Source organism: Tamilnaduibacter salinus, assembly GCF_003096655.1.
In the GTDB taxonomy this organism is placed as follows: Bacteria; Pseudomonadota; Gammaproteobacteria; order Pseudomonadales; family Oleiphilaceae; genus Tamilnaduibacter; species Tamilnaduibacter salinus.
This window is the reverse complement of record NZ_QEKQ01000004.1, coordinates 57,487-172,829: the sequence shown is the minus strand read 5'-3', so window position 1 is coordinate 172,829 and position 115,343 is coordinate 57,487. Positions and strand designations below refer to the sequence as shown.

At 59.9% G+C, this 115,343-nt stretch carries 99 protein-coding genes and 1 tRNA gene (2 of these 100 only partly in view); 49 read left to right on the top strand and 51 right to left on the bottom strand.

Annotation, left to right across the window (positions count from 1 at the left end; genetic code table 11):
• The 3 genes in view from C8D92_RS07605 to C8D92_RS07595 are tightly spaced (at most 8 nt apart) and all read left to right on the top strand, a layout consistent with a single transcriptional unit that may run on beyond the window.
• A protein-coding gene (locus C8D92_RS07605; protein WP_116918960.1) for a uroporphyrinogen-III synthase crosses the window boundary here: on the top strand, positions 1–278 show its final stretch. The gene continues 517 nt to the left of window position 1, outside the view; 278 of the gene's 795 nt are visible here — the last part of the coding sequence; its start codon lies off the left edge, out of view; its stop codon occupies positions 276–278.
• A gap of 8 nt (positions 279–286) precedes the next feature.
• Positions 287–1,429, top strand: a complete 1,143-nt coding sequence (locus tag C8D92_RS07600; RefSeq protein WP_116918959.1) for a uroporphyrinogen-III C-methyltransferase — start codon at positions 287–289, stop codon at positions 1,427–1,429.
• On the top strand, positions 1,426–2,661 hold the full coding sequence (locus C8D92_RS07595; protein WP_116918958.1) for a heme biosynthesis HemY N-terminal domain-containing protein: 1,236 nt from the start codon (positions 1,426–1,428) through the stop codon (positions 2,659–2,661). Before C8D92_RS07600 ends, C8D92_RS07595 begins: the two co-directional genes overlap by 4 nt.
• A 153-nt stretch (positions 2,662–2,814) precedes the next feature.
• Here the strand turns inward: C8D92_RS07595 and C8D92_RS07590 are convergent, their stop codons facing one another.
• From C8D92_RS07590 to rho, 3 genes are all read right to left on the bottom strand, one after another.
• On the bottom strand, positions 2,815–3,816 hold the full coding sequence (locus C8D92_RS07590; protein ID WP_116918957.1) for a 2Fe-2S iron-sulfur cluster-binding protein: 1,002 nt from the start codon (positions 3,814–3,816) through the stop codon (positions 2,815–2,817).
• Positions 3,806–5,278 carry a 4-hydroxy-3-polyprenylbenzoate decarboxylase gene (gene ubiD / locus C8D92_RS07585; protein ID WP_116919047.1) on the bottom strand — a complete coding sequence of 491 codons (1,473 nt, stop codon included), beginning with the start codon at positions 5,276–5,278 and terminating at the stop codon, positions 3,806–3,808. Before ubiD ends, C8D92_RS07590 begins: the two co-directional genes overlap by 11 nt.
• 94 nt (positions 5,279–5,372) lie before the next feature.
• On the bottom strand, positions 5,373–6,635 hold the full coding sequence (rho, locus tag C8D92_RS07580) for a transcription termination factor Rho (protein WP_095611480.1): 1,263 nt from the start codon (positions 6,633–6,635) through the stop codon (positions 5,373–5,375).
• 380 nt (positions 6,636–7,015) lie between these two features.
• On the opposite strand from rho, the gene moaB reads away from it, so the two are divergent.
• The 4 genes from moaB to C8D92_RS07560 are packed head-to-tail and all read left to right on the top strand — an operon-like array spanning position 7,016 to position 9,530.
• Positions 7,016–7,588, top strand: coding sequence for a molybdenum cofactor biosynthesis protein B (gene moaB / locus C8D92_RS07575; protein WP_116918956.1), 573 nt, complete (start codon positions 7,016–7,018; stop codon positions 7,586–7,588).
• On the top strand, positions 7,589–8,809 hold the full coding sequence (locus tag C8D92_RS07570; RefSeq protein ID WP_116918955.1) for a molybdopterin molybdotransferase MoeA: 1,221 nt from the start codon (positions 7,589–7,591) through the stop codon (positions 8,807–8,809).
• Positions 8,806–9,066: a molybdopterin converting factor subunit 1 gene (gene moaD / locus C8D92_RS07565; RefSeq protein ID WP_116918954.1), complete on the top strand. Its 261-nt coding sequence runs from the start codon at positions 8,806–8,808 to the stop codon at positions 9,064–9,066. Before C8D92_RS07570 ends, moaD begins: the two co-directional genes overlap by 4 nt.
• A 2-nt stretch (positions 9,067–9,068) precedes the next feature.
• Positions 9,069–9,530, top strand: a complete 462-nt coding sequence (locus C8D92_RS07560; RefSeq protein WP_116918953.1) for a molybdenum cofactor biosynthesis protein MoaE — start codon at positions 9,069–9,071, stop codon at positions 9,528–9,530.
• A 172-nt stretch (positions 9,531–9,702) separates the two neighbouring features.
• Here C8D92_RS07560 and mobA read toward each other — a convergent pair whose 3' ends face one another.
• Both mobA and trxA read right to left on the bottom strand, forming a co-directional pair.
• Positions 9,703–10,278, bottom strand: a complete 576-nt coding sequence (mobA, locus tag C8D92_RS07555) for a molybdenum cofactor guanylyltransferase MobA (protein WP_116918952.1) — start codon at positions 10,276–10,278, stop codon at positions 9,703–9,705.
• A 78-nt stretch (positions 10,279–10,356) separates the two neighbouring features.
• Entirely contained in the window at positions 10,357–10,683 is a 327-nt protein-coding gene (gene trxA, locus C8D92_RS07550) for a thioredoxin TrxA (RefSeq protein WP_095612197.1), read from the bottom strand.
• Positions 10,684–11,220: 537 nt separating this feature from the next.
• Between trxA and ppx the strand changes: the two genes are divergently transcribed.
• A complete protein-coding gene (gene ppx / locus C8D92_RS07545; RefSeq protein ID WP_243402399.1) occupies positions 11,221–12,726 on the top strand; it encodes an exopolyphosphatase in 1,506 nt (501 codons plus the stop codon).
• A 265-nt stretch (positions 12,727–12,991) separates the two neighbouring features.
• On the opposite strand, the gene C8D92_RS07540 is transcribed toward ppx, so the two are convergent.
• On the bottom strand, positions 12,992–14,938 hold the full coding sequence (locus C8D92_RS07540; protein ID WP_116918951.1) for an ATP-binding cassette domain-containing protein: 1,947 nt from the start codon (positions 14,936–14,938) through the stop codon (positions 12,992–12,994).
• Between the two features lie 41 nt (positions 14,939–14,979).
• Between C8D92_RS07540 and C8D92_RS07535 the strand changes: the two genes are divergently transcribed.
• The 3 genes from C8D92_RS07535 to bamJ all read left to right on the top strand — a co-directional run bounded on the left by C8D92_RS07535 (position 14,980) and on the right by bamJ (position 17,026).
• The gene (locus C8D92_RS07535; protein WP_116918950.1) at positions 14,980–15,510 is read left to right on the top strand and encodes a TIGR02444 family protein; all 531 of its coding nucleotides are present in this window, start codon (positions 14,980–14,982) and stop codon (positions 15,508–15,510) included.
• Entirely contained in the window at positions 15,510–15,881 is a 372-nt protein-coding gene (locus tag C8D92_RS07530) for a DUF4124 domain-containing protein (RefSeq protein ID WP_243402398.1), read from the top strand. The genes C8D92_RS07535 and C8D92_RS07530 overlap by 1 nt, the downstream gene beginning before the upstream one ends.
• A 401-nt stretch (positions 15,882–16,282) precedes the next feature.
• Complete coding sequence (gene bamJ, locus C8D92_RS07525) at positions 16,283–17,026, top strand: BamJ family beta-barrel-assembly machinery protein (protein WP_095612145.1); 744 nt, start codon at positions 16,283–16,285, stop codon at positions 17,024–17,026.
• Between the two features lie 156 nt (positions 17,027–17,182).
• Here the strand turns inward: bamJ and rsd are convergent, their stop codons facing one another.
• Both rsd and C8D92_RS07515 read right to left on the bottom strand, forming a co-directional pair.
• A complete protein-coding gene (gene rsd, locus C8D92_RS07520; RefSeq protein WP_095612144.1) occupies positions 17,183–17,674 on the bottom strand; it encodes a sigma D regulator in 492 nt (163 codons plus the stop codon).
• Between the two features lie 106 nt (positions 17,675–17,780).
• Positions 17,781–18,284, bottom strand: coding sequence for a disulfide bond formation protein B (locus C8D92_RS07515; RefSeq protein WP_116918949.1), 504 nt, complete (start codon positions 18,282–18,284; stop codon positions 17,781–17,783).
• 92 nt (positions 18,285–18,376) lie between these two features.
• On the opposite strand from C8D92_RS07515, the gene C8D92_RS07510 reads away from it, so the two are divergent.
• Positions 18,377–18,838, top strand: coding sequence for a flagellar basal body-associated FliL family protein (locus C8D92_RS07510; protein WP_116918948.1), 462 nt, complete (start codon positions 18,377–18,379; stop codon positions 18,836–18,838).
• 140 nt (positions 18,839–18,978) lie between these two features.
• Here the strand turns inward: C8D92_RS07510 and rmf are convergent, their stop codons facing one another.
• From rmf to C8D92_RS07490, 4 genes are all read right to left on the bottom strand, one after another.
• Complete coding sequence (gene rmf / locus C8D92_RS07505; protein WP_095612141.1) at positions 18,979–19,191, bottom strand: ribosome modulation factor; 213 nt, start codon at positions 19,189–19,191, stop codon at positions 18,979–18,981.
• Positions 19,192–19,368: 177 nt separating this feature from the next.
• Positions 19,369–20,925 (bottom strand): glutamate--cysteine ligase, encoded by a 1,557-nt coding sequence (gene gshA / locus C8D92_RS07500; protein ID WP_095612140.1) that lies wholly within the window; start codon positions 20,923–20,925, stop codon positions 19,369–19,371.
• 45 nt (positions 20,926–20,970) lie between these two features.
• Positions 20,971–23,298, bottom strand: coding sequence for a Tex family protein (locus C8D92_RS07495; RefSeq protein WP_116918947.1), 2,328 nt, complete (start codon positions 23,296–23,298; stop codon positions 20,971–20,973).
• Between the two features lie 93 nt (positions 23,299–23,391).
• Positions 23,392–25,128: a putative bifunctional diguanylate cyclase/phosphodiesterase gene (locus C8D92_RS07490; RefSeq protein ID WP_116918946.1), complete on the bottom strand. Its 1,737-nt coding sequence runs from the start codon at positions 25,126–25,128 to the stop codon at positions 23,392–23,394.
• A gap of 223 nt (positions 25,129–25,351) precedes the next feature.
• Here C8D92_RS07490 and rep point away from each other — a divergent pair, with 223 nt between their 5' ends.
• Positions 25,352–27,373 (top strand): DNA helicase Rep, encoded by a 2,022-nt coding sequence (gene rep / locus C8D92_RS07485; protein WP_116919044.1) that lies wholly within the window; start codon positions 25,352–25,354, stop codon positions 27,371–27,373.
• 51 nt (positions 27,374–27,424) lie between these two features.
• On the opposite strand, the gene C8D92_RS07480 is transcribed toward rep, so the two are convergent.
• Positions 27,425–27,847 (bottom strand): c-type cytochrome, encoded by a 423-nt coding sequence (locus C8D92_RS07480; RefSeq protein WP_095612146.1) that lies wholly within the window; start codon positions 27,845–27,847, stop codon positions 27,425–27,427.
• Positions 27,848–28,015: 168 nt separating this feature from the next.
• On the opposite strand from C8D92_RS07480, the gene C8D92_RS07475 reads away from it, so the two are divergent.
• Positions 28,016–28,348, top strand: a complete 333-nt coding sequence (locus tag C8D92_RS07475; protein ID WP_095612137.1) for a hypothetical protein — start codon at positions 28,016–28,018, stop codon at positions 28,346–28,348.
• 1 nt (position 28,349) lies between these two features.
• Positions 28,350–29,465, top strand: a complete 1,116-nt coding sequence (locus tag C8D92_RS07470) for a phospholipase A (RefSeq protein WP_116918945.1) — start codon at positions 28,350–28,352, stop codon at positions 29,463–29,465.
• 13 nt (positions 29,466–29,478) lie between these two features.
• Here C8D92_RS07470 and C8D92_RS07465 read toward each other — a convergent pair whose 3' ends face one another.
• The 3 genes from C8D92_RS07465 to C8D92_RS07455 all read right to left on the bottom strand — a co-directional run bounded on the left by C8D92_RS07465 (position 29,479) and on the right by C8D92_RS07455 (position 31,791).
• Positions 29,479–30,837, bottom strand: coding sequence for a phosphohexomutase domain-containing protein (locus tag C8D92_RS07465; protein ID WP_116918944.1), 1,359 nt, complete (start codon positions 30,835–30,837; stop codon positions 29,479–29,481).
• Positions 30,838–30,951: 114 nt separating this feature from the next.
• A complete protein-coding gene (gene bfr, locus C8D92_RS07460; RefSeq protein ID WP_095612134.1) occupies positions 30,952–31,437 on the bottom strand; it encodes a bacterioferritin in 486 nt (161 codons plus the stop codon).
• 147 nt (positions 31,438–31,584) lie between these two features.
• On the bottom strand, positions 31,585–31,791 hold the full coding sequence (locus tag C8D92_RS07455) for a (2Fe-2S)-binding protein (RefSeq protein WP_095612133.1): 207 nt from the start codon (positions 31,789–31,791) through the stop codon (positions 31,585–31,587).
• A gap of 396 nt (positions 31,792–32,187) precedes the next feature.
• On the opposite strand from C8D92_RS07455, the gene C8D92_RS07450 reads away from it, so the two are divergent.
• Positions 32,188–32,264: transfer RNA gene (locus C8D92_RS07450), tRNA-Arg, on the top strand.
• Positions 32,265–32,467: 203 nt separating this feature from the next.
• Here C8D92_RS07450 and brxL read toward each other — a convergent pair.
• The 12 genes from brxL to C8D92_RS07390 form a co-directional block, all read right to left on the bottom strand.
• On the bottom strand, positions 32,468–34,528 hold the full coding sequence (brxL, locus tag C8D92_RS07445) for a BREX system Lon protease-like protein BrxL (protein ID WP_116919043.1): 2,061 nt from the start codon (positions 34,526–34,528) through the stop codon (positions 32,468–32,470).
• A gap of 25 nt (positions 34,529–34,553) precedes the next feature.
• Positions 34,554–35,060, bottom strand: a complete 507-nt coding sequence (locus C8D92_RS07440) for a hypothetical protein (protein WP_116918943.1) — start codon at positions 35,058–35,060, stop codon at positions 34,554–34,556.
• Entirely contained in the window at positions 35,057–36,211 is a 1,155-nt protein-coding gene (locus tag C8D92_RS07435) for an ankyrin repeat domain-containing protein (RefSeq protein WP_116918942.1), read from the bottom strand. The genes C8D92_RS07440 and C8D92_RS07435 overlap by 4 nt, the downstream gene beginning before the upstream one ends.
• 25 nt (positions 36,212–36,236) lie before the next feature.
• Positions 36,237–38,735 (bottom strand): BREX-1 system phosphatase PglZ type A, encoded by a 2,499-nt coding sequence (pglZ, locus tag C8D92_RS07430; RefSeq protein ID WP_116918941.1) that lies wholly within the window; start codon positions 38,733–38,735, stop codon positions 36,237–36,239.
• Positions 38,732–42,190, bottom strand: a complete 3,459-nt coding sequence (gene pglX, locus C8D92_RS07425) for a BREX-1 system adenine-specific DNA-methyltransferase PglX (protein WP_116918940.1) — start codon at positions 42,188–42,190, stop codon at positions 38,732–38,734. The genes pglZ and pglX overlap by 4 nt, the downstream gene beginning before the upstream one ends.
• A 3-nt stretch (positions 42,191–42,193) precedes the next feature.
• Entirely contained in the window at positions 42,194–42,691 is a 498-nt protein-coding gene (locus C8D92_RS07420; RefSeq protein ID WP_116918939.1) for a hypothetical protein, read from the bottom strand.
• Positions 42,688–43,905, bottom strand: coding sequence for an AAA family ATPase (locus C8D92_RS07415; RefSeq protein ID WP_207775141.1), 1,218 nt, complete (start codon positions 43,903–43,905; stop codon positions 42,688–42,690). The genes C8D92_RS07420 and C8D92_RS07415 overlap by 4 nt, the downstream gene beginning before the upstream one ends.
• Before the next feature lie 74 nt (positions 43,906–43,979).
• On the bottom strand, positions 43,980–45,650 hold the full coding sequence (locus tag C8D92_RS07410) for a DNA glycosylase AlkZ-like family protein (RefSeq protein WP_116918938.1): 1,671 nt from the start codon (positions 45,648–45,650) through the stop codon (positions 43,980–43,982).
• A gap of 40 nt (positions 45,651–45,690) precedes the next feature.
• Positions 45,691–49,272: a BREX system P-loop protein BrxC gene (gene brxC / locus C8D92_RS07405; protein ID WP_116918937.1), complete on the bottom strand. Its 3,582-nt coding sequence runs from the start codon at positions 49,270–49,272 to the stop codon at positions 45,691–45,693.
• Between the two features lie 43 nt (positions 49,273–49,315).
• On the bottom strand, positions 49,316–49,906 hold the full coding sequence (locus C8D92_RS07400) for a DUF1788 domain-containing protein (protein WP_116919041.1): 591 nt from the start codon (positions 49,904–49,906) through the stop codon (positions 49,316–49,318).
• Positions 49,907–49,923: 17 nt separating this feature from the next.
• A complete protein-coding gene (locus C8D92_RS07395; RefSeq protein WP_116918936.1) occupies positions 49,924–50,538 on the bottom strand; it encodes a DUF1819 family protein in 615 nt (204 codons plus the stop codon).
• Between the two features lie 159 nt (positions 50,539–50,697).
• The gene (locus tag C8D92_RS07390; protein ID WP_116918935.1) at positions 50,698–50,931 is read right to left on the bottom strand and encodes a helix-turn-helix domain-containing protein; all 234 of its coding nucleotides are present in this window, start codon (positions 50,929–50,931) and stop codon (positions 50,698–50,700) included.
• Between the two features lie 153 nt (positions 50,932–51,084).
• On the opposite strand from C8D92_RS07390, the gene C8D92_RS07385 reads away from it, so the two are divergent.
• From C8D92_RS07385 to C8D92_RS07370, 5 genes are all read left to right on the top strand, one after another.
• Positions 51,085–51,321 carry a hypothetical protein gene (locus C8D92_RS07385; protein ID WP_116919040.1) on the top strand — a complete coding sequence of 79 codons (237 nt, stop codon included), beginning with the start codon at positions 51,085–51,087 and terminating at the stop codon, positions 51,319–51,321.
• Positions 51,314–52,510: an Arm DNA-binding domain-containing protein gene (locus tag C8D92_RS07380; protein ID WP_116918934.1), complete on the top strand. Its 1,197-nt coding sequence runs from the start codon at positions 51,314–51,316 to the stop codon at positions 52,508–52,510. Before C8D92_RS07385 ends, C8D92_RS07380 begins: the two co-directional genes overlap by 8 nt.
• The gene (locus tag C8D92_RS15580; RefSeq protein ID WP_133243118.1) at positions 52,503–52,802 is read left to right on the top strand and encodes a hypothetical protein; all 300 of its coding nucleotides are present in this window, start codon (positions 52,503–52,505) and stop codon (positions 52,800–52,802) included. The genes C8D92_RS07380 and C8D92_RS15580 overlap by 8 nt, the downstream gene beginning before the upstream one ends.
• Complete coding sequence (locus C8D92_RS07375; RefSeq protein WP_116918933.1) at positions 52,793–53,062, top strand: hypothetical protein; 270 nt, start codon at positions 52,793–52,795, stop codon at positions 53,060–53,062. Before C8D92_RS15580 ends, C8D92_RS07375 begins: the two co-directional genes overlap by 10 nt.
• A 97-nt stretch (positions 53,063–53,159) precedes the next feature.
• Positions 53,160–53,543, top strand: coding sequence for a helix-turn-helix domain-containing protein (locus tag C8D92_RS07370; RefSeq protein ID WP_116918932.1), 384 nt, complete (start codon positions 53,160–53,162; stop codon positions 53,541–53,543).
• On the opposite strand, the gene C8D92_RS07365 is transcribed toward C8D92_RS07370, so the two are convergent.
• The 5 genes from C8D92_RS07365 to C8D92_RS07345 form a co-directional block, all read right to left on the bottom strand.
• Positions 53,516–56,782 carry a site-specific integrase gene (locus C8D92_RS07365; RefSeq protein ID WP_116918931.1) on the bottom strand — a complete coding sequence of 1,089 codons (3,267 nt, stop codon included), beginning with the start codon at positions 56,780–56,782 and terminating at the stop codon, positions 53,516–53,518. The genes C8D92_RS07370 and C8D92_RS07365 overlap by 28 nt on opposite strands.
• A complete protein-coding gene (locus C8D92_RS07360; protein WP_116918930.1) occupies positions 56,779–59,145 on the bottom strand; it encodes a hypothetical protein in 2,367 nt (788 codons plus the stop codon). Before C8D92_RS07360 ends, C8D92_RS07365 begins: the two co-directional genes overlap by 4 nt.
• Positions 59,138–59,731, bottom strand: a complete 594-nt coding sequence (locus tag C8D92_RS07355) for a hypothetical protein (protein ID WP_116918929.1) — start codon at positions 59,729–59,731, stop codon at positions 59,138–59,140. Before C8D92_RS07355 ends, C8D92_RS07360 begins: the two co-directional genes overlap by 8 nt.
• A 489-nt stretch (positions 59,732–60,220) precedes the next feature.
• Positions 60,221–60,427 carry a hypothetical protein gene (locus C8D92_RS07350; RefSeq protein WP_116918928.1) on the bottom strand — a complete coding sequence of 69 codons (207 nt, stop codon included), beginning with the start codon at positions 60,425–60,427 and terminating at the stop codon, positions 60,221–60,223.
• 22 nt (positions 60,428–60,449) lie between these two features.
• Positions 60,450–60,659 (bottom strand): MbcA/ParS/Xre antitoxin family protein, encoded by a 210-nt coding sequence (locus C8D92_RS07345; protein WP_116918927.1) that lies wholly within the window; start codon positions 60,657–60,659, stop codon positions 60,450–60,452.
• Positions 60,660–61,499: 840 nt separating this feature from the next.
• On the opposite strand from C8D92_RS07345, the gene C8D92_RS07335 reads away from it, so the two are divergent.
• Positions 61,500–62,162 (top strand): helix-turn-helix domain-containing protein, encoded by a 663-nt coding sequence (locus C8D92_RS07335; protein WP_133243117.1) that lies wholly within the window; start codon positions 61,500–61,502, stop codon positions 62,160–62,162.
• 126 nt (positions 62,163–62,288) lie between these two features.
• Here C8D92_RS07335 and C8D92_RS07330 read toward each other — a convergent pair whose 3' ends face one another.
• Positions 62,289–62,528, bottom strand: a complete 240-nt coding sequence (locus C8D92_RS07330; RefSeq protein WP_116918925.1) for an AbrB/MazE/SpoVT family DNA-binding domain-containing protein — start codon at positions 62,526–62,528, stop codon at positions 62,289–62,291.
• Positions 62,529–63,309: 781 nt separating this feature from the next.
• Here C8D92_RS07330 and C8D92_RS07320 point away from each other — a divergent pair.
• The 3 genes from C8D92_RS07320 (at position 63,310) to bamE (C8D92_RS07310) (ending at position 66,489) form a co-directional block, all read left to right on the top strand.
• Positions 63,310–64,239 carry a hypothetical protein gene (locus tag C8D92_RS07320; RefSeq protein WP_133243116.1) on the top strand — a complete coding sequence of 310 codons (930 nt, stop codon included), beginning with the start codon at positions 63,310–63,312 and terminating at the stop codon, positions 64,237–64,239.
• Positions 64,236–65,891: a S8 family peptidase gene (locus C8D92_RS07315; protein ID WP_116918922.1), complete on the top strand. Its 1,656-nt coding sequence runs from the start codon at positions 64,236–64,238 to the stop codon at positions 65,889–65,891. Before C8D92_RS07320 ends, C8D92_RS07315 begins: the two co-directional genes overlap by 4 nt.
• Positions 65,892–66,108: 217 nt before the next feature.
• On the top strand, positions 66,109–66,489 hold the full coding sequence (bamE, locus tag C8D92_RS07310; protein WP_116918921.1) for an outer membrane protein assembly factor BamE domain-containing protein: 381 nt from the start codon (positions 66,109–66,111) through the stop codon (positions 66,487–66,489).
• Positions 66,490–67,029: 540 nt separating this feature from the next.
• Here the strand turns inward: bamE (C8D92_RS07310) and C8D92_RS07300 are convergent.
• The gene (locus C8D92_RS07300) at positions 67,030–67,899 is read right to left on the bottom strand and encodes an AAA family ATPase (RefSeq protein ID WP_116918919.1); all 870 of its coding nucleotides are present in this window, start codon (positions 67,897–67,899) and stop codon (positions 67,030–67,032) included.
• 321 nt (positions 67,900–68,220) lie between these two features.
• On the opposite strand from C8D92_RS07300, the gene C8D92_RS07295 reads away from it, so the two are divergent.
• Together C8D92_RS07295 and C8D92_RS07290 are read left to right on the top strand one after the other, a co-directional pair.
• Positions 68,221–68,661 carry a hypothetical protein gene (locus tag C8D92_RS07295; RefSeq protein ID WP_243402396.1) on the top strand — a complete coding sequence of 147 codons (441 nt, stop codon included), beginning with the start codon at positions 68,221–68,223 and terminating at the stop codon, positions 68,659–68,661.
• Positions 68,648–69,553 carry a nucleotidyl transferase AbiEii/AbiGii toxin family protein gene (locus tag C8D92_RS07290; RefSeq protein ID WP_116918918.1) on the top strand — a complete coding sequence of 302 codons (906 nt, stop codon included), beginning with the start codon at positions 68,648–68,650 and terminating at the stop codon, positions 69,551–69,553. The genes C8D92_RS07295 and C8D92_RS07290 overlap by 14 nt, the downstream gene beginning before the upstream one ends.
• A 940-nt stretch (positions 69,554–70,493) precedes the next feature.
• Here C8D92_RS07290 and C8D92_RS07285 read toward each other — a convergent pair.
• Entirely contained in the window at positions 70,494–71,315 is an 822-nt protein-coding gene (locus C8D92_RS07285) for an alpha/beta hydrolase (protein WP_116918917.1), read from the bottom strand.
• 21 nt (positions 71,316–71,336) lie between these two features.
• Positions 71,337–72,833, bottom strand: coding sequence for a flavin-containing monooxygenase (locus tag C8D92_RS07280; protein ID WP_116918916.1), 1,497 nt, complete (start codon positions 72,831–72,833; stop codon positions 71,337–71,339).
• A 152-nt stretch (positions 72,834–72,985) separates the two neighbouring features.
• Between C8D92_RS07280 and C8D92_RS07275 the strand changes: the two genes are divergently transcribed.
• Positions 72,986–73,996, top strand: a complete 1,011-nt coding sequence (locus C8D92_RS07275; protein ID WP_116918915.1) for an AraC family transcriptional regulator — start codon at positions 72,986–72,988, stop codon at positions 73,994–73,996.
• A 6-nt stretch (positions 73,997–74,002) separates the two neighbouring features.
• On the opposite strand, the gene C8D92_RS07270 is transcribed toward C8D92_RS07275, so the two are convergent.
• The 4 genes from C8D92_RS07270 to C8D92_RS07255 form a co-directional block, all read right to left on the bottom strand.
• Positions 74,003–74,602 carry a putative adenosine monophosphate-protein transferase Fic gene (locus C8D92_RS07270; RefSeq protein WP_116918914.1) on the bottom strand — a complete coding sequence of 200 codons (600 nt, stop codon included), beginning with the start codon at positions 74,600–74,602 and terminating at the stop codon, positions 74,003–74,005.
• A gap of 1 nt (position 74,603) precedes the next feature.
• Positions 74,604–74,777 carry a YhfG family protein gene (locus C8D92_RS07265; RefSeq protein ID WP_095612405.1) on the bottom strand — a complete coding sequence of 58 codons (174 nt, stop codon included), beginning with the start codon at positions 74,775–74,777 and terminating at the stop codon, positions 74,604–74,606.
• Between the two features lie 183 nt (positions 74,778–74,960).
• Positions 74,961–76,268, bottom strand: a complete 1,308-nt coding sequence (locus C8D92_RS07260; protein ID WP_116918913.1) for a protein NO VEIN domain-containing protein — start codon at positions 76,266–76,268, stop codon at positions 74,961–74,963.
• Positions 76,265–76,663, bottom strand: a complete 399-nt coding sequence (locus C8D92_RS07255; protein WP_116918912.1) for an HIT family protein — start codon at positions 76,661–76,663, stop codon at positions 76,265–76,267. The genes C8D92_RS07260 and C8D92_RS07255 overlap by 4 nt, the downstream gene beginning before the upstream one ends.
• Before the next feature lie 193 nt (positions 76,664–76,856).
• On the opposite strand from C8D92_RS07255, the gene C8D92_RS07250 reads away from it, so the two are divergent.
• From C8D92_RS07250 to C8D92_RS07225, 6 genes are all read left to right on the top strand, one after another.
• The gene (locus tag C8D92_RS07250; RefSeq protein ID WP_116918911.1) at positions 76,857–78,194 is read left to right on the top strand and encodes a type II toxin-antitoxin system HipA family toxin; all 1,338 of its coding nucleotides are present in this window, start codon (positions 76,857–76,859) and stop codon (positions 78,192–78,194) included.
• Positions 78,195–78,219: 25 nt separating this feature from the next.
• Complete coding sequence (locus C8D92_RS07245) at positions 78,220–78,507, top strand: helix-turn-helix domain-containing protein (RefSeq protein WP_158222369.1); 288 nt, start codon at positions 78,220–78,222, stop codon at positions 78,505–78,507.
• Positions 78,508–78,575: 68 nt separating this feature from the next.
• Entirely contained in the window at positions 78,576–80,030 is a 1,455-nt protein-coding gene (locus C8D92_RS07240; protein ID WP_116918910.1) for a DUF3375 domain-containing protein, read from the top strand.
• Positions 80,030–80,644 (top strand): DUF4194 domain-containing protein, encoded by a 615-nt coding sequence (locus C8D92_RS07235; protein WP_116918909.1) that lies wholly within the window; start codon positions 80,030–80,032, stop codon positions 80,642–80,644. Before C8D92_RS07240 ends, C8D92_RS07235 begins: the two co-directional genes overlap by 1 nt.
• On the top strand, positions 80,644–84,012 hold the full coding sequence (locus tag C8D92_RS07230; protein ID WP_116918908.1) for an ATP-binding protein: 3,369 nt from the start codon (positions 80,644–80,646) through the stop codon (positions 84,010–84,012). Before C8D92_RS07235 ends, C8D92_RS07230 begins: the two co-directional genes overlap by 1 nt.
• The gene (locus C8D92_RS07225) at positions 84,009–85,175 is read left to right on the top strand and encodes a DUF3322 domain-containing protein (protein WP_116918907.1); all 1,167 of its coding nucleotides are present in this window, start codon (positions 84,009–84,011) and stop codon (positions 85,173–85,175) included. The genes C8D92_RS07230 and C8D92_RS07225 overlap by 4 nt, the downstream gene beginning before the upstream one ends.
• A gap of 169 nt (positions 85,176–85,344) precedes the next feature.
• Here the strand turns inward: C8D92_RS07225 and C8D92_RS07220 are convergent, their stop codons facing one another.
• Positions 85,345–85,743: a globin gene (locus C8D92_RS07220; protein ID WP_095611458.1), complete on the bottom strand. Its 399-nt coding sequence runs from the start codon at positions 85,741–85,743 to the stop codon at positions 85,345–85,347.
• Positions 85,744–85,997: 254 nt separating this feature from the next.
• On the opposite strand from C8D92_RS07220, the gene C8D92_RS07215 reads away from it, so the two are divergent.
• From C8D92_RS07215 to C8D92_RS15765, 3 genes are all read left to right on the top strand, one after another.
• Entirely contained in the window at positions 85,998–87,020 is a 1,023-nt protein-coding gene (locus C8D92_RS07215) for a class I fructose-bisphosphate aldolase (RefSeq protein ID WP_116918906.1), read from the top strand.
• 127 nt (positions 87,021–87,147) lie between these two features.
• Positions 87,148–87,774: a SatD family protein gene (locus C8D92_RS07210; RefSeq protein ID WP_095611460.1), complete on the top strand. Its 627-nt coding sequence runs from the start codon at positions 87,148–87,150 to the stop codon at positions 87,772–87,774.
• Positions 87,775–87,786: 12 nt separating this feature from the next.
• Positions 87,787–88,479, top strand: coding sequence for a hypothetical protein (locus C8D92_RS15765; RefSeq protein WP_207775140.1), 693 nt, complete (start codon positions 87,787–87,789; stop codon positions 88,477–88,479).
• Positions 88,480–88,484: 5 nt separating this feature from the next.
• Here C8D92_RS15765 and C8D92_RS07200 read toward each other — a convergent pair whose 3' ends face one another.
• Complete coding sequence (locus C8D92_RS07200; protein ID WP_116918905.1) at positions 88,485–89,228, bottom strand: CLCA_X family protein; 744 nt, start codon at positions 89,226–89,228, stop codon at positions 88,485–88,487.
• 72 nt (positions 89,229–89,300) lie between these two features.
• The gene (locus C8D92_RS07195; protein ID WP_116918904.1) at positions 89,301–90,146 is read right to left on the bottom strand and encodes a DNA ligase; all 846 of its coding nucleotides are present in this window, start codon (positions 90,144–90,146) and stop codon (positions 89,301–89,303) included.
• Positions 90,147–90,330: 184 nt separating this feature from the next.
• On the opposite strand from C8D92_RS07195, the gene C8D92_RS07190 reads away from it, so the two are divergent.
• A complete protein-coding gene (locus C8D92_RS07190; RefSeq protein ID WP_243402404.1) occupies positions 90,331–91,131 on the top strand; it encodes a DMT family transporter in 801 nt (266 codons plus the stop codon).
• A gap of 166 nt (positions 91,132–91,297) precedes the next feature.
• Entirely contained in the window at positions 91,298–92,053 is a 756-nt protein-coding gene (locus tag C8D92_RS07185; RefSeq protein WP_207775139.1) for a substrate-binding periplasmic protein, read from the top strand.
• Positions 92,054–92,134: 81 nt separating this feature from the next.
• Here the strand turns inward: C8D92_RS07185 and C8D92_RS15760 are convergent, their stop codons facing one another.
• A complete protein-coding gene (locus C8D92_RS15760; RefSeq protein ID WP_207775138.1) occupies positions 92,135–93,841 on the bottom strand; it encodes a VWA domain-containing protein in 1,707 nt (568 codons plus the stop codon).
• A gap of 329 nt (positions 93,842–94,170) precedes the next feature.
• Positions 94,171–95,085 carry a GGDEF domain-containing protein gene (locus tag C8D92_RS07175; protein WP_165819249.1) on the bottom strand — a complete coding sequence of 305 codons (915 nt, stop codon included), beginning with the start codon at positions 95,083–95,085 and terminating at the stop codon, positions 94,171–94,173.
• A 309-nt stretch (positions 95,086–95,394) separates the two neighbouring features.
• Between C8D92_RS07175 and C8D92_RS07170 the strand changes: the two genes are divergently transcribed.
• Positions 95,395–95,847: a pseudoazurin gene (locus tag C8D92_RS07170; RefSeq protein WP_207775137.1), complete on the top strand. Its 453-nt coding sequence runs from the start codon at positions 95,395–95,397 to the stop codon at positions 95,845–95,847.
• Between the two features lie 33 nt (positions 95,848–95,880).
• Here C8D92_RS07170 and C8D92_RS07165 read toward each other — a convergent pair whose 3' ends face one another.
• Together C8D92_RS07165 and bamE (C8D92_RS07160) are read right to left on the bottom strand one after the other, a co-directional pair.
• On the bottom strand, positions 95,881–100,824 hold the full coding sequence (locus tag C8D92_RS07165) for a diguanylate cyclase (RefSeq protein WP_116918900.1): 4,944 nt from the start codon (positions 100,822–100,824) through the stop codon (positions 95,881–95,883).
• 214 nt (positions 100,825–101,038) lie between these two features.
• On the bottom strand, positions 101,039–101,350 hold the full coding sequence (gene bamE / locus C8D92_RS07160; protein WP_207775136.1) for an outer membrane protein assembly factor BamE domain-containing protein: 312 nt from the start codon (positions 101,348–101,350) through the stop codon (positions 101,039–101,041).
• An 89-nt stretch (positions 101,351–101,439) separates the two neighbouring features.
• On the opposite strand from bamE (C8D92_RS07160), the gene C8D92_RS07155 reads away from it, so the two are divergent.
• The 5 genes from C8D92_RS07155 (at position 101,440) to C8D92_RS07135 (ending at position 108,200) form a co-directional block, all read left to right on the top strand.
• A complete protein-coding gene (locus tag C8D92_RS07155) occupies positions 101,440–102,441 on the top strand; it encodes an LLM class flavin-dependent oxidoreductase (protein WP_165819248.1) in 1,002 nt (333 codons plus the stop codon).
• Positions 102,442–102,572: 131 nt separating this feature from the next.
• The gene (locus tag C8D92_RS07150) at positions 102,573–103,253 is read left to right on the top strand and encodes a type 1 glutamine amidotransferase domain-containing protein (protein WP_095611973.1); all 681 of its coding nucleotides are present in this window, start codon (positions 102,573–102,575) and stop codon (positions 103,251–103,253) included.
• A 3-nt stretch (positions 103,254–103,256) separates the two neighbouring features.
• Positions 103,257–104,219 carry an NAD(P)H-quinone oxidoreductase gene (locus C8D92_RS07145; protein ID WP_116918899.1) on the top strand — a complete coding sequence of 321 codons (963 nt, stop codon included), beginning with the start codon at positions 103,257–103,259 and terminating at the stop codon, positions 104,217–104,219.
• 25 nt (positions 104,220–104,244) lie between these two features.
• Entirely contained in the window at positions 104,245–105,942 is a 1,698-nt protein-coding gene (locus C8D92_RS07140) for a VRR-NUC domain-containing protein (RefSeq protein ID WP_116918898.1), read from the top strand.
• Entirely contained in the window at positions 105,939–108,200 is a 2,262-nt protein-coding gene (locus C8D92_RS07135; RefSeq protein ID WP_116918897.1) for an ATP-dependent DNA helicase, read from the top strand. Before C8D92_RS07140 ends, C8D92_RS07135 begins: the two co-directional genes overlap by 4 nt.
• Before the next feature lie 134 nt (positions 108,201–108,334).
• Here the strand turns inward: C8D92_RS07135 and C8D92_RS07130 are convergent, their stop codons facing one another.
• Positions 108,335–110,518, bottom strand: coding sequence for a PhoX family protein (locus C8D92_RS07130; RefSeq protein WP_116918896.1), 2,184 nt, complete (start codon positions 110,516–110,518; stop codon positions 108,335–108,337).
• A 243-nt stretch (positions 110,519–110,761) separates the two neighbouring features.
• Here C8D92_RS07130 and tatA point away from each other — a divergent pair, with 243 nt between their 5' ends.
• From tatA to tatC, 3 genes are read left to right on the top strand one after another with little or no spacing between them, the layout of a single operon-like run.
• Positions 110,762–111,004 carry a twin-arginine translocase TatA/TatE family subunit gene (gene tatA / locus C8D92_RS07125; protein ID WP_116919035.1) on the top strand — a complete coding sequence of 81 codons (243 nt, stop codon included), beginning with the start codon at positions 110,762–110,764 and terminating at the stop codon, positions 111,002–111,004.
• A gap of 14 nt (positions 111,005–111,018) precedes the next feature.
• Positions 111,019–111,312, top strand: coding sequence for a Sec-independent protein translocase protein TatB (gene tatB, locus C8D92_RS07120; protein ID WP_095611978.1), 294 nt, complete (start codon positions 111,019–111,021; stop codon positions 111,310–111,312).
• Positions 111,309–112,073, top strand: a complete 765-nt coding sequence (tatC, locus tag C8D92_RS07115; RefSeq protein WP_116918895.1) for a twin-arginine translocase subunit TatC — start codon at positions 111,309–111,311, stop codon at positions 112,071–112,073. The genes tatB and tatC overlap by 4 nt, the downstream gene beginning before the upstream one ends.
• On the opposite strand, the gene C8D92_RS07110 is transcribed toward tatC, so the two are convergent.
• Positions 112,061–112,915 carry an Nmad3 family putative nucleotide modification protein gene (locus C8D92_RS07110; RefSeq protein ID WP_116918894.1) on the bottom strand — a complete coding sequence of 285 codons (855 nt, stop codon included), beginning with the start codon at positions 112,913–112,915 and terminating at the stop codon, positions 112,061–112,063. The two genes, tatC and C8D92_RS07110, sit on opposite strands and share 13 nt — an antisense overlap.
• A 218-nt stretch (positions 112,916–113,133) precedes the next feature.
• On the opposite strand from C8D92_RS07110, the gene C8D92_RS07105 reads away from it, so the two are divergent.
• Positions 113,134–113,487 (top strand): hypothetical protein, encoded by a 354-nt coding sequence (locus tag C8D92_RS07105; protein WP_116918893.1) that lies wholly within the window; start codon positions 113,134–113,136, stop codon positions 113,485–113,487.
• 36 nt (positions 113,488–113,523) lie between these two features.
• Here C8D92_RS07105 and C8D92_RS07100 read toward each other — a convergent pair whose 3' ends face one another.
• Positions 113,524–115,343, bottom strand: partial view of a sensor domain-containing phosphodiesterase gene (locus C8D92_RS07100; RefSeq protein ID WP_116918892.1) — the 3' portion only. The gene runs 532 nt beyond the window's last position; the window shows 1,820 of its 2,352 coding nt (coding positions 533–2,352); the start codon falls outside the window, past its right edge; it ends in the stop codon at positions 113,524–113,526.

Below are 115,343 nucleotides of genomic sequence, written 5' to 3'. Positions count from 1 at the left end.
TCCGGCATGATGACAAGACCGTTCGAGACAGCCTGGTCGGCTTTGACCCCCAGGCGGTGGTTGTACTGTCCGTGGAAACATTGAACAATCTGGTATCACTGGGTAAGAATACCGACGCGGCGTTGTGGCAGCGTACCTTGCTTGTTCCCGCAGCACGGGTCGCCGAAAAGGCCCGTGAGGCCGGTTTCCAGACCGTCGTGACGCCGGATTCGGTGGATCACGACGGCATCGCCCGCTGCCTCCGGGGCCTTCAGAACAACGACCCGACAACCGAGTAAGGACACCTGTGACCGAATCAGACACCACCTACCAGTTGCCCGCCACCACCGACAGCGCGAGCACACCGCGCGGTAAACGGCTCTGGCCCCTGTGGGCCCTCACCCTGCTGACCCTGATGGCGGTGCTGGCACTCAGCGCCTGGAACTGGGTTCAGTGGCAGGACCGCCAGCAGCTGCAGCAGCGTGTCGGGCAACTGACCGACACGACAGACCGGCTCGACCGGCAGTCCAGTCGCGCCGGCGACCGGCTGAGGGGCGAGGTGCAGTCCCTTCGCGAGCAGCTCAATCAGCAGCAGCAAACACTGAGTGAGCAGGCACGCCAGATCGACCACAACGCCCAGGCGCTGCTTGACGCGGGCAACCGGACCCGCACCGACTGGCTGCTGGCCGAAGCTGAATACCTGCTGCGCATCGGTAACCAGCGCCTGCAGATCGAGAACGACTACGAGGGGGCAATGGCGGCGCTTCAATCCGCCGACGAGGTGCTCGCTTCCACCGACGATCCCGGCGTTTTCCCGGTCCGCAAAGCGGTTGCCCGGGAGATCATGGCCCTCAAGTCGATTGAGACGGTGGACCGCACGGGCCTGTACCTCACGTTAGAGGCGGCCATCGACACCGTTTCCGACCTGACAGAACAGGCCCTCACCCGGGACATCGATGTCGACGGAGAGACGCTGACACTCAGCCAGTCCGGCGACGATGCCCGCGACTCATCGCAGAGCGCGTTGTCGCAGGGATGGCGGCAGCTGCTGGCCAGCCTGGATGACGCCATCACCATCCGTCGCATGGACGAAACCGTAAAACCCCTGCTCTCCCCCCAGCAAAGCGCCTATGCCCGCCTCAACCTGCGTCTGATGCTGGAAGAGGCCGAGCTGGCCGTTCTACGCGGGAACCAGACGCTCTATGAACGGGCGCTTGGCAAGGCCGACACGTGGCTCAATAACTGGTACGACGACACCCACGCCCCGGTCCGCGCCCTGCAGAAGACGCTGGACGAACTCCAGTCCCGGGACATTAACCCGGAACTGCCGGACATCAGCCGCTCCCTGTCCCTGTTGAAGGCACGCCTGGAAGGGCGGCTGTCCACCAACCGGGACGGTGAGGCCGACAGCAACGGCGACAGCGACAACAAGACGGGCGAGTCATCATGATGCGGGTTGTCCTGATCCTGCTGGCCGCCCTGCTGATTGGCGGCCTGCTCAGCCTCGGATTCCAGTACGACACGGGCTACATTCGCATCAGCCTGGGTCCGTACCTGGTGGAAACCAACTTCTGGGTCGGCCTGCTGCTGTTGCTGCTGATCACGCTGGTTCTCCAGTTCATTCTGGTGTTTGCCCGGCGCCTGAAGGGCGGCACCGGTGCTATTACCGGCTGGCTCAATCAGAGCGCGGAGCGCCGGGCACGTCGCCGCACGACACAGGGCCTGCTGGCGCTGGCGGAAGGCAACTGGCCACGGGCCCGCAAGCTGCTGTCCAGCGCCGCGGAACGGGCGGACACCCCACTGATCAACTACCTGGCATCGGCCCAGGCCTCGTTCGAAACGGGCGACCATGATGCGGTGGACGAGTACCTGCGCCAGGCTCTTGAAAGCACCCCCGGCTCCGAACTGGCCGTCGGTATCACACAGGCCCAGCTTCAACTGGCCGGCAATCGTCTGGAACAGGCGCTCGCCACACTGATCCGCCTTCGCAAGCAGTCGCCTCATCACCCGTTCGTCATGAAACTGCTCAAGTCGGTCTATCAGCGCCTGGAGGACTGGCGGGAGCTCTCCGAACTGCTACCGGAACTGCGCAAGCGGTCGCTTCTGCCCGCCGAAGAGCTCGACAGCCTGGAACGGGAAACCTGGCACAACCTGCTGCAGCAGGCCGCCGATGACATCCGCCGTCAGCCGGCCGGGTCCCGCGATCTGACACCTCTGGTGCGGCTGTGGGACGAACTCCCCGGCTCCATGCGTCGGGACGAGGTGACCATCGCCGACTACGCCCGTCAGCTCTCGTCGCTGGGAGATGACGATCAGGCGGAAACACTGCTTCGCAAGGTAATGCGCAATCACTGGAGTGACCGCCTGGTAAGCCTCTACGGACGGGTCAAAGGGGCCAAGCCGGACGAACAGCTGCTGGTGGCCGAACGCTGGCTGCAGGACCGCCCCAATAATGCGGAACTGCTACTGGCGCTGGGCCGTCTCAGCCTTCGCAATGAGCTCTGGGGCAAAGCCCGGGAATATTTCGAGACCAGCCTTCGACTGCGTCGCAGCCCGGAAACCCTGGCCGAACTGAGCCGGCTCAACGCCCACATGGGCGACCAGGACACCAGCCAGCGGACGCTGGTTCAGAACCTGCTGAAGGAGAGCGGGCTGCCGGATCTGCCGATGCCGAAGGCGTGATCCGACGTCATCGATTCGCGCGGGATGCGCCGATCTTAAAAGACCGGTTAGCCACGGAAAGCCCCCGTGGTTGCGAGCAAAGATTGGTCGCCCTGGCGGGCGACTCCGAAGTCGGAGACATCGGCTACATGAACTCCTCTCCTTCGTGACGCACTACCGGGGCGCGTACTCGAACACGTCCGACAGGAAGGCGTCTTCCGGCAGACCCGCATCCACCAGCGCATCCAGAAGCGTGTAAACCATGGCGGGAGAGCCGCTGGCCAGCACCTGGCTGTGGTGCCAGTGGTGGCTGCCGGCGACCACGGCACGAGCGAGCTGGTCGTGGTGGCCGGACCAGTCGTTGTCGGCGTCGTCACCCACGACCGGAATGAAGTGGAACCACGGCAGCTCGTCCTGCCACTGCCGGGCCTGGGCTCTCAGATACATATCCTCATGCTTGCGCACCCCCCAGTAGAGCCAGACCGGCGCCTGTCGCTCATGATCGCGCAGGTAGTCGATCACGCTCTTCATCTGGGCAAAGCCGGTGCCTGCCGCCACCAGCACCAGCGGGTCGTCCGGCACATGGTCCAGGCACGCCTTCCCTCCCGGCATGTTCAGAGTCACCGCACGCTCACTGCGCAACGCCTGCATGATGTCCTGCGCGGACCCACCGTCCGGGTCGGCCTGGATGTGCAGTTCAACACCGGAACGGGAGGGGCTGCTGGCAATGGAAAAGTAGGATGGCTCTTCCCCATCACGCTCAATCGACAGGTACTGGCCGGCATGGAATGCCGGGCGATGGCGCATACGGAGGACCACGTGATAGACGTCGTCGCTCAGGGGCGTAATGCGGTCGACGGTTGCTCGAACCGTCTGAGGCGTATGGGTGCCTGCGGCCATAACGGTGTTCATCTCCACTTCGATGGGCCCTCGGGGCAGGCTGCGGCACAGCACAATCGCCGAGGGCGCTGATACCAGCGTACCAGAACGGGTGTTCAGTACCTTGCCGGCGACGAGCTGTCCCTCACAGAGCTCGCAGACGCCGTTCCGGCAGGCCCAGCGAATATTGATTCCGGCCCGGCACGCGCCGGTCAGCAGATCGGTGTCCGGCGCGCCACGGAAAGGAATATCGGCGGGCAGAATGCGTACCGGCCAGCCTGCCGACTCAGTGGTCATCGCTCCCCAGCTCGGGCCAGAGCGCGTCCACCCGTTCCTTAACGGCTGGATCCATGGCAATCGGACGCCCCCACTCCCGGTCGGTTTCACCGGCCCATTTTGTGGTCGCGTCCAGCCCCATTTTGGAGCCAAGACCGGAGACCGGTGAGGCAAAATCCAGGTAGTCGATCGGGCTGTTATCGACCATGGTGGTGTCCCGCTTGGGGTCCATGCGCGTCGTCATGGCCCAGATCACATCCCGCCAGTCACGCGCGTTGACGTCATCATCAACGACCACCACGAACTTGGTGTACATGAACTGACGCAGGAAGGACCATACGCCCATCATCACCCGCTTGGCATGGCCGGGGTACTGCTTGCGCATGGTCACGACAGCCATCCGGTAAGAACAGCCTTCCGGCGGCAGATAGAAATCGACGATTTCCGGGAACTGCTTCTGAAGGATCGGAATGAAGACCTCGTTGAGCGCCACCCCGAGCACGGCCGGCTCGTCCGGTGGGCGCCCCGTGTACGTGCTGTGATAGATCGGGTTTTTCCGATGGGTAATGCGCTCGATGGTGAACACCGGGAAGGTTTCCACCTCGTTGTAATACCCCGTGTGGTCCCCGAACGGCCCCTCCTCGGCCATGTCCTCCGGATGGATGTGCCCTTCGAGCACCATCTCGGCACTCGCCGGCACCTGAAGATCGGACAACTGACACTGGACCAACTCTGTTCGGCTGCCGCGCAGCAGGCCCGCAAAGGCGTATTCGGACAGCGCGTCCGGCACCGGCGTCACGGCGCCCAGAATCGTGGCCGGATCGGCACCCAGCGCCACAGCAATCGGGAACGGCTCCCCCGGATGCTCGGCCTGCCACTCCTGGAAATCCAGCGCGCCGCCCCGATGCCCCAGCCAACGCATGATCACCCGGTTGCGACCGATCACCTGCTGTCGGTAGATGCCCAGATTCTGGCGCTCCTTGTGGGGGCCGCGGGTGACGACCAGCGGCCAGGTGATCAGCGGCCCGGCATCCCCGGGCCAGCAATGCTGGATCGGGTAGCGGGACAGGTCGATGTCCCCGCCCTCTACCACCACCTCCTGACAGGGCGCCGAGCGCTTGATCTTCGGCCCCATCGACATGACCTGACGGAAGATCGGCAGCTTGCTCCAGGCATCGCGGAAGCCCTTGGGCGGGTCCGGTTCCTTGAGAAACGCCAGCAGTTTGCCGATCTCCCGCAGGCTGGTGACGTCCTCTTCGCCCATCCCCATGGCAACCCGCTCCGGCGTCCCGAACAGATTCCCCAGAACGGGAACATCGCTGCCCCTGGGATTCTCGAATAACAGAGCCGGACCGCCCGCCCGCAGCGTGCGGTCGCAGATTTCGGTCATTTCCAGGTGAGGGTCCACTTCGGTCGTGATGCGACGCAGCTCGCCGCGCTGCTCGAGCTGGTCGATGAAGTCACGGAGGTCACGGTATTTCATGATGGCATCCTGTGGCCCGAAGAAGGCATCGGAGGCAACGATGAGAGGGTGAGGGACCGGCCCCGGCAGCATATCCGCCGGGGCCGGCGCGCAATCAGCGCTTCTTCATGGACTGGAAGAACTCTTCGTTGGTCTTGGTATCCCGCAGCTTGTCCAGCAGGAACTCCACAGCGGCCGTATCGTCCTCCATGGAGTGCAGTAGCTTGCGCAGGATCCAGATGCGTTGTTCCTCGTCCTCCGGCATCAGCAGGTCTTCGCGGCGAGTGCCGGAACCCCGGATGTTGAGCGCCGGATAGACCCGCTTTTCCGCAATGCGGCGATCCAGGTGGACCTCCATGTTGCCGGTCCCCTTGAACTCCTCGTAGATCACCTCGTCCATCTTGGAGCCGGTGTTCACAAGAGCCGTCGCCAGGATGGTCAGGCTGCCGCCTTCCTCGACGTTCCGCGCCGCACCGAAAAACCGCTTTGGCTTTTCCAGCGCGTGGGCGTCGACACCACCGGTCAGCACCTTACCCGAGGACGGGATGACCGTGTTGTAGGCCCGGGCCAGACGCGTGATGGAGTCCAGCAGAATCACCACATCTTTCTTGTGCTCGACCAGGCGCTTGGCCTTCTCAATGACCATTTCGGCGACCTGGACGTGACGAGCCGGCGGCTCGTCGAACGTTGATGCAACGACTTCGCCGCGCACGGTCCGTGACATTTCCGTCACTTCCTCCGGGCGCTCATCGATCAGCAGCACCATCATGTGGCATTCCGGATTGTTCCGGGTGATCGACTGGGCGATGTTCTGCATCAACAGCGTCTTACCCGCCTTGGGTGGGGAGACGATCAGGCCACGCTGGCCTTTACCGATCGGCGCCACCAGATCCAGGACACGCGACGACAGATCCTCGGTACTGCCGTTACCCGCTTCGAGCTTGAGTCGCTCATCCGGAAACAGCGGCGTGAGGTTTTCAAAGAGGATCTTGTTCTTGGCGCTGTCGGGCTTGCCGAAGTTGATCTCGTTGACCTTCAGCAACGCAAAGTAGCGCTCACCATCCTTGGGCGGGCGAATCTTCCCCGCGATGGTGTCGCCCGTGCGCAGGTTGAAGCGGCGGATCTGGCTCGGCGACACGTAGATGTCGTCCGGACCGGCGAGGTAGGACGCGTCCGCCGACCGCAGAAACCCGAAACCGTCCTGCAGGATTTCCAGGACACCGTCTCCGTAGATGTCCTCGCCGCTCTTGGCGTGCTTTTTCAGGATCGAGAAGATCACGTCCTGCTTCCGGGACCGGGCCAGGTTGTCGAGCCCCATGTCCGCGGCAATGTCCAGCAGTTCCGGGACGGCCTTCTGCTTGAGTTCGGTCAGATTCATAGAATGTTTTGACAGTTCGGAGTGGAATATCAGTCAGGTTCGCGAAGACAGGGTTGCCCCCTGACAACTCACTTGACGCTTTTCAATTCTGGGACAGAAACCGTTAGGCGGGCGCCAATACGGCTTGACTCAATGGAAGCAATGGCGGGCATTATAGCAGTTCAACAGGCCATTACTACCCCTGCTCTGTCGACCGGAAGAACCACCCGGGTTGTGACCATTCAAGGGGATTCCAACTGGAAGCATCGGCAGGTATCCGCCTTTATAGACAACTCTGGCAGGTGATGCAAGGAAATACCTCTTTTCGGAGATATACAACAGCAAAGCGGCCGACGTAGACTGGTAGTAACTCCCTGAGACAACAAAGGAACTGCCCGATCATGCCGGCAACCGATACCACGTTCCAGGCCCTCAACATTGCCGTTCTGACCATCTCCGACAGTCGCGGCCCGGCGGAAGACAGCTCCGGACAGTACCTGACCGACCAGGCCAATGCAGCCGGACACCGCGTCGTGGCCCGTCGCCTGCTCCCCGACGACATCTACCTGATGCGGGCGCTGGTGGCACGCTGGATCGCGGACCCGGGCATCCAGGCGGTCCTCATCACCGGTGGCACCGGCTTTCACGAGCGCGACAGCACGCCGGAGGCTGTGGCGCCGCTGTTCGACAAGACCATCGACGGCTTCGGCGAGGAGTTCCGGCGCCTGTCGGTGGATGGCATTGGCTCATCCACCATTCAGTCCCGGGCCGTGGCCGGACTGGCCAATCACACCGTCATCTTCTGCCTGCCCGGCTCCACCGGCGCCTGCCGGGATGGCTGGGAAGGCATCGTGCATGACCAGCTCGACAGTCGCTTCCGCCCCTGCAACTTCGCCGCGTTGCTGAGCCGCAAGCCCGACCGGCCGCTTCACCGGATCGACGAGGCGCTGGACACCGGCGCGGAGGGTGCCTGAATGGCCCCGACGGACAGACTCACACCGGTCGATGAGGCCCTCGACCGGATAAGGCAACAGGCAGAGCCCGTGCGCGCCCCCGCCGCGGAAAACGTCCCGCTGTCAGAGGGCCTCGGTCGCGTCCTCGCCCACGACATCCCCGTTCCGATGGACGTCCCGCCCGCCGACAACAGCGCGGTCGATGGCTACGCCGTCCGCTCCGGCGAATCGGGCAACACGCCTCGCCCGGTTCGCCAGCGCATCGCCGCCGGGGACTCGCCCGCACCGCTGGAACCCGGAACAGTGGCCCGCATCTTCACCGGCGCCACCATTCCGGACGGCGCGGATGCGGTCGTCATGCAGGAGCACGCCACGATTACGGAGGCCGGCATGACCACCGAGCGCGTCGCAACCCCAGGCCAGAACATCCGCCCCCGGGGTCAGGACCTCGCCCAGGGGGCACAGGCGCTGGCCGCCGGCACCCGGCTGCGGCCGCAGGAGCTCGGACTGCTCGCATCCATTGGCATTGCCGAGGTCAGCGTCCGCCGCCCGCTCCGGGTGGCCATCCTGACAACCGGCAACGAACTGACACCACCGGGCCGCCCACTACCACCGGGCGCCATCTACAACACCAACCGGGACACCTTCCGGGGCCTGCTCAACGCCATGGGCTGTGAGATTGTCGATACCGGCGACGTGGCGGACACCTTCGACGACACCCGGCACGCTCTGGAACAGGCCGCCGGAGAGGCGGATCTGATCCTCAGCAGTGGTGGTGTCTCGGTCGGTGACGAAGACCATGTGCGCACCGCCATGGACGCTCTGGGCCAAATCGACCTGTGGCGACTGGCCATCAAACCCGGCAAGCCGCTGGCCTCCGGATGGATCAACGACACGCCAATGCTGGGCCTGCCCGGCAACCCGGCCGCCGTGCTGGTGACATTTGCGATGATCGTTGCGCCGCTGATTCGCCAGCTTCGGGGTCAGACACCCACGCAGGTCCAGCCATTGTTCCTGCCGGCCGGCTTCGACCACGACCGACAGGCCCCGCGCCGGGAATACCTTCGGGTGCAGGTCCACAACGAGGGCCAGACAACCGCTCTCGTCCCGCACCCCAACCAGAGCTCCGGCATGCTCAGCTCCGCCTGCTGGGCGGACGGACTGGCCGTGGTGCCCGAGGAGACGGCCATTGCCCGGGGCGAACCGGTGGCCTACTACCCGTTCAGCGAGTTACTGCGATGAGCGACATCACCATCACCCTGCGCCTGTTCGCCCGGCTGCGGGAAACCATTGGAACGGGCGAGCGAACCCTGACGCTGCCGGCCGATCAGACCATCGACGCGCTGATTCACATACTGACATCAGAAGGGGCGCCGTGGACGGCGCTCGCGGAGGAGCCGCGCCTGATGATTGCCGTCAACCAGACCATGACCGGGCGCGATCAGAGACTGCGAGACGGGGATGAAGTCGCCCTGTTCCCGCCGGTGACGGGAGGCTGACCATGATTCGCGTGCAGGAAGCGCCATTCGACAGCGGCGAAGAAATTGCGGCACTCAATGCCGAAGGCGAGACCGGTGCCATTGCCAGCTTCACCGGACTGGTCCGGGCCGGCGGGGACCGGGAGGATGTGACGGCCCTGTTCCTCGAACACTACCCGGGCATGACCGAACAGGTCATCGAGGGGCTGGTCCAGCAGGCCCGGGGGCGCTGGTCGATTCAGGCCGTGCGCATCGTTCACCGGGTCGGCACCCTGCCGCTGGGGGCCCCGATCGTGTTCGTCGGCGTTGCCAGCGCCCATCGCCACGACGCCTTCGCCGCCTGCGAATTCCTGATGGACGCCCTCAAGACGGACGCGCCATTCTGGAAGAAAGAAATCACCCGGGATGGGTCGTCGCAGTGGGTGGAGCAGAAGGAGAGTGATCGAACCCGTGCCAACCGATGGTCCCAGGAGTCTGCGCGGTAGAAAGTCGCACCGCTACGACCGCCCCACTGCGGTCCCTTTTGAGCGCTCATTGTCGTTACATAGAACCACTATGCGCCTCAAATGACCATCAAAATGGCCTCGCAGTGGGACGATCTCGCCTGGCACGATTTCTACCGCGCAGACGCCCGGGGAACCTCTGAATATTAGGTGGTTAGAAGTCCTCGGGCCGGTTCCGGTTGCGCAACTGGTCGACCGCGTCCAGCACATCCACTGGCGCTGCATCAATCGACCGGGTAAACGCCATAACCCGTCGCTCACCGTCCAACAGTGCCTCCTCAAGAACGGGAATCACAGACACGGGATAAACCCCGTGAAGCGGATGATCCCGGTCCGCTCGGGCAAACACGGCTCGCTCCGGAGCACACCGCCAGGCACTCAGCAACCGCTCAAACAGGTCCACGGTGACCGAGGGCGTGTCGCAGGGCGACACCAGCACCGCCGACGCGCCACGGGATCGCGCGCCTCTCAGCCCGGCCAGCAACCCAGCCAACGGCCCGCACCACGACCAGTCCGCCGGATCCGCCACCACGGCGTCCGCCAGCGCCTCGTAGTCGGCCCGGGACCGGTTCGCACTGACCACAACCGAAGCCACCAGCGGTCGCATCGCCCGAACCACCGCCGCCGCCATCGGCTCACCCTGCCAGCGGACAAGGCCTTTATCCCGTCCCCCCAGCCGGCGCGCCTCGCCGCCGGCCAGGAGCAGACCGGTCAGTTCAACGTCCCGCATCGCTCCACTCCGGGCACAAAAAAGCCGCGCCAGGGTCGCCCCCGCGCGGCTTTTTGTTCAACGGCATCATGACGGCAATCAGAGATTGCTGTCGAGGAACGCCGCCAGCTGAGACTTGGACAGTGCGCCCACCTTCGTCGCATCCACGTTGCCGTCCTTGAACAGCATCAGCGTGGGAATGCCACGGATGTTGAAACGGGGCGGCGTCTGCTCGTTCTCGTCGATGTTCAGCTTGCAGATCTTGAGCTTGCCGTCGTATTCGTCGGCGATCTCCTCCAGAACCGGGGCGATCATCTTGCACGGACCGCACCACTCGGCCCAGTAGTCCACGAGGACCGGTGTGTCGGACTGGAGGACTTCCTGATCAAAAGAAGCGTCGGTGACGCTGACAATGTTTTCGCTCATTGGTCATCTACCCGCATTTGGCGGCGCCTTCGCGAGGCGCGGTGTTCCGAATGGAAGCCGTCTGGCTTATCGTTAATGGCTCTACACTTTACGCGATCTGTCTATCGGTCGTGAAGTCCCGAAATGCCATCATGGCGGCGCGCACCGCGATGGCTGACAGCCCGGCGATTCTTCGCTTATAGTTGGCGCATTGAGGAAGTGCTGATTAATCCCCGCGTGCCTCTGGCTCCGGGACGAGTTCAGGCTCAAGGCGCGGTCGCGAAGGCAGGCTGGTTGCCTGTCGAACGAACGCAACGCAGAGACTGAGCTCGTCCCGGGGCCCCTCCGGGCAAGGCCTGAAGCGCGCATAAGCGGAGTTCCCGTCCTTGGAAAGGGAATGACCCTTCCCGGCGAACGGCGCCTTGCTTCTGCACGCTTCAGACCTTGCAGAGGCATGCGGGGATTGATCAGCACTTCCTTAGAGCCCACACCCCCGGAGCCCGATCATGTCGCGCTCTGTCCACTGACGTAAGGCCGGAAAAGAGGATTTCAACCGCTGTGACGCCTCCCGACACCGCGCCCGCCCCGGAGCTTCTGGCCGCCATTGACCTTGGCTCCAACAGCTTCCACATGGTCATCGCGCGCCGAATCCACGGAGAAATACGCACTCTTGAGAAAATGGGCGAGAAGGTGCAGCTCGGCGCTGGCCTCGACGAACGCAACCGGCTGACCGAAGAGGCCCAGGAGCGGGCACTGGCCTGTCTGGAGCGGTTCGCGCAGCGCCTCGAGGGAATGCGACCGGACTCGGTCCAGGTAGTCGGCACCAACGCCCTGCGGGTCGCCCGCAATGCCCAGCAGTTCACCGATCGGGCCGAAGAAATCCTCGGTGTCCCCGTCGACATCATCGCCGGTCGCGAGGAAGCCCGACTGGTGTATCTCGGCGTCTCCCACACCCTCTCCGATGACGCCGGACGGCGACTCGTGGTGGACATCGGCGGCGGCAGCACCGAGTTCATCATCGGCGAGCAGTTTGAAGCCCAGGAGCTGGACAGCCTGCACATGGGCTGTGTGTCATTCCGCAACCGCTACTTCCCGGACGGCAAGATCAAGCGCAAGCAGATGGACAAGGCGCTGACCCATGCGTCTCAGGAACTGCTCAACATCCGCCATCGATTCATCGGCAGTGGCTGGAAAAACGCCGTCGGCTCGTCCGGTTCGATCAAGGCGATTGCCTCAGTGGTGGAGACCCTCGGCCTGACCAGTGAAGGCATCACGTTTGAGTCGCTGAAACAGCTGCGTGAGAAGCTGATTGATCTTGGAAAAGTCGAGAAGCTGAGCGAGCTCGGCGTCAAGGAAGAACGCCAGAGCATTTTCCCGGCCGGTTTCGTGATTCTCTACGCGGCTTGTGAATCGCTGGGCATCGAACGACTGACTTACGCCGATGGCGCACTCCGCGAGGGTCTGCTCTACGACATCATGGGCCGTATCCAGCACGAAGACGTTCGCGAACGAACGGTCCAGGCGCTGCAGGGGCGATATGACGTGGACCGCCGGCACGCCCGCGCCGTCGAGGAAACCGCTATCACCGTCTGGCGGGAGTTGGCGACGGACTGGGGGCTGGATAACGACCACGATGAGGGGCTCCTGCGCTGGGCCTGCCGGCTGCATGAGATCGGCCTGACCATTTCCCACTCCCAGTACCACAAACACGGCGCTTACCTGCTGCGCTACTCCGACCTGCCAGGCTTCTCCAAGCAGGCCCAGCAGGAACTGGCCACACTGGTGCGCGGGCATCGCCGCAAATTCACCGATGCCGTCTTTGAGGGCTGCGAGAAGGACGAGCTGGATCGTATGAAACGGCTCTGCGTCCTCGTCCGCCTCGGCGTGTTGCTCCAGCATCCACGATCCGGTGAGCAACCCGAAGGCGTCCGGATTGACGTCAAAAAACAGAAAATCGATATCGGCTTCCGCGACGGCTGGCTCGATGAGCGCCCGCTGACCCGCGCGGATCTGGTCAGTGAAGCCGACTATCTGACGAAGCAGGGGTTTGAGCTGACATTCTGACGAGTGGGTTGAGATTAACGTCGGACATTCGCCAGGGTCAGGCAACAACGTAGCCGAACATTTGAGATCGGAACCGTTTGCTAGGAGTCTGCGCGGCAGAAATCGTGCCAGGCGAGATCGTCCCACTGCGAGGCCATTTTGACGGTCATTTGAGGCGCATAGTGGTTCTATGTAACGAAAATGAGCGCTCAAAAGGGACCGCAGTGGGGCGGTCGCAGCGGTGCGACTTTCTACCGCGCAGACTCCTAGCCCCCTGGATCGGTGGCTACACCGCTTCCAGCTCGGCCTCCATCGACTCCAGCGTCTCACTGACCTCCAGCCAGCTCATCTCCAGTGATTCCAGCTCACTCTTAAGGTCGCCCTGCTCTGCAAGCGCGGCTTTGAGATCGTGCTTGCGATCGTCGTCATAGAGCGTCGGGTCGGCGAGCGTGTCTTCCAGTTCCTTGAGCCGGGCCTGCCGGGTGTCCATTTTCTTCTCGAGCGCCTGCTGTTCCTTGCGGTATGGGCTCATGGACTTGCGGATGTCGGCCTGGGCGCGTTTTCGGGCTTTGCGGTCGTCCGCGCTTTCCGCACCGGTCGCCCCGGTTTGATTTGACGCGGCACCCTCTTCGACCGTCCGTCGCGGTGCCCGGTGATCGTCAATGCGCCGCTCGGCCAGCCAGCGCTCGTAGTCGTCCAGATCGCCGTCGTACTCCTTCAGCTGCCCCTCGTGGACCATCAGGAACTGATCCACGGTATTGCGCAGCAGGTGACGGTCGTGGGAGACGATGATCACCGCGCCCTCGAACATCTGAAGCGCCTCGGTCAGGGCCTGGCGCATCTCCAGATCCAGGTGGTTCGTGGGCTCGTCCATCAACAGCAGGTTGGGCTTCTGCCAGGCGATGATGGCCAGCGCCAGCCGGGCCTTCTCGCCACCGGAACAGTTCTCAATGGAGGCCAGTGCGTCGTCCCCCCGGAAACCGAAGCCACCGAGAAAGTTCCGGATGCTCTGGTCCGAGGCGGTTGGTGCCAGACGCTGCAGATGCGTGAACGGACTGGCCGACAGGTCCAGAAACTCCAGCTGGTGCTGGGCAAAATAGCCGATCGACAGGTGCTCGCCCTCGATACGGTCGCCTTTCAGTAAGGTGTCACCGCCCAGCAGGGCTTCCATCAGCGTGGATTTACCGGCACCGTTCGGCCCCAGCAGCGCCAGACGACTGCCCGGCAGCAGGGTCAGCCCGATGCCATCCAGAATCACCGAGTCCCCGTAACCGACGGCGCCACGACGGATGGACAGCAGCGGGTTGCTGATGCGCTCCGGGTCCGGAAACCGGAACTCGAAGGGCGAGTCCACATGGGCCGGCGCAATTTTCTCCATCCGCTCCAGCGCCTTGAGCCGGCTCTGGGCGGCCTTGGCCTTGTTGGCCTGGGCCCGGAAGCGATTCACAAACCGTTCGATTTCGGCAATCCGGTCCTGCTGGCGTTCGTACTCGGCCTGCTGGCGCGCCAGCCGCTCGCGTCGCTGATCTTCGAACGCCGAGTAGTTGCCCGTGTACAGGGTCAGCGCGCGTTGATCGAAGTGCATGACGTGGGTGGCAACCCGGTCCATGAAGTCCCGGTCGTGGGAGATGAACAGCAGCGTCCCGTCGTAGCGGCGTAGCCAGTTCTCCAGCCAGAGGCAGGCGTCGAGATCCAGGTGGTTGGTGGGCTCGTCCAGCAGCATCATGTCGGACGGGCGCATGAGCGCCTGCGCGAGGTTGAGCCGGATGCGCCAGCCACCGGAGAAGGACGATACGGGCCGGTCCACATCGGTATCGGCGAAGCCCAGGCCGCGGATCAGCTGCTCTGCCCTCCGGGGCGCCGACCAGGCATCGTGAAGATCCAGATCGCCGTGCAGACGGGCCTGGGCGTGATCATCGCCCCGGGCCTCGGCGTCCGCCAGGCGCGCTTCCAGCGCCCGAAGGTCCACATCGCCATCGAGAACAAAATCCCGGGCGGAGCGGTCGGTGGCGTGAACTTCCTGGGCCATGTGGGCAATCCGGCAGCCTCCGGGCAGCGAGACCTGCCCGGCCTCGGCGGCCAACTCGCCGCGAATCAGCTGGAACAGGCTCGACTTGCCCGCTCCGTTGGCCCCCACGACACCGACACGTTGTCCGGGCTGGATGATGGCACTCGTGCCTTCTAGCAGCCATTGGCCGCCGCGTTGTACACTCAGATCGGATATCGTCAGCATCCGCGCATTCTATCACCCCACACCCGGTCACCGGAGCCACCATGACCCCGCCGGACTCTCTGCGCCTGGACAACCCGCTCTGGCAGTTTGCTCTCCGGCTCTGGAACGACGACGCCATTGCCAACATTTGCCTGTCGCTGCAGGGCAAAGGCTGGTCGGTCACGCGGATATTGACCGCCGCCTGGCTGGCGGCCAACGGCGTCCGCTGGGACGGCCGGGAGCCGGATGGGCTGACGGAATGGCGCCATCAGGTGACAGAACCGCTGCGATCACTGAGACAGCGGCTTCCCCGCGACCATGAGGGCATCGCCCCTCTGCGCCATGACATCAAATCGGCCGAACTGTCATCGGAAAGGACGGAGCTGGCATGGATTCACGCCTGGCATGACAGAGAATGTCATAACTTGTTAAATTGCCCAGTGGACAATCCAGCGTTACTGACCCGTAATCTTCGGGCCGCCGCCCCGGGACAGCGCAACACAGAGGAAACCCTCATGATACAACTGACCGACGCGCTCTTTTGCTCCGGCAAACAGCGTCGCGACACCGACGCTCAGGGTGGAACCGCCTGATGAGCCGCTGGCTGTTCCGTCTGTCATTCCCGGCGCTTGGGGTGGTCGTCGGGCTGATCCTGTTCGGGATCCACGACCCGGCCCCCACCGAACCGGAGTCGTCATCCGCGGAGGATCCGGAGCCGGTGACAAACCTTGAAGGCATCGTCCCCACCCAGATCGAGGAGGAGGGGCCTGACATTGTCTTCAAATGGCAGAGCCGGGACGGCAGCTGGCATTACGCCGACAGCCCGCCGGACCACACCGCATGGAACGTCATTGCCATCGACCCGAAGGGCATTGCACCACCGGAGACCCAACCGGAGGAAGACGAACTCCGGACGCCCTACGAGGCGCCTTTCTCACTCCGTGGCGATCCCTCGTCCGGCTAGGAGTCTGCGCGGTAGAAATCGTGCCAGGCGAGATCGTCCCACTGCGAGGCCATTTTGACGGTCATTTGAGGCGCATAGTGGTTCTATGTAACGACAATGAGCGCTCAAAAGGGACCGCAGTGGGGCGGTCGCAGCGGTGCGAATTTCTACCGCGCAGACTCCTAGTGTCCCGTCTGGTTCATTCGTTGACCGACTGCGTACCGCTGACGCTTCTGGCCATCGAATTAACCGGAAGGATCCTGGCATCCGACCGCCATTTCCGCGTTCACCAGAGGCCTGTCACAGGTTACTGAAGGGTCATTGGCACTCTGTCGTCAAACGCGTTACCTTTCAGCCCTGTGCATCAAATACACCCGGATCCGCCCCCGTGAGCGGATTTGTGACCAATCGAAGGATATTTCATGAAAAAAACCCTCATGACGGTCGGACTGGCAGGCGTCGTAACCGCCGGCACTTTCGGTGCGTTTTCCCTGACGGCCTCTGCCGAGCCGAAGCTTGAGAACCAGGACCAGCGTGTCAGCTACGGCATGGGCGTGGTTCTGGGCGAGCGCATGAAGAACGACATCCCGGACCTGCAGCTTGAGCAATTCATGCAGGGCATCCAGGACGGCCATGAAGGCGGCGATGCGCCGCAGATGAGCCAGAAGGAAATCCAGGCTGCGCTGCAGGCTTACCAGAAGAAGATGCAGCAGCAGCAGATGAAGAAGATGGAAAAAGTCGCCAAGGAAAACAAAGCCGAAGGCGAGCAGTTCCTGGCAGAGAACGGCGAACGGGATGGCGTCACGACCACCGACTCCGGCCTGCAGTATGAGATTCTGGAAGAGGGCAATGGTCCGAAGCCGTCACAGTCCGATCAGGTCAAGGTGCACTACACCGGCGAGCTGCTGGATGGCAAGGTCTTCGACAGCTCCCGTGAGCGTGGCGAACCGGTGACGTTCAAACTGTCCCAGGTGATTCCAGGCTGGACCGAGGGCCTGCAGCTGATGAACGAAGGCGCCCGCTACAAGCTCTACATCCCGTCCGACCTGGCCTACGGCCCGGGTGGCAACCGCTCCATCGGCCCCAACGAGACGCTGGTGTTCGATGTGGAGCTGTTGGAAGTGAAGGAAGGCAAAGGCCAATCAAAGCAGGAGAACGGTGAATAACGTCCGTCACTGCCTTGATCGCCCAAATGAAAAAGGGGAGCCGATGCGGCTCCCCTTTTTTGTGTGCGCTTGAGGGTCACAAGACGGTATCCGTAATCAATGTAGCCGAACATTTATGTTCGGCTACATTACCCGCTCGAAGGGCAGGGCACCGCTTCAGGAACTCTCGGCCGAGGACATCACCTGTTCCGCATGCACATTGTGCAGATGCTCGATGAGGAAGTCTTCCAGCTCAAATCGGGTTTCCAGCTGCTCGCCGAGTTCCGACAGCGCGGGCATCAGTGCCTTGATGGCCTCTTCGCTGTTGAGGTCGCCGTTGACCCGGTCGTTGAATGACAGGGCATTCTCGGTCGTTTTCTGGATACGGGGATAGACCTTGCCGATCAGCTCAACCCCACCGTCATCAAAATCGCGCGCTTCGTGGACCAGCTGCTCGTAGACTTCAAAGTGTCCGGCAGAGACATAATCCAGCAGAATTTCACAGAGCCGATGGAAGCGGTTCTGCGCCGCTGGCAGATCCGAGAAATCATCCATCCCAGTGATATCACAGTACTGGACGATCAACTCCTGGCGTTCCCGCAGCCAACGATCAATCAGTTCGCTAACGCCACCCCAGCGTTCCCTGGCATCTTTGATGTCCTCAAGCATGAGCCCTCCCCGAAAGCATCCAACGTTCTTATCGTTATCGGTCACAACCACAAATTGTTGTGGTCCAGAAACAAGTTACCGCACGGTCAGAGGCCACGGCAAGCACTCATCGACGGCCGGCACGCTCGAGCCACCCGGCCACCAGCGCCAGTCCGGCCAGCACCGTGACTCCGAAGAACACAGCCGTCCATCCGGGAATGCTCAGCCCCAGGAACCGCCAGGTGACCTCGGCACAATCACCGGTACCACGCAGAGCAATCGTCAACACCTCCATCAGCGGCATGACGTCCAATAGATAATCGACGGATGGCCCGCAGCTGGGCACCTGATCGGCGGGCAGGTTCTGAAGCCAGAGCTGGCGACCTGCCAATGCAGCCCCCACACCGGCGAACACCGCCAACAGGCCGCCATAGAGGCGCCCACCCCAGCCCCGCGGGTTCTGGAGGACGGCCAGTAACGCTACCAGCCCCACGGCCATAAACGCGTATCGCTGCAACCAGCACAGTGGGCAGGGCTCCAGACCCATGACCCATTCCATGTAAAACGCGGTGGACAGAAGGGCAGCGCAGATCAGGGTGACAATCAGATAGACAAGGCGGCGGGGCGTCATGAATTCCTCATAAGACTGTGACGGTTCCGTGGAGACTGATATTCTCTCGGAAAGTTCCCATCAAAACGGATTCACGGGAGATCTGCAACCTCATGATGACCGGACGCTTTCACTGGTTGGCCGCACTGTTGATGATCGTCCTGGCGCTGCCTCTGGCGGCTCAGGAGACGGACGACGCCAATGGCGATGAAGCAGCCTCGGAAGATGCCGGAGAGGACGCCAAGAAAAAGCCCACCATCTACAAGGAACTGCCGCCCCCGTTCGTCACCCATGTCGGCAAACCGTCCCAGAGCCTCAGCTACGTGAAGGCGGAAGTGACATTACGGCTTGACAGTAAGAAGGCCGGTGCCGCCGTTGAGCAACACGCCCCCCGGCTCCGACACGAAATGGTGATGATGCTTACCAACGCCAGTCTCGACGCCGTCAGCGACGCACCGGGTCAGGAGACCCTCCGGAATGACGTTCTGACGCGGTTTAACGAGGTGCTTGAGGAAGAGAAAACGGGGGCAGCGATCAAGGATCTGCTGTTCACGACGTTTGTGATTCAGCGGTAGGGGGGCGCTGTCACCGGCTTCTGATCCAGCCGTGTCGCCGGACATTGAGAGGGTGGTGTAAAAGGCGCCGCCCAGCGGTTACTCCGTTGCTTGATGTTCGGCTAGGCTGCCATCCCAAAGTGCGGAGGGGAGCTGGAGGCTCAGGCAATCCAGGGGTTGGCGCGACGCTCTTTTTCCTGCTGCTCGAGCTCGTTCTGGCCATCGTCCCAGCCGGCCTCCCAGGCCGCGATGACCACGTCACCACGGTAGGGACAGCGTTCCCGGGCCATGCCCATGACGCCCGTCATGTAACCCTGCCGGTATGCTTTGTTCAGCGTCTCCACTTCCCAACCAAGACGGATATCCCGGGGCATGGGACCCTCCTTCGTGCCCTGTCGACCCTCGCCGCAGCGTGACAACGTAGAAACGCCGTCACACTCTGAAACGCAATGTAACAGTGAGAGTGAGACGCGACAAGCGACAGGTGGCCAAGGTGTGCTGTCCATCGTGCCGGTTATGACGACTCCGTCACGGCGTCGATGGACGGCACTTTAATCCGACTGGTAGGCCTTGAGATACGACTCGAACGACTCGGTATCCGACGCTTCCAGCTCACGCTGGGCAGCCAGTGAGGCTCGTGCCTCTGCCTCCATGGCTTCCTCAACCGCCGGGTCCAGCCCCTGCTCCTTCAGGATCGACTGGTGCCGTCGGGACTGGGCCAGGGTCCACTCGAGATGCCCTTCGTTGGCATTCTGCATTGACGCCAGCACCCGGGCCGAGGCGACACCGGACGGGTCACTGACCTTGGCGCGCTGGACCGCAAGAGCGTTGTGATAACGCCCCCCGCCATCCTGAGCGTCCAGTTCGTCCGCCAGCGGCTCAAGCCGGTCCATCAGGGCGTTGGCCGCCGCAGAGGTTGGTGTCAGTTCATTATTGAAGCAGATCGACAGGCCCCGCTCGCGGCCCCGGGCCACCACATCCTGATAACCGCCATCCAGGCGTTCGCATTCTTCATCGCTGATCCGGCCGCTGTCCGCCAGTAGGCAGTCAAGCAGGAACAGATCGAGAAAATCCATCTGCTCGGCACTGATGCCCACGGGATCGAACGGGTCAAGGTCCAGGCAACGGACCTCCACATACTCCACGCCGCGGTCGTGGAGGGCCTGGATGGGCTTCTCGCCCCGCGCGACCGATCGCTTCGGGCGAATCGCGCTGTAATACTCGTTCTCGATCTGCAGAACATTGGTGTTGATCTGCCGGTAGTCGCCGTTGTCGTCCTTCAGGCCCAGCTTCTCGTAAGGCGGCCACGGCGTGTGGATGGCCCGGTCCAGCGTTTCGGTATAGGTCTGTAGTTCGTTGAAACAGATGTCCAGCGAGGCCTGGGCGTTGTTGTGGTAGCCCAGATCGCCCATGCGCAGCGAGGTGGCCGTCTCATCAAACAGGGTGCAGTCGCTGAACCGGCGCAGTTTGTGGGACTTGCCTTCCACAAAACTGGCATCCAGCGCCGGTGAGGCACCGAACAACAGCATCAGCAGCCAGCTCCGGCGACGGAAGTTTCGGATCAGCCAGAAGTACTGGTCCGACTTGAACACCTGAAGCGATCGGGTGTCCCCAAGCGCCGCCTGCCAGTCATTCCAGAAGCGATCCGGCAGGGAGAAGTTGTAATGCACGCCGGCAATGCTCTGCATCATGCGGCCATAGCGGACCGCCAGACCACGCCGGTACACCTCCTTGAGCCGGCCGCTGTTCGATGTACCGTACTGGGCGATGGGGATGCTGGGGTCCCCATCGAGCCGACAAGGCATACTCGCCGCCCAGAGCACCTCGTCGCCAAGACGACGCTGCACAAAGGTGTGCACATCCCGCAGGGACTGGATGACCTCATCGGTCGTCTCGCAGACTGGCGTGATCAGCTCCAGCAGAGACTCGGAATAATCCGTCGTGATCCGTGAGTGCATGAGCGTGGAGCCCAGCGCTTCGGGATGCGGCGTCTGAGCGATGAAGCCGTCCGGATCGACCCGCAACCCCTCCTTCTCGACGCCCTTGCGGAACCCGCTCCAGCCATTACGGATCAGTTGCTGGAACAGCCCCTCGCGGGATTCAGCCATGTCAGACTCCTCGGACCAACCGGCGGCCGGGCCGCCGGTGTTGTGTTACTTGCGTTTGGCGGACTGGAGGGCCTCCGCCATGGCGCCGGCCATCGCCCCCTTGGGCGCCTTATCCTGCTTCGGGCCGCGCTTGCCGCCAGCGGCTTTCTTGCCGCCATTGTCATTTCCCTTTTTCCGCACAGCCGAACCGTCCTCGCCCGGCTCATCATCCAGCCGCATCGACAGGCCAATGCGTTTGCGGGGCACGTCAACGGACATCACTTTCACCTTGACGATGTCCCCGGCCTTGACCACCTCACGCGGGTCTTTCACGAAGGTGTGGGACAGCGCGGAAATGTGCACCAGTCCGTCCTGATGCACGCCGATGTCCACGAACGCGCCAAAGTTGGCGACGTTGCTCACACTGCCTTCCAGCACCATGCCCGGACGCAGATCGTTCATGGTTTCAACGCCATCGGCGAAGCGCGCAAACTGGAACTCCGGCCGCGGGTCGCGCCCGGGCTTCTCCAGCTCCCGCAGGATGTCGCGGATCGTCGGCAGGCCAAACTGGTCCGTAACATAGCGCTGGGGGTCCACCTGGCGCAGGAACGCCGCATCGCCAACCAGCTCGTTCACTGAGCGACTATGGTCTTCGGCAATCGCCTGAACGACCCCATACGCTTCCGGGTGGACACTGGACCGGTCCAGTGGATTATCGCCCTCGGCGATGCGCAGAAAGCCCGCGGCCTGTTCGTAGGTTTTGGCGCCGAGACGGGTGACTTTCAAGAGCTGGTCACGATTTCGGAAGCCACCGTTCTCGGTCCGGTAGCGAACAATGTTCTCGGCAGTGGAGGCGTTCAGCCCCGCGACCCGGCTCAGTAGCGGCACGGATGCCGTGTTCAGGTCCACGCCAACGCCATTCACACAGTCCTCCACGACCGCATCCAGGCTGCGTGCAAGCTGAACCTGGGAGACATCGTGCTGGTACTGACCCACGCCGATGGACTTGGGCTCGATCTTGACCAGTTCCGCCAGCGGGTCCTGCAACCGACGGGCAATCGAGGCGGCACCCCGGATCGTGACATCCAGATCGGGCATTTCCTTTGAGGCAAACTCCGACGCGGAGTAGACGGACGCGCCGGACTCGCTCACCACGATCCGGGACAGGCCCAGCTCGGGATGACGCGTCATCAGATCAGCAACGAACTTCTCGGTCTCGCGCGACGCCGTGCCATTGCCGATGGCAATCAGCTCGATCCCGTACCGCTGGCACCAGCTCACCATCTGGCGCTCGGCTTCCTCCGTGCGGTTCTGGGGGGCGTTGGGATAGATGGCACCGTGATCGGCCACCTGGCCAGTGCCATCGATGACCGCCACCTTGCAGCCGGTGCGCAGGCCGGGGTCGAGACCGATGGTCGGGCGCGGGCCCGCCGGTGCGTGCAGCAGCAGGTCTTTGAGGTTGGCCGCAAAGACGTTGATGGCCTCTGACTCGGCACTTTCGCGCAGGCGGGCCACCAGCTCGGTTTCCAGCTGCGTGGAGAGCTTCACCCGCCAGGTCCAGCGCACAACGCCGGCGAGCCACTGATCCGCGGCCCGCCCTTCGTCGCGGATACCCCAGTGAGCGGCCACCTTCTGCTGGGCCGGATTGACCGCATTGCGGTCGCCATCATGCTCACCCAGTTCGATGGTGTAGTTGAGGATGCCTTCATTCCGGCCCCGCAGGATCGCCAGAGCCCGGTGCGATGGCACGCCCTTGAGCGGCTCGCGATGATCGAAGTAATCCCGGAACTTCGCGCCCTCATTCTCTTTGCCCTCGACGACAGTGACGTGCAGCACCCCTTCGTTCCAGAGATAGTCCCGAAGGGTACCGAGCAGTTCCGCGTCTTCGGCGAAACGCTCCATCAGGATGTACTTGGCGCCATCCAGCGCGGCCCGGGTGTCGTCGATCTTCGCCTCGGCGTTGAGATAGTCAGCCGCGAGCGTTTCCGGATCCTGGGTTGGATCGTCATAGAGCGTATCGGCCAGCGGTTCCAGTCCCGCCTCCCGGGCGATCTGGGCCTTGGTGCGCCGGCGCGGCTTGTAGGGCAGGTACAGATCTTCCAGCCGGTTCTTGGTCTCGGCCGACTCGATGGCCGCTTTCAGCTCGTCCGTCAGCTTGCCCTGCTCATCGATGCTGTCGAGGATGGTCTGACGCCGATCTTCCAGTTCGCGCAGATAGCGCAAACGCTCCTCCAACGACCGGAGCTGGCTGTCGTCCAGGGCGCCGGTCACCTCTTTCCGGTATCGGGCGATGAATGGCACGGTCGCACCCTCGTCGAGAAGTGCTACCGTGGCGGACACCTGCCGGGCCTCGACGCCCAGTTCGTCGGCAATCTGCTGGAAGAGTCGGTTCATGACACCCCGCGTGGTTCTGGTCAATTGATCCGGGGCGGGCCCCGGTGAAGGGCCGCATTATAGCGCGACTGATGGGGATTTCACGGGGGCATGTCAGCGCGCCATCACCGACTGCGGCTCATGGGCAGCAAGATACTCAATCAGGTTCCGCCAGGGCATCGGACGCGCGAAATAGAACCCCTGCACTTCGTCGCAGTGCTGGTCGCGCAGGAACCGGATCTGCTCCCGGGTTTCTCCGCCCTCCGCCACGACGCCCATGTTCAGGCTGTGGGACAGACTGATGATGGCACGAATGATGTGTTCAGCGTCGCCGGCTTCGCCCAGACGCTGAACGAACGACTTGTCGATTTTCACCAACGAGATGGGCAGATGCTGGAGGTTGCTGAGGGAGGAGAAGCCGGTCCCGAAATCGTCCAGGGCGAAGCTGATACCCAGCTGATTGAGTTCCCGCAGGCAGCGCTGAGCATAGTCCGGATCGTGCATCATGGCGCTCTCGGTCAACTCCAGCTCGATCAGGCTGGTGTCGATGCCGGCGTTGTAGATGATGCGGAAGATGGTTTCGGTCATGCGCCGGTCGTGGAACTGGCGGAACGACAGGTTCACGGCAAAGATGATCGGATCGAGCTGGTGCTCTTTGAGCGCCCGCAGTCGCTCGCAGGCCTGTTCGATCACCCAGTAGCCGATGGGCACAATCAGGCCACTGCGCTCGGCCGCCGGAATGAACTGGTCCGGCGGCACCAGACCCTGCTCCGGGTGGTTCCAGCGCAGCAGGCATTCGACGCCCCGGACCTCCCCCGTCACCAGGTCGATGCGCGGCTGATAGTACAACTCCAGCTCGTTGCCCCGAAGCGCATTGCGCAGGTCTGCCTCCAGCGCCAGTTGCCGGCCGACAGTGAGATGCAGCTCGCGGTTATAGAAGCGGTAACTGGTGCCGGTATCGCGCTTGGCCTCGAACATGGCGCGGTTGGCCTGGCGCAACAACGCCTCGGGCGAGTGCCCCGCCTCGGGGTAGGTGGCCACGCCGAGGCTCGCCGTCAACAGAATGTTCTTGCCCTCGACCGGAATCGGCTCATTCAGCACCCCCACCAATTTGCGGATCACACTGGAGACGTCCAGCGAGCTTTCGATGCGTTCGATGATGATGGCGAACTCATCCCCACCAATCCGCATGAGCGAGTCGACCCGCCGTAGCTGCCGACGCAGCCGATCCGCCAGTTTGATGATGAACTGGTCCCCGGCCTGATAGCCGAGGCTATCATTGATTGAGCGGAAGTCGTCCAGATTAATATGAAGCAGCGCCAGCCGCTGTTCGTGCCGCTCGGCCCGGAGGATCGCCTGATGCAGACGATCGAAGAACAGGTCCCGGTTGATGAAGCCACTGGCCACTTCCTGGCGCAACTGCCCCTTCAGCGCTTCAGTTGCCTGTTGACGGTAACAGGCCGACAGTATGGCGCGCCCCAGTGACCAGGCGTTCAGGTCCCCCTTGCAGAGGTAATCCACGGCGCCGTCCATCCGGAACGTGAGCAGGCAACGATCCTCCGTTTCGGCCCCGAGGGCAATCACCGGCTTTTCCTCGGTCGCAACGCTCAGATATTGAAGGAATTCGGAGGCGGAGCCGGACTGCACACCGCAGTCCCACAACACAAGATCGAAGCGGGTGTTGTTAATCAGATCGTCGCAGTCGCCCAGATCCGGACACCAGGTCACATCGGTCTCCAGATCCGGGTGCTCGGCAAGCAATGCCCGGTAACGCAGGAAATCTGCCGGCTCTGCGGTGAGCACCAGCAGACGGACCGGCACCCGGTCCCACACGCCCAGCTCCTGTTTCATCAGTGGCAGCCAGCTCCCTTGTCGGCGATGGTTATCGACCGGCCCGGTATCGCCGCGCCGGCGATCCGCACCTCCGTCCGTGGGGACGGGACACTCGCGGAAACACCAGAATCCATTGGTGTCCCCTTAGGATAGAACAACTTGGCCGCCTCTGCAGAGCACACACCCCGGCCCCCGCCAGTCGTGTAAAATGGCGGCTTTCATCCACCAACAGGTTTTCTCCGTGGCGCAGCTCAACCCCCGTCAACGTGAAGCAGTCCGTTACGTCGACGGCCCTCTGCTGGTACTGGCCGGGGCCGGCAGCGGCAAGACCAGCGTGATTACCCGCAAGCTGGCCTTCCTGATTGAGCAGGTGGGGATTCCCGGGCGTCACATCGCGGCACTGACCTTCACCAACAAGGCCGCTCGCGAGATGAAAGAGCGGGTCGGCCGCCTGGTGGACCGCAAGCTGACCCGGGGCCTGACGGTGTCGACCTTCCACAACCTCGGCCTCAACATGATCCGCGAGGAGTACAAGAGCCTCGGCTATCGCCCCGGCTTTTCCATCTTCGATGCGGAGGACGCCAAGGCGCTGCTGCAGGACCTGATGATCCGCGAGGCCAGCACCGATCTCGGGGACGAACTGAGCGACATCCAGAACGCCATCTCCAGCTGGAAGAACGTCATGCGCAGCCCCGGTGAAGCCCTGAGCCACGCGGCCGACGAGCGGGAGCAGCGCTTCGCATTGATCTACCAGCGCTACACCGAATACCTGCGCGCCTACAACGCGGTGGACTTTGACGATTTGATCCTGCTGCCCGTCCAGCTTTTCCGCGACGATCCGGAAATTCTCGCCAAATGGCGTCGCAAGATCCGTTACCTGCTGGTTGACGAGTACCAGGACACGAACCTGAGTCAGTACGAACTGGTCCGCCTGCTGGTGGCCGAGCGTTCCGCCTTCACCGTGGTGGGTGACGACGATCAGTCCATCTACGCCTGGCGCGGGGCGCGCCCGGAAAACCTGGTGCAGCTCAAGACGGATTTTCCGAGCCTTAAGATCATCAAACTGGAGCAGAACTACCGCTCCACCTCCCGCATCCTGCGCAGCGCCAACGAGGTGATCGCCAACAACCCGCACGTGTTCGAAAAGGCGCTGTGGAGTGATCACGCCATCGGCGATGAGATCCGCATCATCCGCTGCGCGAGTGAGGACGCCGAGGCCGAGCGCATCGCCACCGAAATCCTCGACCGCAAGCTCAAACGTGGCCTGGGGTTCAAGGACTTCGCCGTGCTGTACCGGGGTAATCACCAGGCCCGCCTGCTGGAGCTCAAACTGCAGGGTTACCAGATTCCCTACCGCATCTCCGGCGGCCAGTCGTTCTTCTCGCGCAACGAGATCAAGGACGCCATGGCCTACCTGCGCCTACTGCTGAACCCGGACGACGACGCGGCCTTCCTGCGGGTGGTCAATGTGCCCCGGCGCGCAATCGGCCCCTCGACACTGGAACGGCTCAGCCACTATGCCCACGGGCGCGGCATCAGCCTCTCGGGGGCGTTACGCGAAATGGGCGCAGAAACCCAGGTTCCTGAGAAAGGGCTGGACCGGCTACGACGCTTCGCCCACTGGGCCGAACGCACCTGCGAGCGCCTCTACCGGGAGGACCCGATCCCGGTCATCAAGCAGCTGTTCACGGACATCGAGTACGAGGAGTGGCTGCACCAGCACGCCAACACGCCCAAACAGGCCGAACGGCGCATGGACAACATCTGGCATCTGGTGGAGTCGATCCGGCGCATGCTGGATGACGACAAGGGCACCGGTGAGTCGATGAGCATCGAGGACGCCATCAGCCGCCTGATCCTGCGGGACCTGATGGAGCAGCGTGAGGAAGAGGACGACAGCGACCGCGTGCAACTGCTCACCCTGCATGCCTCAAAAGGGCTGGAGTTCCCGCATGTATTCGTGATGGGGCTGGAGGAGGAAATCCTTCCGCACCGCTCCAGCATCGAGGAAGGCACCATCGAGGAGGAGCGCCGGCTGATGTACGTGGGCATCACCCGGGCCAAGGAAACCCTGGCACTGACCTATGCCGCGCAGCGACGCCAGTATGGTGAAAAAATCGAGACCATCCCGAGCCGGTTTCTCGACGAACTACCGGATGAAGACGTTGTCCGCGAGGGATTGGGCGAAAAAGACGAAGTCCGGAACCGCGCACAGGGGAAGGCCACGCTCAGCGCGCTACTGGGGGATCTGGAAAACGACTGAAGGGAAGAGGTGCGGGAAGCGCCGGCCGGACGATGCCCGGCCGGCCACGATTCACTGTACCGCGTCCACCATGACCTGGACGGCTTTTTCGATTTCCTCATCCGAGCAGCTGCCACAGCCGCCCTTCGCGGGCATGGCATTAAAGCCGTTGATGGCGTGGGAAACCAGCGTATCGAGCCCCTTGTCGATGCGCGCCCCCCACTGATCCTGATTGCCTTTGACCGGGGCGCCGGCAACACCCGCATCGTGACAGGAAGCGCACACCGCTCCATAAACCTCGTCACCGGAGCGCGGGCCACTGGATTCAGCCGCTGCGGGCGCGGCGGACGTGACGATGTCACCGCAGTCCTCACCGTCCACGCAGACCTGACCAACCGGTTCCACGCGGGAGCGGATCTGATCCTCAACGCTGGCCATGACCGCGCCGGTCAACAGGCCGGACGCCAGCAGCGCCGCCATCAGGACTCTCATCATCTTCACGGTGTGCACCTCTGTGGTTATTCATTTTTCCGACCACGCATTATAGCGACAGGTCGTCCCCAAAAAAACCAGCACGCCGCCTCGGCTGACGGTACCGGCGGAAAACCGTATGATTGGAGGGCCTCGAAAGAATCCCCAGCCACGACACAGGACAGATACATCATGCCCGAACACTACCCCAAATCCCATCCATGGCGACGTCCGCTGCTGGTGGTGGAATTCACGGCACTCGCCGTCCTGCTGGGTTCGATGATGCTCTTTCCCCGTCTCGGCGAGGATGGCGATCCGCTCAACCCGGCACTGCTTCTCATCCCCGCCATCGCCAGCCTGGTGGTCTTCCTGAGCTTCATCGGCCTGATGTATCTGCGCTGGGTCGCCAATGTGGGCGCCGAGGGTGCCCTCAAACACAAGGTGATTTTCGGTCTGCTCACCCTCACGCTGCTCACGATCTGGGCCTACGGCATCGCACAGACCTGGCAGAGCGTGACTGCCTGACATGACACGCCAGCGCCAAACTGTCGCCCTGTTCGGCCTGCTGGGCCTGGTTCATCCGGCCATGGCCGACGACGACGCGGATGCGTTCCCGTTCTCAGATTTCAATCTGGCCGACTGCGCCCTGGTCGAGGACGGTGTGCAGCGACTGGCCTGCTATGACGCCCTGAATCGCCCGGGGCCGGCACGTGAACGGGCGACGGAGGCCCAGAAGGCGAATGCCCGCAAGGCCACGCAATCGCTGACCTACAGCGGTAACACCAATGCCATCGAACAGGGTGACGTCACCGAAAACGGGAGCGGAATGGCCGACGCCCTGATCGACCGCTACCTGGCGACTGAGCGGGCCCTGTTTTCGTTCTCCGGCAGCTTTGTGACGCATCGCCCGACCTACATTCTGCCGTACACCTATAACGGTCGGCCGAACAACAGGCCCGTCACGCCGTCACAACCGGTCACCCGTTACAACGAGCCGCTGGAGCGCGAAGAAGCCAAGTACCAGATCAGTTTCAAAGTGCCGATGCTGACCGGCCTGTTCGATGACCGGACCAGCCTCTGGTTCGGATACACCCAGACCTCCTACTGGCAGGTCTACAACAGCGAAGGCTCGGCACCGTTCCGCGAGACCAACTACGAGCCGGAGATTTTTGCCCGCTACACCTCACGCTGGGACATCGGCCCGGGGCGGTTCGAGGGCGTCAGTGTCGGGATCAACCACGAATCGAACGGCCAGCCCGATCCGCAGTCACGGAGCTGGAACCGCATCAAGGGGCAGATCATCTACAGCCTGGATCGCTGGCTGTTCGCCATCGAGCCCTGGTACCGCATCCCCGAGTCCGACAAGGACGACGACAACCCCGATATCAGCGACTACATGGGGTATGCCAACTACTGGGCCATCTACAAGGTGAGCGACGACCGCACCCTGTCGATCAAGCTGCTCAACAACCTAAGCACCGACGACAACCGGACCTCGGTCCAGCTCAACTACAGCTTCCCGATAGGCGACACCCTCAAGGGCTACGTGCAGTACTACAACGGATTCGGTGAGAGCCTGGTGGACTACAACCGCCGGGTGCACCGCATTGGCGTGGGCATCATGCTGAACGACTGGCTGTAACCGAAGGCCTCCGTCACCCCCGGTTCAGGCGCTCCATCGCCGCCAGCAGCTCGTCGGTCTTTTCGCGCATCAGTGCAATGTCACCCCGCGACTCCACGTTCAGGCGCACCACCGGCTCGGTGTTGGACATGCGCACGTTGAAGCGCCAGTCCGAGAATTCAACGCTCAGCCCGTCCACGTGGCGCACATCCAGCGCGTCCGCGCCGTACTGGGCCTCAATGGCCTGAATCACCCGGGCCGGATCATCAATGGTGCGGTTGATCTCGCCGCTGGCCGGGAACGCCTCAATGCGCGCGTCAATCAGTGACGACAGGCTGGCCCCGGTCTGGCACAGACGCTCGGCCAGCAGCAGCCAGGGGATCATGCCGCTGTCGCAGTAGGCGAAATCACGGAAGTAGTGGTGGGCACTCATCTCGCCGCCGTAGACCGCATCCTCATCCCGCATCCGCTGCTTGATGAACGCATGACCGGTCTTGCTCTCCACCGGCACCCCGCCGGCGGCTTTGGTCAGCTCCAGCGTGTTCCAGGTCAGGCGCGGGTCGTGGATGATCCGGCTGCCCGACTCGGACTTGCTCAGGAACTGGTCCGCCAGCAGGCCCACGATGTAGTAGCCCTCGATGAACCGGCCGTTCTCGTCAAAGAAGAAACACCGGTCATAGTCCCCATCCCAGGCAATGCCCATCGCGGCCCCTTCGGCCACCACCCGGTCCGCCGTCACCGCGCGGTTTTCTTCCAGGATCGGGTTCGGGACACCGTTGGGGAACTCGCCGTCCGGTTCGTGATGAATCCGCACGAATTCAAACGGCAGGGACGGTTCGAGCGCGTCGATCACCGCCCCGGCACCGCCGTTGCCAGCATTGACCACCAGCTTCATCGGCGTCAGGGCATCGCGGTCGATATAGCCCAGCAGGTGCTCGATATAGGCCGGTTGCGCGTTCAGGAACGCCTGCTTGCCGCGCTCGGGAGCCTCCTCAAACGGCGCCAGGACGCGATCACGGATCTCATTGAGGCCGGAATCGGAGCTGATCGGCCGCGACTCGGGCCCAACCAGCTTCATGCCGTTGTGGTCCTTCGGGTTATGACTGGCGGTCACCATGATGCCGCCATCCATCTCGTAATGGCTGGTGGCGAAATAAACCTGCTCGGTCCCGCACAGTCCGATATCAAACACATCCGCGCCGGCCGCCATGAGGCCTTCCGAGAGCGCCCCGGCAATCTCTGGACTGGAAAGGCGAATGTCATAACCGACGATCACCCGGCGCGCGCCGGTCACCTCGACGTAGGCGCGGCCGATTCGTTCAGCCAGTTCCGGGTTGAGCTGATCCGGCACGCGACCGCGCAGGTCGTAGGCCTTGAAACAGGACAGATCCATGAGCGCTTCTCCGTTAATAGACGCCGGCAATGGTGAGAGCGCATTGTATCGCCCACGAAAAAGCCCGCAACCAGGGTTGCGGGCCTGTCATCCAATGGTCATGGATGGGTGGGGTTATTCGGCGGAATCCGCCGCCCCGGACTGCAGCTGAATGTAGTTCTCCAGCCCCATGTTGCCGATCATCTCCAGCTGGGTTTCCAGCCAGTCGATGTGCTCTTCCTCACTGTCCAGAATCGTCCGGAACAGCTCCCGGCTGGTGAAATCCCGAACACTCTCGCTGTGGAGAATCGCCTCCTTGAGGTCCGCATGCGCGGCATACTCCAGCTTGAGATCGCACTCGAGCATTTCCTTGACGTTCTCACCAATCAGCAGCTTATTGAGATCCTGCAGGTTGGGCAGCCCTTCCAGAAACAGAATCCGTTCAATCAGCCAGTCGGCGTGGTTCATCTCCTCGATGGACTCGTCGTATTCCTTCTTGCCCAGATGGGTGATGCCCCAATCCTTGTACATGCGGGCGTGCAGGAAGTACTGGTTAATGGCCGTCAACTCATTGGCCAGTACCTTATTGAGATGCTGTATGACCTTCTTATCACCTTTCATGGCTGTGCTCCTCCCCCGTTCCATTCATTGAGGAATCAAGCATAGCCACAAACGCTGCAATAAAAAATCACGGAAGGAAATGATTCCCAAGAGTGCAAGGGAATCGTTTTGCACCGGCAAATCAGTGCTGTATGGCAGGCGTATCCGTCAGGCCGGCGTGGCGAGCATATCCGCCAGATTCAGGTAATCCTCTGCCTGGCATTCACGCATGATTTCACGTGCCGACGCCGCACACCGGCCACACTGACGACCCACACCCAGCTCTTTGCCGAGCTGACGCATGGACTGGCAGCCGTCTTCCACCGCAGAGCGGATTTCCCGGTCAGTCACACCTGTGCAGAGGCATACATACATGGCGGCACACTCATCACATCGATTCTCAAACGTGGTGATAATTATTGTCATTTACAGATGTGATTGCAACCCCGATGAGGACAAAAATCGTGCAGCAAGTACCATTTCAGAGCACTGGACAGAACGACGAATGATCCGTAAGATTCGCAGTCTCGTGATTAGCCGGCCCGATTTCTAGGACAAACCCGGCACACAATCAGATCCCCGCCCGTAGCTCAGCTGGGCGGAGGTGGAACAGCGAAAGCACCGCTTTCGCCCACCGGAGCGACCGCCGCGATGCAGCGCGGCGGGCTGGACCCGAGGCAACGCCGAGGGGAGCGTCAGGACGCTCTATCCAGAGCTCCAATGATGAGCGAAGACCGGTTGATCGGACATAACCGGCACACAATCAGATCCCCGCCCGTAGCTCAGCTGGATAGAGCGTCGCCCTCCGGAGGCGAAGGTCTCAGGTTCGAATCCTGACGGGCGGGCCATATTAAAGAAGGGCTTGCGAGTGATCGCAGGCCCTTTTCTTTTTTGTGTGCCCAGATTGTGCCCGGTGAGTGCCTAGCCCAAAAATTTCTCTTGCCTAGTCTTGGAAATAAGACCGTCGCCTCGTTGGAGGCACAAGGCACTGTCATTGCCACTCCCTTGGAAATGGAGCATGCCAAACACGATCAAGTTCACGCCCCCCAACCTATTCCAGCCTGATAAACGTCACTTCAAAGGCCTTTGAGGACCTGAATTCCTGCATCCTATTCGGGAATGCAAACGCCTCATTCATCTCGTAGTGCTGAAAGATGTCCAGACCTCGATCCAGTGAAATCTTCCAGCCGTGGTCTGTAACGATATGGCGGGCGTGAATAGTGCCACTTTCGTCAAACTCCCAGGTAAAGTCGATGCCCACAGTACGAGCGGATTCCTGGATCTTTTCAAAGCTCTCGTCTTGCAGGTCACCCTTGAACTCATCTCGAACCGTGATGAGATGAACAGCCACTTCATCCTCTTGAGACTTGTTTTTCACAATCGCTTCGAGAAATTCCATGAAGTTGCGGATCTGGTAGAAAAGCCGGATGTAGGGGTCTGTAACAGTGATCTTGTTGGCTCCCCTCAGATACGGGCCGAACAAGCCGTCGAATGAGACGCCCTTCTGATTTTCCTGAAATGTCACGTGCTTTTCTTCAGGCTCCGGTTCGGACACTTGATCTGCCGGCTTAGCCTCGCTGGGCTTTGCTTTTGGGGCATCAGAAGCCTGATGCGTGTTGTCGCCGCTCTCGTCCGATGCCACCGTTCGATGGTAATAGCCCGGATATTCTTCCTCTTCCAACGTGGTCACCAGAACTTCTTTACCGCTCTCGTCCTGGTAAGAAAAACGAACCTCTCCGTAGGTGGTATCAATCCGCTGAAGCTGGTCTTTAACCCGCTTCCGACCTTCGATGGAAAAGCGCAGAAGCTCTTCAATCTCATCCTTGGTCGCTCCACCTTGTGGGAACAGGATTTTCATCAACCCGGAGAATGTCTTGTTGATACCGTCCCGGTCACGAGTTGAGATATCTGAAGATAGAGTGAAGTGATCACGGTACTGGTCAGAATAATCGTAGTTCCGCATCGAGCGCAGAATCTCTGCCAGGTAGTCCACCACAAAGCCATATCCGTCGGAGAACATCTCGCCCCGGATAATATCGACCTCCCACCCGGGGATATAGAAATGGATCCGGTCCAGGAACGCCGAGTCGTAGAACTTCTCCGGCAATTCATCGAACAAGTCTGAATGCTTCAGCATGTACGGAACGGTGTGCCGTGTATTCCCGACAAACACCATGGATGCCTCAGCACCCAAGGTCTCCACGCCCCGCGAGAAGGACTTGTTCGCCATGTAGTTCTTCATGATGTCTACCAGGGCTTTGTCGACTCGCTTCTGCTTACCAGCAAATTCATCGAAGGCAACACAATCCCAGTAGCCCACAAGTCCTATCTTGCCGCTGGAGTTATTCACAAAGAGCTTCGGTACTGTCACCTCACCGCCGGACACCAAAATCCCGTGAGGTGAAAACTCCGAGTACACATGGGATTTACCGGTACCCTTGGGGCCAAGTTCGATCAGGTTGTAATTGCGCTCACAGAACGGAATCAGTCGAACCAGCTGAGTCAGCTTGCTGCGCCGGCCAAACATGTCTGGATTGAAGCCGATGCTTTGTATTAATAGATCAATCCACTCATCGGTACTGAATTGTTGGCGTGCCGCAACGTAAGCGTCATAGTCAAAATGCGACAGCTGGATGGGTTTGAGGGTAGAGAGAATCCAGGGGCTGACATTCTTGTCTTCTGCAAATTCGTATTCGATGTCAGCTATGCACCAAACACCACTCACCAAAAGCTTTGGGTGTGCTTTTACCGTTGCGGAATCGACCAATACCTTCTTGATACCCAGATTGGAAAACTGGGCCTCATAAGCGTCTGTCTTCTCATTCAAAGCCACGCTGATCTTATCGATGACCTTGTAACGACCTTTTTCCTTGATGTTCGAGCGCACCAGTCCAGATTCATTCCTATGGACGTAATGTTTGGCCAGAATCTCCTTTACGGTTTCTATACCGGTCTGAATCGTGGCTTCATCATTAGTCGCGCAATACTGACCGAGCAAATACTCCAACACATACGATGGCACAATCGCGTTGCCCTTCACCGTTTTCACCAGATCCTTACGCACTACAAGACCCGGGAAGTGCTGATTAATTTTGTCGTCCAGTACGCTCACTTTCATTTCCTTGTTTGTTACAGAATTAAAAAGGCAGACCGAACATCCAGCCAATCACTGACACTGGGCTCACGGGATTAAAAGCCTCATCCAGAAGAGTTTCGCTGATCGCCTGCTCCAGAGCTGCATCCTCAATTCCCGAATCAACCACCATATCACCATCAAAGCTTGCGGCCGCTTCTGAGGTCGCCACAATCCCAACATCCGGGTTCTCCTCGACAGCCGCGCCAATGTAACTACTGCTGTCTGTAGCCTTGAGCTGAATCTCCTGCACAATGTTATCGCCGTCCAGAATGGCAACATCTGTTATCGGATGGTTTGTCGCCTCAAACACCTGAGCCTCTATCGCTTGGGCCTCCATCAAGTCTACGTATTCCTGCTCAAACAAAATGCCTTTGATATGGCTGGCGTGCCCAGCTGCCGCACCGGCATCAATAGAGGAGAAGTAATCAAGAATCTCAGAATTCGATGCGGCTTCAAACTCGTTGTAGCCTCGCCTGACCGCTTCAAAAACTTCGCCAGGCTCGATCATGTTGTTACACAATCCTTATTAGCCAGAAAATTCCTAACAGAGTTTTGTTTCCTCAAATCAGCAACTCCGTGAGCAGAGAACCCTTTGCTATTCTTCAAATTAAGGCTGGCCCCATTTTCAACTAACAACTCAACCACTTTTAGATGCCCTTCCCGAGCAGCAAGAATCAACGGGGTGCTAGATCCGTTGATTCTCTGGTCGGGGTTTGCACCTCGATCCATAAAAAGCTTACACAGTTTTGCATTTCCCCGATCTGCAGCTGCGTGTAATGGCCACCAACCTTTTTGGTTCGGTATATTAGGGGAAGCGCCATGCTCTATGAGAAGCTCAGCAATCCCTGCACGCACATCCAAGGCCACACTCAGGGCTGGATTACCTTTAGGGGATCGGCAATTGGCATCCGCTCCGTGCTCCAGGAAAAGCTTCACCGCCTCCAAATCGCCACGACGTATAGCGAGAATAAGAAGCGGCGTGCCATCTGAGTCCATAATGTTGACGTTACAGCCTTCACTTACAAGTTTTCGGACCGTGTCATCGTAGCCTTGCTCATAGGCCGATAGCAGTGCTGCTTCACTGTACTTTCTGCCAAAGTGGGCTCCACGCTCAATCAACAATTCCACGATGTCGGTGCGCTGTTTAAAATAAGCCCCGGTCAGTGCATTCCAGCCATCGTTATTGCAGATGTGGATATCCGCGCCATTCTCCAGCAAAAACTCCACGATACGGCGGTAGCCTTTAATGGCCGCCCAAATGAGTGGCGTCCACCCTCTCGAGTTGCGGATATTTACCTCAGCGCCCTTGGCGACCATCTCCTGGGCAAGCTCAAAATACTCGTACTCAAGTGCCAACAGCAGAGCACTGCTGGACTCCTCACATCGGAAATTCGGATTAGCCCCTTTTTCCAGAAGAATCGAGGCGATATCGAGGTAGCCAAGCCGAATGGCCAGCCGCAATGGCTCAGTATCAGCAGCATTCGAATCAAGCCGTGAATCCGAAAGCAGTTCCATCGCAACATTCTTGTAGCCCGACTCCAGAGCCAAGGTAAAAGCTGTGGCACTAAGCACTTCACTCTCAATCGAGTCATCTTCGGACAAAGCAGCTTTAACCGCAGCCAACCGCCCCTCTCTAACCGCTTCCAGCAGCGCGCTCATGTACTACCCCTCGTAATCCCTGAATCTAAAAATCAAAATCGCTGGTAAACGAGCGGCGCATCAAGTACCTGAGCGATTTGTATTCCTTATAGTGCGAAGTGCCTGCATGCTGCTCTTCCAAACGTAGGAAGACTTCCTGGCCGTTGGCTTCGTCTGCTTTGCGGCTGAGCACGAACCGAACCTGCAACTCACGCTCCCGAGGATTCTCGGAAGTCAGGTCAAATGACAGGTCATGGCTATCAGAAATCAGCTCCCCATCCTGCGTATAAATGCCAGCTCTCAGGTGGCGCGGGTGAACTTTTTCAGTGACTGGCCCGGATTGATACAGAACCACCGCCAACTGCCCTGACGTGATTACAGAGCTGGCACCCCGAAGAATATCCACCTCAACAGCGCTAACGTCGCTCTGGCGCTTCTTGTTGACCTTCAGGACCGGAATCACAACCTCCTGAAGGGATGCCCCGCCATGCACAAAGCGGCTGCCTGAGCCTTTAAGGCGCAGCCGGTTGATGGACTTGGGAATCTGCACTTCCATATCGCCATCCAGCCCAAGCTGCTCAGACGAGAAGTGATGGAAAGCCGGAGAGGCGGACAACCCCTTACCCAGCACGAAACGACGATCCCGATAGCGAACATCATCGCCAGAAACGGCGTCGCCCAAGAAGTCACTCTCATCCAACTCACGGTTCTGGTAAATAAAGCCATGGTCAGCGGTGATCAGCAGGTTGTTGGCGTTGGCCGCCGTCAGCTTCTTGATCAGACGAATCAGATCCCCCAGGGTCTGTTCCGCGGCTTCAAAGGCCTGCCCCTCTGAGTGCATCTTGTCGCCCGTGTGATCGATGCGGTTGTGGTAGATGTACAGCACATCATTGCCCTTGAGCAGCTCACGGCTGTCTTCCCGGTTGAGCTGCATAAAATCCTCCGCCTTGACGGCCTGGCCCCGCCCATCCAGGGCCGCCTGCAGGATTTTGGTACGGTTGACGGTGCCCTGGGAGCTTTGGCCATCCACCAGTACCGTGCCGGTATCGTTGTCGGCGATCGCCAAGGACTTGTTGGGTAGCAGCGCCGCCATACCGAGCTGGGTATAGCTGGGAAGGGTCGAGAGCGCCGGTTCGAGCTCGGCGCTGTAGCGATCTTCCTGCCGGATAAGGCCCAGCAGCTCGTCACCAATCTCGTAGCGCATGGCGTCGGAAATGATCACGCAGATCCGTTTGTCCTTGCGCAGGTACGGGCGAACCCAGTGCTCGAAAAAGACCTTTTGCTGAACGACCGGATAGGCCTCCCAGCGCGGTGCGGCGTCCACGTGAACCTGGAAACCATCGCCCAGCTTGAGCAGGTAGTTGTTGGAATACAGGTTCTCCACCTGCTCACTAAGTTCCCCCATCAACGATGCCTGGCCGGACATGCGCACATGGTAGGTAAACTTGCGATAGAGCTGATCCAATTGGAACCAGGAACGGCTGTATCGCTGAATGCCGTCGGAGAGGCTGTCCATGGTGAGACGAGCCTCACCGAGCATCTGGACAAAACGGGCCGCAAACTCAATGGCTTCATACAGGTGGCGGAACTCCCCGTACCAGTGGCCCTGGCGTCGCTGCCGTATCCACAACGCCACATCGCCGCTGGTAACCGTGCGGCCAACCACCGCCCGTACCAGGTCACTGATAATCTTCTGGTCGATTAGCCGGAAGTAATCGAGCTCAACCAGGTCCCGGAAATCCCGCTTACCGAGATCCTGCTCAATGCCCAGCACCTCGGCACACTCGGCAGACAGGGTTTCAAACCCCTGCTCGAATTGCCGGCTGTCTTTCCAGCGCTTGAGGAACACCAGGGCATCGCCGGTCAGTTTGACCTCGCCATCGGTGCCCATGGCATAGCAGGACTTGAACAGCTCAATCACGAAGTCGCGCAGGCTGGGTTCACTGGCCTCGTAGCCGTAGAAACGGGTCAGTTGTTCCCACAGGAAGCTATTCAAGCCGCACCGTTCGATCAGCCTGATGCCATCATCGCGCTCTTCCGCCAGTTGCTGCAGCAGGGTTTCCACCACCGAGTCCATGCGAGGCTCGCTGCCGGCACATACAGCCAGCATCTTCAGGCGAAGCTGACCGGCAGTGTCGTCCGGTTTCAGCAGCTTCTTCAACGCCTCCTTGCGCTTGATCGCCTGGAAAAACTCCGCGTGGGCCTGGGCCACCTCGGCAAACTCGAGTCCCAATTCCAATTCAGACAGCCAGATAGCCACCTGGTCAGTCCGGAACTCGCCGTGGGCCAGCTGTACGTCCAGCAACCAGTTGTTCAGATCCTCCGGTTGCGGCCCCTCCTTGTACAGCAAGAATTTCTGTTCCGGTGACTCCCGAAGGATGCGATATTTCAGGCCGTACTCGTTGTTGGCGATTTCCAGCTTCTCCACGTTCGGAATGGAAACCGCGTCATAATCACTGCGCAGCTCCTGTTTGGTGTCGTACCAAAACACGATGCGGTGCTTATCGAACAGTCGGCTCAGAGCCTGGCTAATACGGTCACTCATTGGCTTAACCCGGTAATCTTTTTCAAAGCGTCGCCAAATTTCGGATAATTGGCCTTCACCCCGTCATCGAGATCGATTTCCACCTGCTCGGTAGCCAGGGGATAAAGTACATCCCGCTCGTAGTCATCCAGCTCGGCTAGGATTTTGTTGATCTTCTCGATCTCTTTCAGAGCCTTGGTCTTCTCACCCTGGGAAGCCCCGGCGCTGATACTGACTGCTTCCAGATGGTTCTTCCGGGCTTGCAGCTTTTCATCTTTGAAATCGCGCAGATACTCCAGCACCGTGCCAACGGTGTGGGGCTGGTAGCGGTGCATGTAGATCAGAGCATTGAATGAGCCCTTGGGTGAGGAGAACAGCCAGTAGATGGGGCGCTTTTTGTAACGCCGCACATGGTCATTGTAGAAGTCCTTCAGGAAGTACTTGCGGATGTCCTTACCCAGCGCCTGCTCGACAAAGCGGAGGTTTTCGTCATAGTGCTCTTCGCCAAAGGCGATGCGCAGGAATTCACGGAAGCGCTCGGTGATGTCGTCGGTGAACCAGTCACCATCGAGCATAGGGATGACATTGTCATCATCCGCCGGGAAGTTCGGCTCTGGGATCTGCTTCAGGTAGTCCTCGATGGTCTCGCCTTGGTTGGCCAGGACGAGACCCGGTTTGTCTAGCGCGTAGCGGCCAAACATGCAGCCCACGGCGTAGGAGACAAGCTCGCGCATGGTATCGGCAAGCAGCAGCGCCTCTAGATCGTCCTCGTTCTTGTCGTTGCCGTAGCGGTAGTGCGGGTTACAGGTCAGGGTAATCTCATTCAGCGGCACATCGGGCTTCAACTCATCTTGCAGGCCATAGGCGTCGATGAAGATGCGGTTGTTCTCTTCCTCCAGCCGCTGCATCTCCATCGTCATTTCCCGCCAATGGGCACGGAGCTTCTGGTAGGTAGCCTTTAGGGTGGGCTGGTGGTAGTCGGGATTCATAAGCGGGATGCTGGTGAAGTCCCATGAATTTTCAAAGGAGTCCCAGTCTGCTTTTGTTATGTCGTATAATTCTAGATACTTATCCCGATGCTCAGGGCGCACTCTAATCAAGGGAAGTTTCTTTAGAATTTGTGGTGTTACATTAAGCGTCGGATTCAATAACTCGATCAGGGCATCTGATATTTTTGAATTTAAAAAGCCCATCGCATCATAGAGACTATTCCGGTCATTCGAGAAAAGTGCCAATCCTGCAGAGTCAAAAGTAAACCCCTCTGGATAAAAGCGGAAGCTAGAGGTAGAGGACGTTATTTTTGACCACCCAATATGCTCCTGAAAGTAATACTCTTTTCCATCATGCCTGAACCCTGGATTTTTCCCCATAGCATCCAAATGCTTTTGGGAATATTTCAAGACGGTGTCCCAGTTGCCAATCCATTTCCTGAATTCGCCACCTTTATTATGTGGGGTGTACTCATATTTCTGTTCAGGATCTTTTCGAATAAGGTTAAATGCAACTTCAGGCCAATAAAGGATAAATACTTCGTTCTTTCCAGTACACATTCCCGCCCTAATGGCAAATGAACTCTCAAATGTTTCCTCATTCAAGAAAAGGTCTCTAATTTTGTCACTCACCCAATAGGCAATGGGGCTGCCTGGTATTTTTCTGAAATCTGAGGTGGATGCCGTAAAACGGTTTTCCCGTGCTTCCCTTAGAGCCTTCTCTTTTTCATGTTCTGAAGTATCATCTACAAGACGAATGTATGTACCCTTGTAATCTTGCCGTCGCGCCTTATCCACTACAAATGCCGTAGTCTGAACAACAGCACCGCCAATACTATCGAAGGCCCTGGCACCTAGGTGCGCCATAGTTCTTATGGTGTCCCTATTGATGATGGTTTCACGAAGAGCTTCGAATGACGATAAAAACATCCAACTTTGCATGGTAATCATGGCGAATGAACCACTATCTAAGGCTAAATTCGCACATCTATCGATGAACATAGCGAACAAATCGGCTTTAGAAGTTGTGTAGTTACCTTTGGCCCATGCTCCCAACCTCCCATTCATTCCGGGCGCTCCCATATACGGAGGATTGGCAATCACCACATGGTATTTGGGACTCAGGTAATCGGCTTGCCGCAGGGCTTGTAGCACCTTCTGGTGAGTCATGCTGATGAACAGCTGCCCGAAGACGTTTTTTGACTCAAGAATCCTGAGCATGCCATCCACGTCGGTGACATCGGGGCGAATAAGGGAACCGAAGTTATCGGCCTCTTCGAACTGGCGAAGGGTGGATTGCAGCGGCGCGGTAAATAGGTCGTGTCCTACAAAGTCCATGTATTCCTTCAGCTCACTCTCCTCGAAGTGTACATTCTCCAGCACACAAATATTGGGCTGAACTGGCTTACGAAAGAACCGGCGCTGCTTGGCCCGTGCCTTCATTGTCAGTGCGAAGGCGGCCAGCTCGCCGGCACGCTCATCGATCTCAACACCGTAGAGGTTGTGAGTCAGAATCTTGGTCGGAATATCGGCAGGTTCGTAGCCTTCCTCTTCGTAAATGGCATACAGCAGATCGAATGCATACGTCAGCATATGCCCCGAACCGCAGGCCGGGTCACAGATCTTGATCTCTTCCGGGCTATTGATCCGCAGGAAGTCGGTCTCAGGCTCTTCCGGCCTAATGTAGTAATCCATCCGTTCAATCAGGCCTGAGTCTGGCCGGTTGAGCATCCAGAGACGGCCCAGCGAGTTTTCCACCAGATACCGAACAATCCAGTGTGGCGTGAATAGTTGGGTTGCTGCCGGGATATTTTCGGGAGTAACCTTCTTGTTCTTCTTGAGATCAGCAAATACCTGGTCTTTCTTCTCGGAGATATAGAACTGATATAGCCAGCCAATGATCTCGACATCTCCACAGGCATCCGGCGTCATGGCCTCGCGGGTATAGGCCAGGATCGAGTTTCCAGATAGCAGGTCATCCGGCATCAAAAGCTCGGTGTAATCGTCAATGCGCTCGAACAGGAACGGCATGGCGCTGTACCAATAGTTACAGGCGGCTACTACCAGCAGGCGATAAGCTTCCCCCTGCGGATCCTGACTGGGTGTTTTGCCATCCAGCAGAGCGAAGATCTTTTGATGAGTTGACTCCGACACCGTTTCTTCATCGATATGGCCCATCTTGGCATCCGCCAGGATCTCGGGCTGAAACTGCCCCTCAGCAGGGGAAACAATGCCAATGCGGTTGTAACGATTCACGTCCATAAAACGCAGGGCGCAGAAGCGGTTGAACCAGATGTAGGCCACCCGCTCAATAACCTGTTCTTTGCTCTGCTCGGCTATCGCTTCTTCCAGTTTTTTAATCGCCTGTGGGCTTTCTCGCCGGGCGGGACTCTCGTCGGCCAATACCAGTTTGAGCTTGGCGGTAACCTGTTCGAGGAGGCTACGGCGAGCGAATTGGGCGAATTTTTTAAGTTTCGATGTTTCCATGAATTAGGCTCCCGCACTTATTCTGCGGACGGTATGGGTTCCAAATTGTTTCTTGTACTGGTCCAGGTTGAGAATGACGCACGCCTGTGCAAACGGCAGAGACCAGTCTTTGTGATTCAACGGCAGGCAGCGGTGCAGCTCATCTTGTTTGGCGAGCAGCAATGCGGGATCGAGAGCGGCCATGGAAAGCAGGACGACATAATGAACTGGTTTTCCCGCCTTACCGCTGAGGGCTCGGAACCAGAGGCTGTCTCTATACTTTCCCGCTAAATCGGGTATCAAATTGCCACTGACGAGCTTTTGTCTGAATGCTTCAGGATTGGCCGCGACAGGGTTATCAGGGTCTTTTACTTCCACAAAAACGAAGCGATCCTCATACTCCGCAATAAAATCAACTCGCTTCATGGTGCTTTGCCCATGTAGCGTGTCGTCATCGAAGCGGACGGCTTCAATAGCATCGCTGAAATCGAATTCCAGATCGTCCTCAGAGAGAAGAGTCATGCCTTACCCCCGAGCGAGCGCTTGATCTCTTCGTCGTACAGGTCATTGAAGGTGTTCGCTATGGCATTGTTATCCAGCTCTTTGTAGCTATTCGCTGACTGAAGAGTGACTTGGCCACCCTTGTTGACCAGTGCATGGAAGCGAATATGATCTCCCTGCCCTGGGCGGGCCAGGAGGTCAAACCATTTGAGCAGTACATAATCATGGGTGGCGAGAATGACCTGCTGGTTATTTCTTGCCAGCTCCAGAAGAACCTGAACAAGCAGCTTCATCAGCTTCGGGTTCATATTGGATTCCGGTTCGTCCCAGAAGAGGGGGCCACTGGAACCAGGAGACAGCACGCCGTTACTTAGCAACCTGTGCAGAATACCGATCTTTCTGAAGCCTTCCGCTGTCATGCTGCTGGAGTACTGACGACCGCTTTCTGCGACGAACTCAGTCACTGTGGAGTCTTGATACGCTTGGGCGGACTTGGAATTGGTTCGTTTAGGAGAGGGCTTTTCCCGATATTCACCTGGCTGGAAGCAGAAGCCGCCATTTTCCCACTGATAGCACCCACCAACCAGGCTGACCAATTGCGGAATAATCGAATTCAATCTCGGGTCTTCGTTGATTCGCGCGTCCAGGTCTTCACCACTGGCTTTGGTCAGTGCCTTGGCAAGATCCACGTAGCCATCATCGAATATCAGCTCAACCGTCTTCTGGTCGTGTGTTTCGTCGGCCATACCCTTGACCAGAGAGAGCACCTCTTTGGTGGGGATGAACACGGGCTCAGCCCGGTACTTGGCGTAGCTTTGCGAATCCTTGATCGAAAGCTCAGTGGAGTTGTTGAAAAAGGTCGCGTTGACCTTCTGTCCCTCTGCAAACTGTGCGGTTAAACTGGCTTGTTCCCTGGCCCCGTGGAGGTGCATCTTCCCGAGCTTGTCATCCAGAGGCATGAACAGGCGCAAGAACTTGGCCGTCAATGCTGCTTCGAGCTCGGCTTTACCGAGATCCGATCTGTTCTTGAAAAGCGATGCGCCCGCACAAAGTCCGTAGGCCGCCTTGAGCAGGTGGGTTTTGCCAGTACCGTTTTCGCCAATGATCACGTTGATCTTGGATGAGAAATCGATGTCCAGATCACCGAATGACGTAAAGTTTTTGAGTTCAAGCTGGTCTATCATCATTACTTTCCGATTGTTCACTATCCCCTGACCCAGCACCCGGTCGGCCACTGCCCTCACTTGCATGCAAAAATACGCGCGGCGCTCGCATCTGCTCACACTTTTCGTGCGCCGCACGTATTTTATCAGTTTCGCTCATATCGGGTCCCCTTCCCCTGGCCTACTGGGCGAATCGCCCCCTTGTCTTTCAAGCGATTGAGCAGCCGAGTGGCCTGGAAAGGGCTGATATGGCACAGATCGGCGGCATCCGCTCGTTTGATGCTGCCGTGGGTATCGATGAAATTCAGCACCATTTGCTCCTGTTGGATGGCATCGAACCCCGCCTGGCGCACATAGGCGGCCTTTTGCCCTGCTCCCCGGTACACCTTGGCGCTCAGGGTGTAGGTGCGGCCCTTGCCGGTGCCGTGGGCTTCCACCATGCCGGCTTCCACCAGTTTTTCCAGGGTGCCCCGGACCACGGTTTCCGGCTTCTGCACCGACTTGGCCAGATCTGCTGTTCTTAAACGCCGCTCATTGCGAAGCCGGGACAGAATAATCAGGCTGTCGATGGGCATGGCGGCGCCGGTCTGTTCCTCGCGCTCGACGATCATGCGCAGGAACTCGGCGTCCGCGTCCGCTGCGCTCATGCGCACGGAGACGGTGTGAGCGGACGACATGGAGTAGTCGGGGGCGGTGCGCCCGTAGCGGAGCATACCCTCGAAGATCCGGTCGATGCCCCGGCCAGTGCGTTCGGCAAGGCCGATGCGCTTGATAATGTCAGCCAGCAAGGGGTTACGGGAGCGAGGGTCAGCCACCAGCAGGTTGTCCAGATTAACGCCCTCCACAAAACCACCGGGATTGCTGATGCTCAGGCCGTCGTCGTCCAGTTTGACGTGGACGGCGCCCAAAGCACTGTAGTCGCGGTGAACCAGGGCGTTTACAAAGGCTTCCCGGAAGGCCCGGCGGTCGAAGTTGGGGATGGGCACGCGAAACAGCCCGACCTGAATCTCCTCTTCCTCCACCCGGGCGCGGAATAGCACTTCAACCTCTTCGAAGGTCTCCAGCAGTGGTTTGCGGTAGAACTCATTGACCAGGACATCGGTACCGCGCAGCACCTGGAAGGCTACCTCGTGGGAGGGCAGGTGTTGCCGAAGCTGCATTTCGTTCCCCAGCAGCAACAGGCCTGCAACCGTGGGGCGGCGCATGCCTCCCACGCTCACAGTCAGCCCCAGGGCGCCGTCCAGCTCATCGTCCGCCAGAGGCATCAGACTCTGGTCGCCGCCGTACTTCTTGATGGCGTTGCGGATCCGGATGCGCTGAATCGGGTCCAGATCCTCAACCGCCAGGTTTTCCACCGGTAGGGCGGAGGGGTCCGTTACCCCCAGGCTGGACTGGCGCTGAACAAACTCATGGGGGTAGAAGGGCACGGCCTCCGGAGTGCCGTCCATCCTCAGGCGCCGACGTTGCAGCAGGCCATCCGAGGTGGACACCAGCTGCCGGGACTTGGGCACCTGGATCCTGGCGATGGGTTGCCCTTCCAGCTCCAGGGCCTCAACGCGCACAGCCAGCGAGGGAATGGTCTTGTTGGCAATCAGCGCGGGCAGGCCGGCGAGGTTGCGGTGATTGGCATGCAGCCCAGTCGGGGTGCCATCGTCTTCAACGCCCAGGAACAGGTCGCCGCCCTCGGTGTTGGCCAGGGCCACCACCGCGGCTACCAGGTCCCGGTCCGGCAGGCTTTTGACGTCGCTCTTGAACTCGACGGCAAGGCTTTCGCCACCGCGAATGAGCGCCCGGATTTCCTGTTCGGCTTCGTGCATGGCTATCCCCAACTTTGACCGATTAGACGGTTCGGCACGCTTAGATCTGGACCTTGCGCCCTTGCTGGACTTCAACCAGCAGGGCCTCGCGCAGGGCATTCAGATAGCGCTCCACATCCCCCTCGTCGGCCAACCAGGCCTTGTCGAACGCGACACGGAGGTTGCGGGTGTGAACGTAGTCGGCAGGGGATTCCTTGGCCTCATGAAGCCCCTCATCATTCTGGTCTTCGCTCTGGCTACCTAGGGGCTGATCGGAGTCGTCTGCCGGTGCTGATTTCTGATTGGCCAGCGCCACCATTTTGGCCAGCAGCTTCTGATAGCCGTCTTCTTCAAAATACCGGGTCCGGTCCTTGATCACGGCAATCAGGCGCTCCTGCCCGATGTAATCGACCAGATCCCGGAACGGTTTATTGAGCTCATCCTGACGCGGCTCCGGCAGGGACTGATATTCGTCCATGCTTTGCATGCGCTCCTGCATGGTCTTCAGCGATGTTTCTGCCTGAGTTCGAGTTTGCCGAACTTTCTCGTATATGCGCTCCTGCAGACTATCCAGTTGGCCCTTGAGCTGCTGAATGCGATTCCCTTTGTAGCAGTTGGGGTCGTTAAGGATGGTGCGGATCTGTTCGATCTCGTCCCCGGACACATAGATGAAGTTGGGCTCCTGACTATGCAGAAAGGACCGAGCATGGTTATAGATGTCTTTTTGTGAGCCGCCCATGAACTTGCGGATCGGGTCGATGACATCCTCTTTCAGGTCCAGCAGTTGGTCTTCCTGCTTGCCCAATTCGGTCAGGTGCCAGGTGTAGGGCTTTCCGGCGATTTCTTTCAGCGTCACCAGGGCAGGTTTCAAGGCATTGAGAAACGGGTACTGATCGACCTGCGCTATCCGACGATCCAGGTCGTGGTACATGTCCTGGAAGGCTTCGCCGGCCTCTTTACCCAGGGCCTTGGCTTCGCTGCTGCGGGGCGGGCTGTCGAAGAAGTCCTCGTAGAACGACTTGAGGGCTCGGACCTGAGAGGCGGTGAACTCAATCTGTGGTTCCAGCACCACGTTGCCGTGGCCGTGAGTGTTACGCAGGGCGCGCTCCAGCTCGCTGTCCTCCAGGATATTACCGTCGAGACGAACTTCCACCTTGCCACGGGCACAAAGGTTGGCCAGGGTGCAGAGAATCGCGGCGTAATACCAGCCGTAGGGTTTGCGTTCGAACTTTTCCAGCAGGCTCTTGAGGGTGGTGCGGACACCGCCCCGATTGTTGCTCTGAATGAACGCCAGCACTTCCTGCTCGGATTCCGCCAGGGCCGTGGCGTCATTACCGAAAAGGCCATCGTCTGTGCGGTTGAGGCAATTGCTGATGTCGTTTTCCGTGTAGGAAACGCCGCGCAACATGCGGAGGTTGGGGTAAGCCCGTGAAATCAGCTCATGGAAGCCCCGGATAATGCGGGTCTGGGGGTCCTCATTCGCCACTTCCACATCCCCGCCGCCAATGAGCAACTTGGACTTGCCAATGAGGGTCTGAACCTGCTGCCGGAGCCTGGCCTCGCGCTCACGGTTCTGGAAGCCCTTGTCATTCAGGATCCGCTTAACAGCTTCCTGCTGGGTAACGGAAATATTCTGCTTGATGTACTTCTCGGTGCGCTTGAACATGAGCAGATCGCGCACCAGGCGCTCGTCCGACGGCATGAGCACGAACAGCTCGTCCGCCTTGTAGGTCGAGGCTGTACGTAGCATCTGCTCGTTGTCAGTATGCTCGTGGAATGGGCTGATGACATTGATCGAGAGCTCGTATTCACGCCCATGCAGACGATCATCCAGTTTGCGTGAATAGGAGTAGTCCTGCCCCTGGTTCTGGGAGGAGCCTGCGTCATAACGGATTTTGCGCTGCTTCATGACGTAGTCGAAAACGATCTTTTCCAATTCGTCCGCAACGTCCGATGACTCGACCTCCGTGTTCTTGATCTCCTGCTCGACGTCCTTTTCCTCGTCCGTCAGGTACTCGTACTGGTCGCCGTTGCGCTGTATGTAGGTCTGTTGCTCCAGAAGGCTCAGGGCTTCTTCGACCTTGGTGCGAAGTGCCGGCAGATCCTGATCGAAGGCATCCAGCATCAGCACGCAAAGGTTGCGCACCGTGGGCTTGAATTCCTTGACATATTTGACCAGGAAGAGGGCCTTCAGTAACCGGATAGCGAAGGCATTATCGCGGTGGTTCTCGGCCTGAATAATCGCCCGCTGTATTTGTGATTTCAGTGCAGAGCGGATGCCTTCAAACATCAGGTCAAAGGTGGCCAGCTGGCCCACCTCATGGTTGCCGATGTGGATGGCCACCTGCTGGAAAACCCCAAGCATGGAGCGTTCACCGACGGAACTGTGTTTACCCTCGAAGGCGTTGTGCTGCGACAGATTCTGGATCGCCGATTGAAACAGCGCGAACTGGTAGGGGACGAAGGGGTAGCTGTGGATGAAGTGGTCCCTGTCCCGGAAGTTCCGGTAGGTGGCCGATCCATCCGCGAAGTCAAACAGGGTTTTGAAGTTGTTTGCCTGCGCGTGATAGACGTCCGACAGCTGATTGACGCCTTCTTCGGTCTTGGTTAGCAGGCGCTTCTGGATGACCTCCGCCACGTCCGCACTGGACAGCTTCATACGGTTATTGAACCGTGCCTGAATTTTCGAGAAGTCGTGGCCCTGCTGCTTGCCCATTTCGCCAACCACGTTTTTCATTTCTTCCTGGGCGGTGACGATAATCCAGGCCCGGCCCCGACACTTGGTGGCGAGGCTCTCGGCAATGGTTTGCAGGTTGGTCATCAGCTTGGTGTTGTCGGCAATGTACTGGCCGACCTCGTCCACAAAGAAGTTCAGGCGGAACTCTTTGTGGCCACCCTCTTTTGCCTGCTTCTCGATATAGGCATTCACATTGTCCGCGAAGTCTTCAATTGAAACTCGGTATTCGCTGCGGTACTTGTCCAGAATGCCCGCTGCCGACTGCGGGTCGCCACCGGTCGCAGCGGCGTAGGCTTTGGCGATATTCGGGCCTTCCAGAAGGGCTTGCTCCCGGCCTTTCTGCCAGGGGCGGCCGGCGATGGTCTCGTACTCGGCTTTGAATTGTTCGTACAGGCCACGGCCGTCCAGATCGCGCTCAAACTGGGCAATGTGCCCTTGTTTGCCGTAGTAGCCGCACATTTCGTCGAAGACTTTAACGAACACGGCCAGAAGCGCATCGATTTGGGTTTTGCTGATGACATCGGCTTTCTGGTCAATATTAAACAGAATGCTCTTCGATGGGATAGAAACGGCTCGCTTCAGGTCACCCCGAAGAATCTCATTCTCGCTACATTTCGGAAGGAAAAGATCCAGGGTAGAGGCGCCATCCATCTCCCGGTTTTCAAGCAAAAGGGCCAGCATCTTGAGCAGGTGAGACTTACCTGAACCGAAAAAGCCGGACACCCATACCCCGTTTGCCCCTTCGTAATTGTTATAAGCGTCCAGGAACTCTTCCAGACGCTTTTCGACTTCGTTAGTCAGTACATATTCTTCAATTTCGAGGCGAAGTCCGGCTTCATCGTCGGCTTTGATAACTCCTTCGATGGGACGGTCAACGGGCTTTAGAAAAATGTTCTTCAATGTCATTGCTCTTTCCCTTGATTATTGCGCCTCGAAAAATGTCGTCCGCTCAGGCTTCGTAATGAAAGATGTTGAACGCACGGTAGTACTTGTCGTCATGCAATCTGCCGAACAGATCCAGTGATGCACCTGTTTCCAGGGAGTGAGTATAGGATCCCGGAAAGAACATCACTGTTGGTTGGTCTTTGGCGGTGCTTTGTAAGTTGTTGAGCACATTATGGGAGCGTATGTAAGGGAAAACCTCGCCCACCCCTGAAAGAAACAGCACATCGAACTCAACTGAATGGAGCTTTGACGCAATGGCGGGCACTAAATGGGCTTCCGGATCCAGCACTCCCTGTAGCAGTTCTTTCAGCTCATCCTTCGAGACCTGGGGCTCGAGCTCCAATACCTGGTCCCAGATGTCTCTTTCTTTCAAAATTTCAATGGCCAGGTCATACAGATTGATGCTGAGCATTTTGATGCCCGCCTGCTCCAGCCGAGTAACCAACTGCCGTTGGAGACGCTCCATTTCGACGGCCTCTTCAGGCCGGTAGGGGCAGATGAAGAAAGGCACTTCATTACCCAGTCCCTGTTTGTTCAGGAACCGCTGGCCGGAAACCACGCTAAACAGGTGCTGTAGTCGCTCCTGCATCGGCATTTTGGCAATGTCCTTTTTCAAGCTGACATCCCCCTGATATCGGATTCATAGACTGGGAAGTAGAAAAACTCGTCAGGATTGTTCTGACGCAGTAACTCAACCAGCCTGGGGCTTAGCAGTACTGCGTTGATGGTTTTGTCCTTAGCTAACAACCCTGCCTCCCGCAGCATTCTGAACAGGACCTGCCGCAATTTATCGCGCGTTGAGGCGCTGGCATTATCAAGTTCGTCATGCCACTCCGATTTACGGTTGTAGAAGGCATCGAAATCCTCAAAACTGAGATCCAGCTTCATCGCGACAAACCGTTCGTGGAGTACCTCCACTGCAAAGTCTGCGATAAAGCGGTACAGGCGGCACACCGCAACCCAAAGGAGGTGCGCCTGATCCTGGTGGTTTGCCTCGGCCAGGAAAGTCAGTTCGCTTTCGGTCAACGTCTTTAGGCGCGCAATCGCCTCTCTACACGTGCGCTTTGCTGTGCTTTCCGTTCTGGCCTGTAGCAGGTTGTCATGCAGAGCTTGAGTCCGCACCTCTTCCCAGTCACGGAGCGACAGGTACAGCTCGGCCAGCTTCACCGATTCATCGTGAAATAAACTTCCCGAAGTAAAAGAAATTCGGTAGGGAATAGAGCCCAATTATGAACAACTCCTCTAGAAAAACTTTCTGTTGCTAATCAATCACTTCATACGAGCGCGAAGCGATCAAGCTCAAACACACGTACCAATTTCTTTGTAAAAATCTCAGAAAAGCTCATCAACATCCTTGATCGACTTTGCAGTAGTCGAAAGGTCCCATTAAGGCTTCCTGTCGTCGTTTAAATGCTCAGCGAGTTCGCCCACGGGTACTTCAAAGTACGCACAAAGCCTATCAAGAATGTCCGTCGTGGTGTTGTAGCCACGCTGATTCGCAATCTTCGAAAGGGTGGTTCGATGGATCCCGGTTGCCTGGGAGACCTCGTCCAGAGTCACCCTTCGATTCTCCCGAAACCCTTTGTCCGCCAGCAATTCTTTTAACCGAAACCGAATCATTTCGCTCTCCCATCAGCACCTTGCGAGTTTAGCAAAATCGTCGGCCACGCTCACCTTTTGTCGCATTAACGCTACAAACAACTATTGACATCATCAAAGCCTGCGATATTATGTTGCTTGAACGCTACATAAATCGATCAGGAGCAACGCATGATGAGTGATACCTACTTAACCACCGAAGAGCTGGCGCGACGCATCAAGTACGACCCCCGCACGATTCGTGAACGACTCAAGGACTCCGTCCTCCTGGAGGGCGTTCACTACATCCGACCGTTTGGCGGTCGCAAGATTCTTTACATCTGGGAAGCCATTGAACGGGACATGGTTCAGAACTCGACCGCAGGCGCGGAAATGATTCCGATGGCAAACGGAGGGCTGGCCAATGGGTAGCATTCGAGTGAGGGAGTCCACGAATAAACTCTTCTTCGACTTCCGCTACGCCGGCAAACGCTGCCGCGAGCAGACGGCGCTGGATGACACGCCGGCCAATCGCAAAAAACTGGAGCGGATTCTCAAGAAGATCGAAGCCGAGATTACGCTGGATACGTTCGAATACGGGCGATATTTCCCGAACAGCCCGAACGCCGAAAAGCTGAGTTCGAAGACTCTGAAAACGGCCCACCAGTGGCGGGAGACGCCGCTATTCAGGGAGTTCGCCGAGGACTGGTTCGGGGAAATGGTGATTCAGTGGCGCGAGACGCACCGGGTGACGATTCGCGGTGTACTGGACATCTATCTCTTACCGGAATTCGGAGAAAAAGAGGTTGGCCGCATCGCCAAGGCCGACATCCTTTCGTTCAGGTCCTCCCTCGCCAAAGTGACGACCCGAAACGGAAAGGCATTGTCCGCCAGTCGCATCAACCGGATCATGACGCCATTGCGCATGATCCTCAACGAAGCAGCCAACCGCTTCGATTTTAGCTCACCCTACCACGGGATTAAATCGCTCAAGGTCCCGAAAACGGATGTGGAACCGTTTGGTCTCGATGAGGTTCGTCTGATCCTCAACACGGTTCGGCCGGATTTCAAAAACTACTACACAGTGCGCTTCTTCACCGGTATGCGCACGGGCGAGATCGACGGGCTCCAGTGGGAATACGTGGATTTCAAGCGGCGCCAGATACTGGTCCGCCAGTCGTTGGTCCGCGGGAAGCTCAACCCCACCAAAAACGACGGTTCCTTCCGCACGATCGATATGTCTCAGATGGTCTATGACGCCCTCCAAGCGCAATACCAGGCCACTGGGCGTTTCAAATTCGTGTTCTGTACCAAACATGGGACACCGCTGTCCCACGAAAACATTACCAAGCGTGTCTGGTACCCGCTGCTACGCCACCTGGGACTTCGCAAACGCCGTCCCTATCAGACGCGGCACACCGCTGCGACGCTCTGGCTAGCCGCCGGCGAGAACCCGGAGTGGATCGCCCGGCAGATGGGGCACACCAGTACCGAGATGCTGTTCCGGGTCTACTCGCGGTATGTGCCGAACCTGACTCGCCGTGATGGCTCTGCCTTCGAACGGCTTTTACTCCAAAACTTCGAGACCAAGGACCGCACCGAGGAGGCCAGCCATGACTAAGCGCCAAGCAACCACAATTTCCACTTGGTTGATGCCATCAACGCCGGCTGAGCGTCGAGCTATTCGCAATACCGCGCGAGCGCTCTGCTACGGCCTTCGCATCCCTGACGGAGATCATCTGGTCATGATATTGGGTAATGGCGATGAAAAAACTAACTTCGATGCCGTGCAAACCTGGGTTCGGGATCAGTTGCTGATGTCCGGGCAAGCCCCCGGCCGCGCCAACCTGAATCGACTGTTCCACGCGCTGGAGGGTGAACTCTGTCGGTGGGAGGCTTCCCTATGGCAGTGAGCAGCGACCAAGCCCGTATCACCGAGGGTGTGTATGTGGTCCGGGATATTTTGCCCTTCCCAAACGCCCGGAAGCCCATGCTCTGGAGGTTGGAACTGATTGCCTCGACCGATCACCGCACCGTCTTTCTTTACGACGGTGAGATCCCTTTTCGAAGTGGTTTGCCTCGACTGGGATCGATTATCTGGGCGCGGCTGTATCGGTTCACGGTTCAGGGCCACCCCAAAACGCATCTCCAGGCTCATCAGAGCCTGAGCTAACCCTCTCCGGTTCGGTGGGACACTGTCACCCACCGAACCGTCTCATTGCGATAGGACATGTCCCGGGACAGAGTTTGAGACACAGGAGATACGAGTCATGCACACCCCGGCTTCTGACAACAACTGGTTGACGCTCCAGGAGGCTGCGAGTCTTGCCCAGCGGACCACCAAAACGCTTTACCGTTGGATGAACCGGGGCAAACTGACATACGAGGTCGACCGCAGCGGACGTCGGATGATAGCCCGGGGCGAATTGATGCGACGGCTGTCCCAGGACAATGTCCCAAGACCCGTCCCATCACATCGCGACCTTCATTGTCTCACCCGTGAAATCGAAGCGCTGCGCGCTCAACTGACGCGCCAGGAGTCGCTACTGATTGAAATGATTGAGCTGTATCGGCCCGAAACACCGGAAGGGTTGAGACGGAAACGCACTGCCCTCGGTCGCCACAATCAGGATGGATCAGCGCAGACAACGTAGGCCGAGACCAACGCAAACCGCAACGCGTCCCAGAAAAGATTCTGGCGTTGATAGAGAGCATTTGGGGGCTCGACCACGACCTGGCTTTTCCCTAACGCGCCCATCTTCAGATGCTCACCGACTTCCTCACATCGCACGTTTCGGGGCTCCGTCTCGAACGTCTCTGCCCAATGGGCTTTGAGCACGTGTTTGTTGTTCGTAGGACAATGCCGGACTCTAATTGTGCTTCTGCTTTTCAAGCCCAAGCGACGCAACAACGAATAAAACGAAATCTGATCCCTGACATGACGAGGCCGTATCCGAGGATCGCTACGCTGAACACTGTTGAGAACGCTGTTCATCGCCGACAGAGCCGCCTCAGGGGCTTCATCGTGCCATTCCACCAACGCGTTGAAATAACGTTGAGCGTGCTCACGTCCTGGCCTTGTTTTTGGAGGCGCAGGGAAGGTCTCCAGACACGGATTTCCTCTATTGAGATCTTTCTGATCCAGAGGGCGAAAAACGCGTTCGTCATCCCGAGCCACACGCGGCCGATTCAACACTGGCGGAGGTAGCTGTTCTTTCTTATCTTCGGAACGCGTTCGAGCGGTCCTCATCGCCATCACGCTAGCCGCATTCGAGTGCCACCGCTCCGCTTCAGCCCCGCTGATACCAAGAAGAGCCCCAGCAGCTCGCAGGCCTCGGGGCTCCGGGTTACTCGCCCCTGGCGGGCTCATTTGAGACCATAGCTCCAGCTGATACGGGTCCATAAAACCAACACGCGACGTTTGACTTTGACGATCTTTGGGGACTGTTTGTGACAGGCGGTCGTAATCACCCAATCGTAAAAGACGGCGTCTTCCCGAGGCCGGCCAGCTGCCAAGAGCCCTATCTGCCAACTCCCGCGCCGACGTATGCCTATCACGCAATCCCTGACGGTGACGCCATTTCTCCAGAGCCGCTGAGCTTTTTGATAACAGCGCGCTCTGGCAAGCCAAGGACAACATTGGGTTTTGCCGCTGCCTCAGGAACGAGTTCGTCAGCCACCCCAACAGATGTGAATAGCACTCAAGCGTGACCGCAGGCGAGGCATGACCGGACCACATGGCCAGTTGCCAGACGGATTGCCCGGTATCGGTCAGTCCGGCCGTCCGCCACAGTGGCTGATCCAGAGATGGCAACAGCGTTTCGCCCTCATCCCCACGACACCATTGATCGATCAGGTGTTCACCAGGTTTTGATTCCATCAGACGTAAGAACGTCAACGTCACAAACGAATGCCGCAGGTGATGGAATCGCAGTCGCCCGTCACCGGTGATGGTCTGTAGCAACCGAGTCAGAGGATCGAACAAGTGGGTGGTGGCCGCTGGCCAGTGCCCGCCGACGGCATCCGCAAACAACGGGCGCGAACCGGCAGCACCAGGAACCAGAGCTCGGCGATTCAGATAGAACGCGCGAAGCCGGGCCAACTCCTCGTCGGTCAACAACAGGTTGAGTGGCAACCGCCGGGTGCCCGATTCTGATTTGATACGAGCGTTTTTATTCGGGCGCACCAACAGCTCAACGTCGTTAACGTCAGGATCGTCCATCCCGGGAAAATCCCGAAACAGGCGACTGAGCGCCTCGCCACGTCTGAGGCCACACCGATAACCGAGAATCAGCAGGATCTCCTGATTGGCCGCGTTGCGGTCTGTCTCGGCCCTCGACTGTAGATGACGCCTAGCTCTGTGGTACTCGCGTGGGGTGATAATCCGGGCGTCGATCTGACGCTCCCCACTCGCGCCGGCCACATCAACCGGTGGCATTCCATAAACCTGTTCCAGAAACTGGTGAAAGGCCACCAGCCGCCCTGCCCGGTCTTTCGCCACGCCCTGGCCATTGGCGACAATCTCGTCATAGATCGCCTGCCAACTGTCCTCATCCAGTGACTCGGGGTCGGCGAGATCATCCGCGTAGTTCAGTAACGGCCGAATCCAGTTGAGATAGCGGATGACGGAAGCCGGTTGCAACCTCCCTTTAGCAACACCGCCCCACCGCAGCAAATGCAGCGCCCAAGCCCCCATCAACTGGAGAATCGGTGAAAGCGCTTCTTCTTCCAGAAAGGTTTCAACGCCGTTCTTGGCCTCTCGCACGGTTTCAGCCTGAATACTTTCTCGGAGTTCTCCGAAACGTTTCGACTGCTCAGGATATCGGTGACCCAGCTGGACCTTTCTCACTTCCTCGGCCCGCGAGAAACGACCGCCGGATACTCTCACGGGAGCGATCGCCTTGGTGGGCTTACAGTCTGTCAGTAGTCTGAGCCAATTATGCTCTATTAACGGAGTACCCAAATGCCTGCTCCGAGCGTAGTGAAAGAGCACATTCGGAAGCGTCACGGAGAGGTTAGCTGCGGACAGTGACAGACAATCCTCAGTACCCTTTTTCGAGAGATCAGCCTCCTTGCAAAGGTGCTTTGCAAACTGTTCCAGAAGCCGGCTAGCCGGACGATAGCGTGGCTGGTTTTCCTCTGTAGGCCACGAAACTCCCCATCGACGATACCAACGGCGCAGCAGCAATTGCGTCACGGGAGCCAGGAACTGGCGCCGACGGCGGTCCTCGGAGTCGGCATTGTCCAGCCCGGTTTCCGCTCCCAGATCGAGCCATACAACGGTATCGCTGAGGCCAGCTCCCTGACGAATGGCCTTAGGAACCAACGCCAACCAAAATTTGGAACACACGCCTGAGTGAAACACGATCGAGAACAGCAGCTGACCGGCATCCCGGACTAGGTCAGGAGCCGGAGAGTCAACCGTCTCCGCTTCCAGATCCCGCCAGAAAGCATCCTCCAGCGCGTCATACTGCTTGAGTCGTTCAAACGATTCCGGCGTGACATTGGAGGTCTCAGTTGACTGCAGAACCATTGGCGCGGGAACGGGGATGTCCCAGCCCAACTCGCCAATCCCGAGCGCTAACCCGGTAACCAGATAACGCTGGGCATCACGCAGAGCGTAGCCGGCACTCCCTGAGCAGACATTGGTTACGAGCCGGTCCGTTTCCTGCTGGCTCAGGGTGACGTCCAGCTCTCCTCGGTAGAGAGCTGGGTTGTGCTCGCACAACCGCTCCAGCGCTTGTTCCTGAGATTTGAGGCGATGGGTGCGGCGGTTCAACGCTCGCTGATCGTGACCGGACGGGGACTGGTTGCGACGTTTCGCAATGTCAGCCCGAAGCCGTTCAATTGGGGCTGTCCATCCCGTCCAAACATTCTCGTCGTAGCCACTCATAACAGACCCTCCACAACCTCCAACTGGAGGATCTCTGCGAGGCCATCGAGTGCCCTTTCGAGGGTCTGATGGAACTCCCAGGGATCGACGCCCGAGTGTCGGCCCCAGGGCTCCTGTCCCATCCCCCAATGCCCCATAAACCGATCAACGTGAGGCCCCGGTACCTGCTGTTCACGCAGTGCTCCCCGCAACCAGTGTCGGTTCAGGTTCAGTGGCAGCACATAGGCCCATTCCAGAAATTTTTGCATTGACTGGGGCCGGACCTGGACCTCGTTCAGTTGTTCATCGAGGTAGAAAAAAGCCGTGCCCTGGGATTGCCGACCGACGAGATTCAGGCGATTGCGCAGCCAATCGGCGTGGGCGTTGTAGGACAATAGTTGCTCTGCCAGAACGGTACAGACGGGGACGACGCGAGAATGGCTATATCCATCGCCCGTTTTGTCCGCGACCATGAGCCAACGACGACGGGCATTGAGCTCGTGAGTTTGCGCTAGGGGATCCTGAACAGCCCGATACCCGGTCAGCCAGAACATCATCATTAATGCGTAGTCGGTCAGCGAGTTATGGAATAGACGCAATCCATCCTCACTACCGAGCAGTCGGCGATCATATTCAACCTGTTTGCGTAGGGCCTGAAAGACGCTTCGAACGACGTCAGTCCGCAGCACCAGATCGGACCCGACCGTGCCATCCAGCAACATCCGTTGGCGCCCGGAGGTTTCCCAGCGTTCCTCAAACATCAGCCCTTCCCACCGCTCCGTGACCGTCTGATAGTGATCAACAAGTGTTTGCCGATAGCGATGGTGATAATACAGAGCCGCCGACGCCCCGAAGGGTGGTTGACGCCCCGTGATCAGGTTGGCCTCAATGAGATCGCCCGAAACGCGGTGTAATTCCTCCGTCAGTTGATAGGCCACTCGGGACAGGGTAAGGCGGGCATTGTGTCTGCGATTCACCTCGCGGAGAAACCCGCGTACGCGTTGCTCGATTCTGTCAGCATCGTTTTTTGGGAACAGAGCGGCTGATCGCTTCTGTACGCCTCTTGCTTTACCCGCAACATAGGAGCCAATCTCCTGCCAGAAAGAGTGAGGCACCGGCAACTGGATGCGGTCCTCGTGGTGTTCCAAAACACCTCTCCACTCACTCTTTATCTTCCGGCGATCTTCGGGCTCCAGAGGCCGAACAACCCATTCTGCTCGCTCCGCGATGAGGTAGATGGTGCCAGAACTGAGCACTTCCGGGATCTGTTTGGCCTTTCGGACCACGCGGGTCGCTAATATCTCCTCCAGCTCCCGGCCCGTTATCAGCATCAACCAGACCGCAGTCACCAGCCGGCTATCGGATTGGGCATCAAGTGATCGCAATGCCATCCCCAGCTGCCGCAGCTCCGCCTGATTGAGTGTGCTCCACCGCCCCGGCAAAACCTGAGCATTGCGACGTTGATAAACCTGTCTGTTTTTCAGCCGAATCGCGGCTTGGGCGGGACTGCCGCCCTGAGCAACCTTGATCGGTCGGCGAGTCTCACTCAGTCGTGGCCCGTGTTCCATTTCCTCGGGCGAATTGCCCTCCTGAAAGTGGCGGGACTTGCGCCTTTCAGCTATTGGCTCCCAAGTGATAAGAGTCGTATCCGACGAGGACTCGCCCTCGATTTCTGAACCAGCGTCACTGGGCGCTGTTTTGACGGGGCTAACTTCCAGCACCCCACCTACCTCCCCTGGGGTGCTGTCAGGTGAGCGGCGGTAAACCTTGCCGCCACCTAGGTAGTAGTTCACGAATCGCAACAATGAATGCAGATCTCGAACATCTCGTCCCCACGCATTTTTCTCTCGGGGATCGAAAATCTCCAATTTGCTATTTAACGCATCATGGAAAGAATGGAGCGACATTGAGATTGGCGGTATCAGCTGAAGTGCTCGGGTCGACGCCAGTCGCAACATGCGCCAGACCTCCTTTAGGCGGCTCTCGAGCACCGTCGTTTTCTCGAAGGGGTTCTCTTGTTGACGCAACTGTTCACGCCAATCATCGGCACACAGCATCACCACCGCTGCTAAAGCGAGGCGTTGGTTTTCTAAAACCTCTCGCCGCCCCAACTCCACAATCCCAGCGTGCTGAGGGGATTCCGTTATCAGCCCTCTGATACCGGAAGGCGGCTGATTGATAGTCACATAATGGATTAGCTGGTTTTCGCGGCAAATACTCAGGAGATGGTCTGCGTTGGGCAACCGATGGCCCTGGCGTTCGAACTCTGGAATAACCTGAATCAGAAATTTCTGAATCGCTCCGGCATCAAACCAATCGCCCCTCGGCATAACCAGTCGTGACAGCTGCTCTGAGATCGGCAGCTCCTCAATCCCCTCAAACATCGCCACCTCCCGCGAACAGCCCCAACGATTGCTGGGACGTTGGTGAGCGGGCAAACCGCCGATCTGCTGGACGCCGCCGCCGATTGAGACCGAGAGCGCGCTCCCGTCCTGAGCGACTGGTGAGCTCGGGAGCAATGGCATTGAGCTGTTCTGTCGAGAGCTGTTGGACCTGTTGTAGGACGGAATCATTCGCTGCAGACAGATCCAGCCCCCACCAGACAGTCGAGATAAACGTGGAGATCCTAAGGAGTTGTTCCCTCGACGTCTGATTTAATCGCTCTGATAGAACGAGTGCTGGGATTCGACTAGCCGCTGGCAATTGGCGCGCTATTTCCACCGTTCTCAGGTTCGCAATAACCAGGAAACGTTTTTCGTGCAGTTTCGGCTGCCACAACAATGGCGGATGCAGAATGGTGCCCACACGAATAGCGTCGGACGTGAGCACACCATCACTCTTCAGGGCAGGAACGGGAGCCGTCAGGGCCTCAATTGTTGACGGCGGTAAACCCTGAACAGGCTCGATCTGGTCCAGCCTGACGTGGAGGAACCGCCCCCCTTCAAAACTAATCAACTGCGATAAATCCATGATTCGAACTACTCCAAAATGACCTTTGCCTCAAATGCTGCCAGCGACACAACCGAGTGAACGCCTCTGTACACCCCGAATTAGATTTTTTAGGTCTTATATCGCTCACTGAAAGTCCTGATAGGAATAAACCAGCCACAGCAAGTAATTCCTTTTCCGGACATCCCAGAAATCATTCTGAAAAAGCAGGGAATATTTTTGGGTCGGGAAACTGTCTTTTTTTGGCAAGAATGCGTTTTTTGAAGGAGGCATCCGCGTAGGAGAGGAGCAGGTCACGCTTGCTCGTTCGGCTAGGATCAGAAACACTTTTCTTATCGTGCAGCCGAACGTAGGGACGCAGGTATGAACCTATTGGCAAGCTTTTTGGGAATGGCGTTGTTTCTGGTTTCAGTCCTGACGATCAGTGCGGTCGCGTACCGTTATGCTGACCAGCTCGAATCGTGGGCAAACCGGTGGTGTGGAAGAAGGTCATCCGAGGAGTGAGACGAGTTATTTGTAGACGTCATTTTTTATCAGGGCATCTTCCAACATCTCGCCCGGTATCGCTGGCTCCGAGTCGGAGCCATCATCCGCCATACCCGAAACGATAAATCGCCGAATCAGTTGTTCAGGCGTAAGCCCCAGCTCTGCCGCTTTTTTCTTCAACCGCTCGGGCAACGTCTGTCGTTCGTCCAAATGGATCTGATAAGTGGGCATCGGAGCTCTCTACATCGTTTCATCAGCTGAAATCGCCATGGCGAATCTTAACGAGCACCTCACGCACCCGTTCTCGCCCCGAAGCGGACGCCATCATTTCGATTGGCGTCTTGTTATTTAAAGCCACCAGTCGCGTCCCCAACCACTGGTCCGCTCTATCGGTGGCGCCATAAACGTCAATCGCCAGCCTAATAATCTCATCGCGCGATGGGCTGGATGCTTCGCTCATCATCTCGGGGCCTACTCTTGCTATGTATACTCCGAAGAGTAGCTCACTACTGCTCTTACGACCTCTGCCGCAAGTGGTCGAAGGAGCCTTCGGCCAGTTTGCCGATAAAACGGGAACAGGCCAAACTGAAGCAGAGTTCGACGGAGGATGATGTGCAAATGGAGTTTATCCTGACCACCATTGCCATATTGGCCTCGGGCGTCGTACTCGGGCTTAGCATCGATGTGTATCGCTGTCGTCGCTCAAGGAACGACACGGCTTCGATGACGAGCCAAAGCCATTCGATAAACCGGACATCGACGAACCATTTGGCAAGTCACGACAAAAAGGGCGAATCCGTCGAAGGGGATCACCCTCTCGAACGACTGCGAGGCTCCGTAAAGAAATTCGACCGTCCAACGGACCCCGTTTGGCCCAGTGACGACGACAGCCAATCCTCCTGAGGCGCTCAAAAGACCGCCCGCCGACATTAAGCTCCTGTTTATTCAATAGTTCTCGGAATTAGCAGATCTCGTGCTAAGACCTGCTAAAAACGGGCATGGACCCATTTCTTTTCACGTGACTTTTGGCTGCACCCCTTTTCAACAGTCACCAACGATAACGACAACCCTAGCCATCCACCTCACTGATTTTATTAATCTTTTCCGAATTAGCAGAGGCTGTGCTAAAAGCTGCTAATTACCATCGGTCGCTGCTGTGCCCCCGAAACCTCCCCTTTGTCTCGACAACTCTGGCCTACCCTAATCTTTTCAGAGCATTGTTGCTGATAGATACTGACCCGACCGTGCCATATTTGGCATATTTTCGGGCCGGCGCATGGTTAGACTGAAGAGGCTCAGCTTTATGGCACGTCAAGCAATCAACGCAGCGATTCTCGGTCACCGATTGAAGGCCTTACGTCAGGCCACATATCCGAGCCGGCAAGCCTTTTCGAATGAATCCGGGATCCCTATGCGCACTTTGGCGCGGATTGAATCCGGCGATGACGGTGTCAGCCTGGGTCGGTATCTGAAAGCGGCCAAGGCCTTGGAAGCCAATTGGCTTCTGGATATCTTTCCCTCGCATACCGAAGCGACCTTCTCACCCCCGGAGCATTATCTAACCGGAGCGTCAGCGCTCTGTCTGACCGGAAAAAACGGGCACCCGGCGCTTTGGTATTCATCATCCTTGAGTAATCTGAACGATTGGCAAATTGCCGGACGTGATCTGTCCTCTACAAACCATCTACTTGGGGCCCTGGGGATTTTTGATGGCTCTCACATGCTTAGGTTTGCTGGCATCGACGTACCAACCGTTTGGGTAGCCAACCATGAACGTGCCCTGTTTGATTACCTACATCACTTTTTGGAAATCAAACGAACGCAAGTCCCGAACATACAGCTCAGCGATATTGATGATGTTGTAGACGTTCGCCAAACAGCCGACTGGGTTGAGCTTTGCTCAGGTTTCCTCTCGCCCGAGGGACGGTCAGCAATGCGGGGATGGCTCGGCCAGTCGTGTGGTTAGCCTCTATGGAGAGATCAACAACTGCGGTGGGCCGGTCAGCCTCATGTGAGGCCTTAATAGATTGGTTTCCAAAGAGGGTCCTGAGCCCCGAAGATAGCTATTATTGTGGCGCGACCGTTCAGATTGTCATTTTCGGGGCTTTGGCTGATCTCGTTGCCCCATGAAATCATCGGTGCAACCCGGCTCCTCGTCAAAATACTCGTCCCAAGTATGGCTCTGCGAAAGCTTATTGTTTTTGACCGAATCTGACGATGGGAATTGGAGGTCGAGCTCCTCTGGGAGCAAATCAGCCAATTCGTCGGAATGGGCCCCTGTGGCGTCGAGGCCGTTGAGCAGTTCAGTTTCCGTTGGTCTTTTTGTTTTCATTCCACCTCCTTCAAGCTGCCCAGTTCCTGTTCGAGAAAATGAACTTGGCATACCCGCCCTGTGGGCTCACCAGCAAACAGCGAAGCCTGAGACACTAATAGTTTAGCCGACCGCTCCTATCGTAAACTACCGGCTATTCCAGCAGGTAGACCTGAACTGCCCCCAACTTGAATCTAGTTTCCTATCGCTTAGCTTCGCGGCGATTTTGGGGACAGGTCACTACGGTTCAGATTGTCATTTTCGGGGCTTTGGCTGATCTCGTTGCCCCATGAAATCATCGGTGCAACCCGGCTCCTCGTCAAAATACTCGTCCCAGGTATGGCTCCGCGATAGCCTATTCTTTTCCTTGGCCGAATCTGACGACGGGAATTGGAGGTCGAGCTCCTCTGGGAGCATATCAGCCAGTTCGTCGGAATGGGTCCCTTCGGCGTCGAGACCTTTCAGTAGCTCAGTTTCCGTAGGTCTTTTAGTTTTCATTCCACCTCCTTCATCCCACGTAACGCTGCCCAACCTCCGTTACTGTTCAAGAAAATGAGGCTGACATCCCCTACCCAGGCACTCGAGTCATTCGATTCGCTGGATCCGTGTAACATTTTGAAAAATAGACTTTTCAATCAAGTTAACCTGATTTAATTTTGGGGCCATTGTGACAGCAGTGCGTTAGACCTCCGCCATAGCTTAACCAAAACCAATCTTTTTGCTCAGGGCCGAGCACTCTCCGGACCTAGCCCAGACAGTTTTCAGGCCGATTAGAAACTCTTGAATCCAGTGGGAGATATACATGGAACGCTATTTCGGACGCTCAAATTTAGCATCCATCCTAACCGCGTTAGCCAGCATCACGCTTAGCGCCTGTGGCGGTGACGATAGTGGTGACGGATCAAGCAATAGCATTGGCGGCGAATCGAACCACACCGTACAAACCCTCGTGCCCATGCAACTCGACGAAACCGCTTCAGCAAGTTATTCCCTCAACCGGATGAAAGCCTCCGGTCAAGCCGCAGATGTGGCCGCCTCTGGCAACAACCTCGATGCATCACTGGCGGACTCAACTGTGAACCTGCGTGCCAGAGCAGTGGACCGACCGTCGAGTGCCACTGTGACCATTCACAACAGTCAGGGACAGGCGCTGGCAAGATTTGAAGTGGCGATCAACAACACCTCGGCGCAAGCGATGATCACGGAAGCCGAGACGTTCACGAACAAGCGTGATCGACTCCTGACGCTCGCTGAGGGCAAAGCCTACTACGACTTCACCACGGCAAAAGCGTACATGGACGCCACTATCACTGCCAGCGAGTACCAACAGTTACGCGATTCGTGGGACATCAGCCAGCAGCCCAGCTACTCGACACTGGACAGCGCCTTAACAACGCTGGCGAATACGCTGGCTGACTATCAGAACGCAGGAGTTCCCGATTCAAACGTTGAACACGCGCTTGAAACCGCAAGAACGGCACTAGCAAACCATGACCGTTATGCAGACACCGAATTTCAGGCTGCCAACTCGGTTATTGGCCAGACACCACAGCAATCCATGGGTGATGTCAGCTATCACGAACCAAGTGAGAGCCTGTCCCGTTTCGTGGGAAATCCCTCGCTAGGCAAACAGACAAACAATGGCTGGGTGTTTGATCAGGGACAGGAACAGTTTGAAATGCTCGCGGGTATGCGCAGCGAAGCACAGTGCTATGTAGGAGAGGCGAAATGAAACAGTTAATGGCAGCAGCACTGATCGCAACAATGGCGACAAACACTCTGGCCGATGAGTCGGTAAAGCTCAGGCTGACCTTGGCACCAGGGGCTGAAAGCGTGGGCGATCAAGTTGATTATGCGACCACGGTTCAATTTTGGGGAAGCTCCGAGATCGTATCTGTGGATGCAGAAGGGGTTGATGCTGCGATCAAGTTGCTTGAGCGCCGCGAAGACGTAGAGAACGCAGAGCGGACCCGGGAAATGTCTTTCCCAGACCCTCAACCGCGCTTTGAACCAATGTCCACCCAGACAACCGCAAGCGACCTAGAGGGCGACTACAACGACCCGCTCTATGACGACCAGTATTTCTGGGCCTCGTTCGACGCCAATCACAAGGGCGCATCATCGGTGGCGAAAGCCGTGGCAAATGCTCAGCCTTATGACCCAATGGTGATCGCTGTCATCGACAGCGGATTCCACGATATCGACAGCTTCGATTGGAAGGGTGGCTATAACTTCCTGGATGACAGCAATGACACTGGGGGGCTGCCGATCGGCCCGGAGTTCATTACCTCCGAATCGGATGGCTGCGATGCGCAGCATGGCCAGCAAGTCGCGTCTGTCCTGGGTGGTGCTCAGAATGATGGTGCGGGCAATACCGGTGTGCTCGCTGACGCTCGGTTTTACGGCGTCCGGGCACTTGATTGTATCGGCTCTGGAACGACCTTCGAAGTCGAGCAAAGCATCCGCTGGGCCATTGGCCAGAACCTCACGCATCCGGATACAGGTGATGCGATTCCGCCGATTCCTGAAATTCCGGATCTGATCAATATCTCAATCTCAGCGCCTTTTGTGTCTGAGTGCCCGTCAGGTCTGCAGGATGCAATCAATGATGCCAATGCCAAAGGCGTGGTGATCACCGTCGGTTCTGGTAATAACAGTGGCGTGCCTGCGAGCGACACAGCGTTGGCAAACTGCAATGGCGTTCTGGCGGTCGGAGCAACCATCGAAGATGGCTCTCCCGCGAATTTCACAACCCGTGGTCCGGAGCTGGCCTTTAGTGCTGCGGGCGTGAATGTCCCGGTCTTTTCCGAGCGGGGTTCGACCTATATCGACGGCACATCCTTCTCGTCACCACTGAGTGCGGCAATCATCGGAAATCTGTGGCAGGACATTCCTGCACTGACCAGCTCAGAGCTCAAGTCGCTGGCGGTTTCGGCGGTTAACGTGCCGGATACGTTTGACCCGGAGCTGGGCGCCGGCATTCTGGATGCTGCGAAGCTTCAGAAAGAGGCGGTTGATCTTCTGGATCCGCCCGACTTTGAGCTGCGCCATCCACTCCAAGGCAACTGTGGTGCCAAGAAAATGCTTGGTTTCCTCGATCCCGAAGGGAATGAATACACCACCATGCGGGAGGTCAAGATCAACGCAGACCTCAATGGCGACTACGCGGTGATCTTTGAGACGGATGAAAGCATGTCTCTATCCAGTGCCGCGACCAAGGTTGTTAAGGCATCTCAGCAGACGCGCGTGCCGATTAGAAACTGGAACCCAGCCAAGGAATACGGCATCCAGAAGTGCACCGAGACCGATGGCACCGGTTGCGACTCTGACGCGCTCATCCCGCTGGACATGGAAGGGGTAGAGCTGACTTGTCCAATCGGCTGAGCCCCTGCCATGGAGCATTTGCTCCTGCTGTTGCGCCAGCCTGCTTGCTTTTCCTAGCACATAGGTGCTCGAAGTTCAGGATTTCTGATCTTGACTAACACACAAGGATCTCGCGGCTCACCATTTACAAGCTCTTACAGAGCAGCGCTTGCAACCTATTTGCTGCCTATTATTTTAGTCACTCGGTTACTTCAAATTCTCAGGGAGGCATCTTCTAATGAAACCGATTACAACACTGACCGCTCTCGCGCTCGCAACGTTTCTCACCGGCTGTGCGACATTCCAGTCCGGCCAAGAATTTGATTCTTCAAAGGTCGACCAAATCGAAACCGGTGAAACGACCCAAGCGCAGATCGAGCAGTGGTTCGGAACACCGCAAGGAACGGGAGTCCATTCGGTCGACGGCGAATTATTAGAGCAGTACACGTACTTGTACAGCGAGAGCCAGGTCAAAGCGGAAAGCTACATCCCATTTATCGGCATCTTCCTTGGCGGCTCCGAAGGCGAAACCAAAACGCTGACGATTCACTTCGATGATGAGGACAAAGTGTTCGAGCACCACATGTCAACATCGAGACACGACAGCAGCGTGATGTAACGGCAAAACAGATGTCATCGTAGTGATTCAGATAAAATCTGGATCACTACGATTCACCCGCTATGGGCGAGATGACGCCACACCACAACTTCACTCCAGTCTTTACGGCTTCGCCATTGTGCGGGCTGCAATAAACCATCAAGAGACACGTTCGATCTGTTTCCGTCTTTGCAGCTCTACGTTAACCTCGTTGTGCGCACAAACGGACAGAAAAGTAGAGCGGGATCAGCCTGCAACCACTCCATTGGAGCCTTAGCAGCCTCAACGTTCCCGATATGCGTTCGCTGTTCCGAATTTCCAGTTCGGATCGACAAAGTTCGGCCCCTCCGGAGTCTGGATGATCCAATCCCGGAATTTTGGGTCCTCGAACTCGTAGGTGCCATGGGCTATTACTGAGAGGTGCTCGACGCACAACCGGTTCAAAACGTTCCGGATCGTGTGAACCTCAACCGTTTCCAACCCAAGACGATCAGCCAAATAACTCCTGCAAGCATCCTCATTCAGGCCGGCATGCCCCCAAGCGATCCAGACCAGCAATGCTTAATCCAAACCCTTAAGGCGCTTCCAAACTTTCTCGTAATCTCCACGCTCCAATTGGCCTTCAGAGAGAACGGCAGCTTCATTCACGATGTCATCCGCACCCGACAGGATCATTTTTTCGATGACCAAGCGCAGCTCCTTCGGAACACGGTTGAGTAAATCAAAAGCTTTGTTTCCTTCCCTATGACTGAAGTCGCGCCCGGAGGCCTGCTGAAAACTCGATCGCATGTGCTCAATGAAGCCAGATCCCAGCGTCGGCAGTTCAATCTGGGACGAGCTTTGGAACAGGGCCGCCTTGCGCCGGCAAAACAGGTTCCGTAAACCATCACGGCTCGCCCCCGCGTAAATGGTACGTACCTTGTCACGGTTTTCATCGAGAATGGTCCTCAGGAAGAAGACCAAATTCTCAAACGCCCTGCTGCTTGCAAGATGCTGAACCTCATCAATGCACAACAGGATTCGATCATTATTCTGGATCAGCTCGAGAAAGTGAGCTCTCAGTTCGACCAGCATTGTCGAGTCAGGAGCGATAGCCGGTGATTCTGTGGCCAGAACCGCCGACTCCACTTCGTCCAACGAAGCAGCTTTAACAACGCGTTGCCGTCTGCGCCACCAGTTCCTGTCTGATAGAGCGGTCCGAAGCGCCGCCAACAGCACAGAAGCGGGATCATCCCGTTTATCCCTGAAATTGACATAAACCGGCACATAACCCCGCTTGCCAGCTTCAGGAATAAGGTCATATCGAACGAACTCGGTTTTCCCCATACCTCTTGGCGCGAACAGAGTTAAAGCTTCCACCACTCTCTGATCAAAGGCACTCATTAAGCGTTCAGTGAGATCAGTGCGGGGGTAATGCCAGTCAATTGCCATGTTTTCGTATTCGCATCCTCGATCGCTAATTAGTATCTGGCGTTACTAAACGATACTAAAGATCATGAGTGTTCTACTGATACAGCAACAGGTGATTGGCCCCCCCCCGAAATTACCAGCCCTGCATGACAGAAGATCAACGCACCACCATCGAGCTCCGCGTTTTGTTACTTTTGGTGTAACTTTTCGCGGAGAGAGCCATGCAACCGCTTCAACGTCTGGAACAGTGGCTCAGGGAGCATCATGGCCAGCAACGGTCTGGGTTATTCCGAGCCGGAGATTTTCGCTCACTATTCCCGCAGATGAGCAACGGTGCCTATCGTGCGCTCATCCACCGGGCGGAGCGCCGGGGGTTGCTGGAGCGCATCTGTCAGGGGGATCTATCAGTATTCCGGCTCTCCCGACACCAGCGGTCTAGTCCTGTTTCATGCGGCGGCGCTGCTTCGGGCCCGACACTTCAACTACATCAGCCTCGAAACCGTACTGAGCGACTCCGGGGTCATTTCGCAGATCCCCATGGGCTGGGTCACCCTCATTAGCACGGGCCGCTCGGCAGTCGTGGATTGTGGACGCTTCGGGTCCATCGATTTCGTCCACACCGAGCGCCCGATGGCGTGCATCATGGACCATCTAACTTATGACGCGCAGCGAGACCTCTTTCGGGCTGATGTTGAGCTCGCCATTGCGGACATGGCCCGTTTCAGGCGGAGAGGGATAGCCGATTTGATTCAACGGGAGGATGCGACCGATGAGCACCTTTGATGCACTGGTGAACCAAGCCCTGAAAAACCAGCGGGGGCTGGCCGCCCTGCGCCCGGTCGTCGAGAAGGAAATTTTCCACCACGACATCATCCGGGAACTGAATCAGGCAGATTTGCTGCAACACCTGACGTTCATTGATGGCACCTGCCTGCGCGCGTGCTACGGCTCGACCCGACTGAGTGAAGATCTGGACTTCACGGGCGGTGCGAATTTTGAGAAGTCCGATCTCGATGCCCTCAAGAATGTTCTCGAATCCCGGCTCCGGGAAAAGTATCAGACCCCCATTTCGGTGACAGACCCCAAAGCCGAACGACAGGGCAATGTGGACACCTGGAAGCTGCGCATCAACACCCAGCCCGAACGACCGGATATGCCGGCACAACGCATTCATCTCGATATCTGCGCCGTACCGAGTTATCAGGTCGAACCCCGGACACTGCAGAATCACTACAGGATTAACCTGGGCACCGACAACATGATCATCAATGTGCAATCGCAGGAGGAGATTTTTGCCGACAAGCTGATAGCATTCGGCATGCGACCAGGCCGTCTAAAGCATCGAGACCTGTGGGACATCGCCTGGCTGACACAGCGGGGCGTTCGCCCTGCCTATGATCTGCTCGACAACATACTAACCGACCACGGGGAATCACCTTCCGAATTTCTGACGAACTCAGAGTCACGCCTCCGGCAACTCAGCGACGATCCGCAGATCAAAAAGGACTTCGCCTTTGAAATGCAGAGATTCATCGCGCCGGATGCCCTCGAAAGAACGGTTCACCAAAGTGGCTTCTGGACCTATTCGGTGAATACCGTCAGTGACGCCATTCGACAAGCCCAATCCAGAATCGATGGCTCAGGGGAACCGGACCAACCGGATTTCCCGATGTAGGGGAAGCTCACAAGCTTGGCAGCCAGTGCACGCAACAAGTACTCAGGACTTCTTTTTCAGCGGCCAGCGAAAGGTAGCACCGAAACAATCGACTGGTCAGTTGTCCGAAAGCAGACACCCCAAACCGGACACTTATTAGTGGTCATTCAAATATAGCCTGTCCCCTGAAAAACAGATCTGATGGTAGGTGGGGCAATGGTCAAAATGACCGCATCTGGACACCGTATACCCGACAATCCTTGTGCCCAGAATTGGCTCTAATCGGCTAGGTACGGGATTATTCGTGGGTTTCTAGGAATTTCTTTCGTGGGCGTAACTAGCTGCTATCATTCGAAAAAGAGCATGCGAGACCGCATTGCATCAAAGGACGAAGTTGCACTCCGGAGGCGAAGGTCTCAGGTTCGAATCCTGACGGGCGGGCCATATTCCATAAAAAACCCCGCCAATGCGCGGGGTTTTTTTATGGAACTCTGGTCTGCTCGTTGGCCGATGAGAACCTGCGTTCGACTCGGAGTTCGCGAAGCGAACGGAGAGAACGTCGGAGCCGCGCGACGACGGCCCCGGAGGGGTGAGGTCGCGGAGCGACCGAATCATCCTGACGGGCGGGGAGGCCAGCCACTGCGTTCGACAAATTGCGCCAGCAATTTGGGCGTCGGAGCGTAGCGACGACGGGGCGAAGCCCCGAACAACGCGCCCAAAGCGTTGTGAGTCCATCCTGACCTTTCAGTAACTCCATACTTGGATACAACACTCCCAAGTACCCTACCGCCTGCCCAGTTCCGCCCTGCTTGTTCGCCGATGAGAACCTGCGTTCGACTCGGAGTTCGCGAAGCGAACGGAGAGAACGTCGGAGCCGCGCGACGACGGCCCCGGAGGGGTTAGGTGAGGTCGCAGAGCGACCGAATCATCCTGACAATCTCAGAGGCATCCGGCGTGGCGATTACGCCACCGCCGGCTCCGAAACAGCCTCCCCCGCTCGCTCGTCGAGCCAGCCAAACAGTTCCCGCTGAACCTGATCAAAATAACGCCCGCCCACGGTCCAGTGGCACGCCCCAGGGATCTCTACCAGGCGGGCCTGCGCCCCATACTTGCGAGCGATCTGCCGCTGAATACCAATGGGCGTTATGCGGTCTTCGGTGCCACCAAGGACCAGAATCGGGCACTGGATCGACTGCGGATCGACCCGGGAAAACGCATTGGGCAGGAAGCCGGCGATGCCGATCTGGAACGCCGCCATGCCGGATTCGTAGGTGGCGTGGTCGAGTATCCACTGCTGGGTGTCCGCGTTTTGCTGGTTGGCGATGCCGTAGCGGATGCTGTCAGCACGCAGCGTCATGACATGCTTCCAAAGCGGGAACAGCAGCAGATTCCGGCCAAAGGTACGCACCATCGACCAGGACCAGCTGTTGATGCCACCCGGCGCGGCGGAGGACAGCAGCACCAGCCTCTCGCACGGCACCCGGGCCGCGACGAGCTGAGCAAGCAGGCCACCCATGGAGTGGCCCACGAGAATGGGTGGGGCGTCCAGCTGCTTCACCCGGTCCACCAGAAACGCCACATAGTCCTGTAGCCGCGTCTGGGCGAGCGTGGCCCGTGCGTGGTCGTCGTAGTCCGCTTTCGCCATGTGCAGCGGCAGGCAGGGCGCCTCCACCGAATAGCCTGCCTGCTCAAACGCCTCGCGGAGTTCATCCAGCGCCTCAGGCGTGCTCCACATGCCGTGGACGAGCATCACCGGCGGCTTGTTCGTCTCTTCTGCGGTCATCGTTGTGTCCCTGTTCCTCAGTCAAGCGGCTTTGTCCGATGCGCCGGGTGCGCGCCGGGCATCCTCTGGCGTTTCGAATGACAGGACGCCGTCGTCCACCGGGTCCTCGGTCAGCATCTTCTTGTCGCGACCGTAGTGCATCGTCACTTCCCAGGGCCCTTCCCCCTGACGGGGCATCAGGTGTTGCGCGCGGCTGATGTAGCCCGGCGCAAAACCGTCGAGCATCCCCACGCCGGCATTTTTCCCATCCCGGTCAACCGGTCGCGCGACGGTGGCTCCGGTCTCTTCCATGCGCTTGAACAGTCGGCACAGATACTGACCGCCGATATCGCATTTCAGGGTCCAGGGCGCGTTGGTGTAGCCGAAGATCCAGCCGTAGTTGGGAATGTCCTGCATCATGATGCCCTTGTAGACCATCTTCGAGGGCAATGACACCGACTCGCCATCAAGCTGGATGTCCATGCCACCCATCAGCTGGACGTCCAGCCCGGTGGCAGTGACGATCACGTCCGCCTCCAGCGTCTCGCCGGATTGGAGCACGATGCCGTTTTTCGAGAAGTGATCGATGTGGTCAGTCACGATGTCCGCTTTGCCAGAGCGCAGGCTGTTGAAAAAGTCGCCGTCCGGTGCCGCACACAGGCGCTGCTCCCAGGGGTTGTAGTCCGGCGTGAAGTGGCGCATATCGACGTTCGGGCCGACCTTCTTGCGCATATGCGAGAGGAAGAATTTGCGCATCGCATTCGGCCAGCGCATGGACGCCAGATAGATGCCCCGCTGAAGCAGAATGTTGCGCTGTCGCGCCATCTGGAACACCCACCGCTTGGGCAGGACCTTGTTGAGCAGCATGGAGACCTTGTCCGTGTCCGGCACCGACATGATGTAACTGGGCGAGCGTTGCAGCATGGTGACCTTCGCCGCTTTGTCCGCCATCGCCGGCACCACGGTAATCGCGGTCGCGCCGCTGCCGATCACCACCACCTTCTTGCCCGTGTAGTCGAAGTCCTCCGGCCACTGTTGCGGGTGGATAATCCGGCCCTCGAACGACTCCTCCCCCTCGAAGTGCGGGCGATAGCCGTGGTCGAAGTTGTAATAACCGGCACAGTTCACCATGAAGTGACAGGTGATGGTGCGCTCCTCGCCGGTCGGCTCATGCCGCGCCGTAATGGTCCACCGCTGGTCCGCGCTGGACCAGTCCGCACTGACGATGTTCATTCCGAATTGTACCTTGTCCGCCAGATGGAACTCGCGGGCGGTTTCGGCAACGTAGTGGCGGATATCCGTGCCCTTGGCCAGCACCTGATTGGAGTACCAGGGTTTGAAGTCGAACCCGAAGCTGGCCATGTCCGAATCCGAACGAATCCCCGGATACCGGAACAGATCCCAGGTGCCGCCCATTTTCTCCCGGCGCTCCAGGATCGCCAGGCTCCGGCGCGGGAACTCACCGGCAATGTGGCAGGCGGTCCCGATGCCGGACAGGCCGGCGCCAATGATGACGGTGTCGTAGTGCGGCGCAGTCATGGTGGTCTCCCTGTTGTCTCTTGTAATGACCAGCACCTGCCACTATTCCAGAGGCCACGCTTGACAATATTGACAAAACCGGACAGTTTTTTGACATATCGAGACACCGACACGCGTTCTTCAGCGCGAGTCTCAGGAAACCGGGAGCGCGCATGAGCAGCCTGATCCGGGCCACCAACCTGTGGGGGTTTGACGAACTCGTCCGCATCCGCGGCGGCGATCCACTGCCATTGCTGGCGCGCTACCACATACCGCCGGAAGAGCAGCGCGATGACCGCTCGTTTCTGATCTACCGGAATGTGTCCGCGCTGTTCGAAGACACCGCCCGGAAGCTCGACTACCCCGAATTCGGTCTCAAGCTCGCCGAGTACCAGGGCATGGACATCCTCGGACCGATTTCCGTAATCGCCCGCAGCTCGGCCACCGTCGGCGACGCCATTCAGAGCATCGCTCGCTACCTGCACCTGCACTGCCCCGCCCTGAAACTGACCGCCCGTACCGAAACCGCCGACATCGTCCAGCTCCATTACCACGTGGATGATGAGGGCGCCGGTTACCGGGTGCAGGCCTACGAGCTGGGCATGTCCAACGCCATGCAGGTGCTCAAGCTGCTCTGCGGGGATGCCGTGGCGCCGCTGAGCGTGCACCTGATGCACGAACGTGCCGGAGACGAGTCGGTTTATCACGCCGTGTTCAACAGCCCGGTTCACTTCCGCGAACCCTGGTGCGGCTTTCGCCTGCCCGTCTCCGCGTTCACGATCCCCTTGGCCAGCGTCGACCACCAGACCTGGCAACTGGCGGACCGCTACCTGGAATCCCAGCAGGCACCCAACGCCGCCACCGTCTCCGAAGACGTCATCGGCCTCATCCGCACACTCCTCCCCACGGGCCGCTGCAGCAGCGAGGCCATTGCCGCCCACCTGGCCATGCACAAACGCACCCTGCAGAGACACCTCGACCGCGAAGGCACCCGCTACGAACAACTGCTCAACGACGAACGGCGCCACCTCGCCCACCAGTACCTGCTGGAGCCCAAACTCAAACTCAGCCAGATCGCCGGCCTGCTGGGCTACTCCGAACAGTCCGCCTTTAACCGGGCCTGCCGGCAATGGTTTGAGATGACGCCGAGGCGGTATCGGGCGTGGTTGTTGAATCGGGGGTGATGGGCATTAGTCCGGGATGCGACGGCCAATACATTTCTCAAAGATCGCTTCAAGCCCAGACGAATCGCAGCGTAAAGCGGATTGGATATTAGCCTCTTGCCATTCCTTCTCTGTGACGGGCTCCCAACGAATTTCATAGCCCGCATTCACGATCAGGAACTCAAATAGCAGCCGTTGCGCCCGACCGTTTCCTTCGCGGAAAGGATGAACCATGTTCAGCTCTCCGTAGAACTCGGCCAATTCCCTAACGAGGGCATATCGGGACAAACCCTCCAGCCAATTCCTGCCGGCAAGCTGATCAAATAGCTTCTTTGCTTCCGGCTCAATGCGCTGGGCCGTGCAAAAGCGCGTCTCGCCTTTGGCAATATCAACCGAGCGACATTCCCCTGCCCAGTCGTAAATATCTCGGAACAGAAGACGGTGAACTCGCCGGAGCGTGGCAAGACTATAAGGAGGGGGTTCGAACTCGATTTCTTCGGCGGCAGCCGCGGTAATGTCCCGCTCCGCATCAGTCAGTTCAGCGGCATCCTTAATGCTCAGTCGGTTCTTAAGGACATCGCTATTGGGGTAACAATAAGCGTCCTGCTCAACCCCATATTTATCCATTTCAGGCGTTGGCTGTGGCTCGTTTGCGATGGGCACGGACGGCTGCACGACGTGAGGCGTACTTGACGTCACCGCTCTTCACATCAAAACCCTCCAACCGCAAACTGGCTGCGTAGTTGGCGCGCCGGGTTTTGGCAAAATAGGCTCTTTTTGCTTCCAGCGAGGATGAAGCCATGGTCTGCTGCCTTTTGGGACTGTCTAAATAATGTACCAAAACCGGCGTTTATGCGCCATTTCGGGAACGGCAGGATTCGCTCTTCGCACAGCCGATCGAGCGGACACAAACACTCAAACTGGCGCTTGAAGGATATGCCCCCACCGCATTGTCTGTATCGCATGAGCCGCCCAAAGCCCAGTCTCAAAAACGCGCCTGATAGCTCCGTGGAATCAGATGGACATACTGCTCCACTGCCCCGGGCAACACAAAAAGCCTTGGCGACATGCTGAATTCGTAAACCCGGTAGAGCCGGTAGGCATCCGAGTAATCGTTGGAGAAGGCCCGCTCGTTCTCGCTGATGAAGAACGGTTGGTACTTGCCCGAGTGCGTGGCTTTCACCTCCAGAAAACGCTCCTCATCGCGACGGGCATCAAAAGAGCGGATGTCGAAGCCTAAGCCATCGCCCCGCTTAAGGCTGGACCATTCCACCTCGGCAGCCAGGTCCGGACGGCCTTCCTCTGTCAGGCGCTGGCGCTCCAACTGCACCACAAAGGATTCCGCCGATTGCCCCAGCGAGCGATTCCGCCTTTCCCGTTCACTGAAATCAATCCGTCTGGCGATGTAGGACGGACGACTTTCGGCGACATAGGGAATGCGGTCCGGTGGGTTGGGGTCGTAGACCTTACTCCAATCCATCGGGCTGGGCTCGGGCTCGGTTACCGAACCGCCCGCTAACTGCGTCAGGTCATCCAGCAGGCTCTGATGGCCAGCCAGATAGGACAATACAACCTGTCCAAGCTGCTGCTGATAATTGTGAGCGGGCCGGTAGCCCGGAAGATATGGCAGTCCCTGCTCCAGCAGCACGGCACTGATGTTTCGGTGCTTGAACTCAATGGAAGGGCGGGATCGGTTGTTCAGGTATGCCTGCAACGCACGCCGGTGATCGGCCTTGCTGTATTTCACGCCAGCCAGGTGCTTTTCCATCATCGCCATATAGTCGGCCACAAGAAACTCGCATTCGAGCCAGTCCCAGCCACCACGCCCCGGCTGAATCAGCTCACGAATGGCCGTCTCGTCCAGATTCTTTTCCATCGCCGACTTCAGAAGCTCTCGGGCGATCCGGTTCCCCAGAAGCTCAAACAGCTCATCGTCCAGAAACGCATAATCGACCAACGCGTTCAGGGCACCCGGCGAGGTGACGGTATTCTGGTCAGCGTATCGTTCGCGTTGGCCGGGGCGCTCTTTGTGGTGCCAGAAGCCTTCACTGCGAAGATGGAAAAACGGCAAATGGGGATTGTCGCGGTCGGAAGGACCGGCGAGTTCCTGAAAATGGTCTGTGAATCGGGCCCTGAGCCGATCATCAAAGTAGAATGCATTCTCCTGAATCTGGCCCGACTCAACCAGGTCCATGACGGCCCGCAATAACGCCACCTTATGCGGACTCCGGTTGCCTCCGGCACTGTTCACCCGCAGCGCCGAAAAGCGCTGTTCATAATCCAGCAGGCTCACCGCTCACTCCAATAGTCGGCCTTATCCGGCATCACCCAACGCACACCGCCACGCGGGTCCGCCACATCGCCGCTGTGGCGCGGAATCAGATGGCAGTGCATGTGCCTGACCGTCTGGCCGGCCGCCTCTCCGCAATTCATGCCGATATTGTAGCCATCAGGCTGGTAGTGCGCGTCCAGCCACTGCTTGCCCTGCTCAACCAGGTCCATGATCGCCTGTTGTTCTTCAGTGGTCAGATCAAACCAGTCGGCGGCGTGGCGTTTGGGGACGATGAGGAGGTGGCCGTCTGAAACCGGGTAGGCGTCCAGGCGGGCGTGCGCATAGTCGTTTTGCAGAACAACGCCCGTCTGGAGTTCCTCAGGGTGAGAGCAGAAAGGGCAAAGAATCCTCGACATAAACTCCTCAAAAGAAGCACGCAGACTCATTGGGTTGAGGCCCGCCGGTTTCGACAACTACCTGTCTACATTAGATCTCTTGGAGAATCACGACCAATATTGACGGTAGCTCAATCTATAGAACCAAAAATCTGGTTTTAACCGCCGCAATAGACTACCATAGAACCAAATTTCTGGTCTCAAGGCGACTCCAATGGCCAGCAAGACGTTGACACTGCAGGCGCACTGGAACGGTCTATGGCGTGATGCCGGAGATGTGACGTTCGCTGATCCGGACCGGGGCGTCGAAGGGCCCATGCAGTTCTATTACAATCCAATCTACATCAATGATGCCGATGACTACCGGCCAGGGCTCGGCTTTCGCGACGAGCGTGCCATAGGTGTTCATGTGCCGGGAGAGTTCTCCGGGCATTTCAACGAGCAGCCGGTCGCACCGATTCTGAGGGACATTATTCCGCAGGGCGCCGGTCGGGATAATCTGCTTCGTCTTTGGGGGGTGGATCGGGATCCGGGGCCGGCGATGGACCTGACGTTGCTTGAATCCGCCTGCATCGCACCCATCGGCAACCTTCGAATCAAGCAAGCCGCCGACCAGTTCCAGGAGCAAGTCGCTCGACACCCTTCCCACGGGTTTACCAAAGCGGACGTGACGGAGCGCAGCGACGAACTGATCGATTACGCCCACTCGCTCGGCATTGCCATTGGCGGCGCAACCGGCGCAGCGGGTGACGCTCCGAAACTGTTGATGGCGGAAGGCTCTGACGGGCGGCTTTATCTGGAAGGAACGCTCGCCGACGATGATGTCGTCGGACACTGGCTCATCAAATTCCCGAGGGGGCGTCGCAAAGAACGGGATCGGGACGTTCTGCGCTGTGAAGGCATGATCTACCAAGCACTGGAAGCGTTGGGGATCGACGCGGTATCCGGTGCCGAACTGCATGAGGGCGACATGGTGTCGTTATGGCTTCCCCGATTCGACCGTCTCGTTTCACAGGGCCAAGTTGAACGGCTGGGCGTCGAGTCCGTGTATAGCCTCAACCAGATGCTCGGCAATGGCGCCACCATGCAACACACGGCGGCGCTTGACCAAATTGAAGCGGCCGTTGGTGGTGACAGGGATACACTACTGGCCGAATACCTCACCAGAGACGCCATCAACACGGCGATTGGCAATTCCGACAATCACGGTCGGAACACCGCCGTTGTGAAGCAGGCCGGCACCATACGGCTCGCCCCTGCGTACGACCTGGCTCCGATGGTTCTCGACCCGGAGGGCATCGCCCGGACAACACTCTGGCCAGAGCACTTCCGCAACACCTCCGGCCACGTCGATTACCGTGCCGTCATCAGGGACCGTGCCTGTGACCCGGCCGTCGTTCTGGCGGCGTTTCAGCGCAACCTGGCCAGATTGGCAACGCTCGACGAACGGATGCATGCGCTTGGCGTCCCCCAATCCGTGACAAACCACCCTCGAGTCAACTTCGACCGTCTGGCTGAGTTGGCCGATGACTTGTTGTCATACGAGCCGTAACAGCGCAAACGGGAACAGACCGACCATGCCAACAATGAAACCGAGAATCAGCGCGGAAGAGCGGCAACATCGCGAAGAGGAACTCCAACGCCAATTAGCCGCCGGCGAGGTCACAATCGGTGAGGCGGTGCGGGAGATGCGTCAGCGGTGGCTGGGTCTGAAGCAGGCGCAGTACGCCCGCTTATGCCGCGTCTCCAAGAACACGCTCGGTGCGATTGAGCGGGATGAGCTGAACGTGAGCGTGACCTCCCTTCAGGCGGTCATCAGACCGCTCGGGTATCGCCTGACTCTGGCGCCGGTGAGGCCCGCCTGAGGTGATCGGTCCTCGCTAGCCACATGTTACCCTGACGTCCCAAAGGAGATGACGGATCACCGAACGCCATGCCCCTGGATTTTCGTACCGCCAGCCAACTGCGACACCATCACCCGGCCTGGCGTCTGTTACTGGCCGACCATTCCCCACTGATTGCCAGCTTTCTGGATGCGGCTTTCATTGAGCCCAATGTGCGCACCATGCCGGAGTCCCGATTACAGGCTCGGCTGGAAGACCATCTGTTCCAGCTTCGCGAGAGCGAGAGGGAAGAGGCCTTCCCTCGCAGTGCGACCGACTACCTCAACGATTGGGCGGATAACCACAAGGGCTGGCTCCGTAAGTTCTACCCGATTGATTCCGACGAAGCCCACTTCGACCTGACGCCCGCCGCCGAGAAGGCCATTGGATGGCTGACCAGCCTGACCCAGCGCCATTTCGTGGGCACCGAGTCGCGTCTGAAAACCATCTTCGACCTGCTGGGGCAGATTCTCGAGGGCGTTGAGACCGATGCCGAGGCGCGGATCGCCGAGCTGGAACGGCGCCAGTCCGACATTCAGCGAGAAATCGACAGCATCCGGGATGGACACATCGACGTGATGGGCGAAACCGCCGTGCGCGAGCGTTTCCAGCAGCTGACCGGAACCGCACGTGAGCTGCTGTCGGACTTTCGGGAAGTGGAGCATAATTTTCGCCAGCTCGACCGACAGGCGCGGGAGCAGATCACCACCTGGGAGGGCAGTAAGGGGCAGTTGCTTGATCACATCTTTGGTGAGCGCGATGCCATCGCCGACTCCGACCAGGGCAAGACCTTCCGCGCATTCTGGGATTTTCTGATGTCGCCAAGCCGTCAGGAAGAGTTGACGGACGGCTTGGAACAACTCTTCCGTCTCGATGAAGTCCGCGAGCTGTCGCCCGACCCGCGCCTCAAGCGCATCCACTTCGACTGGCTGGAGGCCGGCGAGCAGACCCAGCGCACGGTCGCCCGGCTGTCCGAACAACTGAGACGGTTTCTGGATGATCAGGCCTATCTGGAGAACAAACGCATCATGCAGGTCATTCAGGACATCGAGGGCCACGCGCTGGCCCTGCGGGACGACCCGCCCGGCGGCGACCTGATGAGCGTCGAGTCACCGACCGCGGACATCCGACTGCCCATGGAGCGCCCCCTGTTCTCACCACCGCTGCAACCGGTGATTGACGACGAGGTCACCTCGGGCGACGAGTCAGCGGTGGATCCCGACGCGCTGTTCAATCAGGTGGTCGTGGACGACGTTCGCCTGCGCCACGCCATCGACCGCCAGCTTCAGGGCCGGGACCAGGTCACCCTGGCCCAGGTAATCGACGCCAACCCGCTGGAGGTGGGCCTGGCGGAGTTGGTCGCCTACCTGTCACTGGCCGGCAGTGACGAGCGCGCCACCTTCGATGACCAGACGCCGGAGACCATCGCGTGGCAGGATGAGAGCGGCCTGATGCGCCGCGCCCGGCTGCCGCGTGTTCTGTTCACCCGCCAACGGACCGGATAATGGAAGCAACCGAGGAACCCAGCGATAACGCCCTGTCACGGATCATCATCCGCCTGCTGCGCGGAGTGCTCTATCAGGAGGACGACCCGGGACTCTGGCAACAGCTTCTCAATCTCCAACCCCGCGTGCGTGACTACGTCGCCGTTCTGGGCCTGGAGTTGCTGCTGGACGAAGCCGAGGGCTACGCCTGGCTGCGCACCCGCGAGACCGCCGAGGGCGAACAGGAACTGCCACGCCTGGTGGGCCGGCGCCAACTGTCCTATCCGGTCAGCCTGCTGATTGCCCTGCTGCGGCGCAAACTCGCCGAGGCGGACACCCAGGGCGGAGAGCTGCGCCTGATTCTTGACCGGGCGGACATTGTGGACATGCTGCGTACCTTTCTCCCGGAGAGCACCAACGAGGCGCGTCTGGTGGACCGAATCGACAGTCACCTCAACCGCATTGCCGAGCTGGGCTTCATCCGTCGTCTGCGCGGGCAGGATGACAAGATCGAGGTACGGCGCATCATCAAAGCCTACGTGGATGCCCAGTGGTTGAATGAATTCGACGAGAAGCTGACCGCCTACCGGGACCATGCCAGCCCGCAGCCCCCCGCAACCAAAGAGGAACACTGATGCAGGAACAGCTGCTGGACTTCGCCGACGATGACACACGCGCGGGCTTTCGCCTGCAACGGTTGGAAGTGTTCAACTGGGGCACCTTCCACAATCGTGTCTGGCGCCTGGGTGTGAATGGCGATAATGGCCTGCTGACCGGTGACATCGGTTCCGGTAAATCGACGCTGGTGGATGCCATGACCACCCTGCTGGTCCCGGCCCAGAAGATCGCGTACAACAAGGCCGCCGGGGCCGAGACCAAAGAACGCTCACTGCGGTCCTATGTGCTTGGCTATTACAAGTCCGAACGCTCCGAGACGGGTCAGCACGCCCGGCCCGTTCCCTTGCGGGACCACAACAGCTACTCGGTCATCCTTGCCGTTTTCGCCAACGAGGGCTACGACCAACAGATCACTCTGGCTCAAGTGTTCTGGCACAAGGACCGTCAGGGCCAACCGGCGCGTTTCTACGTGGTGGCCGAAGGGGATTGTGACATTCAGGAGGATTTCGCCGGTTTCGGCAGCGATATCCGCCAGCTTCGCAAGCGCTTGCGAGACGATGACCGGATGCAGCTGTTCGACAGCTTCCCGCCTTATGAAGCCGCCTTCCGACGCCAGTTCGGCATCGACAACGACCAGGCGCTGGATCTGTTTCACCAGACCGTGTCCATGAAGTCCGTGGGCAACCTTACCGACTTCGTCCGGGACCACATGCTTGAGGCTTTCCACGTCGGGCCGCGCATTGATGCGTTGATCGGTCATTTCGACGACCTGAACCGGGCGCACGAGGCCGTGCTCAAGGCCCGCGCCCAGGTCGAGGCGCTGGAACCGCTGGTGGCCGACTGCCATCGATACCAGTCGATCAGCGACGACCGCACCCGTTGGGAACAGTGCCGGGATGCCCTGCGGGCCTATTTCGCGGGCCATAAGGATCGGCTGCTCAGCCATCGCCTGGAGCGCCTGGCGGCCGAAGACGAGCGGCTGGATCAGAACGCACTGCAGCAGCAACGCCTGCTGGATCGGCAGCGCGCTGAGCGGGACCAGCTCAAAGAGGCCATTGCCCGGAACGGCGGCGACCGGCTTGAACAGCTCAGAGGCGAAATCGCCGAAACCCGGCGCCGGCGTGACGACCGCCGCCAACGGGCGGACCGGTATGCGGAACTGGCCGGTCAGGCCGGACTCCCCGCGCGGCCGGACCCGGACACCTTCGCCGACAGCCATCACACACTGACCAGCCGGCGGGCCTCACTGGACCATGACAATCAGACCATCGACACCCAGCGGACCGAACTGGCCGTCTCTCTCCGCCAGCACCGGGAATCGCATGAGGCTCTCGGCGAAGAGATTGATTCGCTCAAGCGCCGGCGCTCCAACATCAGCGCCCGCCAGATCCGCATTCGCCAGACGCTGTGTGAGGCGCTCGACCTGAACGAGGACGACCTGCCCTTCGTTGGCGAGCTGATCCGCGTCCGCGAGGACGAATCAGCCTGGGAAGGCGCCGCCGAGCGCGTACTGCATAATTTCGCGCTGTCCCTGCTGGTACCGGACGAGCATTACGAGGCCGTCGCCCGCTGGGTCAACGACACTCACCTTCGGGGGCGGCTGGTGTATTTCCGCGTACGCCAGCACCAGACCAACACCGTGCCGGACCGGCACCCGGAATCACTGGTGCACAAGCTGGAGATCCGGCCCGACTCCGCCTTCTATCCCTGGCTCGAACAGGCGCTCGACCAGCGCTTCGACTACGCCTGCTGCGATGACCTTGCCCATTTCCGACGCGAGAACCGGGCCATCACCCGCGCCGGTCAGATCAAGGCCGGCGGCCAACGCCATGAGAAGGATGACCGCCACGGACTGGACGACCGTAGCCGATACGTCCTTGGCTGGAGCAACCGCGCCAAGATCGAGGCCCTGGAAAGCCAGCAGGCAACGCTTGAGCGGACCATTCAGGACCTCGCCGATCAGCTTACGGACCTGGACCGCCAGCAAAAACAACTGGGCGAACGCCGGGATGCGCTGACGGCGTTACTGGAAATCCACGATTACCAGGACATCGACTGGGAAGGGCCCGCCCACGATCTGGCCCGGCTTGAGGACGAGAAGGCGGCGCTGGAAAAGGCCTCGGATCAGTTGCGCGCGCTCAACCAGCAACTCGAGGCGCTGGATTACCAGATCCAACAGACCGGAGACCAGCGCGACCAGTTGAATCGGGCGCTGGCGATCAACCGGGACAAACAGGACAGTGCCCGGCAGCAACAGTCAGAGGTTCGCGCGCTGATGACGGAGCAGCAAGCGGACCACGAACCCCATTTTGAGACGCTGGACGGACTGCGGGAAGAGGCCCTCGGCCCGCACCAGCTCACTGTGGAGTCCTGCGACAACCGGGAGCGGGACTTTCGCGAATGGCTGCAGAAAAAAGTAGACGCTGACGGCAAGAAACTCAGTAAGCTCCAGCAGCAGATCCAACAGGCGATGAGCGATTATCGCCACGCCTGGCCTCTGGACACTCAGGAGGTGGACGCCACCCTGGAGGCCGCGCCCGAGTATGAGACCATGCTGGAAAAACTGCGTGCCGACGATCTGCCCCGGTTCGAAAACACGTTCAAGGCACTGCTCAACGAGAACACCATCCGGGAGGTCGCCGGCTTCCAGTCCCAGCTGGCGCGCGAGCGACAGCAGATCCGCGAGCGGATCGACCAGATCAACCAGTCCCTGGCAGACATCGAGTACAACCCCGGTCGTTACATCCTGCTGGAGGCTCAGGCCACCAGCGACCCGGATGTCCGGGACTTCCAGGAACAGTTGAAAGCCTGCACCGAAGGCACCCTGACCGGCACCGAAGACGAACAGTACGCCGAAAGCAAGTTTCTTCAGGTCAAGGCCATCATCGAGCGCTTCCGGGGGCGGGAAGGCACGGCCGATATGGACCGGCGCTGGACCCGTAAGGTCACCGATGTGCGCCAGTGGTTCACTTTTGCCGCTTCGGAACGCTGGCGCGAGGACGGCAGTGAATACGAACACTACACCGACTCCGGCGGCAAATCCGGCGGCCAGAAGGAAAAGCTTGCCTACACGGTACTGGCGGCCAGCCTGGCTTACCAGTTCGGCCTCGAATGGGGAGAGGTCCGGTCACGCAGCTTTCGTTTTGTGATGATCGACGAGGCCTTCGGCCGCGGTTCCGACGAATCAGCCCGATTCGGCCTTGAGCTCTTCCGGCGCCTCAACCTGCAGTTGCTGATCGTCACGCCGCTGCAGAAGATCCACATCATCGAGCCCTACGTGGCGCACGTCGGCTATGTCCACAACCCCGAGGGGCGCGAGTCACTGTTGCGCAACCTGACCATTGAGACCTATCGAGCCGAACGGGAGAGGGCCACGGCCTCATGACCAGCTGGACCCGCTATGACGACGTTCACGCCAGGCTCGAAAAGGCATGGCATCGGGGCGATCTGCTGCGGGCCTGGCGCTGGCCGGACGACCGCTTCCCCTGGCGCCTGCCGTTGAAAAAACCCAGTGCCCGGGCGCTTGGCGAGCATTTCGAAGCGGCCCGTAACTGGGTCCGGCACTGGCAGGCCATCGAGGCGCGTGGCGAGGTCACTCTGGAATGGAAAACCGTCAATCATCGCCAGCTTGGACGCAATCGGTTTCCCGTGGCCGTGCTCATCGACAGCCCCGAGCGGGCGCTGCGTCTGACCCGCCATTGGCGGGACGCCCAGACCTTCGACCGGCTCTGCGATGCCATCCTGTCCGCGCTTCCCGAACTCGAGGACTGGCTCAAAAAACAGCCGCTCACCGCGCTGGCCCGGGCCGACGATTGGCCGCGCCTGCTGTCCGTTCTCCACTGGCTACGCGACCACCCCCGACCCGGCTGTTATCTGCGCCAGTTGAACCTGTCCGGCGTGCACACCAAGTTCATCGAGCGCCACCGCGGCCTGCTGACGGAGTTGCTCGACCTCGTTCTGCCCGAGTCCGCGATTGACACCACCGCCACCGGCGCCGGCGCCGCCGGTTTTGAACGCCGCTTCGGGTTTCTCACCAAGCCCGCACAGTTGCGTCTGCGCATACTGGACCCAACTCACCGGATCGCCGGACTCGACGACCTCCAGATTCCCGTGGCCGACTTCAACCACCTGTCGATGGCCATCGAAACGGTCTACATCGTCGAGAACGAGATCACTGCCCTGTCATTCCCTTCAAGCCCATCCGCCATCGTTATCTTCGGCCAGGGCTATTCGGTGGGTCCCTTACTGGCTGGTGCTGACTGGCTGGCCGACAAGCAGCTGGTGTACTGGGGCGACATCGACACTCACGGCTTCGTCATTCTCGACCGGCTGCGCCGCTACTGGCCGCAGGCCCGCTCGCTGCTCATGGACCGCGCCACCCTGATGGCGCACCCGGAGCTGTGGGGGCACGAACCCCGCCCGTCCCATCGGGACCTTCCGAAACTGACGCCACCGGAACAGTCCCTGTACCAGGACTTGCGGGAAAACCGCTATGGCGAGAATATTCGCCTGGAACAAGAACATTTGCCGTTGTCGCTGATTGAATGACCGGACTTATTCAACCCACCGCAAATATCGAGACGTAAAGAGCCTGCTCCCACGCTGATCATCCCACCCTAGACTTCCTCGACGAGGTCATCCGAGATGGTTTTGGCGCTTTTTTCAGGGCCCACCTGGTCGGAGGCCGACGGCGCGCTCGACTGGCTGAGGGCTTTGCTCAATAGGCATCCCGGATCAGGTTGATCCCGGGCGTCAGCACTTCGCGCCAGGCCTGTTCCAGCGCCGGGGATGCTTCGGGATCGTGCTGGGCGACGGTGGCCACCAGCGCATCGAGCCAGAGGCCGTACCACTCCGGGTGGATGTCATAGCCGTGGCGGCTGTGGCTCTTGCCCAGATCGCGAAGCTTGCGATCAGGCATGCCTCGCGCGTACAGGATGAGCTGCATGATGCCGTTGCGCAGCAGATGTCGCTGGGCCGCCATGTCGGTCTTCACGAACTGTTCGCGAATCACCTCGGAGCTGCCCATGAAACGATCGTAAAAATCCACGAAAAACGCCTCTCGCTGGCAGCATCGTCCATAGCTCTGGAATACCAACTCCGTCTTTTCCGGGTCCATCCCGCTGTCCTCCATCAACATGCCATTCAAAACCGATCACATGCTAACGGCAGGCGTGGAAACGCACTGTAAGCGGTTGTAACGATGGCTTTCGCCGGAATCTCATGGGCGAACGAATCAAGCAGGAAGCCAGCCCCTTAGTAAGCGGCCTGGAACCCAGTCGTCCCGAATGACCATCACCAAAAGCACACCAATCACGTTAAACTGTGACCCACGCATTCAACCTTCCCCGAGCCAACAAAAAGGGATCTGACATGAGCATTCAGAGTGAACTGACCGCGACGATTCAGGACCTGGTCCAGCCGGGAAAAGGGATTCTGGCGGCGGACGAAAGTCATCCGACCATTGCCAAGCGCTTCAAGGCGGTGGGTGTGGAATCCTCCGAGGAGAAACGCCGGGAGTACCGCAGCCTGATCATGTCCGCACCCGGTGTGGGTGAGTCCATCAGTGGTGTGATTCTGTTCGAGGAAACACTGGGGCAGGAGAGCCTGGAGGGCCTGCCGATTCCGGAACTGCTGGGGCGTCAGAGCATCGTGCCGGGCATCAAGGTGGACAAGGGCAAGAAGCCGCTGCCGAACGCGCCAGGCGAAGAGATCACCTACGGCCTGGACGGCCTGGACGAACGCCTGGAAGGCTACAAGGCACAGGGCGCCCGCTTCGCCAAATGGCGGTGCGTGTTCCACATCTCCGAAACGCTGCCTTCCACACAGGCGATCGAGGCAAACGCGGAAACCCTGGCGCGCTACGCCGCCCTCTGCCAGTCGGTGGGCATTGTGCCGATCGTCGAGCCGGAAGTGCTGATCAACGGCGATCACACCATCGAGCGCTCCGCCGAGGTGAACGAGGTGGTCATTGATGCCGTGTTCGAGGCGCTGCGTCGTCACCGCGTGCAGCTTGAAACCATGATCCTCAAGCCGAGCATGGTCACGCCGGGCAAAGACGCGCCGAACGCTACTCCGGAACAGGTGGCCGAGGCGACGATTGCGGTGTTCCGTCGCGTGGTGCCGGCCGCCGTGCCGGGCATCAACTTCCTCTCCGGCGGTCAGACGCCCGAGGAAGCGACCGCGAACCTGAACGCCATCAACCGTCTCGGGGAGCAGCCCTGGGTGCTGAGTTTCTCCTACGGCCGGGCACTGCAGGAACCGTCCCAGAAGGCGTGGGCCGGCAGCCGGGACAATGCCGCCGAGACGCAGGCCGCGTTCCTGAAGCGGGCGAACCTCAACGGCGCGGCGCAGACCGGGCAGTATCGCCCGGAGATGGAAAACGACGCGGGATAACGGGCGGTACGGCAACAGGGCGCCTTAAACCATTTTGGTTTAAAAGTTACATTTAACCTGTTTTGGTTTTATTTATCACTTTACCCTGATAGGGTTGAATCCTGACAGGAAAGTGTCCGGGCGTCCCATGAACCACATCGTACTGATCGCCGACATCGTCGGCTCCCGCCAGCTGACCGACCGCCGCCAGGTACAGGAGCAACTGGCGGCGGTGCTGGATCGGCTGAACAGCGAACGCACGCAACTGGCCTCGCCCTACACCATCACATTGGGGGATGAGTTCCAGGCGGTATTCGACGGGGCCGGCCGGGTCTTTGCCGATGTGTTCACCGTGATGCAGGCGATGCATCCGGTGGCGCTGCGGTTTGCCATCGCCGTCGGCCCGCTGGATACCGCGATCAATCCCGACCAGGCCATCGGCATGGACGGCCCTGCGTTCTACCGGGCTCGCGATCTTCTGGAAGCGATGAAACGCGAAGACCGACTGGTGGACATCGCCGGCCTGCCCGAACCGGACGACCTCATGGACGCCGCTCTCGGCCTGTTCAACCATCAACTGTGCAAATGGCGGGCGAATCGACTGGATGTGCTTCAGTACCTGTTACGCGGCTGGGAGGTGAGCGCCATTGCCGAGTCAATCGACATCACCGAGCAGAGCGTGTACAAAAACATTCGTGACGGAGGGCTGGAGTCGGCCGTCCAGTTGCTCCGGTCGCTGACCGACCGCCTGAATCATGCTCTCGATGCCTGCTGACACGGACCGCCTATGGCAACGCTGCTCTTCCTGAACGCCTGGCTGGCAACCCGGCTGTGTTTTACCTTTCGCGATCAGCCACTTCCCCGCAACCACTGGGTCGCGCTGGGGTTGATTCAGATCCTGCTGACCGGTCTGCTCACCCCCGGCCTGTACACCCTCGCATTCGGCGGTGCGGTGATTCTGGGGCTGCTTCTCTCGGAAGTGCTGTTCCCGGCGGATCGTCTCAATGAAGGCCGCCTCATCGGTGGCGGGCTGGTCGGGGCGGTGGCCGCCGTCGAGTTCTGGCAGGGCAACGCCACCTCTTGGCTGGTCAGCAATCAACAGCTCGCCACCCTGAAGCCCGCCCTGACCGGCCTACTCGGGTTTCTGCTAGTGGCCAACGAGACCAATCTGGCCATTCGAGCGCTGCTGCACCGGTTTCAGATGGAACCTAAAAATATCTCGGACGAGCAGCCACGCACCGTGGACGATCGGGAATACAACGCTGGCCGGGTGATCGGCATGCTGGAACGCTGGCTGATCTACCTGGTGGTGGTGTTCGCGCAGAACTACAACGTCATCGCGCTGATTCTTGCGGCCAAGGGCTTCGCCCGGTTCCGCCAGCTTGAGGAGCGCGAGTTTGCCGAGTACGTGCTGATCGGCACGCTGGCCTCGATCCTGCTGACGATTGTGATCGGTCAGGGGATTCTTTACGCCCTCTGACGCGCTCATGCCGATTGCCGAAGCCGCCGCTCGCGATCCAGTGCGCGACCGAGGCTCTGGAAATACCGGGCAAACGCGTTGTTGATGCGCCGCCGCTCTTCGCCCTGCGGATACAGTCCGTGCCGGGCCTCCAACGACTGGCGGGTACCGCTCACGAGGAAGGGGTTCGGCCGGGCCACGTCCTGCACGAACGCCTCGAAACCGCGCGCGGCCATTTCCTCCGGCCGTGCGTAATAGTGCACGCCCTGCCGCTCATCCGCGAGCACCGAGTGGCGGAACAGGGCGCTCGTGTCCTGCCCGTCCTCCGAGACAAACAGGGTCCGGAATACCTCGGCCAGTTGGTCGTTGATCGGGTGGGCTTTCGTCTCCCGGTTCTCGCACCAGCAGGCTGACGCAAACGCCATTGGCTCGTCTGTTTCAAAGACCTTCGGCGCCAGATAGTGATCGAGCGCGTGAAACCACTCGTGTGCCAGCGCACCGCGCCCGGCCCGCTTGGCCAGTGCCAGTTTGCGGATGGCCGGCGTGTAATGGGCCGCCACGCCGAGCTGCCCGCCAATGCCGTACTGCAGCCCCAGTGAGTCGCGCAGGGAAATCAATACGGCGGGCGCCCGCAGCGCCAGCTGCAGGTCATTGAGTGCCTGATGGAATTCCACGGCGGCCGCATCGCGCTCGGCATCGGTCACCCAGTGACCGATCTCGATGCTGCGGAAACCGAACTGGCGGCGGATGGTGGCAAATGTCGGCGTCATCACTCGCACGGAACCTGAACAGAATGCTGTTTATATATACAGCACTGTCAGCCCAGCACGCAAACACCCGGTTTATTCAGCCGGGCGGCGCACCCGCATGAAACTGGCAAAGCGGGGCAGGCCCGTCGACGTGCGACCATAGTATCTGTAGGTGATGACGGCCCCCGGTTCCGGCGGGTTCTCTCGCTCGGCGTGACTGAAACCAGTCCCGATGCGCATGCGTCGGCCGTTCTCCAGCTCCACGAGCAAAGAGCCCATCATTCCCTCAAACTGCCCCTCACCCGGCAGACTCCGGATCACCTCGGCCTCGGCATCCCGGTGGCGTTTGACCTTGAGCAGGTCGTCGGAGCGGCCCGCGTGATAGAGGCTATCGGCCCGTTTGAGCATCAGCCCTTCACCGCCGGCGTCCACCACCTGATCCAACCTGGCCGCCAGGGCCTCACGGTCGCCCACCGGTTGTTGCTTCACCAGCTTGAGGTGCGGTGTATCCGCCGCTCGTACCAGCGATTTCAGGGTCATCAGGCGATCACGGAACGGCATATCGCGCACCGGCAGATCAAACACCATGAAGCGAATCGACCGCCACTCCCGGTTCACGGGCTCATCCTTGCGTACCGCGCCGGAGAGTTCAGCGAACCGGCCCCGTCCCATCCACAGCTCCCCATCCATCGGTCGGTCCGGCAGGGGCTCGGTGAACCAGTCGGGGGCGTGATAGGGGTTCCCGCGGCGGGAGAGGAATCGCTGGCCCGTCCAGAAGGCGCGAACGCCGTCGTATTTCTCGCTGACAAGGTACGCGGACAGATCCGCATCGCCCTCGTAGACATTGGCCAGCGGCAGGTCGGGGCGTTCGGCGTGGGCCAGACAGGCAACGAAAAGACACAGCACCGGCGCCAGCCGGAGCGACAGCGAAGACACCATCGTGGTAACTCCTTTTACCGTGTGGTCGATCATTCAAGGGAAGGCGACGATGCCATGTCCGGCGACCACCTGCAATCGAAAAGCGTGTTTACAAAACAGGCTTCATCCGCTTAGCTGAGTCCACCCCGACGCACCGGAGACGCCCGTGTCCATTACCCGTCTGTCCATACTAACCACGCTCGCTATGATCGCTTTCGCCGGCAACTCGGTTCTGTGTCGGGCCGCGCTGATCGGGACCGATCTGGACCCGGCCAGTTTCACAACCATTCGATTGGCATCGGGTGCGCTGATGCTGTGGTTGCTGATCGTTGGCCGCGACACGGGCAACGCGCCAGCGCCGCCGTGGCGTTCGGCCATTGCGTTAGCGATTTATGCGGTCTGTTTCTCGTTTTCCTACGTGGATATTGCGACCGGGACCGGCGCGGTACTGCTGTTCGGCGCGGTGCAGGTCACGATGGTGGTCCGCGGCTGGCTCGAGGGCGAGCGGGTCACGGCATTACAAGGGGTGGGGTTCGCTCTCGCCTTCGGTGGCCTGGTGGTACTGCTACTGCCAACACTCCATGCCCCGCCGCTCGGCCCGGCTCTACTCATGGTCGCCTCAGGCGTCGCCTGGGGCTTCTACACACTGTGGGGCCGGGGGAGCCCGAATCCATTGGCCAACAACGCCCGCAATTTTCTGCGCAGTGTGCCGCTGGTGGTCGCCGTCAGTCTGCTGATGATCGCCGAGTTTCAGTGGGACCTCACTGGCGCAGCCTACGCTATCGCGTCAGGTGCGATCACCTCGGCGATCGGCTACGCTATCTGGTACAGCGTTTTGCCGCACCTGAAAGCCGCCAAGGCCGCCAGCATCCAGCTCAGCGTGCCGGTCATTGCGACGGCAGGCGGTCTGGTCTTCCTCGGTGAGCCACTCACGCTGCCGTTTGTCCTGATCTCGGCAACGATTCTGGCAGGGGTCGGGCTGGTGATCTTCGGGAAAAAAGCCTGAACCGACGTTCGCTTTGATCGTTCAGCGCCAAAGGACCGTACAATATTTACACAAAAACAGAAATAGGATCGGCGAGGCAACAAAGAGAAGGATCATGCAAACGTTACGTCGACATCGTCACAGGTATCTGTCCCTTCTTTTTCTGTGTTTATCGCTCGCAACCGCAATGGCTGCAGAGGCCCGCGATTGCAAGACGCTGACGGCAACCGGCAATCCCGAGTATCCGCCGTACCTGTGGCGAATGTCCGCGGATGGCGATCAACTGATTGGAGCGATTCCGCGGATTCTCGAAGAGATTGGCGAGCGCATCGGCGTCGAGATCAACGTCATCTACACTGGCCCCTGGTCCCGGGCACAACAGGAAGTGCGCGAAGGCAGCGTGGACCTCATGGCAGGGGCATTTTTCACGGTACCACGCGCTCAGTGGATGGACTACATCCATCCGCCGTTTCTTGCCACGAATAGCGTCGTCTGGGTCCGTCAGGACAATGGCTTCGAATACCGCCAATGGGATGACCTGCGCCCGTTGAATGGTGTGACTGTCATTCATAACAGTTTCGGACAGTCCTTCGATGAGTTTGCCCGTCAGCACCTCGACCTGGAAACTGTCCGGAGCGTGCGCCAGGGGTTCCGTATGCTCCGCCTTGGCCGGGTGGATTACATGCTGTATGAGAAGAATCCGGCCGTCGTCTATTCGCGCCAGATGGGGATCTCGGACGATGTCAAACCATTATCGACGGCAATCAGCTCTGAGCCCCTGCATTTTGCCGTCTCCCACGAATCCCCGTGCAACACAGGGGCGCTGCGAGGCCAACTGGTCGCCACCGTGGTGTCGCTGATTGATGAGGGCTTCATTGACCGGGCATTGAGGGCCGCCCTCGAGGACACATCGGAACTGAAACAGCTTTCGTCGACGAACTAAGCCCTGACGTGGTCCGCTGACTGCTGGTCCCCATGGCGGGCCGAGCCAATCCCCGGCCCGCCATTCGGGAACGCTCAATGATTACTCTGGCACGTAATCGTAGGTGACCGTGATGGCATCGCCGTTTTCCGGCAGCGCGTCACCATAGAAGGCGATTCGCGCGCCATCCTCCAGCAGAATGACATCAAAGCCGTTCTGGCGGGATGGGTCGCGTGCCACGCTCTGGCCGTTTACGTCGACTTCAACCGAAGACGGTAGCACGGATCGATCCAGGGTAAAGCGGCTTGCCAGCCCCGTGGCGGTCTCGATGATCTCGTCGTACATGACGGACCAGCTGGAGGCCTTGGAGCAGATGGAGGACGCACTGCCCCCGGTTACACGGGCCACTTCCCGGTAGTGGGAACCACCTTCGGCCTCCCCGCCCTCGCCATTGCATTCCGTTGCGTTGGTATCGCCATAGCTGTCATCGGCGGTGCGCTTGATCTGATCATGCTCACCGACGATTGCAAAAAACGTGTCGCCACGCTCAACAAACCGCTGCTCGTAGGTATTGTAATCGCGGACGGTATAACCGGACTGGCCGGACGGCTGGTCCTCGTCCGAGGTTTCATTCTCCTCTTCGTCTGAGACAAAGACGGTAATGTCAGCCGCCCCTTCCCGATCAAACGTCGAGCGATCCACCCTATCCGCGCAGTAGAAACCGGTTTCATTGGGGCTGCCAGAGGTTCCCGGCCGGGCGATACCCGTTGTTGGGTTATCCTGGCTCCACTGGGCTGCCGCATTCGGGGTGTCCGGTGTAATGAACGTCTTTGTGTCGTCCGCCGGCAGTGACCGTAGCGATTCACACGTGCTGCCATCGGTGGTTGTTGCCGCCAATCGGTAGTCCACGCCCGCGCTGTTCAGCTTCGTGAAAAACTGGTCGACGCCGGCACCGAGATTCTCTTGTTCTTCCCCCATCGATCCCGAGTTATCGATCACCCAGAGAATGTCCACCGCATTGCTGGCGCTGGCGCTCTGCTCAAACTCATTCTGACCCTTGGTCAGATTTCTCGAGGTGCCAGCAGGGACGATCGCAGTCCCGTTATTCAGCGCCCCATAGCGACTGGAAACGTCGCCAGCGTTGGCGACCGGAAAAGCGGACACCCAGGTCAACGCCTGGTCCGGCGTTGCCACCAGAGCCAAAGCCACCCGGAATTCAGCCTGGTCCGCCGTGCCACTGGGCAGCTCGGCCACATTGGCATCCGAGCCCAGCTCACCGATCAGCAGATTCCGCAACTCGCCGCTCGACTTGGTGGTGCCCGCCGACTCGTATGAGACGTCATAAACCAGTGAGGCGACTTCACCGGTCGGTCCCTGCACCACCCGATTCACCAGCTCACTGACCGACGCGCCATCATTTTCCAGCGCGGTTTTGACGCGTCCGCTGATATCGGCGATCTGTTTCTGGAAATCCGCGGACGCGGCCAGACTCTGCACAGCGGAACCACTATCGGATTCGGTGGCCGTCATACCGGCACCCGCGTACGACACGTCCGAATCGTCGAGAAGCAGGGCCGGGTTGTCGCTACCAGCCTCCTGAGTTAAATCCGGGTCAATATCGCCATACAGTTCGATATTGACGTCCTGACCGGACACAGTAGGGCTGGTGGTTGACTCATCGCTGCCCTGAGTCCGTTCCTTGGGAGGGTCCCCTTCGACGGGAACGTTCGGGGCGTCGGCGAGGCAGCCCGACAAGCCAATGGCAGAGACACACAGCAGGGTTGCTGTCGACATTGCTTTCCATTTCATCGTCATATACTCCTTGTGGCACGACATCCAGCCGTGCCCATCTTCCTTTTTTCACACTGTCCTGAAACAGACACGTGCGGACTGTCCGTTACAAAAGTAAACGATCAGTAACAATTTCTAAAGTGTCTCGGGAATTTCACCAACACCAATCTCCCGTGACGCCCCTTGAAAGTCCAGTTAGCAGACGACACATCGTTCCCGTTATGATCAGGCCATGCCACTGACCGGCACACTCCCTGAGACAGGAGCCCCCATGAAAACGCTGCTCACACCCCCTTGACCGCACTGCCCCTGGTAGCCAGCCCGGTGATACGGGCACCGGCTGACGATCAGGCCACTTCGACGCGATTCCGACCCGCCAGCTTGGCACGATACATCGCCTGATCGGCACGCCCCAACAGTGTGCTAATGGTTTCCGTGGGGTCTGACAACGTGGCCACGCCAAAACTGGCCGTCACAGAAAGGCAGGCACCGTCCGATTCGATGGCCAGCGCCGCTAACCGGCGGCGCAGACGTTCGGCCAACGTCCGCGCCTGATCAACCGAGGCATCGGCCATCACAATCGCGAACTCTTCACCCCCCAGCCGTCCACTGGGATCAGTCTGGCGCCCCTCGCTCCGGATCACCTCACCGACCGCCTGCAGAACCACATCACCGGCCCCGTGGCCATACTGGTCATTGATATGCTTGAACCAGTCCAGATCCAGCAGGATCGCGGCAACCGGCTGTTGGTGGCGCCGCGCCGCAGCGAGCAACAGGTCCGCGCGCTCGAGAAAAGCCCGACGATTGTTCAGGCCAGTCAGCACGTCCTCCCTGGCCAGCGAATCCGCTCGGCGACGCGCTTCCTCGGCGGCCTCTTCCGCGGCTTTTCGTTCGGTGATGTCCGTGGCCACCTCCATACGGACCAGCCGACCGTCTGGCCACCGCATCGCCCGGTCCCGGCACTGATACCAGCGATGATTGGATTCGTTGCGAAATTCCCAGACATGGGGACCACTCGGTATGCCCCGGTCATCGACAAGCTGATCGTTGGTACAGAATGGACACGGGCTGGTACGGTTCTGGAGCACCTCCCAGCAGTGTCGCCCCCGGGGTTCTCCCCAGATAGCGCGACCGTACTCGTTCACGTAGAGCAACTCATGCGTCTCCATATCGGCGACATACACCAGCACATCCATGTTATCCAGCAACTGCTCTGCAGCGCCGGGGGGCAAGTGTGTGGCCTGGTTCTCCGTCGATGGCATGGTCGCCGGACGGGGGGGAGACGACTTATCGCCTTTATGGTGGGACACCGTACAACCTCGATGAATGCACTCCTCACTTAACGATAAACCAAACCACCGGCGGGGTCGATGATCCCCGGTTTGAGCCTGCGACCGGCTTCGACAGCACATCGCATCCAGATCAAAAAGCGGGATCCCAGCACTGTCATCCGTAGATGTACGAATGCTCTGGGGTCGCAAAACGACAATCACCTCACCACTATTCATAGGGATTTGCGATCTCCGACTTCGGGCAATTCAGGAAACCAGCAACCGTGTGAGAGGTGTTGTATGAAAGCGAACAGAACCCATCTGGCCCTGGTCACTGCCATGAGTTTGCTGGCCGGCAATGCCACAGCGGCCGAGCACGTCATTGAGATGAAGAATTCCGGTCCGGATGGCGCGATGGTCTTTGAGCCCGGCTATGTTGAGGCGGAAAAAGGCGACACGATTCGCTTCGTCCCGGTGGATCCGGCACACAACAGCGTGTCAGTGGCCGTGCCCGAGGGCGCCAGTAGCTGGTCGGGCGGTATGAATGAGGAGGTGACCATTACGGTCGATCAGGAAGGTGTCTACGTCTACAAATGCACGCCCCACCAGGCCCTGAACATGGCCGGCGTGATCAGTGTGGGCGATGCCACCAACTACGAAGCGGCGCAGAACGCGGTCAAAACCCTCACATCCAACGCCGCCACTAACAAAGACCGGTTGAGCGGCTACTTCAGCAACGTCAGCGCTGACTGAGCCAGCGGCAAACGCCGGGGCGTCCAGCTCCGGCTACGCTCCCGCCTCATCCGCCACAACCCGGTTTCTTCCCTGCGTCTTGGCCTGGTAAAGCGCTCGGTCCGCACGAGCCAGCAGCGCATCCGGGCCCTCATCCTCGGGCGACTGGATGGCAACGCCGAGACTGACGGTGCAGCGGATCGTGTTGCCTTCGATCTCCATGGGGGTTTCAGCAATCTGTCGACACAACCGCCAGGCGATGTCCACGGCCTGTTCGCTCTCAGGCAGACAGATGGCGAACTCCTCGCCACCAATCCGTGCCGCCAGATCACTGCCACGCAGGGCGGTGTGGAGATGGTCTGCCAGTCTCAGAATGACCTGATCCCCCACACTATGACCATGATCGTCATTGATCGCCTTGAAATAGTCGATATCAAGCATCAGAACGGCCACCGGTGGATCATGGACCTCACCCCGGCCGCGCCAGACCTGTCGCAGCGTTTCCATCAGCAGGCGCCGGTTGGGCAACCCGGACAGGGGGTCCGTGTTGGCCAGTTTTTCCAGGCGTTTCTCGGCTGCCCTGCGGACGGAGATCTCCGCATCGGCGCTGCGCATGCGCTGTTCCGCTTCCTGAAGCGCCTGGTTCTCCGCCGCCAGCCGGCCAATCAATTCAATGTTGCGGATCAGGATGCCCCCCTGCGCCGCGAGGAAATCCAGCAACGGGCTGATGTGCGCCTCCAGCCGATCGTCTTCCTGCTCATGCTCGACGTACAGCACGCCCACCAGATCCCCAAGATGCTCCATGGGCAGACACCAGGCCGTGCCACGCAACGGCGCATTCGTTCCGGGTCGGCTGAAGTAGGGGTCAGACTGCATCGTTCGACTGAAGGCGAGGCTGGTGCGATCAACGCGTTGGCGCTCCCGCGCCTGTGCGGCGTACCGGAGAACCCGTTGTGGCAAGGAATCGGGCAATCTTGCCTGCGGCGCATCGGGCGAGTACCCCCCAGGGCAATCACTGTCCGTTGCGAGCCGCAGGTCATCGTTGACCGTCAACAGCACCGCCACCCGGTGCGCGCCGGTCCGGTCCCGGACCTGTCGCACCAGCTCCGGGACCAGTCCGGCCAGCGAGGTATGCTGCGAAAGCCCCTTTGCCGTGCCGATCATCGCATCGACACTCAGTGGATCACCGGGCGCCGCGGCGTCCCTCGCGCCTGCGGCCCGACGAGCTCCCATTGCCCCGCCCCGGCGCAACGCGTGCTCGCGCCGCCGCCCAAAGACGTCAGCCAGCTCCGGATGGCCGTGCTCGCGCCAGAACGCGTCGGCACGCTGAGCGATCAGCGCCGTTGCGTTCCAGCCTCCGTGCTCACGAGCACGCTGATACGCGGCCTCGTAGGACGTAAGGGCCATACCGGTATCCCCGTCCAGCGCCGCAGATTCGGCGCCCATCAGTTGATACCAGTGCTCGAAATTTCCCGGCGCCTGCTGTCGCCACGACGCATACCGTGCCCGCGCATCATCGATACAGACCCGCCGATCCGCCTCCGCACCGGCGAGCACTTGCAGCGCCGGCCACTGAGTCACCGGCAGCAACCCCTGCACCGACACGCTGTCCAGACGGTGCCCGGCTTCTTCAATGCTCGCCTGCGCGCCCTCCCGGTCACCAAAATGCAGCCGCACCATCGCCCGCATCAGGTGGTACAGACATAACACCTGCAGATTGCCATGCGCTTCGCACCGCTCCAGATACGCCTGCTCATCCTGTCGTTCGGCGGCGCTGCCGTCACCGTCTTCGAGCCACCGGAAAAGGCGCAGCGCACCACCGATCAGATCGTTGCCCCAAAGGTTGCCCCGCTGCTCACTGTAGGTTAAATAGCCGTCCGCCGCCGCTCGTGACCCGGGAAGGGCATCGCCGGCGAAGAAGCGACAATAGACGTCGTGGCCGAAACCATAGACCGCGTACTGGAGGTTGCCGGACATCTGGCCCACTTCGTAGGCGCGGCGGTAATCATCACTCGCCGCCATCATCGGCCGGAACCAGTGACTCAGGGAGCTGCCCATCATGAGATAAGCCATGCTCGACTGCGCCGGATCGGCGAGACGATCCATCAGGCGACCGGACGCGTCGTACAATGCCCGGGCCTCCGAACCCGACCCGCGCCCGGTATGGATCAGCAACCCCCCGTAGGCCGGCAGGCTGTAGACCGCGCTTGCGACCACCCCATGAGTGATGGACAGACGCATCGTGCGCGCCACAATCACAGACCAGAGGTCCGGGAACGCGCGGTAACAGGGTGGCCCCAGCGCAATCAGTAGCTGCATGACCTTTTTCTGAGTCCGGTCGGTCATCGCCGGCCACTCACCCAGCTCACGCAGATCGCGGTCGCCGAGGTGCTGCTGGACCCAATCGAGCTCCCGGTCACGCTCGGACCGCAGATTCCGGTCCGGCAACTCTTCGCCGAGCCGCTTCAATGCCTCGCGGGCGATGCTCACCGCTTCATCGTACTGGGCCCGCAATGTGCATTGGACGATACGCATCCAGTACAGATCGGCCTGACGCAATGGATCGCTCTCGCGATCGATGGCCTCCAACGCGTATTGGCGCGAGACAACGAACCGGCTGTTGAGATATTCCAGCTCCGCCCGCTCCCGATAGAGGTCGTGCGCCAGCATCGGATCGCGCTCCCAGAGATCGCCCGGCAGTGACGCCATTCCGGCTGCCAGCAGCTCGAGTCCCGCGGCAAAAGCGCCTGTCTGTTTGGCCTTGCGCGCCGCCAACAGGTTCAGACTGGCCAGTGACAGCGATTCATCAGGATCGGATGGGCTTAGCAGGCTGCGATTGCGGTGCCCGGCAATCTCGATGATGCGTTCGGACTGCTCAACCCGGCTAAGCTCACGCTGCATCAGATCCGCGATGCGACCATGAACGTCCGCTGCCTGACTGAGCGGCAGCATGCCGTGGGCGGCCTCCTGCATGCGATCGTGCGCGAACCGAAAGCGCTGATAGACAAGCCGGTGCCCTGCCGGTTGCGGGTCACCGAGCGGCAGCACGAACGCCTCATCCATGGCCGGATCGAGATGCGTCTGGACGCTCGACGGGGCCTCACCCATGACACCCGCCAGCAACGCCATCTCGAAGGTGGTGCCCAGACAGGAGGCCGCGGCAAGCACTTCACGGGTACGAAGCGGCAGGTTGTCAAAGCGCTGCCCCATCAGCCGGGCCACTTCGGTCGGCACCCCGACCCGACGGATCACATCAAGATCCCATTCCCAGCGACCATCGTCGCGGACGTTCAGACCGTTATGATCCTGCAGCGTATGCAGCACCTGCCAGAGCAGAAAGGGATTGCCTCCACTCCGGCGATAGACTTCCGCCACCAGCTCATCCAGTTGTTCCGGGGGCTGCTCCGATCCGGCGGCAATGAGATCCCGCACATCGTCCCGCCCCAGTTCGGGCAGAGCCATGTCGGTGATGGCAAACCGCCCACGATCACCAATCCGCGCGCGCACAGCGGCAACCCGGTGACTGCGGTCCACCTCTTCCTCTCGGTAGGCGACAATCAGCGTCAGAGGCACCGGCCCGAGCCGCTCAGTCAGCGCCTCGAGCAATGACAGAGACGCGGGGTCCGCCCACTGAAGGTCATCGAGGAACACGCCAAGCGGATTGTCGACGCTCTCAAAGCTTTCGAAAAACCGCAGAAAGGCCGTCCTCAGCTGCTCCTGGGCCTCTGTCGGCGGCAGTGCCGTCGGGGTGTCCAACGGGCCCAGCAGCGTGCTCAGCGTGGGAACCAGGGTGGCCAGCCGGTTTGCCGCACTTCCGAGGCTGTTCTCCAGTCGCTCACACCAGCGCGCGAGATCGTCGGGAGGCTCGGCCAGCAGTCGTTTGATCAGTTCATCCAGTACATGGGCCCAGGCGCTGTAAGGACGAGCCTGAATCAATTGATCGAACTTGCCCTCCACGAAAAAGCCGCCCTGTCGCAGCTCCTCAAGACAGATGTCGCGGATGAGCGACGTCTTGCCAACGCCGGACACACCGCTCACCCACACCAGCTGCGGTGAGGCATCCATGCCGCTGGCCAGCACCGTCCCTAACTGAATCTGTTCCCGCCGACGACCATAGAGGCGATTGGGCATGGTCGCACCCGACTGGCGCGGCGCTCCTGAGCGCTGGCCGGACGCCACAGTCTCGCCCTCAAGCGCCGCCTTCAGGTCACGCAGGGCGGATCGCGCCGACGGGTAACGCTGACCGGGTTTTTTGGCGAGCAGCCGCATGATGACGTCCGAGACCCGTTCCGGCGCCCCCTCGGGTCGCTCTGGAGCGACTGCCAGATGCTGATAGATCAGTTCCTCCGGAGTCTCGCCATCCACCGGCGACGCCCCGGTCAGCGTCTCGTAGAGGATCACACCAGCACTGTAGAGATCTGCCCGATAATCGACAGTCTGGTCATGCCGGCCGGTCTGTTCCGGCGCGATATAATGGGCACCCACCCAGTCGGACTCATCGGATGGTCCCTGGTAGCGCCCGGGGTCGTGACTGGAGAGCAACGTTGCATGGCTCAGATCGCAGAGGTGAATCTGCTCACCGTCCCAAAGCCAGGAATCCGCCCTCAGGCGACCGATCAACAGACCCGCCTGGTGGCAATGGGCGAGGGCATCCAGCAACGCCGTGGCGAGCGCTCCCCAGCGCTCAGTCGTGAGGTTGGCGCAGCGGCTGAGCGGTCGCCCACCAGGGTCGCGGAACAGCATTGAGGACGGCGCCGGCGAATGGCGATTCAGTTCCAGCGCCAGGGCACACGCCGGTCGGACGGTCTGCAGAATCCGGCGCTCATGATCCAGCCGGTCCCGCGCGACCGGATCCGATTCGTCAACGGGTGTGCGGACGAGCCACTGCCCATCAGGCTGATCAGGAAACCGCACACGAAGCAAAACGAGACCGTGAGCAACGATCAACCGATCCAGACTTTCGAACGTTCCGGCGGGGAGTCCGTCATCGTTCATCATGGCCACTGGGCAGGGAATCCTCCGACAACCGCGACTCCCGAAAAAGGAGCGCTTCAATCTTCGCTCAACCCATTAAGAAAGTGCCGATTCATTCCCTCGTGCCTGTGGCTCCGGGCAAGGCCTGAGGGGATGAATCAGCACGTCCTTAACAGCTTAGTCGGCGCCCCGGGGTTTGGAAAGATTCTATCCTGACCGATCCGGCCACCGTCGCAATCTACTCCGTCGTGTTGTAAACGTAAGACGCAACCCGGCCTTCGTCATCGAAGGTGATCACCAGATCGGTCGTCTGGGAATCATCGAACGCCGACCAGCGGTACTTGCCGTAGGTCCACGTGCGCTGACCGTCCTTGAGACCCGTGCGCCAGGGGTCGCCAAACATGGACTGAACCTCATCACGGGTGGTCTCACCAATGCGAATCCGGTCCACCTTGTGGGTCGCAAAATCCTGGCCGACGGTGGCACAGCCTGCCAGTAGAAGGGGTGCGAGCATCATAGCCCGCGTGCATTGACGCCATTTTGCCGCCATTCGTTAGCCTCCTCTCGAATTCCGTGATCACGCCCTCATGGTATCGGGTATCACGACTCATTGAATGACGATTTGGACAGGAGGGCACTGTGGCCTCACCACTGCCGTTTTCACTGCTCGAACTGGCGTCCGTCCGCGAGGGCGATTCGGTCGGGCAGACCCTCGAAAACAGCGTGGCGTACGCCCGTCACGCTGAAGCCCTGGGCTTCAACCGGTTCTGGCTGGCCGAGCACCACAACATGGAAGGCATCAGCAGTGCCGCCACCTCGGTGCTGATTGGCCATATCGCCAACGCGACCCAGTCGATCCGGGTTGGCTCCGGGGGCGTCATGCTGCCCAACCACCCACCGCTGGTGATCGCCGAACAGTTCGGGACACTGGAGATTCTCCACCCCGGGCGTATCGATCTCGGGCTGGGGCGGGCGCCCGGCACCGACCCCATGACCAGCCGCGCGCTGCGCCGCGATGGTCTGGGCGCGGAGCAGTTCCCGAATGATGTGGCCGAGCTTCAGCGCCTGCTGGGACCACTCGACCGCTCCCAACCGGTCAATGCAATTCCAGGCGCCGGAACAGAGGTTCCGATGTGGCTGCTCGGCTCCAGCCTCTACAGCGCCCAGCTCGCCGCCCAGCGGGGGCTGCCGTATGCCTTTGCGGGTCACTTTGCGCCGCGTCTTTACCGGGAGGCCCTGCGGGTCTACCGCGACCAGTTCCGGCCATCCAGACAGCTCGACCAGCCGTATGCCATGTTGACCGTTCCCGCCGTTCCGGCTGACACGGACGAGGAAGCGCAGTTGCTGAGCACGACCAGTTACCAGCGCATCCTGTCGCTGTTCCGGGGCCAGCCCCTGTGGATGAAACCGCCGGTGGACAGCATGGCCGGGCGCTGGAAACCCGAGGAAGAAACGGCGGTGCGGAGCTTCCTGGGTCTGCAGCTCACTGGCACCGCCGATACGATGCAGGCACAACTGGATCGGTTGCTGGCCAGCGCCGACGTGGATGAGCTGATGGTGACGGTGGATCTGTACGATCCGGAGAGGCGCCGACACGCGCTGGACATCCTCTCCGCCATGCCACAGTTCCAGGCGGCCTGACTCATCTGCCGATCAGGAACACGGGCTCGGACTGACCCACTAGACGACTGGTCTAATAAGCGGTTAGAGTGACCAGACTTTCATATCCAGGCCCTCACATTGGAGGGTCATGACAGGCAAGGAGACACACCATGAATATTCTGATGGTTCTGACATCCCACGATGAGATGGGCGATACGGGCCACAAGACCGGTTTCTGGCTGGAGGAGTTCGCCTCACCGTACTACGCCTTCCTTGATGCGGGCGCCACCATCACGCTGGCCTCCCCAAAAGGCGGGCAACCGCCGGTGGACCCCAACAGTGACAGCGAGGACGCCCAGACGGACGCCACACGCCGGTTCAAGCGTGACGAGGCGGCCCAGGCGGACCTTGCCAAGACCGTCGAACTGGGCAGTGTGTCGGTGGACGGGTTTGACGCCGTCTTCTACCCCGGTGGCCACGGCCCGCTCTGGGATCTGGCGAACGACACGGATTCCATTCGCGTCATCGAATCCGCCTATGCCCAGGGCAAGGTTGTCGGCGCGGTCTGCCACGCACCGGGCGTACTTCGGGACGTGAAAGGCCCGGACGGCGAACCACTCGTCAAAGGCCGGAAAGTAACCGGCTTTACCAACGGCGAGGAGGACGGTGTGGGCCTGACCAACGTCGTGCCGTTTCTGGTCGAGGACATGCTCCGCGAGCGTGGCGGCGATTACCAGAAGGGCGATGACTGGACCTCCCACGTTGAAGTGGATGAGCGACTGATTACCGGCCAGAACCCCATGTCGTCGGAGGCGACCGCCGATGCCGTCATCCGGGCATTGCAGGGCTGAACCATGAAAGCCATCGACGTCACTGACGATCGGCTGGTCTGGTGCGAGCAACCCGAGCCGGGGGAACCGGAAGCGGGCGACGTCACCATCGACGTCGCCTGGGCGGGGATGAACCGGGCCGACCTGATGCAACGGGCAGGCGGCTACCCGCCCCCCGCCGGCGCCTCTGCGATACTCGGGCTGGAGGTGAGCGGTCACATCCGATCGGTCGCCGACGACGTGACGCATCTTCGTCCGGGCGATCCGGTCTGTGCGTTGCTTACCGGTGGCGGCTATGCCGAGCGGGTTCGGGTGCCGGCCGCACAGGTGCTGCCGGTGCCGGAAGGCCTGACGCTCCAACAGGCCGCCGGATTGCCGGAAGTGTTCGCGACGGCCTGGCTCAATCTCTACCACGAGGCGGCCCTCGCACCGGGCGAGCGCATCCTGCTGCACGCCGGTGCCAGCGGCGTGGGCAGCGCCGTCATCCAGCTCGCCCACGCCATGGGCAATCCGGTGTTCGCGACCGTCGGTAGCGACACCAAGATCGAGACCTGTCGGTCACTGGGCGCCGACGCCGGCTGGAACCGCCACAACGGATCGTTCGTCGATGCCGTCCGCGACTGGGGCGGGGCCGACATGGTGCTTGATCCGGTCGGCGGAAATTACATCCAGCAGGATCAGCAGGTGCTCAATCGGAACGGGCGCATCGTCCTCATTGGCCTGATGGGCGGTCGTTACGCCGACGTCGATCTCGGAGTGATGCTGATGAAGCGTCAGCGCCTGATCGGTTCCACCCTGCGATCACAGCCGGTCACGGTGAAAGGCGACATCATGGACGCGCTTCTGGAAAACGTCTGGCCAAGACTGACGGACGGCACCATTCACCCGCTGATCGACCGGACCTTCCCGATCGACGACGCCGAGTCGGCCATGACCTACCTCCAGAGCAACGAGAGCCAGGGTAAGGTGTTGTTACAGGTTCGCTGATCAGAACCGGTAAACGGATGTTCCTATGACCTCTCAGCACCGATCCAGCGCCACGCGACCGGCCACCGCCTCCCTCGAGGACCCGCTCTACTACCTGCGCAATTTCGAGACGGTGGTGGGGTGGGTCCGGTCGCGTCACGGCGATCTGCTCACCGGGGAGGAAACCGCGCGACTCGACAACCTCATGGCATTATCGTCCCCGGCTCGCGCACTCCTGGTACGACTGGTCATGCGCCGGGGCGATCTGTTCCGTCGGAGCCGGCTGCACTACGACGAGCTGGGCGCCGACGTCGACACCGCGCTCGGCGAACTGGCCCGCGATCAATGGATCGATGACCAGCCTGAACTGACCATCGACGAACTGTTCCATCTCCTCACGCTGCCGGAGCTGCGCGAGGCCTTTTCCAGGACCATCCGGTCGCGGGCTCTGCCGCGCAGTCAGCGCAAATCCGATCTGTTGATGCACCTGCGGGCGTCACTTCCCGAGTCAAAACCAATGGCGGATTGGTGGCCCGATCGCCACGAGACCATCGTGCGTTTTCTGGCCGACGACCTGTTCGAGCGCCTGCGCCTGATGTTTTTCGGCAATCTGCGTCAGGACTGGTCGGACTTCGTGCTGGTCGAGCTCGGCCACCAACGCTACGAATCCGTGCCACTCTCCACCGAATCCCGTGCGTTCCAGACCCGGGAGGCCGTGGATCGCTACCTGCTGATGCAACGCTGCCGGGACCGGCTGGATGAGGGCGAATCACCGGCCACGGTCTGGCCGGACCTGCCCGCGAGGGATGACGACAACGCCTGGCTGGAAAGCCGCCGGAGCCGTTTGCTGCTGGAACTCGGACGGCTCGCGCACCGCGCCGGAGACACCGCACTGGCACTCAACGCCTGGGCCGACAGCGGACACCGGGACGCGCGGGTCAGACGCCTGCGGCTGCTGGAACGGGAGGGGCAGCATCAGCGGGCATGGGACGAGCTCACCGCCGCGATGGACGCTCCGCGGAGCGATTCCGAAACGCGGGCCCTGGAACGACTCTGGAAGCGGCTGGCGAAGCGACTGAATCGGGCCGTTCCGGCGTCCGATCCATCGGCCGGGGCACCGGAAACCACCCTGACACTGCCGAACCCGGACGGTCTGCCCGTCGAGTGGGTCGTGCAGGCCCATCTGCAGCGAGAAAACGCACCGGTCTTTTACGTCGAGAACACACTGCTCAACGGACTGTTCGGCCTGCTGTGCTGGCCCGCACTCTACGCTCCCCTGCCCGGCGCCTTTTTTCACCCGTTTCATGCGGGCCCGGCGGATCTGTATCGGGAGGACTTTGTGGCCCGCCGGCAGTCGCTGTTTGATGACTGCCTCGCGGCACTGGACCGGCGCGACTACCGTGAACGCATCCGGACCACCTGGCGCGAAAAATGGGGAATCACCTGTCCGCTGGTCGTCTGGTCCGCCCTGCCGGAGTCTCTGCTGGAGCTGGCGCTGAGCCTCATTCCACCCGAGCACCTGCGGGTCGTCTTTGATCGACTGCTTCGGGATCTGCGCCACAATCGCAGTGGCCTGCCAGACCTGATCCGGTTCGACAGGCAACACCGCGGCTACGAGATGATTGAAGTGAAAGGGCCCGGTGACCGGTTACAGGATCACCAGCGCCACTGGCTCGAGTTCGGACTCAGCCATGGTCTACCGATGGCTGTTTACCACGTCCGCTGGGCGGAGACTGATCCATGAAGGTGTCCGTGCGCACCCTCTGTGAATTCGCTGCCCGTCACGGTGATTTGGACCATCGCTACACGCCGGCGCCCAGTGCCGATGAGGGCATTGCCGGGCACCAGCGCATACAGGCACGCCGTGGGCCCCGCTATGTTCCGGAGCGGCGCCTGTCCGGCGAATGTGGGGGACTGCAGCTGTCCGGACGCGCCGACGGCTACGACCCCCTCGCCCATCGCCTGGAAGAGATCAAGACCCACCGAGGCGACCACGATCGCATTCCTCGCGTGCAGCGCGAACTGCATCGTGCTCAGCTGCGGGCCTACGGCGCCCTGCTGTGCGCGGAAACGGGCTTCGACAGCGTCACGCTGACGCTGGTGTATTACGACACCGCGCGGGATCAGGAAACGCCGCTGACCGAGAGCGCCGACGCCGCAACCCTTTGGCAGGAACTGACCGACCTGTGTGACGCCTACCGTGCCTGGGCCCAACGGGAAGCGTCGCATCGTCAGGCCCGTGACGAGGCCATGGCCGCCCTGTCGTTCCCGTTCGGCGCTTTCCGGCGTGGTCAGCGCCCGCTGGCCGAAACCGTCTACCGCAACAGTCGTCAGCACCGCACGCTGATGCTGCAGGCCCCGACCGGTCTCGGCAAAACACTGGGCACGCTGTTCCCCGCTCTGATGGCCCTGCCCAAAGCCGGTCAGGACCGTGTGTTCTACCTGACCAGCCGCAACTCGGGACGCGGGCTCGCACTGGACGCGCTGGCGCGGCTGGCCGGTGACGGTGAGACCCGTCGCCCCCTGCGTGTGCTGGAACTGAGCGCCAAGCCCGACGCCTGCGAGCATCCGGACAAGGCCTGCCACGGCGACTCCTGCCCACTCGCACGGGGCTTCTTCGACCGGCTGCCGGCCGCCCGACAGGAAGCCGCCGGGCATCCGCGCAATCTGGACCGCGCCGCCCTCGCGAGCATCGCCGCGCGCCACACCCTCTGTCCCTATTTCCTGTCCCAGGAGATGGCCCGCTGGAGCGATGTGGTGGTGGCGGATGTGAACCGCTTTTTCGACCAGCACGCACTCCTGCACGCCCTGACCCAACAGAACGACTGGCGTGTGAGCCTGCTGATCGACGAGGCCCACAACCTGATCGACCGGGCCCGTGGCATGTATTCAGTCACCCTGTCCCAGCCGCATCTGCTGTCGGTGCGACGCCAGGCGCCTGCTGCCCTCAAACGCCCTCTGAACCGGGTCGCCCGACAGTGGCAGGCGTTGGTTCGCGACGAAGCCGCAGCGGACGGCCCGCGCTTTCTGGATGGCATCCCCACGGCGCTCGTGCCGGCACTGAACGCCCTGGTGGCGGCGATCACGGACTATCTGGCGGACTATCCGCCGGACCTGGCGCTTCAGGAGCTGCTGTTCGAATGCCTGTCATTCACACGGCTGGCCGACGCGTTCGATGACCACTCCCTCTGCGAGTTACAGGCGCCCCGCCGGGGCCAGGCCCGGTTGACCATCCAGAACCTGATTCCCGCCGACTTCCTCGCACCGCGGTTCCAGAGCGCAGACAGTACACTGTTGTTCTCCGCCACACTGACCCCCGGCGTGTACCACCGGGACCTGCTGGGGCTGCCCGAAACCACGAGCTGGCAGGGCATTGAAAGCCCCTTCACGGCCGACCAACTGGCGCTCAATACCGCCACGCACATCAGCACCCGCCGGGCGCATCGGGACGCGTCGCTGGCACCCATCGCCGACCTGATTGCCCGCCAGTTCCGGGAACAACCGGGCAACTACCTGGCCTATTTCAGCAGCTTTGCGTATCTCGATGCGGTGCTCGACGTCCTGAAAGAACGAGCCCCCGACATTCCCACCTGGCACCAGCGGCCCGGGATGGACCGCGCATCGCGGGACGACTTCATGGCCGGTTTCCGGCCCGAAGGCGTCGGTGTGGCGTTCGCGGTGCTGGGCGGGGTGTTTGGCGAGGGCATCGACCTGCCGGGCGACCGGCTGATCGGCGCCTTCGTCGCCACGCTGGGGTTGCCGCCGTTCAATGAGTGGCATCAGGTGCTGAAGGATCGACTGGAGGCGCGTTTCGGCGCGGGGGATGATTACACCTACCTCTATCCAGGCATCCAGAAGGTCGCCCAGGCCGCCGGACGGGTGATTCGCACGCCGGAGGATCGGGGGGTGATCTGGCTGATTGACGACCGGTTCGGTCAGCCGCGCATCCGTCGATTGTTACCCGGATGGTGGTTTGGAGCCGGTCAGCAAAACCCATGTTAGGTCGTTTCTTACCCAATCAGGGCATTCCGGCAAGCCTGTTGCCACCGGGCGCTTGAATCGAGAACCGGTGGACACCGGTCAGGCAGGGCGAGACGCTCCGGAGCGGCATGGCCGCCCCGGAGTGGAGCCCGGCATCAGACAGCGATTTCGCCGCCGTCGTCGCGGGTGATAACGATGGTTGCGGAACGAGGGCGGTTCGCGTTGCCAATGGCTGTGGCATCGCCGCTCGGGCTGGGCCACTTGCCACTCGGGTGCTGGATGTTGATGAACAGTGACCGGGCATCGGGCGTCAGCACAACACCGGTAATTTCACAGCCTTCCGGACCCACCAGGAACCGCTTGAGCTGAACCTCATCGGCGGATTTGCCCACGTAGGTCGTCACCGTCTGGGGCTGGAAGCCGTCCTGAGTGGAGGTGACTTCACGCTTGGCCCCATCACCGACCTGCCCGGGGATCGCAGCCAGCATCTGGTCATTCGTCTTCTCCGACAATGCACTATCGTCGGTCTGAATCCAGGCAATACCGCGCGGATCGATCAGCATTCCGTCCGGCGCCGAGAACTCACTGTCCACGGACAGCTCAGACAGGTTGATATTATCGGTGTCCTGACTTTCGTCCGAGCCAAACAGGAAGATATCCCATTCAAACGTCGTCCCTGCGCGACTGCCCTGTTCTTTCCAGCGGATGATGTGACCATTGGGGTTCCCCTCATCCTTGTCCGGTGAGCCCGGATCACGATAGAAGCGGGGGTTGGCCGGGTCGACCTGGGTGACGTTTTCAAGACCCTGATCATTGATTTCATTATTGGTCAGTGTGAAGTAGACCTCGCCGGTTTTCGGGTGGATGGTGCCCCATTCCGGACGGTCCATACGGGTCGCACCCACCGCGTCGGCCGCCAGGCGGGTCCGCAGCAGGACATCGGCCGTCGTCCCGAAAAGCTGGGCATCGCCGCCGTTCGCCTGAACGTTCTGCGGCGTCAGCGGCAGCCACTCACCAGTGCCGTCTTCCTTGAAGCGGGCCGCATACAAAGTGCCCTTGTTCAGGTACTTGTCGCCGGCAGCCAGGCCCTGACCTTCGTCGGCCGGATCCCAGTTCTCGTCACTGACGAACTTGTAAATATACTCGCCGCGCGCATCGTCGCCGGAGTAGACCACGATCGGCTTGCCAGCCTGAGCCGGTGCGAACGAGGCGGTTTCATGGGAGAAACGGCCCAGCGCGGTCCGCGCACGCGGGGCCTGGCCCGGGCGGAACGGGTCGGCTTCGACCACGTAACCAAACAGATTGGGCTCGTTGCGGAAATCGTCCAGCTGGGTGGCGCCGCTCGCCGTAATGTCGAAGCGCTTGTACAGGTCGCCACCGCCTTCCACTGTATCCCACTCCCGGTAGGACCAGCCACCGGAGTCGTTACGGATGCCGTAACGGCTCAGGAGATCGTTCTCCGAAGCGCTGCGGGCGCTCTGATCATCACCCCGAACGAAGTAGGCGTACCAGTTCTCTTCACAGGTGACTGCGGTGCCCCAGGGGGTCTTGCCGGTGGCGCAGTTGTTCAGCGTGCCGAACCGACGGGTGCCATCGGGCGATGCCTTGGTTTTGGTGAGCTCGTGGCCGGCAACCGGCCCCTGCAGCTCCATTTCCGTAAAGGCGGTCAGCCGACGGTTGAAGATGGAGTTCTTGTTGACGGACCAGTCACCATTGCGCCGCTGGATCTCAATCACAGACACACCATGGGCGTTCATCTCCCGGTCCACCTGAACTTTGGGGCGGGCACCGCCATTATCGGCCGCTGCCGTCGCGCCATTCTCGTGGAGCGGGTCCGCAACGATCTGCTCGTGATTCATCCACAGGATCATGCGGTCGGAACGTTCCGGATCATAGGTGCCGGAGTCACTGAGACCGAAGATATTCATGCCGTCATGCTGATCACCGGCCCGTTTGTCAAAATCCGTGTTCGTGCCATCGTTGCGATATTCACTGACACCTGGGTAGATCGCATCCCCTGTCGCATAGAGAACCGCAGCGCTGTAGCCGGCGGGCAGGACGACCCGGTCTGCCTTCGAGTAACCCACTGGTTCGAACGTCAGGCTGCTGACCGTGTTATTGGGCGGCTCTGTGGGGTTCTTGCCGGGTTGATCCGGATTACCAGCGACCGGATCGTCATCGTCCGAGCACCCGGCAAGGCCAAGCGACGCCAGCGTCCCGACCGCGGCGACGGAAGCACTGCCCCTCAATAGGGCACGGCGCGAGAAACGCGACTCGGTGACCTCGCCAAGCGTTTCATTGTTCGTTGGATTACTGTCCTCGACATCATGATGTCCCATGAATTCTCCCTCATTCAGTGCTTATCGTTGGCAGGCTCGCTCAGAAGACGCGCCCAAGTCCGTTCGAACGCTAGTGCCTCCACATGTCACGGGGTTGACGGTTTCGTTGCAGTTTGACGACCCCTCGCTGACACCGGTTTGTCATAACGCCATGCCACGCTCTGGACATACCGGGTTCCGGAATGGGGCCTGTTTTCCGCCGCAGGACCGCGGCGCCGCATGAGTCAATTCGGAGGAAACACTGTGGGTATCAGCATCTGGCAACTACTGATCGTCCTTGGGATCGTGATCCTTTTGTTTGGAACCAAGAAACTGCGTGGCATCGGCTCGGATCTCGGTGGTGCCATCCGCGGCTTTCGCCAGTCCATGAATGACCGGGACGAATCGGAAGACACGACGGAGCCCCTCTCATCGCTGACCGATGAGTCCGTCACCGCCCAAACGTCATCCGCCCAGGCCGGGACCACCGCCGATCAGAAGCACTGAGGCGGGCCCAAGCCATGGTCGACATCGGATTCATTGAACTGCTGATCTGCGCCCTGATCGGTCTGCTGGTCCTGGGCCCGGAACGCCTGCCCATGGTCGCCCGTACCGCCGGTCGTTGGGTGGGGCGCGGTCGTCGGCTCACGCAACAGTTCATGAGGGAGATCGACGGGGAACCGCTTCGCCAGGGACTGCGCGATCACGGCGGTGACGAGCTGGACGCCCTCCGGCGGGACCTCCGGGAAACCGATCAGCAACTACGAACCGCGGGGCAGACCGATCCGGCCAACCGGCAGGAGCCGCCCACATGAGCCAATCCGATGGGACGCCGATGGATCAGGCGTCCATGCCCCTGCTCGGCCATCTGCTGGAACTGAGGGACCGGCTGCTGCGCGCCACGCTGGCGGTTCTGATCCTCTTCGCTGGCATCTATCCGTTTGCCAACACGCTGTATCAGTGGCTGTCCGAACCGCTGCGGCGTCTGCTGCCGGCCGGGCAGACCATGATCGCCACCGATGTGACCGCGCCATTCTTCGTACCGCTGAAACTGGCGCTGGTGGTTGCCGTGTTCGCCGCCATGCCATTGGTCCTTCACCAGATCTGGCGATTTGTCGCGCCGGCGCTCCACCAGCATGAAAAACGCCTCGCTTTTCCCCTGCTGACCAGCGCCATTGCCCTGTTCTACGCCGGGGCGGCCTTCGCCTACTTCGTCGTGCTGCCACTGGTATTCGGCTTTTTCACCTCAGTCGGCCCGGCCGGCGTTGAGGAGATGCCCGACATGAGCCAGTACCTGGACTTCATCCTCAAACTGCTGTTCGCGTTCGGGCTGTCCTTTGAGATTCCAGTCGCCACGGTGCTGCTGGTACTTGCCGGCGCGACGACGCCGGCCCGCCTGTCGGCCAAGCGTCCCTACGTGGTGGTGGGGTGTTTCGTCGTGGGCATGCTGCTGACACCTCCGGACCTGATCTCCCAGTCCCTGCTGGCGGTGCCGATGTGGTTGTTGTTTGAGGCCGGCGTGGTGTGCGCGCGACTCGTGCACAGGCCGGCGCCGCAAGACACTCAGGACGGCTGAGTCAGCAACGAACGCACCCAATCGAGCACGCCGGGATAGTCATCCAGATCCAGCACAAACTCCTGGCCACGCGCGGCGCATCGCAGCCGGCAATCCGCTTCACCGGTCGTCCACCGGTCCGGCTGTGAGTGATAACTCAACGGCGGTCGGTCCGCGCCGGGCAGGAAGTCTGCCGGCAAACGCCACTGGGTCGGCAACCGGGCATCGGGCGCCGTCAGCCGGAACCGGGCCGCGTCCAGGGGCCAAACGCCAGCACCGGGGAGACACGCGTCAACGCCGGGCAGAGACAGCTCATCCCGGGCCACATACAGGGTGTTTCGGGAGTCGGGGCCGAGTTCGAAATGCGGGTGGTACCGGGCCCACGGCAAACGATCATCCCCCAGATCGTCCACGCGGTGGACTGCCCCCGCCTGCAGCCATCCCCAGAGGGCGTGGTAGGGGCGTGTACCGGGCACGAACCGCCACCGACGCTGATGCCGTTCCACCGGGCGGAACAGTCCAAAAAACAGAAACAGATCACCCGCCTGAACACCCTGGTTGGTCAGGTGACCCTGCGCCGATCCGGTCTGCCCCAGGACCGGTCGCCAGCCGGCCTGGCGCGGATAGCTCTCCATCGCCAGATCCGGATCGAGGTGAGCCCGGTCTGACGGACTGATGCGCCCCCCGGTCAGATCCCGGACCCATGGGCCGGGCGACCGGCCCTTAACCCGAATGTGGCGATAACGGATGCGCGAACGGGCATCGGGAATCGGCAGGGCGAAGCGGGTGCCATCGGGGAACACGGGGCTCGGGCAACCGCCGGCGGACGAATCAAAGCCTTTGCGGCTCAGGATCAGGCGCATGGTCGGTCCTTTCGTCGGCATCGGTCGGCTCGCAGTATAACGGCGCGGCGCCGGGCAGACGATGCCGCGCCGAGATTGTCATTTCAGGCCATAGGTAGCATCCGCAATTGGCACTCGGGGTGATCAATGTGTACGGTTGTACACACAGGTTGTGGAGAGGATCTTTCGAATGAGCACAGGCTCCACAACAGAACCGGACAAACGAGGAGGCTCTCACCATGAGCATCGATATCAATCGCATCATCGGCCTGACGCAGGAAAAACGCATTGAAACGGAAACGGGTGTGGAGAACCTGCACATCGGGTTCCAGAACCAGTTCGCCGAACAGCGCCAGATCGACCCGAGCGGTCATCAGCACCGGGCGCCGGTCGTCAGCTGGCAGGAGAACGGCGAGACCCGCCGGTTCGTGCCCATGCTCACTTTCCAGGTCAATGTCACCGAGACACCCTGGCTCAAGAAGGTGCTGGGCATCGAGGAAGAACCGGATTACCGGGTGGATGCCGATGCCCTGGAAGCGGACATCAAGCATCGGCTCCAGGAGGCCCGCAAGGCCGACGTTGCCAGCGTCTGATCGGCGAAACGCCTCCGCCATGACCCGCGGGGGCGTTTATCCCTGACCATCAGGATAGGCCGCCGCCCAGGCCAGAGCCTCTTTCAGGTGAACCGGCCGGCTGAAATAGAACCCCTGCCCCACGTCACACCCCATCGCTATCAGGCGCTCCGCTACCTCAGCGGATTCGACGCCCTCCACCACCACATGACGCCGGAAGCTTCGGGAGAGACTGCTGATCGCATCCACGATCATTTCGTTGTCTGGGTCGTTCAGCAGGTCGATCACGAACGATTTGTCGATCTTGATCTCGTTTACGGGCAGGCGCCGGAAGTAGTCCAGCGACGAATAACCGGTTCCGAAATCGTCCAGTGATACCGATACACCCATCTCCCGGCAGGTGTTGATGGTCCGGATGATGGTATCCAGATCCGTCAGGGCCGTCGTTTCCAGGATTTCAAGCACCAAACGACGCCGCAGCGCCAGCGAACACCCCTTTAGAGCGTCACCGAGGTCCGGAATGAAGGTGTCATTCAGAAAATGGGAGGGGCTGAGGTTCACACTCAGCGTATAGTCATGACCGAGCCGTTCGAAATCCCGCAGGGTCTCGACGGCCGTTTCCAGCACATACCGACCGATGGCGGCGTCGAACTCAGAATACTCCACATGAGGCAGGAACTGGTCTGGCATCAGCAAGCCCCGCTCGGAGTGTCGCCAGCGGATCAGAGCCTCAAAACCTTCGACTCGACCGACCCGGAAGTTGACCTTGGGCTGGTAGAACAGGACCAGTTCACGCCGGGCCAGCGCCAGGTTCATTTGCTCGAGTACTCGCACCCGTTCACGACGTGAGTGGTGCATTTCCAGATCAAACAGCTTGTAACAGTTCTTGCCGAACTCTTTCGCCGCGTACATGGCCTGATCGGCGTGGCGCATGAGCTGGTCGCTGTCCGAGCAATCATCCGGGTAAATGGTCACCCCCATACTGGCGGAGACCCGAATCACTCCCTGCTGATAATTGACGGGACGGCCCACCGCCTCAAGCATCCGCTGGTAGACGGACGGAGACTCCACATCACGGAGAATCGCGACAAACTCGTCGCCTCCCAGGCGGGCGATGACATCATGTTCTCTCAGCACATTCTGGAGGCTTTGTGCGATGTTCTTCAGAACGGCATCGCCCACCACGTGGCCGTGGGCATCATTAATGTCCTTGAAGTGATCCAGATCCAGATAGCACACCGAGACCACGCCGCGGCGCTCGTCCGCTTCACAGAGCTCCCGCTCGAAAAGCGCATGCATCAGCCGACGGTTGGGCAGCCCGGTCAATGAATCGTAGTTGGCTGCCTTTTCCAGGGCCTGTTCATGTCGCTTTCGCTCTTCCCTCAGCCGCTTGCGCTCAATCAGCGTCCCCATGGTCTGCAGCAGGGGCTCGAGTTCCATAGCCAGCCTGGGATCATAGCCACCGCGCCGGTTTGCCAGACCGACCAGACCGATCAACTGATCGCCCGAATGGATTGGAATACCGATATACGCCCCGACCCGCGGATGCCCGTCCGGCAATCCGGCACCCCGATCGTCGTCCATGACCGAATCCGAAAGGACCATCTGTTGGTCGAGAAGCGGCCGGCACAGCAGGCTGTCCAAACGGTCAAAGACCATCCCCCGGCGCTCCACCTGCTGATACAGCGCGGCCATTTCCGGGTTCCAGGCAATGTTGCTGATTGCTTCCACCTTCAGGTACGGCGCGCCATCCGCGTCATACCGTGCTTCACCGATGAGGCCAAACTGGCTGTCGGTCATCGTCAGCACTTCCTCCAGTAACGCCTCAAACGCCGGGTATTCGGTGTCGTTCGTCAGGAACAGGTTCTGGGCTTTCT

What these genes read in the sequence shown, in the direction of transcription:
- C8D92_RS07105 (WP_116918893.1), top strand. Translation starts at nt 113,134, where the DNA reads ATGAGCATCGATATCAATCGCATCATCGGCCTGACGCAGGAAAAACGC.
- rmf (WP_095612141.1), bottom strand. Translation starts at nt 19,191, where the DNA reads ATGCCCCGGGATATCCGTCTTGGTTGGGAAGTGGAGACGCTGAACAAA.
- C8D92_RS07225 (WP_116918907.1), top strand. Translation starts at nt 84,009, where the DNA reads ATGACCAGCTGGACCCGCTATGACGACGTTCACGCCAGGCTCGAAAAG.
- C8D92_RS15760 (WP_207775138.1), bottom strand. Translation starts at nt 93,841, where the DNA reads ATGAAATGGAAAGCAATGTCGACAGCAACCCTGCTGTGTGTCTCTGCC.
- C8D92_RS15765 (WP_207775140.1), top strand. Translation starts at nt 87,787, where the DNA reads ATGGCAACGCTGCTCTTCCTGAACGCCTGGCTGGCAACCCGGCTGTGT.
- C8D92_RS07300 (WP_116918919.1), bottom strand. Translation starts at nt 67,899, where the DNA reads ATGGCAATTGACTGGCATTACCCCCGCACTGATCTCACTGAACGCTTA.
- C8D92_RS07185 (WP_207775139.1), top strand. Translation starts at nt 91,298, where the DNA reads ATGGCTGCAGAGGCCCGCGATTGCAAGACGCTGACGGCAACCGGCAAT.
- C8D92_RS07165 (WP_116918900.1), bottom strand. Translation starts at nt 100,824, where the DNA reads ATGATGAACGATGACGGACTCCCCGCCGGAACGTTCGAAAGTCTGGAT.
- C8D92_RS07440 (WP_116918943.1), bottom strand. Translation starts at nt 35,060, where the DNA reads ATGATCGAGCCTGGCGAAGTTTTTGAAGCGGTCAGGCGAGGCTACAAC.
- gshA (WP_095612140.1), bottom strand. Translation starts at nt 20,925, where the DNA reads ATGGCTGAATCCCGCGAGGGGCTGTTCCAGCAACTGATCCGTAATGGC.
- C8D92_RS07270 (WP_116918914.1), bottom strand. Translation starts at nt 74,602, where the DNA reads ATGGATAAATATGGGGTTGAGCAGGACGCTTATTGTTACCCCAATAGC.
- moaD (WP_116918954.1), top strand. Translation starts at nt 8,806, where the DNA reads ATGAGCGACATCACCATCACCCTGCGCCTGTTCGCCCGGCTGCGGGAA.
- C8D92_RS07370 (WP_116918932.1), top strand. Translation starts at nt 53,160, where the DNA reads ATGCACACCCCGGCTTCTGACAACAACTGGTTGACGCTCCAGGAGGCT.
- C8D92_RS07230 (WP_116918908.1), top strand. Translation starts at nt 80,644, where the DNA reads ATGCAGGAACAGCTGCTGGACTTCGCCGACGATGACACACGCGCGGGC.
- C8D92_RS07495 (WP_116918947.1), bottom strand. Translation starts at nt 23,298, where the DNA reads ATGAACCGACTCTTCCAGCAGATTGCCGACGAACTGGGCGTCGAGGCC.
- rho (WP_095611480.1), bottom strand. Translation starts at nt 6,635, where the DNA reads ATGAATCTGACCGAACTCAAGCAGAAGGCCGTCCCGGAACTGCTGGAC.
- C8D92_RS07150 (WP_095611973.1), top strand. Translation starts at nt 102,573, where the DNA reads ATGAATATTCTGATGGTTCTGACATCCCACGATGAGATGGGCGATACG.
- C8D92_RS07235 (WP_116918909.1), top strand. Translation starts at nt 80,030, where the DNA reads ATGGAAGCAACCGAGGAACCCAGCGATAACGCCCTGTCACGGATCATC.
- C8D92_RS07350 (WP_116918928.1), bottom strand. Translation starts at nt 60,427, where the DNA reads ATGCCCACTTATCAGATCCATTTGGACGAACGACAGACGTTGCCCGAG.
- C8D92_RS07220 (WP_095611458.1), bottom strand. Translation starts at nt 85,743, where the DNA reads ATGGACCCGGAAAAGACGGAGTTGGTATTCCAGAGCTATGGACGATGC.
- C8D92_RS07420 (WP_116918939.1), bottom strand. Translation starts at nt 42,691, where the DNA reads ATGACTCTTCTCTCTGAGGACGATCTGGAATTCGATTTCAGCGATGCT.
- C8D92_RS07265 (WP_095612405.1), bottom strand. Translation starts at nt 74,777, where the DNA reads ATGGCTTCATCCTCGCTGGAAGCAAAAAGAGCCTATTTTGCCAAAACC.
- C8D92_RS07135 (WP_116918897.1), top strand. Translation starts at nt 105,939, where the DNA reads ATGAAGGTGTCCGTGCGCACCCTCTGTGAATTCGCTGCCCGTCACGGT.
- ubiD (WP_116919047.1), bottom strand. Translation starts at nt 5,278, where the DNA reads ATGAAATACCGTGACCTCCGTGACTTCATCGACCAGCTCGAGCAGCGC.
- C8D92_RS07455 (WP_095612133.1), bottom strand. Translation starts at nt 31,791, where the DNA reads ATGTATGTATGCCTCTGCACAGGTGTGACTGACCGGGAAATCCGCTCT.
- C8D92_RS07590 (WP_116918957.1), bottom strand. Translation starts at nt 3,816, where the DNA reads ATGACCACTGAGTCGGCAGGCTGGCCGGTACGCATTCTGCCCGCCGAT.
- C8D92_RS07345 (WP_116918927.1), bottom strand. Translation starts at nt 60,659, where the DNA reads ATGATGAGCGAAGCATCCAGCCCATCGCGCGATGAGATTATTAGGCTG.
- C8D92_RS07240 (WP_116918910.1), top strand. Translation starts at nt 78,576, where the DNA reads ATGCCCCTGGATTTTCGTACCGCCAGCCAACTGCGACACCATCACCCG.
- C8D92_RS07200 (WP_116918905.1), bottom strand. Translation starts at nt 89,228, where the DNA reads ATGACGCCGACATTTGCCACCATCCGCCGCCAGTTCGGTTTCCGCAGC.
- bamE (WP_116918921.1), top strand. Translation starts at nt 66,109, where the DNA reads ATGAAACCGATTACAACACTGACCGCTCTCGCGCTCGCAACGTTTCTC.
- C8D92_RS07570 (WP_116918955.1), top strand. Translation starts at nt 7,589, where the DNA reads ATGGCCCCGACGGACAGACTCACACCGGTCGATGAGGCCCTCGACCGG.
- C8D92_RS07385 (WP_116919040.1), top strand. Translation starts at nt 51,085, where the DNA reads ATGAGTGATACCTACTTAACCACCGAAGAGCTGGCGCGACGCATCAAG.
- C8D92_RS07490 (WP_116918946.1), bottom strand. Translation starts at nt 25,128, where the DNA reads ATGAAACAGGAGCTGGGCGTGTGGGACCGGGTGCCGGTCCGTCTGCTG.
- C8D92_RS07435 (WP_116918942.1), bottom strand. Translation starts at nt 36,211, where the DNA reads ATGAGCGCGCTGCTGGAAGCGGTTAGAGAGGGGCGGTTGGCTGCGGTT.
- C8D92_RS07400 (WP_116919041.1), bottom strand. Translation starts at nt 49,906, where the DNA reads ATGCCGATGCAGGAGCGACTACAGCACCTGTTTAGCGTGGTTTCCGGC.
- C8D92_RS07170 (WP_207775137.1), top strand. Translation starts at nt 95,395, where the DNA reads ATGAAAGCGAACAGAACCCATCTGGCCCTGGTCACTGCCATGAGTTTG.
- trxA (WP_095612197.1), bottom strand. Translation starts at nt 10,683, where the DNA reads ATGAGCGAAAACATTGTCAGCGTCACCGACGCTTCTTTTGATCAGGAA.
- C8D92_RS07280 (WP_116918916.1), bottom strand. Translation starts at nt 72,833, where the DNA reads ATGACTGCGCCGCACTACGACACCGTCATCATTGGCGCCGGCCTGTCC.
- C8D92_RS07375 (WP_116918933.1), top strand. Translation starts at nt 52,793, where the DNA reads ATGGCAGTGAGCAGCGACCAAGCCCGTATCACCGAGGGTGTGTATGTG.
- C8D92_RS07210 (WP_095611460.1), top strand. Translation starts at nt 87,148, where the DNA reads ATGAACCACATCGTACTGATCGCCGACATCGTCGGCTCCCGCCAGCTG.
- C8D92_RS07285 (WP_116918917.1), bottom strand. Translation starts at nt 71,315, where the DNA reads ATGACCGCAGAAGAGACGAACAAGCCGCCGGTGATGCTCGTCCACGGC.
- C8D92_RS07595 (WP_116918958.1), top strand. Translation starts at nt 1,426, where the DNA reads ATGATGCGGGTTGTCCTGATCCTGCTGGCCGCCCTGCTGATTGGCGGC.
- C8D92_RS07410 (WP_116918938.1), bottom strand. Translation starts at nt 45,650, where the DNA reads ATGCACGAAGCCGAACAGGAAATCCGGGCGCTCATTCGCGGTGGCGAA.
- C8D92_RS07355 (WP_116918929.1), bottom strand. Translation starts at nt 59,731, where the DNA reads ATGGATTTATCGCAGTTGATTAGTTTTGAAGGGGGGCGGTTCCTCCAC.
- C8D92_RS07535 (WP_116918950.1), top strand. Translation starts at nt 14,980, where the DNA reads ATGACCCCGCCGGACTCTCTGCGCCTGGACAACCCGCTCTGGCAGTTT.
- C8D92_RS07245 (WP_158222369.1), top strand. Translation starts at nt 78,220, where the DNA reads ATGCCAACAATGAAACCGAGAATCAGCGCGGAAGAGCGGCAACATCGC.
- bfr (WP_095612134.1), bottom strand. Translation starts at nt 31,437, where the DNA reads ATGAAAGGTGATAAGAAGGTCATACAGCATCTCAATAAGGTACTGGCC.
- C8D92_RS07190 (WP_243402404.1), top strand. Translation starts at nt 90,331, where the DNA reads ATGATCGCTTTCGCCGGCAACTCGGTTCTGTGTCGGGCCGCGCTGATC.
- C8D92_RS07515 (WP_116918949.1), bottom strand. Translation starts at nt 18,284, where the DNA reads ATGACGCCCCGCCGCCTTGTCTATCTGATTGTCACCCTGATCTGCGCT.
- mobA (WP_116918952.1), bottom strand. Translation starts at nt 10,278, where the DNA reads ATGCGGGACGTTGAACTGACCGGTCTGCTCCTGGCCGGCGGCGAGGCG.
- C8D92_RS07470 (WP_116918945.1), top strand. Translation starts at nt 28,350, where the DNA reads ATGACACGCCAGCGCCAAACTGTCGCCCTGTTCGGCCTGCTGGGCCTG.
- C8D92_RS07145 (WP_116918899.1), top strand. Translation starts at nt 103,257, where the DNA reads ATGAAAGCCATCGACGTCACTGACGATCGGCTGGTCTGGTGCGAGCAA.
- bamE (WP_207775136.1), bottom strand. Translation starts at nt 101,350, where the DNA reads ATGGCGGCAAAATGGCGTCAATGCACGCGGGCTATGATGCTCGCACCC.
- C8D92_RS07510 (WP_116918948.1), top strand. Translation starts at nt 18,377, where the DNA reads ATGATGACCGGACGCTTTCACTGGTTGGCCGCACTGTTGATGATCGTC.
- C8D92_RS07175 (WP_165819249.1), bottom strand. Translation starts at nt 95,085, where the DNA reads ATGCCATCGACGGAGAACCAGGCCACACACTTGCCCCCCGGCGCTGCA.
- C8D92_RS07250 (WP_116918911.1), top strand. Translation starts at nt 76,857, where the DNA reads ATGGCCAGCAAGACGTTGACACTGCAGGCGCACTGGAACGGTCTATGG.
- C8D92_RS07365 (WP_116918931.1), bottom strand. Translation starts at nt 56,782, where the DNA reads ATGAGTGGCTACGACGAGAATGTTTGGACGGGATGGACAGCCCCAATT.
- pglZ (WP_116918941.1), bottom strand. Translation starts at nt 38,735, where the DNA reads ATGAGTGACCGTATTAGCCAGGCTCTGAGCCGACTGTTCGATAAGCAC.
- C8D92_RS07140 (WP_116918898.1), top strand. Translation starts at nt 104,245, where the DNA reads ATGACCTCTCAGCACCGATCCAGCGCCACGCGACCGGCCACCGCCTCC.
- C8D92_RS07465 (WP_116918944.1), bottom strand. Translation starts at nt 30,837, where the DNA reads ATGGATCTGTCCTGTTTCAAGGCCTACGACCTGCGCGGTCGCGTGCCG.
- C8D92_RS07335 (WP_133243117.1), top strand. Translation starts at nt 61,500, where the DNA reads ATGGCACGTCAAGCAATCAACGCAGCGATTCTCGGTCACCGATTGAAG.
- C8D92_RS07330 (WP_116918925.1), bottom strand. Translation starts at nt 62,528, where the DNA reads ATGAAAACAAAAAGACCAACGGAAACTGAACTGCTCAACGGCCTCGAC.
- bamJ (WP_095612145.1), top strand. Translation starts at nt 16,283, where the DNA reads ATGAAAAAAACCCTCATGACGGTCGGACTGGCAGGCGTCGTAACCGCC.
- brxC (WP_116918937.1), bottom strand. Translation starts at nt 49,272, where the DNA reads ATGACATTGAAGAACATTTTTCTAAAGCCCGTTGACCGTCCCATCGAA.
- moaB (WP_116918956.1), top strand. Translation starts at nt 7,016, where the DNA reads ATGCCGGCAACCGATACCACGTTCCAGGCCCTCAACATTGCCGTTCTG.
- C8D92_RS07195 (WP_116918904.1), bottom strand. Translation starts at nt 90,146, where the DNA reads ATGGTGTCTTCGCTGTCGCTCCGGCTGGCGCCGGTGCTGTGTCTTTTC.
- C8D92_RS07290 (WP_116918918.1), top strand. Translation starts at nt 68,648, where the DNA reads ATGAGCACCTTTGATGCACTGGTGAACCAAGCCCTGAAAAACCAGCGG.
- C8D92_RS07110 (WP_116918894.1), bottom strand. Translation starts at nt 112,915, where the DNA reads ATGCGCCTGATCCTGAGCCGCAAAGGCTTTGATTCGTCCGCCGGCGGT.
- C8D92_RS07320 (WP_133243116.1), top strand. Translation starts at nt 63,310, where the DNA reads ATGGAACGCTATTTCGGACGCTCAAATTTAGCATCCATCCTAACCGCG.
- C8D92_RS07475 (WP_095612137.1), top strand. Translation starts at nt 28,016, where the DNA reads ATGCCCGAACACTACCCCAAATCCCATCCATGGCGACGTCCGCTGCTG.
- C8D92_RS07275 (WP_116918915.1), top strand. Translation starts at nt 72,986, where the DNA reads ATGAGCAGCCTGATCCGGGCCACCAACCTGTGGGGGTTTGACGAACTC.
- C8D92_RS07360 (WP_116918930.1), bottom strand. Translation starts at nt 59,145, where the DNA reads ATGTTTGAGGGGATTGAGGAGCTGCCGATCTCAGAGCAGCTGTCACGA.
- C8D92_RS07560 (WP_116918953.1), top strand. Translation starts at nt 9,069, where the DNA reads ATGATTCGCGTGCAGGAAGCGCCATTCGACAGCGGCGAAGAAATTGCG.
- C8D92_RS07215 (WP_116918906.1), top strand. Translation starts at nt 85,998, where the DNA reads ATGAGCATTCAGAGTGAACTGACCGCGACGATTCAGGACCTGGTCCAG.
- rsd (WP_095612144.1), bottom strand. Translation starts at nt 17,674, where the DNA reads ATGCTTGAGGACATCAAAGATGCCAGGGAACGCTGGGGTGGCGTTAGC.
- C8D92_RS07530 (WP_243402398.1), top strand. Translation starts at nt 15,510, where the DNA reads ATGAGCCGCTGGCTGTTCCGTCTGTCATTCCCGGCGCTTGGGGTGGTC.
- C8D92_RS07315 (WP_116918922.1), top strand. Translation starts at nt 64,236, where the DNA reads ATGAAACAGTTAATGGCAGCAGCACTGATCGCAACAATGGCGACAAAC.
- C8D92_RS07480 (WP_095612146.1), bottom strand. Translation starts at nt 27,847, where the DNA reads ATGATGAGAGTCCTGATGGCGGCGCTGCTGGCGTCCGGCCTGTTGACC.
- C8D92_RS07255 (WP_116918912.1), bottom strand. Translation starts at nt 76,663, where the DNA reads ATGTCGAGGATTCTTTGCCCTTTCTGCTCTCACCCTGAGGAACTCCAG.
- pglX (WP_116918940.1), bottom strand. Translation starts at nt 42,190, where the DNA reads ATGGAAACATCGAAACTTAAAAAATTCGCCCAATTCGCTCGCCGTAGC.
- C8D92_RS07390 (WP_116918935.1), bottom strand. Translation starts at nt 50,931, where the DNA reads ATGATTCGGTTTCGGTTAAAAGAATTGCTGGCGGACAAAGGGTTTCGG.
- C8D92_RS07540 (WP_116918951.1), bottom strand. Translation starts at nt 14,938, where the DNA reads ATGCTGACGATATCCGATCTGAGTGTACAACGCGGCGGCCAATGGCTG.
- C8D92_RS07380 (WP_116918934.1), top strand. Translation starts at nt 51,314, where the DNA reads ATGGGTAGCATTCGAGTGAGGGAGTCCACGAATAAACTCTTCTTCGAC.
- tatB (WP_095611978.1), top strand. Translation starts at nt 111,019, where the DNA reads ATGGTCGACATCGGATTCATTGAACTGCTGATCTGCGCCCTGATCGGT.
- C8D92_RS07130 (WP_116918896.1), bottom strand. Translation starts at nt 110,518, where the DNA reads ATGGGACATCATGATGTCGAGGACAGTAATCCAACGAACAATGAAACG.
- tatC (WP_116918895.1), top strand. Translation starts at nt 111,309, where the DNA reads ATGAGCCAATCCGATGGGACGCCGATGGATCAGGCGTCCATGCCCCTG.
- C8D92_RS15580 (WP_133243118.1), top strand. Translation starts at nt 52,503, where the DNA reads ATGACTAAGCGCCAAGCAACCACAATTTCCACTTGGTTGATGCCATCA.